Below are 115,343 nucleotides of genomic sequence, written 5' to 3' on the forward strand. Positions count from 1 at the left end.
GCAGGACCAGTCACTTCAACAGTTGGCCGGGAAGGCGCGGGATGCCCTGCGATTGAACAAAATTGGCTTCATCTTACAGGCCTACAACCTGATTCCGTATCTGTCGGTCCAGGACCAATTTACCCTGGTCGACCGGGTCAAGCCCCGCGGCAATCTGACGGCGGAACAACTCGCCAATCTGTTGGATCAGCTGGGCATTGCCAACCTGACGAAGCAGTATCCGGGCGAACTGTCCGGCGGTCAAACGCAACGGGTCGCCATTGCGCGGGCGCTGTACCAGAACCCCGACATCATTTTAGCGGACGAACCCACGGCGGCGCTCGACAGTGACCGGGTCAAGGTGGTCGGGCAACTGCTCCACGACCTGGCCAAGCAGCACAACAAGGCCATCGTGGTCGTGACCCATGATTTGCGGCTCCAGGAGTTTGCGGATAAGACCTACGCGATTATGGACGGACGGATGACCCTCGCTTAAAAATAATTTTATAAGAGGGTAGACGGATTTTGTGCGAAGATACGCAAGATTGGTCTACACCATCGGAAAGGACTGCCTGCCTGGCGGTCCTTTTTCTATCGCCGTAGATGCGGATTCGGTCTAGAGCAGATGCGGACTTTGTGAACATCAAAAGAGCGATTTAACACCGGAGTAAGCGTTTACAACACAACCAACCAGCGGTATCATGTATTTGCTGATTATTTATGAAGGGTGAGGAAAGTTAATATGAATCGACATTTGAGTACGTTTTTTATTTTCACATTCGGTGCATTAGGTGGCCTCTTATTCGGGTTTGATACAGGTATTATTTCTGGGGCCTCACCATTGATCGAAAATAACTTTAATTTAGGCATTGGCCAGACGGGGTTCATCACGTCGTCCGTGCTGATTGGGTCTTCCGTCGGGGCACTGGGCGTGGGTCCGTTGGCCGACAAATATGGGCGGAAGCGGCTGCTAATTTTAGCCGCCATCCTGTTCCTGTTAGGGTCATCGTTATCCATGGTGGCCGTGGGTTTCTGGTCCATGGTTATCGCCCGGATCATCTTGGGCTTTGCCGTGGGTTCCGCGTCCGCTTTGACGCCAGCTTACCTGGCCGAATTGGCACCCGCTGAACGTCGGGGGTCTCTGGGGACGCTGTTCCAATTGATGATTACCTTAGGAATCCTGTTGGCCTACGTGTCTAACCTGGGATTCTTGAACCACAACCTGTTGGGCATCCGTGACTGGCGGTGGATGTTGGGGTCAGCCTTGATTCCAGCGGCCTTACTGTTGATTGGGGGCCTGTTATTACCCGAATCACCACGGTTCTTGGCCGAAAAGGGTGACAGCGAACAAGCCTTAAGCGTGTTAAAGATGTTACGGAAGAATACGACCGATGATCCCGAAAAGGAATTGGCCGAAATTGAAACCGTTGCCCATCAACCTAAGGGTGGCGTCAAGGAGCTGTTCACGATTGCCCGGCCAGCCGTGGTCGTGGCGGTCGGTATCATGCTGCTACAACAATTAGTTGGGATCAACTCCGTGATTTACTTCCTGCCCCAAGTCTTCATTAAGGGATTTGGTTTTGCGGAAGGTAGTGCCATCTGGATTTCCGTGGGGATTGGGATCGTGAACTTTGTGGTCACGGTGCTGGCCACGTTTATCATGGACAAGTTCAACCGGAAGACCTTCCTGATGTTTGGGTCAATCGTGATGGCCGTTTCCTTAGGGATTTTGGCCGTGATGAACTTCACCATGGACATCCACACGACGGCCGTGCCAACCATGATTCTGATTGCCATTTACATCTTCGGGTTCGCCATTTCTTGGGGTCCTATTGCCTGGGTCACGATTGGGGAAATCTTCCCATTGAGTGTGCGGGGAATTGGGTCTTCCATCGGGTCCGCGGCCAACTGGATTGGGAACTTCCTGGTTTCCCAATTCTTCCTGGTCATGTTGGCCTACTTCCACAACAACGTCGGTGGTCCCTTTGCCGTCTTTGCCGTGTTCGCCGTTCTGTCCATGTTCTTCGTCCACTACTTGGTTCCCGAAACGCGGGGCAAGTCACTGGAAGAAATCGAAATGGAACTGCGGCATCATGATAAGAAAGCAGAAATGTCAGATAAATAGCGTGTGAACAACGGAAGGCTGGGGCTGTGGCCCAAGCCTTTTCGTTTGGGATGAGATATTGAAGGTATAGGTTATCACATGGTGAAAAATAGCAGTCAAAAAGCCGCCTAATTCAGGCGGCTTTTCGTTCTCCTAGGCGGCATCGGGGCCACCCAACAGGAGGGTCATAAATTGTTGAATCGTGGTGCGGTCGGCATCGGCAATCAGTTGGCAGAGCAGCCAGAGCTGTTGGGGGTAACGCACATCTGCGACGGGGGCCAGCGGAAATTTTGGGGTCAGTTCTAGGTCCTTGAAGGCGAGGCGGGCCTGCGCCAGTCGCAGGTGAAAGTCGTCGTTTGAGACCCCGGCAATTTGGGCGCATCCTCGGGTGATGTTGTCGGTTTGATTGGTGAAGAAGTAGCGGCCGTGCTGTTGGCTAGTGAACTGGCGAACGCGTTGGTTGAGCAGCGCTGGCGGTAGAATTGGCGTGCCGTAGTAGAGTAGGCTTGCGACGAGGAAGTCGGTGTCAAACGTCCACGGTCGGTAAACCCGGTGGCGCACGCCGTAGTTAGCGGCGGCCCGCCCATCGATGTAGGTCGTTTGTGGATCGGCATTGTGATGCGTGAGAACAGTTAGGGTTTCTGGGGTTAGGAGGTGTAAGGTCATTGGGCACCGCCTTATTTGCTAAGAATCGATGCAATAATCGGTTGTACCTCGGCCAGGGACTTGCCCTTGAGCATCCCACAGACGATGCCCGTTTGCTTGGCGTAGTGGTCGTAGCCACGGTCGGTCATGGGGATGGTGGTGGTTTGATCTAGATCAGCGAAGGCGAAGTCACAGTTGCTCATCCGAGCCGCAAAGGCAGTGGGCGTGACGCCGCATACATCCGCACACACCCGGATAAAGGCATCGAGGTCCGCCGTGATATTAATGGCTTCATATTGCACGCCGGAGAGGTCCGTGGCTACCCGCTTCAGGTCCGCAAAGTTAAACGCTTGGGGTCCGACCATGACTAAGGCTGCGGCCAGAAACTCGTGGTCGTAGGACCAGCGCCGGTGTTCATAATTGTAGATGGCCCGTTTGACTAATCGAATAGGAGACACGGTACTGTTGGGGTGCTTGGCTTGAAATTTAGCTAATAGGTCTAAAATGATTTCGTTAAAGTTGTTCATTATTATTACCTCAATTTGTTTAAAATTTTAAATTTTCAACAGCGCCGTTGAATTGATTCCTTGTTAACAAAATTAAGGTTATCACGGAAGATAGAGACTTGCAAGCTTGTAAGTACCGTTATACCGGCGTTTTGGAGGCATCCAAGTGCAATTTAATCCAAGGCAATAGGTGCTTAAAATCGATCAATGTCATTTTTGGGAGGAGTTAACCTCAATTTAAAAAAAAGATAAAATTTTTTAAATTCGCCCTGAAAAGCAAAAAATCCACCCAAATTCGGTGGATGACGACAATTATTCTGTAGGTAGTTGCCCCAATTGCACCTGACATTCAGTGCGGATGGCAGCAATCAATTCGGTTGGCGCCGTTTGAAGCGTGGCTGCGTGACCCAGGTAAAGAAACCAGCGGGCAAAGTCCTGGAGTTGTTCTGACGAGGCTGGGTCCAGGTAGCATTCCAATACGGCCGTCTGGTGGAACTGGGCACGGTACTGAAGCGGCGCTGTGGGGTGGGGATGCTGTTTAAACTGTTGAATGGCGTCGGTCGTTAATTTCAAGCGAACGTTGGGTTGCGGCCGGGCCGCTTTGATGGCGTCGGCGATGGCGTCCGGGTCCAGCGCCTGTTCCTGAGCGACCGGGGTAACAGCCACGATGTCCGTGATTTTTAGTTCATAGAAGCGGCTAGCGTTCAGGTCCCAGGCGTCGACGTACCAGATGGCCTGACGATTGTAGACGTGGCGAACCCAAACGGTGTGGGTGGTCGTCGCCAGTTTGAGCTGGAGCTGGCGGCTGGTCAGGCAGTCATTTAGTAGTGTACGCAGCATGGGTGGCGCAAAGTCGGTCAGCTCGGTCAGTTTGGTGTTGGCCGGATTGGTGTGACTGAAGACTAGCAGTTCTTGTAGCGTCAGAAGGTCATCCTGTTGGGTCTTTGAGGCGATGGCCACGAGTTTCTCCGTCAAGGTATTACGGTTTTGTAGGTAGGGAAGCTGGGTATTTAGCGTCGCCAGAAAACTGACAAATAGGGCCTTCAGTTCTTCGTTGTTGAACTGGACGGCGGGCAACAGGGTATTCTGGAGAACGGCGTAACCGCCATCGCGGCCCACGCTCGACGTCAGGGGCATCCCCAGCTCCTGAATATTTTCAAGATCACGAATGACCGTGCTCCGCGATACCTGAAAGTGGCTCATCAATTCTCGAATCGTAAAAAATTGGCGATTGTTGATGTACCGCATCATGGTATTGACCCGTTCCGTTTTTGTCATGATTTTCTCCAAATAGTGTCAGTTTCTGAAACCATTAGTGATTATACTGAGTCTATCATTTAAAGGAGGCCACCACAATATGGCAAATTACACGATTGAAACGAAACCCGCATTCACCGTTTTAGGCATCGATACGGTCCTGACCGGCAACTTCCCCGAAATGGGTCAGCAGAAGGCGAACTTCTGGCAAAAGATCAACGCGGACCACGCGCTGGCAAAACTGGACGGCATCAACGACTACCCCTTCGCCGTTAACGAAGCCATCAACGGTGAATTCCATTACTACGCCGGTCGGCAAGTCACGACGGCTGCGACGGCCGCAGCGGGGCAACGGTTGATTGAATTTCCCGCTGGCAAATACCTGGTCATTACCGGCACGGCGGCGGACCAAATGGGGCTGTACAACGCGCTCGAAGGTCCCGCATTTGGCGAAATCTTACCCCAATTAACTGACTACGCCTACGTGGGTGGTCCCAACACGTCTTACGTAACGGGGAGCGATGACGCCGGGGTTCACGGCGAAATGCTGGTGCCCTTAGTCGAAAAATAGATTCGTGAATCGTCAGTGTAGGTGGCTGACGATTTTTTGTATAATGGAAATAACAACGAGGAGGGGTTTCCATGAAACACGAATGGCGCAAAGCTGAGAAGGACTGGTACTTATCCAAGCAACCGGCGCTGTTAACGCTGCCAGCACTGAATTTTATCACGATTGAAGGCCAGGGTTATCCCAATCAGCCGGACTTCGGTGAGCACGTCGCCGCCCTGTATCCGGTGGCCTATCAGCTACGAATGGCGCTGAAACGCGGTGAACTGGGTGAACCCTACGAGTATACGGTTTACCCGCTGGAGGGCGTCTGGACGACGACTGATGGCTCGCGGGGGGCCGACCTGAACAAGGCGGCCTTGAAATACAAAATCATGTTGCGTCAGCCAGACCGGTTGACGGCCACGGATTTTGCTCAGGCCTTGGCTGCCGTTCAAGCGAAGAAGACCAATCCCTACTTTGACCACTTAAACTGGGAAACTTACGCGGAGGGACAGGTGCTCCAGACCATCCATCACGGGCCATTTGATGACGAGCCGGCCACGTTTGCCCAGCTCCAGACGGTCTTGACCGAGCAGAACTTGCAGGTCATCCCCACCATGGGCGACTACTGGCACCGCGAAATTTACCTGACGGATGCCCGCCGGACCGCTCCGGAAAGGGCGAAAACCCTGCTACGGTATCGGGTTCAACCGAAGTAAATCAAAAAGTCGCCTGGCAACTTGTCGGACGACTTTTTTGATGCGATTAGATTACGGGAGCCACTGTAGGACGCTGTCCAGAGTGGTCACCGTGTGGGTTGGTCGAGCGGCGGCTGTGGGTTTTGCGTTTTCCCGGTTGACCCAAATCGACCGCCAGCCAAGCTGATCAGCGGGGATGATGTCACTGGCATAGCCTTGCGCGATGTGCCAGTGATTCTCGGGGGTGAAGCCGTAATGCTTGCCCACGGCATCGAAGAAGGTGTGATCTGGTTTGTAGGCGTGCACGTCCTCGGCAGTCCAAATGTCGAAGGGCACCTGGAGGCTGTCGGCATTGGCAGGGATGATATCCCAGCTGGAGTTGGACATCATAATCAGGTGGTAGCCGCGCTCACGTAGCGTTTTGAGCGTGGCAATGACTTCGGGAAACGGTGTCAGGGCACGGTGCGCCATTAAGACTTCGGGATAGTAGCGCTCGAAACCATGTTTGAGGCCAAATTGTTCGTCTAGGTGGAGTAAATTGTTGCGGGTCAGCAAATCATAGTCCAGGTAGGGATGCATGTTGTTGCGGTCGCCCTGATAGGTGATGAACCGTTGCCGGGCTAATTTGGCATCAACGCCCAGCTGAAGCGCGGCCCGGACGATTTCAGCGTAGGTGCCTTCCTCCCGTAGCAGGGTGCCGTAACAGTCAAAGGTTAGAAATTTTGTCATCGGAATAACTTCCTTAGTCAAACTAAAAAACCACCCGCAAAGGTGGCTTTTCGTAGCTGTAATGCACAATCAATCTGTTTTTAGTGGTGACCAAGAGGGGGTAACCAGGTGGCCACTGAAATTTTCTGATCGGTTAGACGGTTAATCCTAACCAATCGCAGCTGTCAGTCCGTAACGTGGTTCACAAGCTGGATAGCGGGGGGCTGTCTGGTTGTGAACGTTGTTGGCGGTTACTGGGGTGGTGTGTCGCAGAGGGACTGGCCTCTTTGTTGGACCCTGGAACCGGTGGACTGACCGATGCATTTTAGATTCCGGAGACGTGCGGCCTCTGAAACGTGCTCCGTGGGGCAGACAGTTCCGCTTAACACCGTAACGAAAATCCCCCAAGTGCGGGGGCATTCCCGTTACGCCGTTAATGCTCGCTGTCTAAGCGCCCCACTCCGCACTCTATTTTGCGTCGTAAGCTGCTTGGAAAATCTTGATGATATCTTCTTTAGTCCCTACACGAGGGTTAGAGAAGGCGTTCCCATCCTTCAAGGCGTTTTCAGCCATCAGTTCAAAGTCTTCTGGCTTTGCACCGATTTCCTTGATGGACTTAGGAATACCAACGTCTTCTGACATCTGCTTCATGGCCTTGATGGATAATTCAGCAGCGTCACGCGTTGATAAGCCTTCAGTGTTTTCACCCATGATTTCAGCTAATTCAGCGAAACGTTCTGGGCAAGCAATGATGTTGTATTCTTCAACGTAAGGCAGGAGCAAAGCACAGCAAACACCATGTGGGGCGTCGTATTGACCACCTAATTGGTGAGCCATGGCGTGAACGTAACCTAAGTTAGCGTTGTTGAAGGCCATCCCGGCTAACATTTCAGCTTCGACCATCTTGGTCCGAGCTTCGAGGTTGTGGCCGTTAGCAACGGCTTCACGTAAGGAAGTTTCAATCAACTTGATAGCTTCGATACATTGTGAGTCGGTGATTGGGTTGTGGTCAACGGAAACGTAGGGTTCGATGGATTGAACGAAAGCGTCCATCCCAGTAGCGGCGGTTAAGCCCTTAGGAACGTCCAACATCAAAGTCGGGTCGTTGTAGGAAACCAACGGAATGTTCCGCCATGAAACAACAACGAACTTCAAGTGGGTTTCTTCGTTCGTGATAACGGCGTGACGAGTCAATTCAGAACCCGTCCCAGCAGTCGTGTTAACGGCAATCAGTGGTGGCAAAGCCTTGTCGAGCGTTTCGATCCCAGCTAACTTGGTGATGTCATCACCGTTAGTCAAGATAATGCCGGCACCTTTACCAGTATCATGAGCAGAACCCCCACCAACAGTGATGATGGAGTCAGCGCCTGAATCCAAGTAAAGTTTCTTAACTTCTTTGATGTTGCGAATCTTAGGGTTCGGTTCAACGTTGTTGTACACAACGTAGTCAACACCAGCAGCCTTTAAGGAATTCAAGGTCTGTTCAACCGCACCGTTTTCCATTCCTTCAAGGAACTTATCCGTTACGATGACGGGCTTCTTCATCCCTAACATCTTTGCACGGTCACCAATCTTGCTAATTACGCCAGGGCCAAAGAAATTGACACTGGGCATAAGAAAGTCATAACTACGTTCAGCCATTATACAAATGCCTTCTTTCGGAAGTTTTGAAAATCATTGGTACCAATTTCACAAAGCAATTATAACTAAAAAAATTACAGTTTGCAACTGCTTTCGGGTAAAAGTTTGTTAGTTGTCCGAGAAAACCAGGGCGTATCACCGATTTGGCGGTGTTCGTTCTGACCAAAGAAAATTTATTTAGCGCTTACAAAAGTGTGAATGTATTAATGAAAAGTTAAACAAATTGTTCTCATTTCGCTGTGAATCTCGGGGGAGACAACTGCTTGCGTCAGGTTTCACCGGGTCGTGAACCCCCTAACGCATTTTCCCTGGGAGCGGGTTAAAAGGCATCTCAGGGATGAGAAAATTATACCGCGGCTGATCGTTCCCGACGGCAGGTTCAAGGTGCCCTGCTGTGGGGTCGGTTCCAGACTAAAGGGCAGTCTTCCACCTCGACTTTGAGCCGGAGTGCGGTCTCAAAGGTCGACCCGTGCTCTAAGCTGAGAATAAAGCGCTCAGCTTAGAGCACCGACACAGCTGTTCACCTTGACCTGCCTCTGGTCACTAACATGGTGGTGTGATTTTTCATCTTTGCGGCTGACATTGGTTCAATCCGCAGTTACGGGGGGGTGATTGTTGGTGTGTTCCGTTATTTTAGTCCAGTCTAAATTGAGTTGAAGGGATAGTTGCTGTCCATCGTATGCATAGGACATTATTAGCATATTTAAGACAGTGATCTGCGACAATGATTGTCGTTTATCTTAATTATTAATCAGACAATTACTATTTAGTGTTAGCCATTGTAGTTGTTGATGGGTTGGCCTAAAATTGACAGTAAGATCTACATAAATCAATTGCGGAGGCAGAAAAATGGCACATAAAAAGCACTGGCTAACGGTCGCTGTTGCATTGTTGGCAGCGGGGAGTTTGGCGGGATGTACGTCTAATATGAGTAGTCGGCAGGCCAAGAATGCGTTTAAGCAAGCCCAATCTAGCAGTAAACAGGCGTCGGGGAAGACGGCCAAAGATGAGTCGATCATCGCGGCTGCCCAATCCTTGAATGCCGATGGCAAATACAAGCAGTCGAACAAAAAGCTGAGCAGTATTAATCTGACGGATCTAAACAAGAAGGGCTTTGGCGCCCTGAAGACGGAATTTTTCAGTCTGCAAAAGAGCAACGATAAATTCCTGTTGAAGAAGACCCAGTCCAAGGGCAATAGCGCGGCTACGAGTCAGACTAGTGGGGGCAACACGGCCACGACGACCACTACCAACAATAGTTTTGACGGTTACAGCAAGTACGTTGGCGACTATTATTTCTATAATGACGACGATGGCGACCGGCAACAGGAAACGCTAACGATCCACGATAACGGGTCGGTCGTGCAGAACAACAACGACGGTTCCGCCTTCCACGGGACTGCCACCATCAAGGATTCCGGCGCACACGGTGTCTTGTCCTATGACGTGACGACCGGTACCAACGACACCAAGACCATCGATGCCAACGTGGAGATCGACGTGGTTTGGAGCAACGGCGAGCACGAAACGTACTACGGCTACACGTCCTACGACGATGATATCGTGTTGACGGACGGCAACTCGTACGATGGTGATTTAGTGAACGAAGTCTGGATGCAGTAAATTTAACGCAGAAAACACACGGCAGCCCGCACATGACGGCCGCCGTGTTTTTTTGGTCAGGAGGATTTTGATGAAGAAATGGGGATTGTGGTTGCTGGTCGGTGTCGTGAGTCTGGGATTGGTCGGCTGTCAGTCGCGTGGTCAAGCGAATCAGGCGGCGAAAAAGATGACATCTAGTCGCTCGGCGTCGGCCAGTTCTAGCGTAATCAAGCGAAAAACACCTAAAGCAAAAACAGCTAACGCCAAGGCCAAGAAGCCGGTTCCAGCCGCGCCATTCAAACAAATTGCGCAGAGCACGATGGGCCACTTGAAGGGGCAAAACGCCGTGTTCATTCAAACAACAACGGGGCAGACGCTGAGTTGGCACAATCGGTCACAAAAGGCCGCGAGTGATATTAAGTTGTTTATTTTGGCGACGGTCTATCGGCAGGTTGCGGCTGGTAAGTTTGATTTGGCGGCGACCTATACGCTCCGAGAGGCGGATAAGGTAGGCGGCACCGGAAACCTTCAGGCGCAAGCCGCCGGAACGCGGGTCACCAATCGCGACTTGCTAAAGGACATGATGACCGTGAGCGATAACACCGCCACCAACATCATCATCCGCGAGGTCGGGGGCTTGGCGGCCGTCAATCAGGAAATCAAACGCCTGGGGGCCACCCAAACGGTGCTCCGGCGAAAGATGATGGATCAAAAGGCCCTCGCGGCGGGGCGAGACAACGAAACCTCTGCCCGTGATTTGGGGAACCTGTTAATGAAAATCTGGCGACACCAGCTGATTTCGCGCGCCGCCGATACGGCGATCTTAAAGTTGATGGCGGCCAATACCAATCACGCCAAGCTGCCAAAATTAGTGCCCGCTAGCCGTCAAATCTACAACAAGACCGGTGAATTTGATACCTACGGCGTAGAAAATGACGCGGCCATCTTTGCTCAGGGTAAGCAGGCCGTGGTGGTCGTGGCCCTGTCCCAAAATGGCGAGCTCTCCCAGCAGGTTCCGGCGATGAATCAACTGGGAAAGCAGATTGATGCCGCCGTGTTTAGTTAGGGATCGTGACTTAGTTAACGCTGAAATTCACTGATCACGCAGCGGTTAAACGACTTATAATGGAGCTAACTAAGCGGATAAGAGGGATTGATTGTGTATGAAAGAATTAGACGAGCATCGGCAACAGGAACAGGCCGAATGGCGGGCCCGGCAACAGGCCGAGCTGGCCAAGTTACGTGGCGCTCAACGGCATCTGTATTTGAATGTGGGGGCCTACTTGAGCATCTCCGTGATTGAGTTTTACTTAGCCATTGTCGGGCACTCCCAAACGTTGCGGGCCGATGCGTTTAACAATTTGTCCGGGATTATTTCAACCATTTTGTTATTGATCGGCATCTACATCGCCCGTGACATTCACGACGATGATTTGATGGGCCAACCGTTACCGGAGGACTACAGCCACAACGGCCAACGCCTCCAGTTGACGCGGTTTCACTACGAAACGGTCTTCACCATGCTGACTGGGATCGTGATGATTGCCATCGCTGCCAGTGTTATTTACAGCGGCATCAAGAGTCTCATGAACCCCGCCGACCAGGAGGTGCCCCAACCGATTACGATTCTGGGGGCCGGCATCGCCACGGTCGTCATGCTGGGGGTGTGGTGGCTGAACCGGCGGGCTGGTCGAAAATTAAAAAATGCCGCATTGACGGCTGCCGCGCTGGATAGTTTGAGCGACGCCATGACCAGTATCGCGACTATGATTGCGATTGGTGGTGCGCTGGCGTTCAAGCTGACCTGGCTAGATGGGGTGGCCAGCATGCTGGTCGGTATTTACATTCTGACGGCGGGCATCAAGATTTTCCGCGAGAGCAGTTTGAACCTGGCCGACTACTTTGACCCGGAAGTTGAAGAACAATTTCGGCAAATGGCTGCGGGCTTTGCGGGGGTCAAACGGGTGGAAGACCTCAAGGCCCACTACAACGGCAACGTGGTCACGGTTGATTTGGTGATTGCGGTCGATGCCCACATGGAAGTGCAGGATAGCTACCGGTTGGGCGAGGAGATTGAGGCAGCGATGCGCCACGAATTCGGCGTCGTCGACACCAACGTGATGGCCGTTCCAGCGGGTTAAAATGATGTTGGCCTCGCCTCCGGGCTGGTGAAAGCTGAGCCTGGTCGCGGTGGTTTTCGTTCCCGGCGGCAGATTCAAAGTGCCCGGCTATGGGGCCGGTTCCAGACTGAGGGGCGGTCTTCCACCTCAACTTTGAGCCTGAGGTGCGGTCTCAAAGGTTGTCCCGTAGGCTAGGCTGGGGAAATGCGTCCCAGCCAAGACCACCGACACAGCTGGGCATCTTGGCTCGCCTCTGGTCACTTCTACGACTGGCTCAGTTTTCCCAGCCCTGCGACTGACATGGGTTAACCCCGTTGGGAGCCATCACGGGGTTTCTTAGGCCTTTCAGGTAATATGAGTTTTTAAAACTAGAAAACAGATTATTTGAACAAAAAAGGAGTCGCTAACATGGCGGCTCCTTTTATTATTAATAATTGCTATTCTTGATTATTAATTAATAATTCGGTGGCTCTTTGCCGTAAGTTTCCATTCCGGTTGGCGTTATGGCCGGGCCGAACCCACACGACGTTCCGTGGGTTTCATGGCACAATATACATGACAAATCAAAGAGGCCAAGCCCCGTCGAAAAACGGTTGCTTGGTCTCTCTGCAGTGCTATTACGTTCGCGATAGAATCAATTCTAGCAATTACAACTTATTCTCGTCCATTTCCAGTAAACTTTTACGATGGATAATGGCTTCGATTAAGCGTTTACGCTTTTGATCCATGCTCTCTTTTTTTGCAACATTTCTGAGCTTTCTAGAGTAGCTGAAATTTAGTGCTTGAAAAATTTTATACAAATCTTGCAAATCTTTGGATTCTAGCATGTAATTAAGATTAGGTGTTTTTAAAAGCTGCTGAACTGATTTTTGATATAAGCAAATCGAAATCAGTCTTAAAAGGACTACGCTACTAACCAATGAGGCTAGCCAAACCCAAGCCAGCAATAAGATTGCAACTGCAAACTCTAAGGGTGTTTCATTCATTGATAAGTTAATATACCATTCTGCACCGATGATTGCTGTAGGCACGACTGCCATGCAACTAGCTAGAATTCGAAATTTAAGATCATACAATTACAAACACTTACCTCTCTATTTTAAAATGTAGCTATAAATTTACAGAAGACACCTAATCCACTGAAAGTACCTTCAGCAAGCGTTCCAATTCCAGGAACAAGCACGATTCCCAACACAAGTAGAACGACAACACCAGCAGCAACCCAGTTAAAATTCGTGACTGGTTCAACTTCAGTGTTATAGTTCGAAATAGCTTCAGTTGGTGTTGTGACTACAATTTTGTGGAACTTAATAGTAATGGCAATCTCAAAGTCTTCAGCTACTTGAACCTTATTGACTTCAGTGTGCTCACGTTCAATATGCAACGTGAATCCAGAACCACCGGCAGTATCAATCCAGATAGATCCATTCTTAACCTTTACAGCAATCTTACCTAATATTTGGTCTAATCCATCAAATGAGAAGACCTTATTTTCTGTCAAAAGTTTTTTAATTCCATCCAAATTATTGCTTACCTTACCATCCTTAACTGTATACACTACAATCTTATCACTTGAAGGTACAGAAATCGAGGTACCAACTTCTAATCTCCAGGTGACATCAACAGCAGGTGATTCAAAGGTATACGTAGCAGCAGTTGTTGAAACTTGAAATTTCGGAATTGCTTTCAAAAACGCTAAATTATCATGGTAGTATTCTAAATCAGCATTAGCGGCTTCAATCGTATTTTCCTGCAAGTCATTGGTAAATGAAATTTGAGGAAATACTGCTTCAACATCATTTAGGGTTAGATATAACCAGGAACTTGAGACGACACTTTCCCAGGTATGGAATTCCCAGGGTAATGAGGCATATGTTTCTGTGGCATAGATGATACCGCCAGTAGAATTTGCTAGGTTTTGGAGGCCTTCCAGCCCAGATAGATACTTGTCGGCTTCTGCGGTGTTTCCAAGCTTTTTGCAAAGCGCAATATAACCTAGCGTTCCTTCAGTCCAGACAATTTCAGGGGAACCAGAGTAGCCACCGTCACGATCACTGTATGGTTTAAAGCCGGCGATTGGTGATGTTGAAGAATACGTTTCGTTAAAGTGATCCTGTTCAGAACGTTCAGTAACGAGAGCATCGTTAACTGAGAAGATGGATTGTGCTGTTTTGAGAAGCTTCGTACTGTCAATGCTGAATACTTTGTCGTTGATTACGGTCATACCAGCCCAAGTAACACAATCAAGTGCCCAAGACTTATCAACCCCATCTGATGATACACCTTGATAGAAACGCTGGTTGTCAGAGTCAAACAGTGTATTAATTAAGTTTCTGTGGATTTTATCCAATGCACGTTGATACTTTTGGTTGCCGGTAACTTTCAGTAGCCCATAGAGGCCTTGCATACTAGACAATTGATGCTCAGTAGAACACCATTCAATTTTAGTGTCAGTGAAGGCATAATTGTCGCCATATGCACCGTTACCGCCCTTCAAGAGACCGTAACGTTTGTCAGTCGGGTCAGTAACCATTTGCGTTAACAACCAATCGCCAGCTTTTTCCGCCATTGCTAGTTGAGCTTTATCGTTGGTCTTCAGCATGTAATGCGTCATCCCCCAAACTACCCAACCAACAGCACCAGTTCGAACGTAATTTTCAAATAAAGCGCCAATGTAATTATCATAACTGAAATCAAATGAACCATCTGAATTTTGTTCAACTGATAGTCGTTTTAAAATTTCTTGACACAAATCATAATCGCCACTTGCTGTAAACGTTAATAGTGATAAGCCAATGTCATATAACCAACTGCGAGAGTTTAACATATATCCGTATTTTCTTAGTGCTTTAGTTCCGTCTTTATCATACGAAGGATCATTAGCCGGAATTAAGAATGAACTTGGTAAACGTCCATTATGGATATTTGTTTCGGCCCCAGTTAAACCTACAACGTCATATTCAAAGGCACCTGCCCGCCATACACGTTGTAATAATTTTGCGATTTTTAAGCCAGGATAGACTTTGTTCGTGTAAAAAATATATTGACCATTACCAACATCAAAAATTGGCACTTCGGCGTTCAGATATTCGGCATCGGTCAATGAAAAGAATCGAGCTGTATAATTGACGAAGCGTGAGTAAGGGTACTCTACAAAACTCGTCGTCTTATCAGCGTTAAGTTGAACCAGTCGGATTTCTTTAAGCCCGCTACCAATTGCTTTAGAGGTAGACCAACGACCATTACTTGAAAGATCACAGGTATCTTGAAGATAGAAATCATCTGTGACAAGGTATACTTCAACCTTATAATTATCTGGGGTGGCTAAATTAAACCAAGTTCCAGAAATAATACCAGAATAATTTGGTGAATAGTATTGGTCTACGTTAACATGCTGTGGAAAGACTTTTTCATCTTCACCGGGTAGCCCGGGGGCGCAACCCTGTAAAGTATTACCATCGGAACTTAGAGTAATGTCATACTTGAATTTAGCAGTATCCATTTGTGACTTGATGAAAGAAATTAACTTACTACTTGTATTCAAAATAATTCCTCCTAGATTTAAATGTTTTCGTATGGTACGTCTTAACTATACGAACATAAGTTCTCTTTGTTAATTTATAATGAACGCTTGTTCTCTTTTGGCTAATACCAAAGTTGGTAAGGGACTGTTGCTCATAGGAAAGGCATAAGATAAATTTGATTAATTGTCTAAAAGGTACACAACCAGTCAGCACTTATAGAGTTGATGTTTTGTTCGACTAACTATACTAGCAGACAACGCAATAGTTTAATATTTGAGCCACAGTATTTAGCAGTCTAAAAGAGCTTAATTAACATCAATTCGAAAGACTGGCGGCCTTGGTTAGTAGCACAATTTGCAAACTGCATCCCATGATCTTGTGGAAAATCTGAAGGCACACTATAACGGCAACGTGGTCGCGTCCGTTTCCGGCGGCGAGCTCAAGACGCCCTGCTGTGGGGCCAGCTCCAGCCAAAGAGTGGGCTTCCACCTCAACTTTGAGCCTGGGGGGGTGGCAAAGGGCTAGGCTGTGCATCTTGGCTCGCCTCTGGTCACTTCCACAACTGGCACAGTTTTCCCAGTCCTGCGGCTAACGTGGGTTTTACCCAGGAACCATCACGGCGTTTTTTCTTGATTTTCTTAATGCTAAAAAATAAATATCTATAACAAAAAGGAGATGCTATATTAGCGACTCCTTTTTGCTATTAATAATTAGATAGCTTTGATTATTAATTAATGATTAATTTGGTGCTCTCTCCAGCAAAGTAGGGTTCCGTGATTGTGAGGGCTTTGGCATCGAGGTCGAGCTTGGCGGTCAAACCGTAGGGAAGAGCGGTCCGCGGGTAGGCGTGGCCGAAGTTGATATTGGTCATAACGGGGACGTCGAGGTCCTGGGTCACCGTTAGCAGAGCCTGACAGTAGTCGCCATAGTAGACCTCATCTTGTGGTTTACCCGTGATGATGGCCTTCACGTTGCCTAGAATGCCAGCCTGTTTTAAGTTTTGGAGCATGGTTTGGTAGGCCGCCGGTGTCGGCTTTTCCTCACTAGTTTCGAGGAAGAGAATCTTATCGCGCCAGTCGGCGGGACTGGGGATGAGACCGTATTTTCTAGCGATGACGGGCTCCTCCGGGTAACGAGTGTCGGTCAATAGGCTGTTCAAGCTATCGAGACAGCCGCCCAGGAGTCGACCGGTGACGCTACCATGGCCCCGCAACACCTGATAGCCCCGGGTCTCGGAGTGACTGACCCGTGGGGTGTCCAGGGCCGCTGCTGAAAAGTCGGTCCGTTCTTCGTACCAAATGGGACTGCTGGTGATTGGCGTCGTGGCGGTATTTTCTAAGTAATGGGTCAGCGTGCGTTTAGTATACGGCAATAGGTCTGTGTCGAACTCGGCCAAATCGTTGAGCACGTTGGGCCCGTAGTAGGTGGTGAGGCCCAGGTGATACAGCATCAGGTGGTCCACGGTCGTGTCGGAAAAGCCGGTAAATAGCTTGGGATGGGTCTTAACGGTGGTCACAAATTCGGGGTCATCCAGGAGATAGGGGGCCAGACGAAAGGTGTCAATGCCACCGATGGCGCAGAAGATGCCGGTAATCGTGTCGTCGGTGAAAGCTGTTTTGAGGTCAGCAGCGCGCGCTTCGGGATGGGCGTCGAGGTAGTCGAGTCCCTTCAAGGCGTTGGACATGGTAACGGGAACTAGGCCAAGTTCGCGGAGGCGTTGTTGGCCGCGGTGATATTCGTGAGCGGCAAAGGCCTCGCCCATGACGCCGCTGGATAGGCTGACGAGCGCGACCTGGTCGCCGATATGTAAACGTGGTGGTTTGATCATTGAAATCCCTCCCAAAATTAAATTAATCTCATTTTACGCTTTTGATGATGGATTGGGGAATTAATTCCATGGTTACTAAAAGGTGCCTACTCCCCAAAAGGTCACTTAGGCGCTATAATGAATAAAACTATTGAGGAGGTCATCACGTGAAGAAGTCGTATAACAATGGAGTCGAGGCAACGCTGGGCATTATTAGTGGGAAATGGAAGCCACAGCTACTGTGCCATCTGGGCAATCGGCCCCAAAGAACGTGTGACCTCCGCCGCGAGTTGCCAGCCATTTCGCAAAAGGTGCTGACGCAACAACTGCGGGAGCTCGAACAAGACGGCATCATCGTCCGCCACATTTCTGGGGAACGGGCACCGTTTAAAGTGACCTACGCGTTGACCGACCTGGGGCGTTCTCTGGGACAGATTCTGGTCCAGATGTCCGTGTGGGGCGAACGCCGGGCCAGTGAAGTGCCCGACATGGAAATCGCCAACGACCACGGGGGCTTCAGTCATATTTTAGAAAATTAAGGAGGAGGTACTTTTAAGTGCCTTCTTTTTTTCTACCCGGTAAGCGGTTATGCTGGGTTTCGTTAAGGAGGTGGCGCGATGGCGCAGTCGATTCGCGGGCTACAGACGACCCAAGCGGTGGTCACACAACCCGTGCAGTGGCAAATACTGCTGCTGTTGGCAGCGGGTCCCCAATCCGTGGGGATGCTCTGGCAACAACTGTGTGGCAAGCAACGGTGGACCTGTTGGGGTGGCTTATGGCGGTTGCAGCGCCGCCAACTCGTGATGTTTCACGTGAAACAACGGCGCTGGGCGCTGACGCCAGCCGGCGAGACCCTCCGACCGATTTTAACGGCAATTCAAAAATGTACCGCAACTCAGAAAGGTGGAAAATCAGATGACTTATAATTTTCAACAGGGCTTTAGCTTTAAGAACGGGGTTACGTTAAAGAACCGGGTAATCATGTCCCCAACCACGACCATGTCGAGTTTCTACGACGGCCACGTGACCAACGATGAAATCGACTTTTACGGCGCTCGGGCCGGTGGTGTGGGGATGATTATTGGCGAAGTAGCCAACGTGATTGCTGGCGGCAAAGGCTTTGAAGGTGAACTGTCAATTGCCGATGATACCGACATCGAGGGATTGAGTCGCTTGGCTAACGCCATGAAGCGCAATGGCACCAAGGCCGTCCTACAGATTTTCCACGCTGGCCGGAAGTCTAACGACAGCATTCTCCGCGGCACCCAACCAGTCAGTGCTAGTGCCGTCAAGGCCGCCTTTCCAGCCGATTCGCAGACGCCGCGAGAAATGACGGCGGCGGAAATTGATGAGTTGATCGTTGCTTTTGGCGAAGCCACGCGGCGGGCCATCGCCGCTGGTTTTGACGGGGTCGAACTGCACGGGGCCAACACCTACCTGTTGCAACAGTTCTTCTCCCCTAACTCAAATCGTCGGACCGACAAGTGGGGTGGCGACCGCGATGACCGAATGGCCTTTGCCAAGGCCGTGATTGCCAGTGCCCACGAGGCGATTGACCAGTATGCCGACCGCCCCTTCCTGTTGGGGTACCGAATCTCCCCTGAGGAAATCGAAACGCCAGGGATTCGTTTAGCTGATAGCTTAGCCTTTCTGGACATGTTGGGTGATTCCGCCGTGGATTACGTGCACATGTCCATGGGTTCGGCGCAACGGACGTCTTTAAACGACAAGAGTGACCACGAACCCCTGATCAAGAAGTTTGTTGCCCAATTAGCTGGCCGCAAGCCGCTGATTGGTGTCGGTTCCGTGGAAACGCCAGCTGACGCCGATGCCGTTCTCGCCATGGGGGCTGATTTGGTGGCCATGGGCCGCGAAATGATCCGCGAACCCCAATGGATGGAAAAAGTATTGGACGGGGATGAAGCCAGCATCCGTTACCAACTCTCACCATCTGAAATGACCGAACTGAAGATTCCGGTGGCCATGCAGTACTACCTGAAGGGCGCCTTCTACTCCGTGATGCATTTCACCACGGATCCCGCCGTTGCGGCCGATTACCAAAACGAAGCGGCGCCAATGGAAGGCTTTGAAAAGAAGATGTAGTCGCACCAATTATTAATTTCGCGAATAGAAAATACTTGTTTTCGCAAGCAAAAACGAGTCTGGGACAAACCCAAGACTCGTTTTTGTGTCCCCATTTATATGGTCAAAACGTGCGACAAAAGGCACCCGGTTCCGCTTAAAACTGCTAACCAAACAATCCAAGACCAGGATTATTCGGTTAGCAGCCTTAATGCTCGCCGGCTAAACGCCCTTTGTCCCACTCTCGTCATTTTAGTTTGTGACGCGGACCTGGCCCGACCCGCTGGTGATGGTCAGGGGATGTTGGCCCGCTTGGGTGTAGTGGTGACTGTTGTGGGCGACCTTTTTGCCATTCAGGTGGAATTGACCGGTCTTGAAGGCGACTTGGAGGCCGTCACTGGACAGCTGGTTGAGGGTCGTACTGCCGTTATCCTTGACCAGAGTGCCACCGGTCGTAACGATTAGACGGTGGGCGAGGGTCGTGCCATTGTGATGGTGGATCTTGAGGTGCTGGGTGGTCAGACCGTTTAACTTGAGCGTGCCATTGAACTGATTGATCGTTAAATTCCGCAATGCGTGGGGATCAGTTAGCGTAAGTGTTAAGACGGGTGTGTGGCCAATTTCAAAAGGGTGGCTGGACAAGTTAGACTCTTTAACGTCTAGACGATTGTTAGTCGTTGAGATGACGTACTGGTTGGTGGCGACGTTATTGAGGGTCAGCCGATTCTGTTGTCCGGGTTTAATAATTAGCTTGGCGGTCCGGAGCTTGAGCGTCAGGTTCTGGGGGACCGTGTCTAGGTCAACGGATTTAGTCGTGAGCGGTGTGGTGGTCAATGAGTTGACGGTGAAACGGCGGTTAGTACTGGTGGTCCAGAAGACTAAACCGCCTAGGACTAGGGCAAGGACAACGATGATGAGCAGTAGACTAAGTAGAATTTTTTTCATGAGAGGCTCCTTTTTGAATGAATATAATTTTTATTCATTCATTCTGATTTAAAAAAATAACCGGGACGGCTATTTTAAGATGACGCGGAGAATACCGGTGATCAGGTCGCTGACCAGCTGGAAATAGTCGGCCGTTTGGACCTCACTCTGGTGAAAATCGACCACGGTGAGGGCGTTGAACAGGCTGAGAATGCGTTCCTGAGTCATACCGGGCGCGAGCAATTTTCGCTGTTGCCAATCGGTGATCAGCACCATGAGGGTCGCGTAGACCACGCTATCGGCGACAATGTCCTGGTTGGTCTTAGCGATAATCGCGTTGAGCTTGGGATTACTAAACCACTCCTGGAGAATCCGATTGTTAGTGGATTGGGTGAAAATTTGTTGGAGAACGGTTTGAACGACCGTTACGGGAGCCCCCGTCAGGTCAATTTGGTTAATGATAGCTAGCTTGACCCGCTCATTTTCTTCGTTGTAGACGGCGATAAAGATGGCCGTCTTAGATTGATAGAAATTGTAAAAGGTCCCGACCGCGACATCCGCTTTGGCCGCGATATCCGCGATACTAGTGGCTTTGAAGCCCTGTGCTAGGAACAAGTCCCGAGCGGCAGTGAATAGACGTTGCTGTTTGTCGTTCATAATTTAAGCGACCTCCTTACCTTACTGAATGAATATTAATTTAATTCATTCATTTTGTCAAGTAAAAAAGGACCTGTCCGGAAACAGGCCCTTAGGATTAATCATCTAAATTGGGTTGGGCTAACGTCTCAGTTGCTAGGCGTTCCTGTAACTGTTGGTCGTAAGCGCGGGCGCTTGGCAACAGCCACATGGCAAGACCGCAGATCAGGGAGCCGAGGCCGCCGATGATGAACAGCTTTTCGACGCCAATGCTATCGGCTAGCGGACCCGCAAATATCAAACCAACCGGCCCAGCAACACTGGTCAGTGAGTTGAGCACGCCCAGTACGCGGCCGAGTTGGTCGGCGGGGAAACTCTGTTGAATCATCGCCATCAACAGGGTGCTGTAGAACGGCGTCATGGTACCGGCTAAGGCATTTAGCACCACAAACCAGACGAAGCCGGTTTGATTTCCCGGCAGGAAGCCGCTGCCGCCAAAGGTCACGCCCATGGCGACAGTCGCCCAGAAGATGGGTTTCATCCGGTCACGCCAGTTACCAAAGAGACCAATGATGGCGCCACCGGCAAGCATGCCGACGGAGTAAATGACTTCGATCAGGCCAGCCTGCCCCACGGTGCCGTGGAAGTAGCCCATGGTCATCAGGGGGTAGAGGCTGGCGGCGGGCATGAACATCAACGTGAAGGTTGCACCAATCATGGTGATGGCCCAGAGACCCCGCGTGTTGCGGAGCTTCATCAACCCAAATTTGGCATCGGCCAGGACGTGGACCTTCTCATCAATCACGGGATGCTCTGGGATCTGGACGAACGTCAACAGGCTGATGCCAATGATGGCGCCCAGCACGTCGATCAGAATTAAAAAATTCATGGGCACGATGGCAAAGAGAAACGCGCCCAATGCCGGGGAAATAATCATGTTGGCCGATTGGACCATTCCCAGTTGTCCGTTGATGCGCGTGAGCTCGTCGGTCGGCACCATGGTGGGCAGAATCGACTGAATCGTTGGCATCTGGAAGGTCTGGGCAATCGACCGAACCAGCAGGGAAATGAAAATCAGCCACAGCGGGAAGGTCGATTGGAGCGTTCCGGCAATGGACAGAATGATGGCGAAGACGGCGGCCACGATGTCCGGGACAATCAGTAGGGCCTTTTTGTTCAGTCGGTCAACGAATGGCCCCACGAAGGGACTGAGGAGCACCATCGGGAGCATTCCCAACAGCGTCGCCAGGCTGAGAACCGTTGCCGAGCCCGTTTGCTTGGTCAAATACCAGATGATGGCGTACTGGACCACCATACTGGTGATTCCCGACAGGAACTGACTGGTTAAGAAGAGATAGATGTTGCGCCGCCAGTGCGGCAAGTGTGTGGTTTCCAAGGAGCGGACCCCCTTCATAAAATAAGTTATAAATGCTTCACAGGTGGTTAAGCGTAGCATATTGGTTAAGGGGGTGCAAGAAAGTTGACTCAACAAAAAACCACCTCGCACACAACGGTGAGAGATGGCTGATTTGGTTGCTGAAACTGTGGTTAATGCTAGTGGGAGCCGGTCAAGTTTAAGCCGTTTGGTTGGTGGCCGTGCCGCGCATACTTGCGGGCACAAAACTATCGGGCTGGTGAGTCTTTATAATTTCTGCGTAATGATCAACCTTGAAGTTGATGGTCGACAGATGGTTCTTAAGGCCAGCGATTTCGTGGAGCGTCCGTTCCTGTTGCGCTTGCATCATTTCGTAGCGTTCAGGCACGGTGCTTTCCCCTTGTTGGACGAGATCGAGGTAGTGCTGAATCCGTTCGACGGGCATCCCCGTCCCCCGTAGGCACAGGATGATATGTAACCCTTCCAAGTCGACGTCGTTAAACACGCGGTTGTTGTTAGCGTCCCGTTTGACGTTGGGCAACATGCCGTGATCGTGGTAATAGCGAATGCTATAGGTTGAAATGCCCAGCTTCTGAGCAACTTCGTGGATGGTATAAGACATCTGGGTCCCTCCTCAAAAGGTTCGCGTTCGACTAACTCTAAGCAATGTGGTTAATCATACACGTTTACTTGCATTTGCGCAAGCGTTTGCCCTTTTTTTAAAATTGAGGCACAAATGGGTTGCCTTCAAGTGGGTCGAAGGGGGTACACTGCGGATAGGTGAAGAGGGGTGAGGGTGTGAGACAATTTAATGTGCAAGCCGCGGGTGAAGACTTTGTGCCACGCCTGCCGTGGTCGACCGACCCCAGCGCTAGCGTGGCTGCTTTATTGGGCCCGGAGCCGCGCGACCTGTTACTTCAGGATACGGCGACCGACGAGCTCACCATTGTTCCGCAGGTGGCGTTGGAAGAGTTGATTGAACAACTGGGGCACTCCGTCTACGGCCGCCTCGGCGATCAACTGGTCGCGGCACTACCAGGTTCAACGCCAACGTGGCAACCGACCGTCGCCAACTATCTATTGCTGGACCTGGCGCAGGTGAGTCATGCTACGGTGTTGGCGACGATGGGGGCATTGGTCGGGCTGGTCGTGGTCCAACAGGCAGGGGTTCCGGCAACGGCAGCCAGGTTGGCGGGAATCGCCGGTCAGGCGCAGTGCTGGCTGCAAGAGATTGGCGTGACGGCGCACCAACTACTTCTACCGGCGGGGGTCACGATTTTACGAAAACTGTTGACCCAACTGCGCACACAGAACCGCCAGTACGATGCCTACGCGCCGGTTGGTTGTGACACGCATGCGGGGCAACTCGTTCAGGAGGCAGTGGCATTGGCTCATGGCCAGCTGGAGACGTTGCAGTTACCGGATTCATGGCGGCTGTTACGAGTCGCGGTGGAGGAACGACAATTGAAAAATTCTTAACGCGATAATGGTTGTGCGACTCAACGAATAGTGGGTCGCATTTTTTTATGGCCTGAAACATATCCGAAAATAATAACACTATTTATATCAAATGTTCGTATAACCAGAAAAATCAATGGACAATTTCAGCTGATTAACGTATTCTGTAGAAAGAAAACGAATGATGGAGAACGAATAAATGAAACTGTGAAGGGTGGACAACTGATGCATTGGTTAGCGGATCTGTTGGCAGCAATTGGCGTCGTGTTAAATGGAATTCCCCAGGGAATCATGGCGATGTCGCTAGGATTTGCGATATTTCCGACGATGTTTTCGTTTCTATTTGCCTCAGCGGTCAACGGGGCATTTGGCGCCGTGGCCCCCTTATCCTTTCAGGCGGAATCTTTAGCGCTGACGGGCAAGTTAGGCAGGGACTTACGGGAGCGAACGTCGATCATCTTAGGGGGTTCCCTGGTCATGCTCCTGATTGGGGTGACCGGGACCCTTACTAAGATTGTCGCGCTGCTAGGCAACGGCATCATGGCGGGGATGATGGCCGGTGTGGGGATCATGTTGGCAAAGATTGCGTTGGGTATGGCGAAGCAGGAGCGGCTGACGGGGTGGACCTCGGTCGGGCTGGCCGCCGTGACCTATTTAGTGACTAAGGACTTAGTTTGGACCATTGTCTTATCCGTGGTCGGGTCGAGTTTAGCAGCCGTTTTCGTGACCCATTATCGCGCCGAACTCCCGGAACACGTGACGGCGCGCCGATTTGTCTTTACGAAACCAACGATTAATCCCCGTGTGATCCGTGGGGCGTTGAGCCTGGCCTGTCTGAACATTGGGGCCAATATTTCCTATGGACTGATTACGGGAGAGATGACCGGGCTTAAGCCCAATCCGGTCAATCTGAACCTGCTGACGATCACTCAGTCGTTGGCCGATATGGGGACCAGCCTGCTGGGTGGCGCCCCGGTCGAAACGATTATTTCCGCAACGGCTAGTGCGCCAGAACCGGTAATTGCCGGGATTCTGATGATGCTGATCATGGCGGCGATTCTAGCGATGGGTTGGTTGCCTAGGCTGGGAAAATACGTGCCGAGCGCCTCGATTGCCGGTTTTCTGTTTATTCTGGGAGCCGTCGTGATCTTTCCGGCAGATGCGGCGACGGCCTTGCAGGGGAAGGACGCGACCGTGGCGGCGATTACCTTGGTGGTGACGGCCGTGGCCGATCCGTTTGCTGGCCTCTTAACCGGGGGCCTGTTGAAAGCTTTGCTGCTAGTTGGACTGGGGGTCTAAACGATGTTAAAAACGTACGAATTAAAAGTGGGACCGATTACGCGGCAATTGCCGGTGGTGCCCATCAGTCAAGATTTGGCGATTGCGTCATTTGTGCTATTGGGGGATGCAGAGTTAACCGATTATGCTGCGGAACAATTGGCCCAGTTAGTGCCTAAGAAGTTCGATTATTTTGTCACATTAGAGAGTAAGGGCATTCCGTTGGCCCAAGAGCTTAGTCGGTTGACCGATCACCCGCAATTCGTGGTTCTGCGAAAGGCCACCAAGGATTACATGCGCGCGCCTCTCAAGGTCCCTGTAACGGCCATCACGACCAGTGCACCGCAGGAGTTGGTGCTGGATGGTACCGATGCCGACCGGCTGGTTGCGAAGAAGGTCGTCATTGTTGATGATGTCATTAGCAGCGGGGGCTCATTGAACGCCGCCCAGGAACTGTTGAAGCGGGCGGGCGCCACCATTGTGGGCCAGATGGCCATCTTGGCTGAGGGCGCCGCGGCGGACCGGCCGGACATTCAATACCTGGCCAAGCTTCCCTTGTTTCCCATCGATTAAACGGGTTAAACTTATGTTGTCAGCGCCTCCGGGAAGGTGAAAATGAGGCCGGTCCGCTGTGGGCGAACGTCCGGAGCCAAAGAGCGGTCTCCAGACTTACTTTGAGCCTCTGAAAAGCGAGTCTCAAAGATATCAATTGCCTAAGCGGCTTACGCCACTAAGGCAATTCCCACGGCTGGGCTCATTTTCACCTTCCCTGCGGCTGATATGGGTTTAACCCATTTATCAGATGTCATCCAAACTATCCGTGAATAAACTTAATCAGCATTAAATCTCAATACACATAAAACCACCTAGGTTCAACGACGCTCGCAGTCGTCATTGGAACTAGGTGGTTTTTAATTTCCCTTGATGTCAGTCAGAGGTGTTATTTGAATAAGTAAACTTTAGATTCGTAAGGCCGTAACGTGGTACCTTGGTCGTCGGTGTAGTTACCGATGAGCTTTTCACTGGCGTTGGCTTGGTCGTAATCGCGGATGACGGTCTGGTCGGTGAAATTGCTGATGACCAGCAGCGTTTGCCCTTGATAGTGACGCTTGTAGGCAAAGACTTGGTCGTCGTCGGCATCTAATTCTTCATAGGTGCCGTGAACGATCAGGTCACTGTTGTGGCGTAAGGCAATCAACTGCCGGTAGTAGTTGAAGACGGATTGGTCATCGTCGACTTCGGCGGCCGCGTTGATCTTAGTGTAGTTCGGGTTTAAAGCGAACCATGGTTGACCCTTGGAGAAACCGGCGTTCTTGGAATCATCCCACTGCATGGGTGTCCGGGCATTGTCCCGGGACATGTGTGACAGGTATTTCAGCATCGTTGGCTGGTCGATGATCTTTTCTTCCTCGACGTTTTGCCGGTAGGCGTTCAAGCTTTCCAGGTCTTCATACTGGTCGAGGGAGGTGTAGTGCACGTTGGTTTCACCTAACTCTTCGCCCTCGTAAACGTAGGGGGTTCCTTGGAGCATGTGAAGCGTGGTGCCCAGCATCTTCGCGGAGAGTTCCCGGTAGGCCGGCGTATCATTACCGAAACGTGAAACGGCACGGGGTTGGTCGTGATTGTTCCAGTAAAGGCTGTTCCAGCCCTTGCCATCCAAGGCCTTTTGCCAACGGGAGAGGGCGCTCTTTAATTCGGTCAATTTGACCGGAGCATCGTTCCACTTACCCAGCCGAGGGTCAGCGTTTGGGGATAGGCTGACGTGCTGGAACTGGAAGACCATGTTCAATTCGTTAGCTTCAAGTCCCGTATAGGTAATGGCGTCTTCTGGCGTGGAACCAGGCATTTCACCCACCGTCATGACGTCGTAGTGGGATAAGACCTCGTCGTTCATCTCCCGCAGGTAATCGTTGAGCTTAGGGCCATCGGAGACCAGGGGCTCCACGTTACCGTAAGGCGCACCCGGTGCTTGGGGCGCATCCGGCAATCCGGCTGGCTTGGAAATTAAGTTGATAACGTCCATCCGGAAGCCATCGACCCCCTTGTCCAGCCAGAACTTCATGAGGCTCCAGATTTCTTGGCGAACCTTTGGATTTTCCCAGTTCAAATCGGGTTGACCAGGCGCAAAGAGGTGCAGGTAGTACTGACCACGCTTGGGTTCAAACGTCCAAGCAGATCCACTGAAGTAGGAGCCCCAGTTGTTTGGTTCGTGGCCATCAACCGGGTCACGCCAAATGTAGTAATCAGAGTAAGGATTGTCCTTTGACTGCCGACTTTGTTGGAACCAGTCGTGTTGATCGGACGTGTGGTTGACCACTAAGTCCATTAAAATCTTCAGGTCTTGGTGGTGCGCACTGGCTAATAATTTATCGAAGTCGGTCATGGTGCCGTAAGCATCCTGGATGTTGCGGTAATCGCTGATGTCGTAACCGTTATCCTTGTCGGGGGACTTGTAAATGGGGTTCAACCAGATGACGTCGGCCCCTAATTTTTTAATGTAAGGTAGGCGTTGGGTCAGACCGGGGAGATCCCCAATCCCATCGTTGTTACTGTCTTGGTAACTGCGCGGGTAAACTTGATAGACGACGGCGTTTTTCCACCATTGCTTAGACATAGATAAAACCTCCTATAGAAATTGCTAACACTAGTTTACAGAATTTTCAGATAATTTAGGGTGAATAACACTCACAGCGACGGCCCCTAAGAGAAAGGCGATGCCGGCGATGACTAACATGCCGGGCATGGATTGGCCGATGGCTGGGAAAATGGCGAAGCTGGCCAGAGAAGCGATAATTTGTGGCAAGCAGATCCCACAGTTGAAGAGTCCCAGGTAGGCCCCTTCATTTTTCCCGTTGAGTGATTCAGTGAAGAGTGACATGGCTTGCGTTTGCATGGTCAGGTAGCAGATACCAATCAGGCAGAATGGCAAGATTAACAGCCATTGTGAGTGGATGAAGTAAATCCAGATCATGCCCAGGCCACCCATGATCAGGCTAACCCGGAACCAGAATTTCCGTTGGTTCGGTTTCGTGTGGGACAGAACAGCGAAGCCCCAGACCACGGCGGCTAGTGACTGGATGCAGGAAAGAATCCCGAACCAGTTCCCAGCGGCTTGGTAACCGGCGGAAGCGGCGTTGGCCGTGTGCCAAACGTTGTCGGCAATGGCACCAGTTCCGTAAGTCCATAAGTATTGAATGGCAAACCAGTCAAACAGCTGGACGAAGGAAATTTCCCAGAAGGCCCGTGGTGCGGTCTTCACTAAGTGCCACAGGCTGGCCGTTTTTTGCTTGGTCTCAGCCTTGACATGGTGGAACCGGTTGTAAGTTTCGGGGTCGTATTCTTTAACGGAAACAATTGTGTAGATCGAGGTTAATAGGAGAATTGCAGCGCCAATGTAGAAGGCCATCCGCACGGACAGGGGCACGGTGCCCTTAGAAGCCACGTTGGACACCCCAAACCAAGTTAACAGGAATGGGAAAATCGTTGCCAGCACCCCACCCAGGTTGGAGTAGGACTGTTGCCAAGACCAGGCCAAATCCTTTTGGTCTTCGTTGACCATATCCCCAATGATCATCTTGAACGGTTGCATGCAGACGTTAGAGGACAAGTCCATGAAGAGAATGGCGATGGCACCAAACAACAAGGCGGCAAGTGAGGCGTAACCAAAGCCAAACGACCCGGCATTCGGTAATAGAATCATGACCAATGCGGCGATGGGTGCCCCAATCATGAGGTAGGGCATCCGCCGGCCAAACCGGTTCCAAGTGATATCGGAGTATTTCCCAATCAAAGGTTGGACGACCATGCCGGCCAACGGGGGCAACAGGAAGAAGAAGCCCAGCTTGGTTGGGTCAGCCCCAATCGTTTGAAAGATCCGGCCCATTTGTGAGGACTGTAAGGAAAAGGCCATGTTGACCCCGAAGAAACCAAACGTCATCGCGAAGATGGTCTTCAAGGGTAGTTTCGGTAGTGAGTTTTCACTGGCGGTCGTGGTTGCGGTCGTCGCGGCTTGCTCACTTTCTAAGGCTGTATTTTGAGCCATAGTGATTCCTCCTTAAAAAATGAAAGTTGAATAATTGCTATCATCGGTTGAATTAATTAAGTAACCGCTTACAAGATGAATTCTAGCACTTTGCACAAACGTTTACAATGGCTTTAAATAAGAAAAGCAAACGTTTGTGTAAAAATACGGAATTTGCGGCAAATGACTTTGTTATTTCAGACTATTAACGGTAGAATAGGACGTAGACGTGAAAATGACAAGGCCAGGTATAGAGAAACGACTGGCCGGTGAAACGTGGTTAACCGACAATGAAAAAATAGAAGAAAGTAGGTGGTCGTGATGGCCGCAACGATTAAGGATATTGCGAAACTAGCGGGGGTCTCCACGGCCACCGTGTCGCGAGTTTTGGCCAACAAGTCGGCCTTCTTTAGTGAAGCGACGGCCACCAAGGTGCACGCGGCGGCAACTGAGCTGGGCTACCAGAAGAATACGGCGGCGGCCGAGTTGGTGACGCGCCACAGCAACGTGATTGCGGTCGTGGTCAATTCGACCAAAACCAATTTTGCCAGTCAAATCATTGAAGGCATTCAGGCAGAAGCCCACCAACATGATTTGAACGTGATTATTTTATACGCGGGGGATGCCGATCCCGTCCAGCAGCGGCGGGCATTGATGACGGTAATCGAGCGACCGGTGATGGGCATTCTCCTCTTATCCGTCGACTTGGCGCCGGAAAATTTGACGCTACTTCAAGGCTCACAGGTACCGTATTGTTTCCTATCCATCTCGTTTGACGGGGAGCGCTTGCCGTACATCACCTCGGATGACTGGCAGGTCGGCTACCAAGCGACTCAAGCGTTGATCAAACAAGGGCATCGGCGAATTGGCTTGGCTGGCGTCGATAGTGACTTTCATACTGGCCGGCAACGGGTGCTCGGGTATACGCAAGCCTTGAAGGATGCCGGCATTACACCCGAGGACGAGTGGGTCCAGCTGGGAAATTACAGCTATGATGCCGGGCAAACAGCGATGCGGGCGTACGGTGCGCAGACTGAGCTGACCGCCATTGTGGGTGCCAGTGACATGGCGGCCATTGGCGTGATGAATCAGGCGCGTGATTTGGGCCTATTAGTGCCCGCGGATCTCTCCATCGTGGCGATTGATGGCACGGAACTCTGTAGCCTGGTCCAACCACAACTGACGAGCGTGTCACAAAACTTCTATGAAATGGGGATTGCCGGCGTTCAACAGTTGCGGTCAACTGAGACGCTGCCGCAGAAGATTACGCCAATCAAGTTAGTCAATCGCCAGAGTGTCCGAATGTTGAAGGCAGAATAAATATGTTGAATTGCGGCGCCGGAAAGGTAAATTTCTGGCGTTTTTTTTCATCCATCTTAGCAAAGCCTGTTACAAGAGTTAAAAATCGTGAGTCCAGATAGATTGGCTCAATATCAGTGTGTATCGTTAATATTTATGTCAGAACAAAAACATCTTGTATTATTAACCCGGTTGGACTATCTTTAAGATAGTTAGTTGGAATAACTATTTTGAGGAGAAAGTAGGGGATTCAGATGAGTCGAAAACTTATTCAAGGCATCATCGCTGGGTTGGCCGTTGTGGCGTTTGGGGCAGTGGCTAGTCAGAGTACCACGGCACACGCTGCGACGTTGCCAGATAACCTGCAGGGAAATTGGTATGGGTACCTGGGTAATGCGCGTCATCATCACACGAAGTACTACTACGTGGAGCAGATTGCGTTAACGGATTCTGGCATCGATAGCGACATTAGTTCGACTAAGAATGCTGATTTATCAGATTTGACGTCATTTATAACCTCCGAGGCCAAGGTGACATTCAGTGTCAAAACGAAGCACAACCAAACCTTCTATCAGGCACGGGCTTTAGGCGACCAGAGTAATTTAGGCAAATTTCGGCTGACATCGGTCAAGGTTAAGGGTGTAAAGACACCAGCGTTGGCTTGGGACCAGGATGGCGACACGAACTATGCCTTTAGTAAGATCACGAAGGCCCGTTCCTGGGATATGATGGACTAGCGGAGAGGATGTTTTCTGATGAACAAATGGGTTAAAGGGTTAATTGTCAGTTTAGCCAGCGTCAGCTTCTTTGGCGTGGCCAGCACCATCCCCGTTCACGCTGCCAGCAAGGCGGTCGCCTTACCAAAGAGCTACCGCGGTAGCTGGTACCTTTATGGTGGCGCAGAAACTGTCGGCAAAAAGAAGGCCCCCGTCTTTACGTATGCGCGTGTGAAGTTGGCGCCTAAGAAAGTGACGTATAGCATCTGTACCTCGACTGCACCGACTCTGAAGAAACCAGTCTGGCAAGTGAGCTTTGTCGCACCCCTGATCTACACGAAAAAGGTTGCCAAGAAGACCCACAAGGTTAGTTATCGGATGGTTCTGCGCATGACGTCCGGCACGCCAGCAATCACGTTAAGCAAGGCTAAGGTTAAGGTCAAGATTCTGGGCAAAAAGGTGCCGGCTTTGCGGGTCAAAGTATCTGGAACAAAATTTTATGCCTTCCGCCAGCCGCTACCTAGTCATTCCGTTGGTGACTTGTTGGAGTAGACTGGTCACGTTTAACGATGGAAAAATGATCACGGGGATGGTGACATTTGCCAGCCATCCAATAGATTTTTACAGATTACAATAAACGCAAAAACAGGTTCCAACCGGGGCGCACTTCAAACGCCGGTTGGAACCTGTTTCAACTATATAAAGGAGACATAGATAAGTCTGACAGGTGGTGCTGGCTGATGAGGCCTGCCACCCGGGCCACGAGGGGGGTCGTGGTTCAGCTGGACTAGGAGTTAATCAATTGTTACTTCGCAATGTAGGTCGTCTTGAAGTCGTAAGGCACACCGGCTGGATTGTAGTTGATGTTCTTCACGTTCTTGCGCAACAGTTGGGACTTCGCAGCTTGGTACAGGGGGATTGTCCCTTGGTCGTTCATCAAGACCTTTTCGGCTTCGACCAGTTTGCTCCAACGCTTGGATGCTTGGTTCCCATCCTTGTTTTCGGATTCGTCGAGCAGTTGGTCGTATTGCTTGTTGGACCAGCTGGACGTGTTGTAACTGGAGTTGGATTCGTAAACGTCGAGGAAGTTGATGGGGTCGGCGAAGACGGATTGCCAGCCGCTCAGGGTCAGGTCGTAGTTCTGGTTGTGTTGACGCGTAATCAGTTGAACGTAAGGAATCGTGTTGATGGAGACCTTCACGTTTGGTAACTTCTGCAGCGAACTCTGGAGGAATTCGGCCGTTTGCTTGCTGGCGTCGGTGTCGGAAACTAACAGGGAAACGTCGAGTGACTTCTTGCCGGTCTGTTTGAAGCCCTTAGCCAGTAGCGCCTTAGCTTCCTTCAGATTGTAGGAAACGGCGGATTTCACTTCGGCTTCTTTGTCGAAACCTTCGCCAGTCTTAGGGTTGTTGCCCATGCCGGCAGGGACGAAGCCCTTAGAAGCGGTCGAGCCGTCTTGGAGCACGTCGTTGACCAGTTGCTTCCGGTCGATGGCCAGGGAGAAGGCCTTGCGGATGTTCACGTTCTTAAAGGCGGGAACCGTCTTTTGATTCAGGCTCAGGCGTTGCGTCCCGGTTGGGAGGCGGTTAACAAAGTTTTCGTTGTTCTTGTTGTTCTTCACTTGTTGGCCGTCGAGTAAAGTCTCGTCGGTCTTTTTGGCGTTAAATAAATTGTAGCTGGTCGTGGTGCTCTTGGTCACGACTTCGTTGATCTTGTCGAGGTGCACGGCTTGCTTGTCCCAGTACGTCTGGTTTTTGGCCAACGTCCAGGTAGTGCTGGTCCCGTTCCACTTGGTCAGACGGAATGGCCCGTTGTAAACGGTCGTGTCGGACGTGGTGCCGTACTTTTTGCCGTATTTTTGGACGGCCTTTTGGTTGACCGGGTAGAAGAGGGGCCAGGCGAGGAGCTTCTTGAAGTAAGAAACGGGCTTGGTGAGGTGCACCGTCAGCTTGTATTTGCCATCGGCCTTGATCCCCAGGGAACTGAGCGGCTTCTTGCCACTGTTGACGGCCTCGGCGTTCTTCACCTGGAAGAAGTAAAAGGCGTCTTGCGAAGCGGTCTTGGGAGCGAGCGTCCGTTGCCAGGAATAAACGAAGTCCTTCGCCGTGACTTCGTCGCCGTTGGACCACTTGGCCCCCTTGCGGAGGTTAAACGTGTAGGTCTTGCCGCCGTTGGTCAGCTCGGTCTTGGTGGCCAGTGCGTTGGCTGGCGTACCCTTGCTATTTAGACGGTAGAGGCCTTCCTGCGTGTTCTGTAGAACCGTGAAACTCAGGGTATCCGTGGCCTTGGCTAAATCGTTGGTCGCCAGTTCGGAGGCTTCCGTCCAGTTCAATTCCTGCTTGTCCGCATACTTGTTGCTGCCGTTACTGTTGCTGGAGCTGGACTGGCTGCCGCACCCTGCTAATGTTAAGAGGCTCAAAGCCGCCACCGTTAAGATCGTTCCCTTTTTCTTCATTCCAAACATCTCCTCAAAATAAAAATCGTCCTTATGTAATTGCTACATAAGGACGATTTTACTCGCGGTACCACCTTGTTTTATGGGGGACTCACATCCACCATCTCCGTAACTTCTGTTGCCAAAAGTCGGAAGCGGTAACGGGCTTCAACTCGGACAATCAGCTTTCACCAATTGTCAGCTACCAGGCTCATCTTCGCTGCTCCGTTGTAAGCCACCTTTTCAGCTACCGGTGGTCTCTGAACTTAGCGGGAACGGCTACTCTTCCTGGTGATGCGTTCGTGTATTTCTAATATGGCTCTAATAATAACGAGCTAGGGAAAGTTTGTCAACAGGGAAAATTCAATTAATTTAAAGGCGTGGTTACGGGGATTGTGGGGGTATATAGAAGAAACAGGGTATGGTGGTTGGTAAATATAATTATTTTTATCATGGATTTCACATTTTGATTTTTGGGTATTTATGCGGGGTAAAACGTGGTACTTGAATAGACTTTTTGAGAACGTCATCTGATAAATTTTGAGCTTTTTTGAGCCATTATCCCATGATAGTTTTGGCGGGTTTAAGCGTAAAAATGGTGATGTTTGATTTTTAATGGTTCTTGAATAAATGGCTTTAACGTAGGGAAACTGATTGATTTCGCTTCACTCGCGGTTGACTTATTGGGACCATTTCTCATGGAGATGAAATAGTATTTTACGCAAAAAACGACACGCAGCCAACCGGCCAGCGTGTCGTTTCATTTCGAATAAGTATGCAATTAACCAGCGTAGGGCACGGGTTTACTGTAATAGTAGCCCTGGGTCGTCCCAGCGTTGTATTTCTTAGCCAACGCCACGTCGCTGGGATCCTCGATGCCTTCTAGCGTGAAGCCAAGCTGGTACATGTCAGCAATCTTACGCCAGGAGCTGAGACTCGGCAGTAATTCTTTTTGCCGATGTTGGAGCCGGAAATTTTGCATGGCGAACTTGATATTGTCCATGAAGGGCAGGATATCTTGTACAGCCGGGCACCACGGATTGTCCGTGCCGACGTCATCCAAGCTCAACTTGATGTCAAACGCCCGGTACAGCGCCACGTAACGGTGGAGTTCCTCCAACAGAGGGGCTTCCGTTAATTCGACGACTAATTTTAAATTTTTAATGGATTTCTTCAAGTGGATCAAGTGGCCAATTGTCCGACGGTCCGTGAATTGTTCACGGTTTAGATTTAGCGAAATCTCGGGATTATCTTTGTGATCCTTTAAAATGTTCGTGATTTCTTGATAGGACAGTGACACCTGTTGGTCCATTGGAAGCGCTGTGAAATCGGTTGGTGTCACCCAGTAATCGTGACAGTAAGAGCGTAATAGTAGTTCATAACCAGCTAACTTCTGCGTTGCCGCGTTCACTTGCGGCTGGACGAAAAATCGATACATTTTAAAAGAAAATCCCCTTTCTACTAAACCAGTCTGATAAACAATGGTCACCATTATACATCATTGCGCAATTAATTTACAGCCATAATGGTGCACGACTTTAGCAATTTGGCACCCCAAATTCAGTGGGTCGTCCGCTAAGTGAGCGCTGACAGCCCGTAAAATGGTGACACTTGGCTAATCTGCTAAATTCAGCTCGTAGGCGTGGCGGAGGTTATCGCCGGGTTCGTCCACACGAATCTCGCCGCGGTATTGGTAGCCTAGGCTCCCAGCAATCGCCTGCATCCGCTTGTTCATGGCATGCGTGTCGATGCGGAAGTTACGGACGCCCTCTTGGTAGGCCTGGCTGATCAGGTTGGAGAAGAAGTAGTGGCTCAGGTGTTGCCCGGCAAAGCCAGCGCTCAGGGCAATCCGGTGAATCGTGGCGTAGGGAGCCGTCGTGTTGTGCCAGCCCTCGCCATCGATTTCGTGGTAGTTCGGGTCGTCACCGACCACCTGCGCGGCGGTTCCGGCCACCTGACCATCAACCATCAACAACCAGCTCTGTTGGGCCATAATGTCGCGTCTGATGGCCGCTTCGTCCGGGTAGCCATCTTGCCACTGTGGACTGCCATCGGCCTTCAGTAGAGCCTTAGCGTTAGCAATAATGGGCATGATAGCTGGCACGTCGGCCGCCGTTGCCCGTTTCAAATAAATTAAACTCATTGTTCGTCCTCCATTTGGTTTGGTTATAAATCTTAGAATACCACTTTAAAAGTTGGAATTAAAAACGCCGGGAAAATTTCCTGGCGTTTTGGTTTAATAATAGAATTTTTCTAGTAAGTGACTGAGGTATTTGAAGAAATCAATTCCTGAGTGGTAAGCATACTTGCCAATAAAAACGAGGCCAATGACGGTGACGGTCGTCGCAATGATCAGCAGGTAAATCTTATCTAGTCGCGGAGCCACAATGTCGATTGTTGTCGTGAAATATTGCAGCGACAACATAAGTACCGTGATAACGACGAGGGCAACCATAAAAAGTATAATTCGCTCAAATTTCTTATCGGTAACCGTGTAGCTATCACTGGATTTTATGGTGGTGGTGAAGTTGACAAATACAGCAATAATCAGTAAAGCAATATTGGCAATCACGAGACTGCTTGCGCTGGTGGCGAAGTGGTTTGTAAACTCCAAGAAGTTTCGGGGAGCCTGGGTGTCGCCAAGTTGTCTAACGACGTAGGCCACAATCAGGAAGAGCGCGTAGATGAAGAGGGCAATTAAGAATAAGCCGAAAGCAAGTTTACGGTGAATCTCGCCGGCCGGTATCATGGCGCGGACCTTCGTCGAGTATTGGGCAATTGACATGAAGATAAAATGATTGGCGATTAAGTAGGCAATCATCGTGGTCAGTACCAGGTTGATCAGTAGGAATCCAATGCCGAAAAAATGATTGGCATTGATTGGGGCTAGCGTTGGTTGACGAAGGGCGTCTCGCCACCAAGAGAAAAAGTTTCCAGTAAAGTTCTCTTGGGGAGTGTCCTGAGTAGGAACCGGGTCGGGAGTTACTGGTTCTTGGGGCGCTTCGTTACGTGCAGAAGCAACGCTACCAAGTTGATAGCCGCACTTGGGACAGAATTGGGCAGAGCCGGAGAGCGGGTTGCCACAATTGGGACAAAACTTAGGGTTATCCATTAGGGGACCTCCTTTGACTAATTTTTATAGAACTGGCATGGCGTGTTGCTTGACGAGGAAGTAAATGATTCCGGCGCAAATAACAATTAATAAAACTTCAGAGGCTAGAATCACGTAAAGCTTCTCCCAACGGGGCTTCTCCGTCTCACGAATCGTGCTGTAAACGTAGCTGAGATTAAACATTAATGTCAAAGGCGTTAGCAGTTGTGGCACCCAATAGTTGGCTGAATGGGTAGCGTTAACTTTGATAAAAATGGTCGTCATGAAAGCTACGATACTGATAATTAAGGCAAAACTGGAAATGCCAGCAAAATGATTTGTGAATTCCCAAAAGTTTAATTCTGCGTGAGTGTCGTTTAAGCGCCGGATGCCGTAGCTTAATCCCAAGTGAATGAGGATGAAGAGAAAAATAATCATTCCCAGACCAAACGCTGCTAGAAAACTCTTACTGCCAATTTTATTGACGTAGTCGTCATAGAAATCAAAGTCGCTGGACACGAAGGCTCTGGACTCGCTGTCGATGAGATAGATTACTGTGATGTTTATTAGCAACTCAATTACTAATAGCCAGGGACCAAACCATGGATTAGCGCCGACAATGGGTTCGGCTGGATGTTTTAAAGATTCTATGAACCAAGTAAATGGATTAGCCGTTGGGTCGGTGGTTCTCTGTGGAGTTGCTTGGACGGGTTCAACTGGCGTTGGTGCTGGTTCCGGTTGGGGCTGACTAACCGAGTCACTGACGTTAGCCATTGCGAAGCCGCAGCGGGGGCAGAACTTAGCGTCCGCACTGAGTTGGTTCCCGCAGTGGGGACAGAATTTAGTACCGTTTTCCATTGGGAGCCTCCTTATTCGTCTTCGTGACGGTCAGACGTTTTCACAGCGTGACCGTACTTCACGATTTCGTAGCTTTGCGATGAATCGTCACTAGCAGGTTGAACCGTGGCGGTGTACTGGAAGTCCTGCACGTGGTCGTAGTCGTAATCGCTCAGGCCAAACGTGTATTCAACCGTGAAGACCACTTCACTAGTGCCATTGGGGCCAGGCTTAACGTCCGTCACGTCGGTATCCATATTAATGGCGTCGAGGTCGTCGTTGTCGTTGTACCCCTTGGCCATCTTTCTAAGATCAGCGTAGTAGTTATTGCTGGTCCCGTTGACAAAGAAGTCGGACATATCGTCACCATCGTCATCGGTACTATCGTCATGGTCCGAGAGATTTTGCGCGGCTTCGAATAGGCTTGAAATGAAGTCGTCGGCGTCACTCTGGTCTATCATATCCTTATAATCCAAGTCGACGTAACTGCCGTCATCATCCTTTTTCAACTTGGTGGTTGGCGTTGTGGCCTTACCAGCACTGGACGTGTAGGCGGCGTAAACGCTCATATCGGACGTCCACGGTTCGTTCTTGATTTGGTAAGTCCCTGTGCTATCGGCGGTCCCAATCTTCTTGCCGTTTAAGTACACGTTAGAACCCGCAACGGTGTCTAGTTCCACTGAAATAGTGGTCAGTTCCAAATCATATGTCTTGTTACTGGTGATGTGATAATCGCTACTGTTGGTCAGGTTGTGGCCACCAATTTTTCCTTTGGATTGCAGGTGATATTCACCGGGCACCATGGCGGACAGTTTCTTGGTGAAGCTGTCAGACGTGGCGGTCGCAATCTTGTGGTTATCCAGCGTGATCACGTTGCCGGTATGGTTGGTCGTGACGGTCGGGTAGACCGGGCTCACGCTAATCTGGTACTTCGGGAAGAACAATAGGTGATGGCCGTTTTGTTCGTAAACGAAATCGCCGTCCGCACTGCGACCGCTGTTATCGAGATCGGCCTTCAGCTTGCTCAAATCCCGGGAATGGTCGCTGTAGTAGCGGTTGATGGGCAATAGTTTAGACTTGCTCAACGTCAAATCAGAACTTGCGCTGGTGAAGTCGTCCGTCAGGTGCTTGCCACTCTTGATATCGTTGATGGTCCGGTCCAGCGTTGCCGCGCGGGAGTAGTGATTGCTGCCCCACACGAAGAAGCCGATGACGGCTACCGCGGCGACACCAATGCCCCACCAGAGGCGCTTCTTTTTCTTGGACCACGGTTGCCGTGGCTTGCGGGCTGGCCGAGTGGGGGCTGTCCGTTGTTGTGTTGGCGTGGTTGCTTGCGGTTGTTGAGGCGCTTGAAATTGGTTCGTGTCGCCGGTAGCGACCTGTAAGTTGGCGCCACAGTTGGGACAGAATGTGTCCGTGGCTGAGACCGGTTGGCCACAGTTGGGGCAGAAGTTAGCGGCCCCGCCGCCAGGTTGATCATTGGCGGGGGCTGCGTAATGGGTTAAATGCATAAGGATTCCTCCAGTTATTAGTGCTGAGTATCGACAATTAAAGCTTCACCATACAGGCAGAGCTGACTCGGTTGCATCGGTTCCGGTTGGATGGAGACCCGGGCCACGCCGTCATACCCCTTGGCGAGCAAAAGGGCGTAAACGTGTTTCATCAGGTCTTCCCAGGCGGCCTTAGCGCCCGCGCGTGGGGCCACGGCGCTTTCGGCAAACATTAAGCCGGCGGAACGGTAACCGGCGGGGATGTCGCGGTCCTCGGTGATTCGGAAATTCTTGGTCTGAGCGACCTCATCTGGCGTTAGTTCCAGGTCGAACAGCGGAAACGTTTGGTCGGCAGCGTGGGGAATCAGGGCGTATTCGTCCGCGGCTGACAGGGTCGTACCACATTTTAAACAGAAATTAGCGTCGGCGGCGTTCTGGTTGCCGCAGTTGGAACAGATACGGTAGTAGGTTTGTTTCATGGGGAACAGTCCTTTCGTTAGTCGTCGTCAGTGTCAACGGTCTCAAATTTACCGGTCGACGAATTGTATTCAGCTAAAATATCGTGGATATCATCATAACGGTACGTGCTGTCGTGATCACCGGAATCGGCATCGTACAGCTTGACCTCGGTGACGTGTGGTTGCGGCTTAGACTCCGTGTAGGTGTAATCGTCTTCGTCATCGATGTAGTCGGCAGCATACAATTCATCCACAGCCGTTGTCGCCTCGGTGGAAAGGTCATCGTAGCTGTCGTTAGAATCTGTGTCATCCGTGTCATCATTGTCGTCGCTGGTAGTGTCGTCCTCAACTTTTCCGCCAGTCGCATCAGAAACGGTGGTTTCATCTTCATTGTTGTTCGTCACGTCATGGCCTTTCTTGGCCGCCTGGGCAATCAGGTCAACGTGCTTGCTGACGGCGTTGCTGGCGACCAAATCGGCGGTTACACTGGCCTTGGATTGGCTTCCGGACAGCTTGAACGTGTAGCGACCGGGGAACAGGGGACCCGCCTTGTAGGTGTAATGGTTATTCTTCGAGGTGACCAGGGCCTGGTTGTTGGCCATCAAGGTGGCGTTGGCAACGTTGGTCGTCAGCACGGGATGCATGGTGGTGACCCGCAGCTTATAAATCGGGAAAACCAGGAAGCTGTGGCCAGTGGTTTCTAGCGTAAATGTGTGGTCGCGCGTCTCGCCGTTCTTTTGCAGGTCAGCCTTCATGTTGGCCACGTAGTTCGGGTGTTTCCGAGCGTAGGTGAACAGCGGCTGGACCGTGTCACCGTCGATTTTTAAATTGGGATTGTCGCTAACCAATTTTTTGGCGAAATCGTCACTCTGGTTGTCGGTGATGTAATCGGTGATGGTGGCAATCTGCTTTTCCTTGCCGGCCTGCTTATTGTAAAAGGAGCCAGCCAGGACGATTACGACGATGACCGCGACGGCGAGAACGGCCCACACACCGCGGCTGAGCCATTTGGACTTCTTCTTACCGGGCTTAGAGGCCTTGTTGCGCCGGCGTGACCGGTGGGCTTTGGTTGGGGTCGTTGCGGCTGCGGTCCGCAGATCAAAGCCACAGTGTTCACAGAAAATACTATCGGGCGCCACCTGTTGGTGACAGTTGGGACAAGTTTTCATAGGGTTCACTCCTCAGTTTTTTGGGATGTTAGGGACGAAAAAAGGCTGTCGCCCGCGTACAGTGAAAGCTTGCGCGTTGGCTCAGCCGTTGAGATCAATAGACGTTTGTTACCGCTTGGTGTGGGTAGTCAGCCTTGACGGGAATACAGATTGGTCGTGCTGTTCGTTCCCGGCGGCGAATTCAAGGTTCCCTGCTATGGGGGACGGCTCCAGCCTGGGAAGCGGGCTTCCGCCTCGACTTGAAGCCTGGAAATTCACCAGTCTCCAAGGTCGCCCCATGCTCTAAACTGAGAAAAGCACTCAGTTTAGACCATCGACACAGCCGGGAACCTTGATTCGCCTCTGGTCACTGCCAACTGGTCGGTATTCTCGCGAGTTCTAGCAACACACTAATGGAATCCGTACTGGCATTGGCGAAACTGACTAGCACATGTGTGGGTTCTATTTTGTCGTTTATTGACTAACGACACTGGTTTTTGCAGCAACGAACACTAAGCGGATGAGATTATGTATGACCTGAACAGGCAGTTGCTTAAATATTGACTACCCAACACCGGACTAATTTGTTAAGTTTTTGCTACGTTTATTATTATACGCCAATCCTTGTTTAGTGAAAGGATAGTTTTAACAAATTAGTTGACACAAAGGGATTCGACAGTATATGGTTAGAGGATTGTAAAAATGACTGATGGTCAATTTTGAAAGGAGGGCGCTAAATGAGCAACACCTTATCCCCAACTGCCAAGCAGGCCAAGGCTCAGCGGATTGCGCAGGTGGCCTGGCAACTGTTTGAGCGGGAGGCATTCACCGACATCTCGATGGCCCAGATTGCCCGTCAGGCCAGCGTGGCCAAGGGGACGCTGTTCAACTACTATCCGACTAAAGAAAGTCTTTTCATGACACTCCTGCTGACCGGGTACCAGCGCTACTTCACGACCCTTAACGCCGACCTGGCGAAGGGCCCTGCCTTGACGCCCCCGGAGTTAAAGGCTCGTTTGCTGGCGGAGACGCGGACGTTGATCACCGACCACGCGACCCTAGTCCGGCTGAATGCCTTGCGGGGGCCAGTCCTGGAAGGCCATGCCGACCGCGAACAGACGCGGCAAGGGCGCCAAGACCTGTACGCCGCCAACCTAGCGTTAGGCCAGACAGTGGCGGCCAAGGTGTCCGGCCTCAGTGTGGCGACCGCGAGTCATCTCTTTGTGAGTCAGAGCGCCATTATTAGTGGTTTAATGAACCTGGCCGGACTGGAACGCTTCAACCACACCAGTTTGGCGACCGATTTTCCCATTTTTCAGATTGATTTAGAAACCGAGGCTTGCCAAACGTTTGGCTATTACCTCGACGGCATCCTTGAGGAGGAACTGCATGCAAATTCAAAACGTTCGTAATTTTGCGATTATCGCCCATATCGACCACGGAAAATCCACGCTGGCCGACCGCATCATGGAACAGACCCAAACCGTTTCCGACCGCGAAAGCCAAGCCCAGCTATTGGATGATTTGGCCGTGGAACAAGCCCACGGTGTCACCGTAAAATCCCGGACGGTCCGTAATTATTACACGGCCGATGATGGCCAGGAATACGAATATAACTTTATCGATACTCCGGGTCACGTCGACTTCACCTATGAGGTGTCCAAGAGCCTTGCCGCTAGTGATGGCGCGCTTTTACTGGTCGATGCCACCCAGGGGGTGCAGGCTCAAACGGTTGCCAACTTGCGTTTGGCCCAGGACAACCACCTAACCGTGATTCCGGTTATCAATAAGATTGACGCTGCTGCGGCGGACGTTGAGCGGACCGCCGAGCAGATTCGGTCGTTGTCCCCAGATTTTGTCGACGTCACCATGCTTAAGATTTCTGCCAAGACCGGCCTGAATGTCCACGATGTATTGGAAGCCATTCACACCACGATTCCGGCGCCCACGGGATCGGTGAAACAACCACTCAAGGCGCTGGTTTTCGACTCCCAATACGATGCCTTCAAGGGCATCATCGCCTACGTCTGGTTGATGGATGGGCAGCTGAAGCCGAACGATAAGCTGAAATTAATGGCCACCGACCAACCGGTGACGGCCAACGAAATTGGCATTTTCACGCCACAACGGGTCGCTGCCAAGCAGTTGGTGGCCGGCGATGTGGGCTACGTAGTGACTGGGTTGAAGGACCCACAAGCCTTATGGGTCGGGGATACGCTGACCAGTGTGGCCAACCCCACGGCCACGGCGCTCCCGGGGTATCAACCCTCGCAGTCGATGGTCTTCGCCGGGTTCTATCCCCAGGGTGATCACTACCACGATTTACAATTGGCCGTGGAAAAGCTGGCACTCAATGATGCGTCGTTCCACTACCGGCCAGAAAGTTCCGACGCCCTAGGAGCCGGCTTCCGGTGTGGCTTCCTGGGTATCTTTCATTTACAAATCATCCGCGAACGCCTGCATGACGAGTACGGTCTGGACGTGCTGACTACGGCGCCCAACGTGACCTATCGTGTGCACGTGAAAAACGTGGACGAACCAGTGATTGTCGACAATCCCATCAAGTTCCCCGACTACAGTCAAATCGATTATGTCGAGGAACCCTTAGCCACGGCGACCATCACCACGACCAGCGAGAGCCTGAGTGACGTGATGAAGCTGGCGACTCAGCACAAGGGGGAGCTCCAAGATATGCGTAACCAAGGGGATTTAGTCGTCCTCGAATACCAATTACCATTCGCTGAAATTGCTTACGACTTTTTCAACGCGCTGAAGTCCGTTTCTCACGGGTACGCCACACTGACGACCGAACTGGCGGGCTACGATATCGCCGACGTGGTCAAGGTGGAGGTCCATGTGAACTACGCCCGGGTCGACGCGCTATCCTTTGTGGTTCACCGCGAGGACGCACCACAGATGGCCCAAGAGCTGGTTCACAAATTAAAGTTCGTGATTCCGCGTAAACTGAACCCGATGCCAGTTCAATCCGTGGTTGAGGGCAAGGCCCTGGCCCGCGTTGACGTGCCACCGTTGCGGAAGAACGCCGCGGTCAATGGCGAGAAGCGTAGCACGTCTAAGAAGCAGGCGTTGTTGCGGCGACAGAGCGTGAACAAGCGGCAGTCGGCACACAGCGATATCGAGCTACCCCAGGAAGTCTTCAACGCCGTCCTCGACTTAGAAAAGTAGGGTTCCGATTGCCGTTCCCGGCGGCGGATTCAAGGTGCCCTGCTGTGGGGCCGGTTCCAGCCTAAGGGGCGGGCTTCCACCTCAACTTTGAGCCGAAGAACGGTCTCAAAGGTTGTCCCATGCTCTAAGCAGAGAAAAATCGCTCTGCTAAGACCATCGACACAGCTGGTCATCTTGATCCGCCTCTGGTCACTGACACGGGCAACTTTTCTAAGTTGTAGGCAGTGGTGTCTAACCGGTTTGTTCAGCGGTACCTTGGATTTTAAGTTACACAGCGTGGCCCATTTTCACCGGTCCTGCGGCTGACACTGGTTTAACTTATTCTGTTTGCTACTTCTGTGGCCGGTGTGAAGTCTTTTCTGGCACTGAATTTGCTTAACTTTTCTATTATTCTGTAATCAAATAAGCGAATATTCATCCAAAACCAGTCATTTAGTCGATGGCTGGTTTTTGCTTAGTAAAAACGTTACATAAAACGTTATACGTGGCACAATAACGATTACTTTCTTTATTTACAACACGTTTACGGTTTCTTAATGTAATCTGTAATATATAAAGTTGCCTATATGATTGATTAACGGTAACAAGTGACTTATACTAAAATTATCTTATAGGTAAAGGGGATTTTCGAATGACTGACAAGCAAGAACCAATTCGTAATGAAGACCACACTGGCTGGATCGACCAGGGCCCCCGGAACTATCAACGCGATTTACAAAACCCGGACTTATTGGTGCCACCAACCACTGACCACGGGACGGTTGCGAACCTCCGTTTTAGTTTTTCCGACGTGCATATGCGGTTGGAATCTGGCGGCTGGACGCGTGAGGTCACCAACCGTGAACTGCCCGCTTCTCACGATTTAGCGGGTGTCGACATGTGCTTGAAGCCTGGTTCTTACCGGGAAATGCACTGGCACAAGGAGGCCGAATGGGCGATGATGCTACGCGGGAACGCTCGGGTCACGGCCTTGAACGAAAAGGGTGAAAGCTTCATTGACGACATCGAAGCTGGTGACCTGTGGGACTTCGAAGCGGGGATTCCCCACTCCATTCAAGCGCTGGACCAAGGCTGTGAGTTTCTGTTAGTCTTCAGTGAACCCGACTTTTCTGAAAACAACACCTTCCTCCTGACCGATTGGCTGGCGCACACGCCTAAAGACGTGATTGCGGCTAACTTTAAGGTCGACGAAGACACGTTGAAGCCACTCCCAAGTCATGAAAAATACATCTTTAATGGCAACGTTCCCGGCCCCATCGACACGGTGAAAAAACCCGGGACACCAATGTAGACGCCACTGACGCTGCACATGAAGGATGTTCCCGCCAAGGAATTTGAAGCCGGCAAGGTCTGGATTATTGATCAATCTGTGTTCCCAGCCGCCAAGACGATTTCTGCGGCCATTGTTGAAGTGCAACCCGGTGGGATGCGGGAAATGCACTGGCACCCAAAGTCTGAGGAATGGGATTACTACATTCAAGGTCAAGCCAAGGTGGGTGTCTTCAATTCCAACACGTTAGCCCGGACGTTTAACTTTAATGCCGGTGACGTGGGCGTTATTCCTAAGGAAGCCGGTCACTACATTCAAAACATTGGGACGGAACCGCTGATCTTTATCGAATTGTTCAAGAACCCGGTTTACTCCGACGTTTCCCTGAACAAGTGGTTAGCAACGTCCCCATCGCAAATGGTTTCCGATCACCTGAACCTGCCCGTTTCAACGGTTGAAGGTTTCCCAAGTGAAGAGGCTGCAGTCGTTTGGTACAAGGATGCCGCCGGTCGTGAAGTGCAACACCCAAAGAGCGCACCAGATACCAGTAGTGCTGCCGACGTTTTCAGCGAATAGAAGTGATTTCATGACGCAAACATTTGAGACCATCGTCATCGGTGGGGGTGTCGGCGGTGCCGGTGCCGGTGCAGCTATGCGGGCCGTTGCCCACGGTCAATCCGTTGCGGTTATTGAGCAGCGTGATTGGGGTGGCACCACCGTGACGCGGGGCAGTACCCCGAAGAAAGTCTTACTAGCGGGCGTTGAAGCCCACCGTGCGTTTGCCCAACAGAATGGCCCGGTGCCACCAGTGGACTGGTCACGACTAGCCGCTCATCGGGATACCGTCGTGGGGCAGACGCAGGAACGGTTTAAACAACGTTTCCAAACCAATGGCGTCACCACCTTTGAGGGCCATGCCGAATTTGTGAATGGCCAGCAGGTACGCGTCAATGGCGAACGGCTAACAGCGAAAAATTTTGTGATTGCGACCGGGGCTCGTCCCCGTGAAGTCGCGATTCCTGGCGGCCAGTTGATTCAACACTCCGGCAGTTTTTTCCGAAGTCATCAACTCCCACAACGGATCACTATCCTCGGTGCCGGCGTGATTGCCTTTGCGATTGCCGGTATCGCGAGTGAGGCGGGCGCCGCCGTGACGCTGGTTCAACACAACCACGTGGCGCTTCGCGGTTTTGATGGCCAACTCGTCCAAACACTGTTAGCTAGCCTGGCCAAACACAACGTGCACATGATTTTTGACGATGAAATTTCCCGGTTGGCCCAGACGTCGACGGGACTTGAGGTGACGACGCAGCAGGGTGCTCACTGGTCCACCGACGTGGTTTACGCGGCTTTAGGCCGACTGGCTAACGTCGAGGACTTGAATTTGAAAGCTGCTGGGGTGGCCGTAACCCCCCACGGCATTCGCGTCAATGAGTACCTGCAGACTAGCAATCCCCAGATTTATGCGGTCGGGGATTGTGCCGTCACCGGAACGCCTAATTTGGCAAACTATGCCATCTATCAAGGCAAATATGTGGGCGATGCGCTGAGTGCGCCCCAAGCTTTTCCGATTGTCTATCCGCTTCAGGCCAGCGCCGTCTTCAGTCTCCCCCGGTTAGCGCAGGTGGGCGCCAGTGTTGCGGCTGCGCGTCAAGATCCCGCGCACTATACCCTGAAGACCGTTGACCTGAGTCAGTGGTTAACGTATCAACGAAACTATGATACCGATGCAAAATTACTGTTGGTGATTAATCGTCAAAGTGGTGAAGTAATTGGTGCCGAAGCCATTAGCTACCAGGCCGACACGGTGATTAACCAGTTGGCCCTCTTGATCCAGCAACATGTGACACCAGAAGCGCTACATGACACGTTCTTCGCTTACCCGTCCTCTGCCGCCGATTTGTACGGCATCTGGACCTAACGCGGGTCTCCGGACTGGTGAAAACCGTGCCGGACGTGGGGCTGTCCGTTCCCGGCGGCGGGCTCAAAGCGCCCTGCTGTGGGGCCGGTTCCAGCCAAAGGGCGGGCTTCCACCTCAACTTTGAGCCAAAGACCGGTCTCAAAGGTTGTCCCATGGGCTAAGTAGCGAAAACCACGCTACTAAGGCCATCGACACAGCTGGTCACTTTGGCCCGCCTCTGGTCACTAACATCCACCAGCGTGTCCTGTTTCAGCAGTCCGGAGGCAGACGCTGGTCTTGTCCAGTGCCACAAGTAAATAGCGGTCGGTTTTAAGTGAATATGAGAATGATAGTCAAAATGCCCGAGACGGTGTTGTCTCGGGCATTTTGGTGTTGTTAGAGGTTATAATGGTCACCAAACAAATTGGGGTGAATCTACTTATCCTTGCCCAGCGTTGGCGTATTCTAAGCCCACTTAAATTGGCTTTAGAATTTGTGAAGCACGAGGGGATGGACACATGAAAACGCAATTTAACCGGCATTTTTATCGAACGTTAGTGTTTTGGTTAGGCCTCATTTGCCTGGGCGTTGAGCTCTATCTGTGGCCAATCGATGATTCATTTTCGCGCGCGGTTGGGCTAGGGACCGGTGGCTTCTTAGTGGTTCTAAGTTTCTGGCGTGAGGTTGAGGAGGACTAGGTTTAAATAGTTTGAGGCTATTGTGAAAAAGTGCCTGTTACGAGATTGATTGGTGCGGTGGTCGTCTTTAAGAGTCTTTAAGACAGTAAAATGGGCGATCCAATGTCAGTGACCAGAGGCGGATCAAAGCGACCAGCTGTGTCGATGGCCTTAGCTGAGGTTTCTCACTCAGCTTAGACCATGGGACGACCTTTGAGACCGAACTTTGGCTCAAAGTCGAGGTGGAAGCCCGTTTCACAGGCTGGAACCGACCCCACAGCAGGGCGCTTTGAATCCGCCGCCGGGAACGAATGCCACAGCGTTCCGGCCTATTTTCACCGTCCGGTAAGGCGAATCAGTGCGCCAATCCGTCAAAGTAAGTTTTGGTGGCGGCGAGCATGTCGGCCGTCTGTTGATTCAACAGCGGCGGCAACTGGTCCAACGGGAAATATTTCAAATCCAGCGTCTCGTCCGTCGCCGTTTCCAGAGTATGCCCACCCACGGGTTTCACCAGGTACAGCCGGGAAATAACCTGAGTCACGTCGCCGTTGGGATATTTGGTAAAGCCTTGATCGAAGAGTCCTAGTGGCTTGACGATTTCAACGTCGAGGCCGGCGTCTTCCTTGTACTCGCGAATCATGGCGTCGTCGTAAGTTTCACCGTATTCCAGGTAACCGCCAGGCAGGCTCCAGTTGTGGGTGTCGGTCCGCAGGTTAAGCAGCACTTCATGCTGGTCGTTGGCCACGATGCCCGCCGCTGCGTTTAAAATTAAGGGCTTGTGTCCCACTAGATCCCGCACTTCTTTGATATAGTTTGCCATTAGTTGTTGACCTACTTTCTCTAAGTTTTGCTCTCAGTATACCGCAAAAGTTGGGGATGCAGCAGGCACTTTGAACGTAATAACTACCCTTGAAGGGTATAATACGTTTGAGGTGATTGCGATGAGTCGAACCGCACAGAACATTAAATTCATCCGCCAACATTATGGTATCAGTCAACGGCGGTTGGCGTCGTTGCTCAGCGTCTCCGTCAGAACTGTCCAGCACTGGGAACAGGCAGATTATGCGCCCAGTGGTCCCGCAGTTAAATTAATTCAACTTTTGGCGAACAATGACGCAGTTTTTACGGAGTTAATTAGTATAGAGGAGGATGAGGCAATTATGTACTTGGAACACGATGATCAAGCTTTCACCATTATGGGCGTCCCGTTTCGAAATGAAGCGGAATATCGGGCAACACTGGATGCAACTATCAGTAATATGTACGAGGGTTTTGAACCAACGGTCGCGGATATTGAGCTAGCCAGAGAGGCTGATGACTTAGGCCGACCACTGACCGGGGCAGAGATTTTGGCAAAAATTAATGCGCGAAACTCGGTGCCAAATAAGTGAAAATTTGGGCGGACTATCTTCAAGAAAATGGCACGCTGAAGAATAAATTGGGCATCACTGAAGACGAAAAATTGCATGCAGTTGAATACAACACTAGTGCCATTCAACAAAAGTTTATCCGGCAAAATAATTATGTTTTGCCGGACGGGTACCACCTAACCGGTAAGGATGTCACCGAGCTAAAGCGCATCAATGCGGCACTGCTAGGTGACATCTACGACTGGGCGGGTCACTACCGCGAAGTAGATTTCAACAAAACATCTGATGGGGTCGTCACCCACTTTCACCCCGTCATGTTGTTTGGCAATGCCGAGTGGGATATTCAGCGGCAGCTTACGGATTTCGCGACGTTACCGGCGGACCAGCAGGTGGTGGCCACGGCCCTGGGCAATCTGGTGACCGAAATCAACCTGTTTCACCCGTTTCGCGAGGGAAATGGTCGGACGTTGCGGGTCTTCACGGAAGTGTTGGCTTGGCAAAAGGGCTTTCGTCTTGACTTTACCCAGGAACAGCAGTCCGCCTATATGACTGCCAGCATTCAGGATGAACCGGCGTTGATGGCGGCGGTTTTTCTAAAAATTTTGAAGTAGAAAATGAGTCTGGGACAGAACCCCAGACTCATTTTTGCGTACCCATTTATCTAGTCGAAACGTGTGACAAAAGGCACCCGGTTCCGCTTAAAACTGCTAACCAAACAATCCAAGACCAGGATTATTCGGTTAGCAGCCTTAATGCTCGCCGGCTAACCGCCTTTTGTCCCACTCTGCGTTTACTTATTTACCCGTTGGTAGTTGGCATCAAAGTACTTGCCGGCACGGATGTCGTCAGGCAGGCCTTGGTAAGGGGCTTCACTGATGACGTCTTCATTATTTTGACCAGCGTCGCCGATGTAAGTGATCGTCGCAAATTCTGGGACGACCATCTTAGGGTAGGTGGCGTACTTTTCGCGGGCGGCTTCCATTACGTCAATGTGTTCGTTTTGGTAAGTGACCGTGATTTCAGGATGTTCTTGAACCCACTTAGGGAAGAAGATGGTCCCGTTGACCTTGTTTTCGTTAGGCAGGAAGTCCAGCGCCACGTCGGTCCCAGTTGGTTCCGTCCAGGCAACCTTGTAGATGCCCTCCGTCAGCATGACGATGTTGGCCTCTTGGTCGGTGACCCAACGGCCGGCGACCATACCGCCGTGGATTCGGTAGTCGACGGTATGATCGTTCTTCGCGTACCATTCGTATTCCCAGCCGTTGTCATAGGTGTAGATGAAATGGGTTCCCTGGAAGTCATCCAGGGTTTTGAAAGTTTTAGTCATTTTAAAAATCTCCTTCTATTCTGCAGGAAAACATGTAATTAATTACATGTTTTTATTTACTTGATTATCATAGTCACTTCCGCGGGACTTGTCAACGATTTTCCTTGATGTTTTTCCGGGGAACTGGTTCAATTGAGACAGCGCAACGCGTTTGTGACGAGAAAAATTCTCGTAAAATGGAAGGAGGCTGATGATTATCGGTCAGCGAAATCGGCTACAATACATCATCTTAGGCCTACTGAATCAGCGTCCCCAGACCGGCTACGACCTGGCGAAGGCGTTTGAAAATGAAATCGGGGAGTTCTGGCAGGCCCAACACAGCCAGATCTACCCCATGCTCAAGCGAATGGAAACAAGCGGCGACATCACCCATGAGGATACGGTGACGGGCGAGAAGCTGGCGAAGAAGCAGTACTCGTTGACGCCGGCCGGCCATGCGAAATTGGTGGCCTGGGTGAGCGAACCCTCGCCAGAGTTGTCGGCGACCAAGGACGAATTTATTTTAAAACTCTACTTTATTAAAACGGCGGCCGACCCGCGGCTTCAGCCTATGCTGCAGGAACAGGCGGTTCTCCACCGCGCTCAGTTGGCCCACCTCAAGCAACGCCGCGAGACGGTCTTCCCGGACCAGGCGGCAATTGATCAGGCCTATGGGCATTATCTGATTCTGGACCACGCGATTGGTCGGGAGCAGTACTACGTGGACTGGCTGGAGAAGTTTTTGCGTTAAGACTTTGGTACGCGAAGCTTCCAAAAACTAAAAAAATAGGTAAAAATGGAAGCATACTTCCAAAAATGACAAAAACCAGCAAAAATGGAAGTATACTTCCTTTTCTGCTGGTTTCTTGGTAAGATGGCTCTAACTGAGACGTTGACAAAGGAGTTGACCATTGTGATTGCGCGACCTGTGTATTTGAATCGACTAATTGCTCTCAAGGATACGGATGCCATCAAAATCATCACGGGTGTTCGTCGCTCAGGTAAGTCCGTTTTACTACAATTGTATCGAAATTACTTAGAGTCCCAGGGAATTGCCAGTGAAAATATTATCTATTTTAATTTTGAAGAGCTAGACTTACTGACTATTCGGGATGAACAGCAGTTAGTGGCATTATTAAAACCGTTATTAAATAAGCAAGCGCACCAATATTTGATGTTGGATGAGATTCAAATGGTTAATGGGTGGCAACGGGTAATCAATGGTATTCGGGTCAGCTATGATTGTGATATCGTGGTGACGGGATCCAACGCTAAAATGTTGTCTGGTGAGTTAGCAACCTTATTAAGCGGACGTTACGTTGAAATACCAATCTATCCCTTTTCATTTAAGGAATTTTTAGCCGCCAAAGACATTGCGCCTGACTCTCGAATGGTTGATCAAGCATTTAATGAGTTTGAACGTTATGGTGGTTTCCCAGCAGTTGTGTTAGCTGCGCCGGAAATCAAGGAATCCATTTTGGATGGTATTTTTGATACAATCGTGTTGAATGACGTTTCAATGCGGGCCAATGTTCGGGATACAGAGACGTTGCGTGCGTTAGTCAGCTTCTTGGCTGATAACGTTGGCCAACTGGCACGGCCAACCAAAATTGCTAATACCTTGAAGAGTGAAGGCATCACCACTAGTAATCATACAGTGGAGCGGTATTTAAGTCTGTTGGAAGATGCTTTCCTTTTTTATCGGTCTAGACAGTATGATCTTCGTGGCCGAGGCTACTTGCGAACTGCTGGTAAATATTTCGTCGTTGATGCTGGTTTGCGGCGGAATGCTGTGGGCCGCCGACCTGGAAATTATGGTGGTCAGTTAGAAAACATTGTTTACCTAGAGCTATTACGGCGTGGCTACACGATTGATGTTGGTAAGCTCGACGCGGCTGAAATTGATTTCGTTGCGCGTAAGGTTGATCAGGTGCTTTATGTACAAGTGACCTATGAGATCCCACAGAATACGCATGAAACTGATAACTTACTAAATATTCGGGACAATTATCAAAAACTCCTAATCACGCAACGTTATAGTGATGTTCAAGAAATTGCCGGAATTCCAGTTGTTAATATTGTTGATTGGTTGTTAGCAGATGAATAAGGTTATGGCACAGTGGTAGCTCGCTGTGCCTTTATTTTGGTCTGAAGTTTGCTCAGGACCAATGACCTTTTCAGACCTAATCCTGCAAGCAGACTAGCAAGTCGCGAGAAATTTTATCGGCCACGGGGGATGGCTATACTTAGTAGTGGATTGTTTACAAACGGACAGTTCAAATCAATTGAAAGGCCAAAGTTAGCCTTTCACGGGAGGATACATATGAAGTTCAGAACAGTTTTGGTAGCGGTATTAGCCGTGGCAACGTTAGGTGTGACGGCTGAAGTCACGACCCCGGCACAAGCCGCAACCAAGGTTTTACAGACCAAGAAAATGAAGAAGGCGGCCTACAAGATTAGCAACGGCTATTTCTATCGGAACACGAAGCTGACCAAGCGGACGCATAAAGCCAGCAAGTACGCCAAAGTTAACTTTTACACGTACAAGTCAGCGAAGATTCGCAAGAGCAATGGTAAAAAGGTGACTTACTACTACGTTAAAAATAAGTCTGGCAAGGTTAAGGGCTGGGTCTGGCACGGTAATCTGCGTAAGCAACCAACCTATACACGGCAGAAGAAAGATATCGTGGCCATGAAACGCATCATTCAAGGGATGTCCCCGGATGTACAGAATCGGGCTTTGGGCCTGTTTGCACATATGAACTATAAGGTAGCCTACCATGATGGAGCGAGTGATCGAGACCTATATGACGTGATTTCACAGGAACTAGGAGCAGACTATGATAATCCAACCGACATTCAGGGGATTATTAAAACCTATAAGCTTTTTAAGGGCCGCTATGGGAGTGATAAGGCGCGGATTCTGAATGATTACAATGATTTAGATGATGTGCTTAAAGGCCGTAGTGATGCGCAATTATATGATGTAGCTGAAACTTTGATTGATGATGTTTCAACCGCCGTTTACCACATGGATAATTAAGGATGCAAGTGACAGAATGTGTCTAATTCTAAATAGGTTCAAATACAGCATGACCATAGTTGGCGTGCTGTATTTTTGTGGGGTTAGACGAGCGTACGTGTAGGCTGATTCTGAAGGAGTCGGTCGAAATCAGTTAGCATCCGCAATTAAAATTTGAGACGTTGGCGTGTTGACACGATAGGGCTAATCAATCGGTGAGTGGTTAACGCCTTAAGGGTTCCGGTTACTACGGTTAGGTGTGATTGTCGCCTCAATTAGTTATGAATTTACAAATAAAGTATAATTAATAATTAAATAACAGTCAGAATAATTAATACGCAAAATTTACATAAACCTTGCGAAAAATTTACTTGGTCTTGGTAAAGTTAACTTATTCAGAAAGGGGATTACACTTACATGAAAATTCGTGCCGTTTTAGCTTCAATCAGTTGTGCATTGGTCTTACTCGGGGCTACCGCCGCGCCTGCTCAAGCAGCGACAACCAAGAAGGATGCAGACCTGCAACCAGCTATTTCCAAGAAGGTCAACGCACCTATCAAGTTGGCCGGTGCCGAGAACATGCGCGACATGGGTGGTTACAAGACCAAGACTGGTCAACACGTTAAAAAGGACCGTTTACTGCGGAGTGATTCACTGGAAAAACTGACGAAGGCGGATACGAAGAAGTTAGTGAAAAAGTATCACGTCAAGGAAATCTTTGATCTGCGGACCAAGGCTCAAATTGCTGAAAAGCCAGACGTGAAGATTGCCGGTGTTAAATACTTAGGTTCCTCCATCTTAGGAACCAAGTCCAACTACGATAACGATGATGAAGGTATGTACCGCGACATGGCCAACAAGCCATCTGCCAAGAAGAGCTACCACAAATTTTTGGTCGCTGCTGCCAACAACAAGAAGGGTGCCCTGTTATTCCACTGCTCACACGGGATGGACCGGACGGGAACGTCTGCCGCAATCCTCTACACGATTTTAGGGGTAAGCAAGAAGGACATCCAACGCGACTACTTATTATCTAACACCCAACTGAACGTAACGTGGGCTAAGCCAGCGTTACTGAACCTGTTCTACAGCCAAGTTAAGGAACACTACGGCTCAATGAACAACTACATCAAGAAGGGCTTAAAGATTACCCCAGCCCAAATCAAGCAAATCAAAGCCAACTACCTGACGAAGGCCTAAGCCCGGCGTCACAAAATTAAACCGAAATGACTGATCCAACAGCCGTGTCCGCTATTAATTAGGGAGACGGCTGTTTTGGTATTCACAATAGCGGCGGATAAGAGAATAGGCTAAACTATTTTCTGAGATAGAAGTAAAATAAACGGGAACGTCATTCTCAGCCGAGAGGGCGTCGAAAATAAACTCAGCTGTATTGGTGATTACTATGGCATATGAGATTAATAGTTGGCAGAACAAGAAGAGCAACCAGTGCTCCAGAACTAGGGGGCCACTCCGTCATGGGTAAAAACCAATCTTAGCCGCAGGAAGCCAGGGATGGAGGCGGCTGTGTCGATGGTGTTGAGCAGGGTTCTTTCCTGCTCTACAGCATGGGCCGACTTTGGAGACGGGTGGGTTTCGCGGCTTCAAAGCGAGGTGGAAGCCCGCCCTTTGGCTGGAACCGGGCCCCACAGCAGACGGAATCCCTGGAAGCCGGAGGCGGTCAGTTTGACACTAATTTTCAGTCAGAAAACCAAGCGCCCTAGTTCTGGAGCAATTGGTTAAAACTGATAACTAATAAAGCCCCCCAACTACTGATTTTGTCACATATCGCGTATGATAGGGTCGACGGTAGCAGTTAGTAAGTCAATTCTGGCTAACTAAGCTGAGTGAACGGCTGAGGAGGTTAGAAAAGGTAAGTTGCCAGTCAGAATTTAGGATTACAGCTGAGGCCCTTAACCGTTATGCTATATATGTAAGCGGTTACGGATTGTTGGAAACGTGCAAGAAATTTTGGGGGAGGTAAGTATCATGAGTAAAGCTCAGTTATGGAAGCAACGGTTCTTCTACGGGTCGACCGACCTGGCTGGGAACCTGATTTGGCAAATTGTTGGTTTGTATTTACTGTTCTACTACACCACGGTTATGGGCATCTCACCAGCCTTTGTGGGAACCCTGTTCTTCGTGGTTCGGATCATTGATGCCTTTGATGGTGTGGTCTATGGATTTTTGATTGACCACACGCATTCGAAATACGGGAAGGCGCGGCCATACTTCCTATGGTTTGGGATTCCACTGGGGATTCTGACAATGCTGCTGTTCTTCAACCCATCATTTGGCGGCAACAAGGTCTTCCAGCTCGCTTGGATCTCCATTGTCTACACATTATTTAGCTTAGTTTATTCTGGGGCGAACACACCGATTACTGCTATTCTGCCTAGCCTGACTAAGGACCCTGACGAACGGACCAACCTGGCGAGTGCCCGGATGGTTATGACGAACATTGGGACCGCTGTGATTGGGGCCATTTCCTTACCGATGGTTGCCAAATTAGGGGGCAAGAACGCTGAAAAAGGTTGGATGATTTGGGGAATCTTTATCGGGATTGCCATCATCGTGCTGTTCTTAGGCGCCTTTGCCAACCTGCGTGAAAAGGATGATATCGTCGATGACTCAGCCGATGCGCCAGAAATCAAAGGCCACCTCTCCGTGGGCGAATCTTTGAAAGGGGCAATCAAGAACAAGCCGTGGGTCGTCTTGAGCTTGAGTTTCATTCTGTTACAAACGTTCTGGGTTATCCGGATGCAGACGGCCGTTTACTACCTGACCTACGTTTACCGCCGGGCCGACCTGGTGGGGGCCTTCAATGGTCTGGTCATCGTCGCCGTCATCGGGAACATTTCCATTCCGTTCCTGAGTAAATTTATGAAACACCGGAACGTGATGATTCTGGCCATGGCTACCTTTGCCATCGGTGAAATCATCATGAGCTTCAAGAGCATTCCACTCCTGTTTGCCGGTAACGTGATTGCTTTAGTTGCCATGGGGGCGGCGTTCTCCATTGCCTTCGTTATGATTGCGGACACCGTGGAATACGCGCGTTCCGAAATGCACATTGACGAACCCGGCATCCTGTCCTCCGTGCCAATGGTGGGGGCTAAGCTGGGCATGGGCTTCGGTGGTTTAGTTTCTGGTTGGCTCTTAACCTGGGGTGGTTTCCAAGCCACGGCCAAGATTCAAGGCGCCAAGGCGTTGACCGCCATCAGCACCAGCTTCGTCTGGTTACCAATTATTTTAGCCTTACTGATTCTGGTCATCCTGTTCTTCGGCTACAAGCTGGACGAAGATGAGATTGCGTCCGCCAAGGCCATGAAGGATGACGCTGGCAAATTAAATGAAGACGCTTAACTTAACGTTCGGGCCGCCGGCAAATCCGGTAGCCGTGACGTTGTACCAACCGGCCGCCATCGCTGACTTTGACCAGCCACCGCGGCGGCCGTTGGCCATTCTCTTGCCGGGTGGCGGCTACCGGTTCTACAGCGACCGGGAAAATGAAATTGTCGCGTTCCAGTACCTGGCACAGGGATATGCGGTAGCGGTCGTGGCCTATCGGTTACTAGACCAGCCGCCGGTTTACCCGGCCGTGCTGGAACAGGTGGCCCACGTCGTTGCGGGGTTTCACCAGCGGGCTGCCGACTACGCGGTGGATGCCGACCATCTCTTACTGGTCGGCTTCTCCGCGGGTGGTCACGTGGCGGCACTCTACGCCGACTTGTGGCCGCAGTTAGCGCCGCGTTGCCAATTGCCGCGTCAGGATTGTTCCGTGTGGGCGGTGACCCTGGCTTACCCGGTGATTGGCCTGCGATTAGGCTGGCCGGTCGATGCGGCGGCCCGGCAAGCCATTGCGGGAAAATGGGCGCTGACGGAGGCCGACCACCTGGTGACGGCGCAGAACCCGCCGACGTTCATTTGGACGACGGCGACGGATGAACTCGTGCCACCAATCAACGCGCAGTGCTACGTGAAGGCGTTGCGGCGCGAAGGGGTGCCCGTGCGGTTTCACCTGTATCCGCGGGGGCCGCACGCGTTGAGCTTGGCCCGACCGGTCACGGCCTTTGCGGCTGGCACGCGTCACGATGCCACGTTTGGCCAACGCTACGTGCAAGCAGAGGTGGCGGGCTGGTTTACTGAACAGATTCGCTGGCTGCAGCGCTTGTGGTGATGGTCACTTTGAAAAAATGTCAAAAGTCGCTGATAACCCGTTTACACCGTGCCATTTTGGTGTTAAAACATAGCCGAACGTGAAATGCGTTGCCGCCATTTTTCTGGAAGCGCCGGCGATGGATGGGGATCCATCTGCTAGTTGGGCTGAGGTTACGGGTTTTCAGCATGAAAGATTCGTCGGAACGACTATTTCACGAGAGGGGTAATCAAAATGTTGAATGATACGACAACCAAGCAGTCTTTGGGGTACAACGATGAGTTGCGACGGCTGCAGAAAATGCGGGTCAGCAGTGTTGAGGATGGCGTGACCAGCTGGATCAAGGAACGCGACCCGATTCACACCTTCGAGCCATTGGTTTGGGAGACCGTGGCCGAAATTGAAGAGAACCCACAATTGCCGACAGACTTGTTTAGCCTGCGGCAAGGGACAGAAACCTCCGGCCAACGGGATTTAACCAACGTGGAAATGAAGGTCGAGATGCAGCAAATCGTATCCATGAATCGGCGGGTCCGGGTCATTCGGATCGCCCGGATGGACCATCTGACCGCGGATAAGGCGCTGATCTATTTCCACGGCGGCGCCTACTATGGGGGCACGCCGGAAGATGTTTTGCTGGCGCTGAAGTTCGTGGCGGAACAGGCGAACTGCGTGGTCTACAACGTGGATTACGCGCTGGCACCGGAACAGGCCTATCCGGCGGGCATCTTGGACGGGTTAGCCGTGGTGGCGGCCATGACCAAGAGCTATCAGCAGATTTCGCTGGGCGGCGACTCGGCCGGGGGCTCGATTGCCTTAGCCGTCAGCCAGCTCTGCAAGTCAATGGGCATCTGCACGATTGCCAGTCACATGCTGTTCTACCCAACGTTGATTCAGGGCTCCGATTTAAACGGCCCACTGTGGGATGACCGCAGCATTCCGGTCGTTGACGAGCAACGCGACGCCTTACACCGGAGCTATCAGTTGTTTGAACAGCTGGATACGATTATGAGCGGGTACTACGTGGCGGATCAGCCAGTTGATCTGACGGCGCCACTCCTGTCGCCATTACTAGCCGACCCAGAGATTTTCCACCGGGTCACCGTGTTGGTCGGGGAATACGATCCGTTCCGTCTGCACGACGTGGCCGACCACCAGCCGGAGTACTTGGAAACCATTTTTTCGCTGGCTAACGGGCACTTCGGTGTGCGGGCCAATGATCCAATTACGGGCAATCCCATCACGGGAACGCTGATCAATGGCTTTTATGAAACTGCCCCCATCACCTATGGGGAGGCGGGTATCGGTTACGCGACAAAGCACCAAACGATTTTAAATCTGCCAGACTTTCGGCACATCCACGTGGCAACTGCCACCGGCCATGACTTCACCAACAGTGAGCGAACGGCGGCCGATTTGGATTTGACGACCGGAGCCCTGGTGGAGCATTACACCCTGCAAACGTTACAGGGCGAGACAATTACGATGATTATGAAATCTACGATTGGGCAGACGCAGACGGAATTTTGGGCGGCCAGCTATAGCTTCATGGCGGCCAACTATGCGGGTGGTTTGGTCATCAGTAAGTCCATTGCGGTGCCGGCTGAGGCCGAGGCCATTGCGTCCGCCGATCCCCGGAAGACGCGGATGGCGGGGCTCCCCATTTGTGAGACGGAATTCATGGGCCGTAACCTACAGCGGTACCATGTGAAGACGCGGCAGACCAAGCAGGCGGTCACGATTTATTTGGGGATGTTGACGCCCGGCGATGGCCTGTTGCGGCAAACGGTCGATTTGAGCGACCGCGTGGCCCACGACTTGACCTATGAGGTGTACGTGGGGGCCATTGGCCAACAGAATACGATTGATCCCGCGGCGCCGTTCATGGCGAACTCGCTGTCAGTGTTACTAGCGGACAGCCGGGATTTCTGGCAGGACGTTTGGAACCGCAGTGAAGTGACGGTCAGCGGCAACGACGAACTGGATTTGGCGATCCATTACAACCTGTTCCAGCTGAATCAAGCGGCTGGGCGGGATGGTCGGACGAACATTGCGGCCAAAGGCCTGAGCGGGTCCGGCTACGAGGGCCACTACTTCTGGGATACCGAGATGTATATGCTGCCCTACTTCATTTACACCAACCAGCAGATGGCGCGGCAGCTCCTGTTGTACCGTTACCAAACGCTTCCCAAGGCGCGGCAACGGGCACGGGCCTTGGGCGTGGCTCAGGGGGCACTCTTTGCCTGGCGGACCATCAACGGTGAGGAGGCCTCGGCCTACTTCCCAGCCGGAACGGCGCAGTACCACATTGATGCGGACGTGGCCTACGCGGTCGGCAAGTATTACGAAATCACCCGGGACATCGACTTCATCGAGCAGTGTGGCTTTGAAATGGTGCTGGAAACGGCGCACTTCTGGGAAGCGTTCGGCTCCTGGCATCAAGTGGGGACCGATAGCCGCTTTGAATTCCACACGGTGACGGGGCCGGATGAGTATACGGCGTTAGTCAACAACAATTACTACACCAACCGATTGGCCAAGCATAACTTTGAACTGGTGGCCTATTTAGCTAAGGAAATTTTAAAGGATGATCCGCAGGGGTTAGATAAGTTTGGTATCGGTCGAGCGGACTTAGACGTCTTCGAAAATTTGGCTGAACACGTTTATCTGCCATACAGTGCGGACCTGCACATTAACGAGCAAGACGACAGCTTCTTGAGCAAGCCGCGCTGGCCGGTCGACCGGTCGACACCGGAAAACTTCCCGCTGTTGTTGCACTACCATCCGTTAACGATTTACCGCTACCAGGTGGCGAAGCAGGCCGATACTTTGCTGGCGGATTACCTGTTCCCGGAGGACTTGACGGATGACCAATTGAAGCGCGAATATCACTACTATGAAGGGGTCACGACGCACGATTCCTCGCTGTCACGCTCAATTTTTAGCATTTTGGCGGCGCGGATGGGCGATCCAGAAAAGGCCTACCACTACTTCATGGATACGGCGCAAATGGATCTGGTCAACCTGCAAAAGAACACGGCGGATGGCTTGCACCTGGCAAATCTGGGGGGCAGCTGGCTGGCGTTAGTTGCCGGTTTCTCGGGCTTCTACGTCCAAGATGAGGTCGTCCACTTTACCAATCATTTACCAAAGGAGATTCACCGGCTGACTTACCGGATGAAGATTGCGGCTAGTGTCTTAGAGATTGATCTGACGGCAACCGCAACCAATGTCACGGTCATTAGTGGCCCAATCCCAACCTATGGGGTTAGCGTGAATGGGCATTTGATTTCTTTGGAGAAGGTCGGGTAGAGTGCGGAGCGAGCCGATTAGGTCCTGAGCATTAGGGAGTCAAAGAGCTTCTGTCCGACAGCGTCGGTCAGGAGTTCTTTGACTTTCTAAGCGCAGGGACCTGGCTCGCGTAGCACGTTTCGGAGGCCGCCAGGACCAGGATTGTTCCACGAAGAACCAGACAAGCGACCTAAGGCAGATTGAAATGAATGGCCAGTCCAGACACAAACTATTTTTCAAGTCAGACAAAAGTAAACAGCAAATCAAAAAAGTGGTTCACAACAAAATTAATTGTTGCGGACCACTTTTGCATACTAGTTATTTAAGCGATAGTAATAGCGAATCTTGTGTTCTTTGGGATGTTTAGGGTTAAAGGTACAGTAGTAGTTACGTAGAGCCGCTTTACCATTGTGTTTAACCTTTTTAATCATGTAGCTGTCATTACTTTGATTTAAGCCGACAATCCAATAACCCTTGGGACTTTTGTGGCTTGAGACACTTAGACCGATAAGACCGCGGACCTTTTTGTTGCCGTAAGCCGTGTAGGAACTGGCTTTATCAATGTGACCATTCTTCTTATATTTAGTCACGGTCAGCGTGTGTTTAGTCATCTTTAACCGCAATTTAAAATGCTTAGACTTAGCCACCCAAGTACCGCGAACGGACTTAGGCGTGGTGACGTGTTTGGCAGCCGAGGCGGTTGTCGTTGGCAGGGTTGCGCCAATGGTGAGGGCGGCCAATAGCACAGTGAGTAGCGTACTAATTTTTTTCATCGATAAAGTCCTCTATTTCTTGTGGGTGTAGTAAACGGTGTGGGCGGAAGTTTTCACGTCATCATCAATGACGGAAATCTGCCGGGCAATCGCAGCGTGGTGCTTGTGAGTGGTCCGTTTCAGATACAGATTGGCCCCACCGGAGTTTTGGCCGAGATACCAGAAGCCGTGCTTACTGCTAGGTGCGGAAAATGTTAAGTAGCTAGTTGATTTCGAGAGCCACTTATGACCGTTGACCGCTACGACCGTTTTGTATTTCCCATGGCGGTAGGTGGACAATCGAAAGCTGTGGCGATTGATCTTCAGTCGCTGATGATTTTTCTTATTCCAAAGATACCAGGTTCCCCGCAGTGCGCTGGGAATTGTTGGCGCTTGGCGAGCTGCACTGGCCGTCGTGGGTGCCAGAACGGTTAGCGTTAGCGTTGCTAGTAGTAGCAGTAAAGCTAGCTTGAATTTTTTCATATGTAGTTCCTCCTCGCAATAATCAAAGTATACCACTGGCAACGAGGGGAAGTGATTATCGTTAGAATATTCAAATTGTGTATAACGTCTAACGAACCAATTAGTCGTTTGATATAAAATAATAAATAAAAAATATTCGTTGTCTTAATCATTGGTTTATGCTAAAATGAGACATGTAAGCGCTTGCCAAAATGGCTAATTAGCATTAGCTAAGCCGGCTGTTTCGGGGATGGCGTTTAACAATCTTTACATATACGGAGGAGATTTATGATGAAGTTCGGTAAGCAAGTTCTCGGCGTCTTAGCAGTTACGGTAGGGGCCGTTGCTATGGTTGGTGGCACCACAACCGCCCAAGCTAAGAAGAAGACGACCACGAAGCCCGTTACCATCTACTTGACCCGTCATGGGGAAACAACTGGGAACGTCATGGGCCGGGTTCAAGGTTGGAGCGACTTTCCACTGACCAAGAACGGGACCAAGGTGGCTAACGACCTCGGCCGTGGCTTGAAGGGCAAGACTTTCAAGGCTGCCTACGCTGGGAACCTGACGCGGCAACAAGTTACCGCTAAGCACGTTCTGAATTACTCCGGCAACAAGAAGGTCAAAGTCAACGTTTCTAAGTACCTGCGTGAAGGTGGCTACGGTAGCTTTGAAGGCGACAGTATCGCGACTGACAACGCCTTGATTGCCGGCGTTTACGGCTTCAAGAACGGTGACGAAATGATGGCTAAGCAAGGTAAGAACTACTGGACGAAACTCCAAGACGCTTACTTCAAACTGGACAAAAAGAACAGTCAGAAGACTAAATTGGTTAAGTCTGACCGTGCCGAAAGTTCCAAGCAAGTTGAAAAGCGGATGGCCAAGGAAATGTTAACGATCGCCAAGAACACCAAGAAGCGTGGCGGTGGAAACGTGCTGGTCGTTAGTTCTGGGATGTCCATCAACGAATACCTCTCAACCATGACCAAGAAGTACAAGGGAACGCCATTGAAGAACGTTTCCGTTACCAAGTTAGTTTACAAGAACGGTAAGCTCAGCGTGTCTGGGAATATCGGTTCCATGTACTACGCTAACAAGGGCGCTAAGCTCGCTAAATAGTTTTTTGAAGGCAGGTGCGGAGAAATCCGACCTGTTTTTTGTTTGCCAAGTGTTGGAAATAACGGGGAGTTGCGGGGAGGTGTTGGCCGCCGAAACGGGTATAATCAAGGTATTCTAACCACGGAGGTGAGCCAGCATGTCAGTCTTTTACCATTTAGTCACACGTCAAGCTGTCCATGAACGCCAAGTCTTTGATTTTTCGCAGGGCCAGACCAATTGGCAGGCTAAATTTTTCCTGGACCATGGCGAACAGCTGCCTTTGGACCAACTCTTGAAGACGCCGCGGCTGGCGCTAACATCGGCTCAGACCACCCAGTTACGGCGGGACCGTGATCGGCAGGCTCACGCGCTACGGGAAAGCCTGTTGGAACTGGTCCGCTTGCGTGATCACCCGGCGTATCCGTCACGACTCCGCTGTTTATTTGTCGCTAGTAGCTACAAGCAGGCGTTGACCTGGCGCGACCTCTTTGAAAAGGAGGGGCGCCAGGTGCTGCAGCTGGTGCAGGTCACGACCGACGGACCAACCTTCGCGGGGGATGCGACGCTGTTGCCAGCCACGGATGGTACGGCCATCACCACGAAACTAGCGGCTGCGGCAAGGTATTGGAGCACGCCAGCCACGGGAGAACGGTTGGGTGAGGTTTTACTGGGGGGCCGAATCGTGGTGACCCGGATTGTTCGGACATTTTGAGTGTTATTAGAAAGTCAGCAGAAGTTAAAGCTGACTTTTATTTTATTTTATAACCAATTCATTGCGGATTTATTGTAAACATTATTGAGGGTAATGCTTTGCAAACGCCTTTTCAGTTCTTTAGAATGGGAGGAGTTAAGAGCCAACAGCTTCGCCAAAAACTAGCAGACAGGGGAATTGAAGAAATGAAAAAAAGATGGCAACAAGTTAGACGATTGATTTTAGTGGGCCTCGTCGCCCTTTTTGTCGGGAACGTCGGGATGGCTACCACCGTACAGGCAGCAACCTGGCATAAGGGGACGCCGAAAGCGCTCCGGGGACTGTACCAATCAACGGCGCCCAGACAAAATTCAGCCTCCGGGTTTCCACCAGTCATTGAGCTGGATGGCAAGACATTTTCACTGGGGGAGTCGAATAATCCTATCCAGCTGGTAAAAAAGGTGAAGTACCATAAAGCCCATGGCGTTTACTATTTCAAAGGCCATATGGAACATCAAGGATGGGTCAAAGCCCGAAATGTCCGGTTTGCCCTGAAGAAAACGGGGAAGCAAATTCACTTTGTCTCGGGAAAACACTTCTTCTACCAGTATTCCGGTGAGAAGTTCAAGCAGACCACGCACGTGACGGGGTACCGTAATTAATTGGGAGAAGAGCGGTATACTGGGAGTAATTAAACTTCTGGAGGAAAATACCCATGACACTGACCATCACCCCTGCACAACCGCAAGACCTATCGCAAATTATGCCCATTGAAAACGCCGGCTTTTCACCGGCCGAGGCAGCGACCGAAGCCAGCATGGCCGAACGCATTCGGCTGATTGCTGACACTTTTTTGGTTGCCAGAGAGGGCCCAGAAGTCCTCGGCTACGTGGTTGGTCCGGCCTTTGATCAGCGCTATTTGACCGATGAACTCTTTGACAAATCAACGCCTAACAATACCACTGATGCTTACCAGACGGTCCTGAGTCTAGCCGTTAGTCCAGCGCATCAAAAAGAGGGCCTCGGCAGTCAGTTGCTGACGGCCTTAGCCCAAGTGGCCCGTCACCAGAACCGGCAAGCGATTACGCTGACCTGTTTGGCGCGGTTGGTTCCTTTCTATGAACGCAACGGCTACGTGAATGAGGGCGTGTCGGCCTCAGCCCACGCCGGAGAGACCTGGTATAACCTGGTGTTGCCGTTAGCTGATTAATTTCAAGCCCATGGTGGCGGCCAAAATAACCGTCACCCAAAGAAGCTTGCGCCAGTCCTTGGATTCGTGGAAGAATAGCATCCCGGTGATCACGCCACCGGCCGCCCCGATACCGGTCCACACGGCATAGGCGGTGCCCATCGGCAGGGTCTTTAGGGCCAATTCGAGGCCACCAAAACTGAGGGTGAACGCTAGAATCATGAGCGCCCACAGCCCCCATCTTTTGGCATGTAAGGCCCAGTTCATGAAGGTGACACCTAGCATTTCACTGAGTCCCGCGCAGATTAAATAGAGCCAAGCCATAATTATTTCGCTCCTTTCGTCGTGACTTGTAAGCCACCGATACCGATTAACAAAAGAATAATCAGGCCAACTTTGGCCAGGCTAACGGGTTCACCAAACGCCAAGATGCCGACGCTGGTGGTCCCCAGCGTGCCCAGACCGACAAAGACCGCGTAGGCGGTACCAGCAGGGATGTGCCGGCTGGCCCGAATCAAGAAATAAAAACTCAGATAGACGGCAATGCCGGTAACTAGCCATTCCCAGGGGGTCGTGGCGTGTTTGAACCCGACGACCCAACTGACCTCAAAAATTGCGCCTAAAACGACGGTTAACCAATGTTTCCACATAAATAAGTCCTCCTTCTACAGAAAAAGCCTGAGAAACCTTGTCAGTTTTGACAAGATCTCCCAGGCTTTTTCCCTTCCGTGTCTGCGGTAGTCACCACAGGTTCTCTCTCGGACCAGACCCAACGGATTGGCGGAACCCTAGAGAACAAAAGTATTCAGTTTTGCTTGGCGTGGTTAAACAGATTGTTGTCCGCGCCTCCGGGTCGGCAAAAAAATGCGGCACAACGCGGTGACGTTCGTTCCCGGCGGCGGGCTCAAGGTGCCCTGCTATGGGGTCGGTTCCAGCCTGTGAAGCGGGCTTCCACCTCGACTTTGAGCCAAAGAGCGGTCTCAAAGGTCGTCCCGTGATCTAAGCAGAGAAAATCACTCAGCTAAGATCACCGACACAGCTGGGCACCTTGGCCCGCCTCTGGTCACTGAGACTGACCGTGTTAACGCATTTTCACCAACCCTGCGGCTGACACGGGTTTAACTCGCGAGCAACATTGCATCTTTGGTTTATATCACCAGCAGATTGTTGCGGACACCAAGCTGATTCGATAGCGCCAGTTTAGCACGGATGGCTGACGGGGGTCAACTACTTAGAGACTGTGACGTGTTAAAAGAAAAATTGAACGTTTCTTACGAAATATAAAACTATTTCTAACGAAACTATTGCAATGAAGCGTTTCCATTTGTATACTATAGGTGTTGTGAAGATAATCACACATAGTTGGTCACGATTCCGTTTTTTTATTTGGGATAGTGACTTGGCATTAGAATGAATACAGTTAGGAGCGATTTTTGATGACACAAATGTTTGGGAGTCCCGCTTCGTACGTTCAGGGCAAGGATGTTTTGTTCGACAGTGTTCAGTACTTAGAAAAATTAGGCCGCAAGCCAATCTTGATGGCCGATACCGCAGTTTACAAAATTGTGGGTGACCAGTTCAAAGACTACTTAAGTGATAATAAATTTGACGTTCACAAGGTTATTTTCCATGGTGAAGCTTCACCGGAAGAAATCGACCGGATTACCGGAATCGCATCTGAATTCGGCGCCGATGTTATCATTGGTTTAGGTGGCGGGAAGACCTTGGATTCAGCCAAGGCCATCGCTGACAACCTCAAAGTGCCAGTGGCTATCTTACCTTCACTGGCCTCAACCGATGCACCTTGCTCACGGTTGTCCGTTATTTACAACGAAGATGGTTCCTTCAAGGCTTACCGGTTCTATGACAAGAACCCCGACCTGGTCTTGATCGATACGCGTTTGGTTGCCGGCGCACCTGCCCGCCTGTTAGCTTCTGGGATCGCTGATGCGTTAGCGACTAACGTTGAAGCCCAGGCGGTTGCCAAGGGTGACAACGACACCATGTTGGGTGCTAAGCAGACCTTGGTCGGTAACGCGATTGCCCAAAAATGTGAAGACACGCTGTTCAAGTACGGCCGTTTGGCATTAGCTGCTGTGAAGCAACATGCCGTCACCAGCGCTCTGAACAAGATTGTAGAAGCCAACACCTTGATGAGTGGGGTCGGTTTTGAAAGCGGTGGGTTGTCCGCTGCGCACGCCATTCATGACGGATTGACCGCCTTAGATGGCCCCATCCACGACCTGACCCACGGGGAAAAGGTTGCGTACGGCACCTTGACCCAGCTCTTCTTGGAAGGCCGGAGTGAAGAAGAATTCGACCGTTACCTGGACTTTGATCTGTCCTTGGGTCTCCCAACGACCTTAGCAGACCTCAAAATTCCAGACGCCACCGATGCAGATTTACTTAAGGTCGGCGAACAAGCAACGGCTCCAGCAGACACCATGAGCCGCATGCCGTTTGAAGTAACGCCAGACGACGTCGCCCAAGCGATGCGTGGGGTGGATGCTTATAGTCGGGCTTACCAGGAAAGAAAGAGTGCGGAGTAAGCCGTTTAGGTTCTGAGCATTAGGGAGGAAAGGGCTTCTGTTTGGCAAAGCCAAGCAGGAGTCCTTTCCTGTCTAAGCGCAGGGGCCTGGCTTACGGAGCACGTTTCGGCGGTCGCCAGGACCGGGATATGTCCGCGAAGAACCAGGCCAACGGGTTTAACCAAAGTCGATTCAAGGTAAACCCCGGTCTTGGGTTATTTGCTTAGGGTTGTTAAGCAGAACTAGCTACGTGGCAGTCTCTATAGAAGAAAAGCAAATCAGTCTAACCGAAGCGTCCCCCAGTCCCTGACCCTAAAAGTCAGGGACTTTTAGGCATGAAATAAAATGTAAGCGCCTCCAGAAAACGAGCAATTCACCGATATTTTGTGCATAAGTGACAAATTTCACGAAAAATGAAATCGATTGTATTTCCGTCAGACCGTGATTTCTTCGGATTTTCTGAAAATTTTAGTTGTGAAAAAGCCTTAAAATTGGTCGATGTGGTTGCTATACTGAAAACGATTTAAAAATGACTGTATCAGTCATCATAACTTAGTTAATACGGTGCCGCGGGTCACGGCCCCCGGCGATAATATGGAGGTAGCAAATATGCAACTCGGAAGTATTGAAGCAGGGGGAACCAAGTTTGTTTGTGCAATCGGTAACGAGGATTACCAAACGAAAGACAAGGTGCGGATCCCAACCACCACCCCGGAAGAAACCTTAAGCAAAACCATCGCTTACTTTAAGCAGTTTCCTGATTTGAAGGCCATTGCCATTTCATCATTTGGCCCGATTGAACTGCGTCACAATTCACCTAAGTATGGTTACATCACCAACACGCCCAAGCCTGGCTGGGCCAACACCGATTTTATCGGCCGGCTCAAGCGGGACTTGGATGTGCCCATGTACTGGACGACCGACGTCAACGGCTCCGCTTACGGCGAATACGTGATGTCCACGCTCTTCAATGAGAACGTGAACTCGTTGGTTTACTTCACGATTGGGACTGGTGTGGGTGCCGGCGCCATTATCAATGGGAACTTTGTGGGGAGCTTAGGCCACCCAGAAATGGGTCACGTTCGGCTGAAGCGCCACCCCGACGATTTGAATTTCACCGGTATCTGCCCATTCCATGGCGATTGCTTGGAAGGCTTGGTCAGCGGGCCAACGTTCGACGCGCGGCTGGGGAAACCCGGTAAGGACGTGCCGTTGACTGACCACGTTTGGGACATCATGGCTTACTACGTTGCGCAAGCAGCTTTGCAGGTCACGTTGATGATGCGTCCTGACAAGATTGTCTTTGGTGGCGGGGTTGTCAGTGAAGCCTTCCTGGATAAGGTTCGCAACGAATTTGCTAAGTTATTGAATGACTACGTTGAAGTCGGCAAGCTCACGGATTACATCGTGATGCCCGTCGTCAAAGACAATGGTTCAGCCACGCTCGGCGATTTTGCGTTAGCACTCAACGAGTACAACAAGTAATACACATAAGAGAGGGAGAAATTATTTATGAAAGCCTTAGTTTTAACTGGAACCAAAAAGATGGAGATCCAAGATTTACCAAAGCCAGAAGTTAAGCCCAACGAAGTCTTAGTTAACACTGCCTACGCAGGTATCTGTGGGACCGACCGCGCACTGTACGCTGGCCTTCCAGGTTCAGCCGACGCCGTTCCCCCAATCGTGTTAGGTCACGAAAACTCCGGGATCGTTGCCGCTATCGGTAGTGACGTCACCAACGTTAAGGTTGGCGACCGCGTCACTGTTGACCCTAACATCTACTGTGGCCAATGTGAATACTGCCGGACTGACCGTCCAGAACTCTGTGACAACTTGTCCGCCGTTGGGGTTACCCGCGATGGTGGTTTGGAAGAATCCTTCACGGCACCTTCATCCGTCGTTTACCCAATTCCTGACAACGTGTCCTTAAAGGCCGCTGCCACGACTGAACCCATTTCATGTGCCGTTCACGGGATGACTTTATTAGACGTTAAGCCATACCAAAAGGCATTGGTTATCGGCGATGGTTTCATGGGGCAATTATTCGTGCAATTATTACAAGCTTACGGCGTTCACCAAGTCGACTTTGCTGGGATCGTTGACGAAAAGTTAGCCTTCAACAAGGAAAAATTTGGCGTGACCAACACCTTCAACACGACGCGTGACAGCATTCCCGCTGACTACGACGTGGTTATCGAAGCCGTTGGGTTACCACAAACGCAGGAACAAGCTGTTGAAGCAACTAAAAAGGGTGCGCAAGTCCTGATGTTTGGTGTGGGTAAGCCTAACCAAACCTTCTCGATGAACACTTACGAAGTTTACCAAAAGCAACTGAAGATCCAAGGGGCCTTCATCAACCCATACGCCTTCGAAGACGGGATCGCACTGTTATCCAGCGGCCAATTGGACGTTGAATCATTGATCAGCCACGAAGTTAGCTTGGAACAAGTTGAAGACGTCTTGAACGGTAAGGTTGCTGGTGTCAGCAAGGCTGTCGTTAAAGTTAGTGACTAGTAAAGGTAAGGGATTATTGTGAAAGTAGAAGAAGCAAGCGATTTGAATACGGGTGCCGACGTGACGGTAAGTAGCCAGCGGACGATTTCCATGTCCAAGGCCATCGCCTTCTTTGCACTGTCGCTGGTCATCAACTCGGCTGGTAACGTGTTAACGTTGGTCACGAGCGCCAAGATTCACCCGTCCTTCTTGGGGGCGGCCTATTGGTCCGCAGCCGAAGCCAACTTGGGAACGGCTTTTCACTGGAATCTATTCTGGGCATTTCTCATCATGGGCTTCTTAACGGCTGTGTTGAATGCCATCCTAATTCATCATTGGGATTGGAAACGGATTGCCGGGAACATGATCTTCATGGTGCCATTCTCAGCGTTGATTCAAGTGTTTGAGGACTTCTTTGACGGCAAATATCCAGCGCTGTTCGCGGGGCTTCCTGATGCCCGGAGCACGGGGATGATTGTGTTGTACATCGCCCTGAACTTCTTAGGGGTGGCGTTTATTGCCGTTGCGATTTCCATTTACCAACGGGTCAATTTAGTGTTACATCCCGCCGATGATTTGATGCAGATTTTGCGGTTCCGCTACTTCAAGGGGAATGCTGCAAAGGCGATGTGGGCTTCCTACATTCCGCCTACCTTGATGGCCATCGTGGCATTGATCATCACGCGGCAGTTTACCAACTTTGGTCTGGGAACCATCTTTGCCTTCTTGGCACAGGGTGGGATTACCGGGGTCGCTGATAAGGTGATCTTCCCTAAGCTGAAACACCAGGCCGTTGACGTCGGACAAAAGATTGAATAGGAGCTAATTAAAAATGGCAGTTCAAGATTTTATTACTGGAATTCAACACGTGGGGATTCCCACGGCAGATTTAGACAAGACGATGGCTTTCTACGAATCATTAGGCTTCGAACGGGCCGGGTTATTTCCAAATGGGGAAAACCGGTGTGCTTTCATGCGGTTCGGCAACCTGACGATTGAAACGTGGGAAGGCGACCCAACCAACCCAGAAGCTGGCGCCATCAACCATATTTCCCTGAACACCACCGACGTCGACAAGGCTTTTGCCGCCGCCAAGGAACAGGGCTTAGACATGGTCAACGACGAAGTCCAATCCATCCCATCCTTCTGGGACAAGGGGATTCGGTTCTTTAACATTTTGGGACCTAACCACGAGACGATTGAATTTTGTGAGATCTTGAAGTAGAGTGCGGAATAAGGCGATTAGGTCCTGAGCATTAGGGAGCTAAAGGGCTTCTGTTCGGCAGCGCCGGGCAGGAGGCCTTTAGCTTTCTAAGCGCAGGGACCTGCCTTATGTAGCACGTTTCAGAGGCCGCCAGTTTCCGGATAGGCAAGTGTAGAGCCAGTCAAGCGCACTAACGCAACATAGCTTAAAAAGGCTAATCCAAGCCCTAAACAAACTGGACTTCTTAGCTGGGTTAAGCGCAGGCGTCTGGCTCTCGTAGCACGTTTCAGAGGCCGCCAGTTTCCGGATAGACAAGTGCAGAGCCAGTCCAATGTACCGACGCCCCACCAAGTCACTTTCAAAATCAATCAGTCTAAGAAATAAATTAATGCAGAATTAGTTGGTAGTGGAATCGGTTTAGCCGTCATGGCAAGGAGAAACAACTGGGAGACCGCCTTTGGCTCCCGGCAAGCCCCCTGTCTTGGTAAGACTGATTCGCCTGCCAGGTCTCAGATGGAACGGACCAGAGCAAGTCCCTAGCACCAGATCATCTCCTGGCAGAGTGCATCAAACAGTTAGCAATGCTCGCTGAAACTATTCGTGGACCAACTCAGAGCACCTCATCAAACTTGCGAAAATTCCCGGCCCGGCGCGTCAGCAAAGGGCCGCTAAGGTTCACGAATAATCAGCAAAAGCGGATGACCCCAGTCAGGGTGATCCGCTTTTTTCATGGAAACTATTTTTGACACCCGGAATTCGGTATACTAGAGAAAAATCAACTAGGAGCTGACCAACATGACCAATCCTAAAATCCCAGCAACCCTCGGACCGCAGAGCTTCATGGCTGTGACTCGTGTGGAGGATAATTTACTCGCCCAGGTGAAGCTACAACAGGAGACCATTACCGACCAAAATTTTGAACGGGTGATGTTCGATCAGGCCACGTTGACGGGGATGACGCTAATGGCGGATACCATTAGTCGCCTAGAGCTGACCGATGTGGTCCTGAAAAATTGTACGCTGGTAAATTGTGATTTAGCGGGTGCTAGCTTCTTTCGGACTGCGTTTCAGAACTGCAAGCTGGTGGGCACGACCCTTGACCGGAGCATGCTAAAAGAGGTCACCTTTACCGACTGTGACCTCTCTCTGACAAATTTTAATGAAGCAAAATTAACGGATGTCGTCTGCCAACACAGCAAGCTGACTGAGCTGAACTGTCTGGATAGCACCCTGAAAAAGGTCCAGCTGGTGGATTGTGACCTCAACGAAGCGGATTTCTCGGACACCAGTCTGAACAAGGTGGACCTGAGCACCTGTCAGTTCGACACGCTGCGGGCAACCGAATTTGACCTGCATGGCTGTCGGCTCAATGAGACCCAGGCCGCCTACTTTGCCAGCCAGTTTCTGGGGATTCACCTAGCGTGAAATGGTGGTTGCGGACAGTCGAATCTCTTTGGGTAAGAGGTCGGGGTCCTCAATCTTGGCGAGGAGCCGGTCGATAGCCGTCTGTCCCAGTTCGGCGATGGGTTGCTTGGCCGTGACGATGGGCTGTGGCAGAAAGTCGAACCAGTCCTGGTCATCGAACCCCCCCAATTGGAGGTGGGGCAGATTCAGGTCCGGAAGCTTACGGAGCACCTCTTCCATGATGGTGTTGTCGCCAACGAATAAGCCGTCACATTTTTGATTAATTAATAATTGGCGGGTCATCTGTTGCACATTACTATTATCTTCGCGGGCGGTAGCCTCAATGGCGGCATCGGGTTCTTGACCGGCCGCGGTGAGGGCCCTTTGATAACCGGTCAACCGTTCGCTAGCCGTGAAGGAGACCGCGCTATTAATAATACCCACGCGTTGGGCGCCTTGTTGAATCAGCCGGGTCACGATGGCTTGGGTGCCCTGAACGTTGTCGACCAACACCCGGTCGTATGGGGTATCCTGGACGTTAGGCGGCATTCGGTCGACGAAGACGGCGGGGGTACTGCCAAGAATGGCGGCGTAGTCGGTGGGACCACCGGCACTGGTAATGATAATTCCATCGACCTGCTTCTCCAGGAGGAGGTTCAGGGCACTGGCTTCTTTGGCGAGGCTTTCGTCGGTGTTGACCAGCACCACGTCATAGCCGGACCGGGAAGCCGCGTCTTCGATTGCGCGGCTTAGGTGGGTGAAGAAGGGGTTTAAGATATCGGGGATGATAACACCTAATGTGTGCGTTTGCTGGACCCGAATGCTGCGGGCCAGACCGTTAGGATGATAGCCTAAATTGCTAGCGATGTTCTGAACCTTTTGGCGCGTATCGCGCTTGACGCGGGGATTGTGGCTCAGTGCCCGAGAAACGGTGGCTTCGGAAACGCCGGCCGCTTTGGCCACATCCTTAATGGTGACTTTTCCTGTCAAATACGTTCACCTCTTGTAATTAATAATTGATTATTAATATTAAGAATAGAAATAGTGGCTTGGTGGTGGCTAGTTGGTAGCCTGTAGCGACAACTTATTGTAAAACAATGCACAAATAGAACTAGCAGTAGGTGCTAATCTATTTTAGAAGAAGTCGTCTTTTTTGCGACCAACTGGGCCGACCAAACATAGTGTCTACGGTAATGTTAGCGGTTTACTGGTAAGGACGCAACTATTCATCCGACAAAAAATTCAAAAAAGGGGTTGCGCTACCCCCCTACTTAATGATAAAATTTATTTCTGTTGGGTCAGTGATGACTTAATTCTTGGGCTATAGCCAAGTGGTAAGGCAACAGGTTTTGATCCTGTCATGCGCTGGTTCGAACCCAGCTAGCCCAATTAGAAGTATGTGGATTCTCGTCGATTGCGTAGGCAATGGCGAGAATTTTTTTGTCATCTGTAGAAAGCGCTACCATTTTCGTTTAGAATGAGGGTAATGATGAGGATGGGAGTTTTACATATGACGAAGATTATTTTAGACTGCGACCCCGGTCACGACGATGCGCTGGCCATGATGTTGGCGATTGCCAACCCTGAGATCGACCTGTTGGCCGTGACCACGTCCGCCGGCAACCAGACGCCGGAGAAGACGTTAAACAACGCGATGCGGCTGTTAACGCTGATGCACCACCAAGAGATCCCGGTGGCTGGTGGCAATCGGACACCGCTGTTAAAGCCGCTGGAAACGGCCGGTAACGTTCACGGCAAGAGTGGGCTGGACGGGGCTGAGCTGCCAGATCCCGATTTTGCGGTGCAGGACATGACCGCGATTGAACTGATGGCCAAGACCTTGCGGGCAAGTACCACGCCCGTCACGATGGTGGTGACCGGGCCGATGACCAATATGGCGCTGTTCCTGCGCGTCTACCCAGAGTTGAAGGCTAAAATCGACCGCATCGTCTTCATGGGCGGCGCCATGGGTCTGGGCAACTGGACGCCATCGGTCGAATTCAACATTTACGTGGACCCCGAGGCGGCCAAAATCGTTTTGAATGCTGGGATTCCACTGACGATGGCGCCACTGAATGTGACTCATCAGGCCCAGATCCTCAAACCGGAAATCGAAGCCGTTGGCAAGATTGCTAATCCCGTGGCCCAGGCCTTTTACGGGCTCCTGAACTTCTTTGAGCTGTACCACGAGAATCCTAAATGGGGGTTCAAGGGCGCGCCACTCCATGATCCCTGCACGATTGCTTGGTTGCTGCACCCCGACATGTTTGAGAGCGAATTGATGAACGTGGATGTGGAAACGCAGGGCGAACTGGTTCGTGGCGAAACGGTTTGCGATTACTATGAATTGACGGGTAAGCCGAAGAATACCGACGTCCTGTTACATGTTGACCGCGACGCCTTTATCCGGTTGATCATGACGTCTTTAGAAACATTTAACTAGCTGGAAAATCCCTTGTCCCACTTGACCTGAACGCTTAGGGTCAGTGGGACTTTTGAGCGTCCTTGGAAAATCTTAAACAATTTCACCTATACTGAAAAGACGAAATTTTTCGGAGAGGTGACAACTTTGAGACAGACTGGTTTTCCAGCTCATGAGGAGCTGTTATTGGGGAGCAGCTTAACGGCTGTTGTCGGCGCGTTAGACGCCTATACCTACCTGGAACACGGGGCGGTCTTTGCGGGCTTTCAAACGGGGAATTTATTGCTGCTGGGGCTGAACTTTGGCCACCTCCAACTAGCTGAGATGGGCCGTTATTTAACGGCGTTACTGGCCTTTGGTATCGGGATTGGTCTGATTCAAGGCCTGCAACACCTGCTGGCCAAGCGACAGTGGGACAGCCAACAGGTGGCCTTATGGGTGGAATTTGGTGTGCTGATCGTAGTTCTAGCAACGACCAACGTGGTGCCTAACTGGGTGGCGACGGCCTTGCTGTCATTGGCCGCAGCCGTGGAACTCGAGGGGTTCCGGGAGATTTTGCCTAGCAGAAACCCACGGGATATGGCGACAACGGTACTAGCGGCGAGTCATTTTCGGGACCGTGATGCGCGACAGCACGCTAAGAATAGCTTGGCGGTGATGGGGAGCTTTGCCTTGGGCGCCGTTTTGGTAGCGGCTTTTAGCAAGCTACTGGCGGGGTACACGGTCTTAGTGCCAATCTTATTATTAGCTGGCCTAATCTTTTGGCAGTATCAGCAAAGTCATCGGCGTAAGTGGAAGCACTAAGGTAAATTTGAAATTATTAGACTAAAAAAACTGTGAGTGGTCCAAGTCGTCTGACTGGCTAATCACAGTTTTTGTTATTCTAAGAGATAGACCGGCTGGCTAAAGTAGTTGATACTGTAGCCGCACTAGGTCAGAGGATCCCTTACTGGTGAAGGATTCGTCCAGGTTCATTTGCCACAGCTGGTCGTCAATTTTTAGCTGATTTTTTTGAATGTAGTTAGCTAAGATGGTCAACGCCAGACAGATGTGCTTGGTATCATTCGTGGTGTCGATGCCGACGTATTGTCCCGCGGGCTTCTTAAGGAGTGGCAGGTCCTGGGTGTTGGTGCGGGCGGCCACGGCCTTGAGAATACAGAATGAGGCGGTCGGGTAACCGTTGGCATCGCTGCCGGGGAGCTGCGTCAAAAAGCCTGAGTCCTGGCGATTAACCAGCTTGAGCTTGCCCAGTTGCTGATAAAAATCGGCGTAGATTTCGGCGATTTCCTTTTCCGTGCAGGCAACGGACTGGCGGGACCGGCAGAATAACGTGGCGGTCTCCGTGGTCGTGAATGGCCGATTTTGCGGGAGCGTGTCCGCGGGTACCGGTTGACCGAAGCGCGTCGTCAGGGTATCCCTGAGTAGCGTCAGGTTATCGATTTGCTGATTGATCTGGCCCAGCACGGACTTCAGGTTCGTGTTTAGCGACGCCGATGAATGGCTGGCGTTCAGGGACTTGATTTCTGAAATGGAGAGGCCGAGTTGGCGTAATCCTAAAATGAACGTGACCGTGTACAGTTGGTCGTAATCATAGAACCGGTAGCCATTTTCCGCGACCTTTTTCGGGTGAAACAGGTCCTTTTGGTCGTAGAAAATGAGCGTCCGCCGCGTTGTGCCAGCTAGTTCTGCAAATTTTTGAATGGTTAACATGAATTCACCCCAATTAATTTCTTGACTGTAACGTTACGTCACACTCTATACTAAGCGTATTGATTAAGCAAATCAAAAATGAATGGAGATTTTTATTATGCGTGCAATTGTTATTGATAAACCCGGCGACGTTACCGCCATGAATTTAGTTGAACGGCCAATTCCAGAAGTTACGGCGGACCACTCCGTCATGCGGATCCATGCGTTTGGCGTGCACCGCTACGAAGCACTGACCCGAGCTGGTGGCTCACCGTCGGTTAAATTCCCACGGGTCATCGGGGTAGAGGCCGTCGGTGAGATTGCCGTTCCGGCTAAAAACAGCGGGTTTAAGGTCGGTCAGAAGGTTGTGACCATGATGGGTGGCCTGGGCCGCGAAGTTGATGGTAGCTATCAAGAATACGCCCTCGTCGACGATGCTCACCTGTTCCCAGTTGATTTTGACGGGGATTGGGTCACCTTGGCCGAGTATCCGGAAAACTTCTACACGGCCTTCGGGGCTTTAAAGACGTTATCCCTTCACGCCGGTCAGACGTTATTAGTGCGCGGAGGCACGACCGCCGTTGGTTTGGCAGCTGTTCAACTTGCGAAGACCCTGGGGCTGACGGTCACGGCTACTAGCAGACGGCCAGAAATGTTGGCCGCTTTGAAGGAGAATGGCGCAGACTTTGCCGTTCTTGACACCAATAACCAGCTGGATTCTGACCAACAATTTGATGGGATCATCGACATGGTCGGGACGGTCACGTTGGCGAACTCTATCAGCCATCTGAACCAGGGTGGCGTGGTCACGGTTATCGGCCTGTTGTCTGGTGAATGGATTGTGGAAAACTTCAACCCCTTCATGCTGGCTGGCAAGTTCTTGACGGTCTTCGACTCCACTGAAGTTGACCCTGCGATGGTAACGGAAATGTTCAAACTGATCAATGATAATCACTTGTCGATTCCAATTGCTAAGGTCTTTAAGCTGGCGGATATCCGCACAGCCCACGAATACGTGATGGCCAGCCGCGAGTTAGGCCAAGTCATCGTGGACAACGACTAGGGTTAAATAGCCGTTGTCCACGCCTCCGGGCTGGTGAAAACTGGGCCGGAACGCGGTGACGTTCGTTCTCGGCGGCGGGTTCAAAACGCCCTGCTATGGGGCCGGTTCCAGCCTGAAGGGCGGTCTTCCACCTCAACTTTGCGTCTGGGAATCGGTCGCAAAGGTTGTCCCGTGGACTAGGCTGAGAAAGAACCTCAGCCAAGGCCACCGACACAGCTGGGCATTTTGACCCGCCTCTGGTCACTGATATCCACCAGCGTGGCCCATTTTCACTAATCTTGTGGCTGACATGGATTTAACCCGTTGATTTGCGTTTTACTAGGTCATTGGTCGTCCGGCCTTAGACGAGTGAAAGCTGGGTCGGAACATGGTGACGTTCGTTCCCGGCAGCGGGTTCAAAACGCCCTGCTATGGGGCCGGTTCCAGCCTGAGGGGCGGTCTTCCACCTCAACTTTGAGCCAAAGGGCGGTCTCAAAGGTTGTCCCGTGGGCTAGGCTGAGAAAGAACCTCAGCCTAGCCCACCGACACAGCTGGGCATTTTGACCCGCCTCTGGTCACTGATGTTCACCAGCGTGGCCCGTTTTCACCAATCCTGTGGCTGACACGGATTTAAGCCGTGGTCGTTCAAAGTGGTTGTTTAGTTTTGGCGTGAATAAAAATTTAAAACGAAAAAACACCCGCAAGAGCAGTCATATCGGCCGTTCTTGCAGGTGTTTTGTGTAACGCTCAGAAACAAAGTAAAAGTGAATCACAAGTTCGACCTCAGCTAATATTGCCAGCACGTAGCCGGAGGCAGTGGGGGGGGTACGCTGTGATAGTAGTGGATGACTTTAGGAAAATAAAAAGGCATCCACGAAAACAGTCTAAAACTGTCTCATGGATACCTTTGAAGTGAAAAGTTCGTTCGAGGATACGGCTAGTGTGAGCCGGAAAGGCAGACAAAATGGGCTCAGCCGTGGGATTTTCTGAGTGTTCTACTCAGAAAATGGTGACTTTGAGACTCGTACTGTGAGGCTCAAAGCAAGTTCAGAGACCGCCCTTTGGCTCTGGACGTCCTCCCCACCGCGTTCCGGCCCAATTTTGACTGCCTTGGAGGCGCCTGCTAGCGGGTAGCGTCGAACTGGTAGCTGGCGCTGTAGAATGGGACGCGGTAGGCCCGGTAAGCATAAGCCTTAGCCGCTGCACTCTTCATCGTCACGTTGAAGACCTGCTTGCCATCCTTGGTCACTTCGATCACGTTACTTGCGGCCCCGTTGTTCTTGAACCCGAAGTCAATCAGCGTGTTGCCGTTGGCTTGGCGTTCGGCGTAACCAATCACGTAGGTGAAATTGGCCTTGCCCAGGGATTTACCCCATGACCAGGTTGACTTGATGGTCATGTTCTTGGCATCCACGTGGTATTGAACGGCCTGCGAGTATTTCCCGGAAGTCTGCTTATTCCCGTTGGTAACAGCAATGTTGTTGTCGTACAGCAGGAAGTCTTCGCTGTCGGCAGTGTTCTTGCCGCCGTTGTTCAACAGGTAGATCCCGTGTTGACCACCGGTGATGATGGTGCCCTTCTTTGGTGTCAACAGGTACTTGCGGTAAACCTTGGGCCACGTGGACTTCTTCTTACCGGAGTAAATCCACTTGATGTGGCTGGTCTTGTAATCCATCTTCATGATGAGATCTTGGTTCCGGCTGGAAATCACGATGGACTTGTCATTCTTGTCGTAGTCCACGGCGTTTTGGTGCAGCCAGTCGACCTTACCATCGGCACCCTTGGCAAATTTGGTATACATCGCCTTAGGCATCAATTTCTTCATATCGATGACCTTAACGATCTTCCCAGTCTTGTGGGAAACCTCGATCATGGTGTCTTCCTTGTACTTGGACCCGTCGGAAACGGTGGCCAGGAAGTTGTGATTTGGCAGTTCAACCAGGTCATGGTGAATGACCGTGGTTTCAGTGTTGGCCTTGGCCGCAGCCTTGCTGACACTGGCACTGTCGGAACTACTGGTGTTGTTGGCGAAACTGTATTCCTTGTAAACCCGGCCCAAGTAGTCGGTTTCAATTAAATCGTTGTAAACGTCTGAGTCGACGTCCTTCTTGGACAGCATCATGATGTGACCGCCCGTCCACTGTTCAATCGTGTGTTGGGAGTAGTCGGTGCTGTACCACCGGACGGCAGCGTCTGCGTCAATCGCAAAGGGTTGCTTGGTGGTCCGGTTCATGATGGTCAACTTGTTCTTGCCAATTTCCATCTTGGACTTGTCGACGTTTTTCGTGGTCAACGTGGCGTCCTTGATATATTTTGGCAGGGCACTCGTTTGCATCTTTAAGGTTTTAGTCTTGGTTTTGCCATCCTTGTTGGTGGCAGTAATTTTAACAGTGTTATTGTAATCGGCGTACAGCCCAACCACGGGAACCTGGTGGGTCTTGGTGTAGCCGCCGTTAACGGTGTTGGTGATGGACGTCTTGTCCGTCTTACCTACGACCGTGTAGCTGACTTTTTCTGCGTCGCTGGTGGTAAACGTCACCAGGGCGGACAGTGGGGACGTCTCGTACGGGTTAACCTTCACGTAGGGACTGTCCAGGGTGTACTTGCTGTTTTGCGCTGCTGCTTTGTAGGTTGCGGTCAAACTCTTCTGATTGTCTTGGCGTGTCGTAATGATCTTCGTGTCCAAATTTTTCTTGATTTGGGCGGTCGTCAACACGGCCTTGTTGCTCTTGATCTTGTAACTCGCCGCTGATGAGGTCGAGTTCTTGGTAGTGGAACAACCGGCTAGACCGACTGTCAGAATTGCCAGGGAAGCAACAGCAAGCGTCACCATCCGGGGGTGTTTGAATTGCAAATGAGCCATCTCCTTCTAAAATTGTCGAAAAAAGGGGGGACTGGTCACTAAGACCAATCTCCCCCAAATTATCTATGTAACACTTACAATATACGCTACATATAATCTAGGCATGTTAATAAATTCTGAAAATTGTGTGAACATCCTGTGAATTTTATCAATCCTATCATAACTGTCCACTAATAAAGCATGACGTTTTTTTTGAATAAGATGAGGTGAGAGCTTTTTCTGAGTGAGGCATGGTCCCCTAAAAAGTTCTTGGAACACGACACTACCCGGTTGATTGAACTGATGGCGTATACTAGGAGCATCTAGTTAAGGGGTGTCAATGATGACTAAAATTATTATCGCCGCGGATTCCTTTAAAGGAAGCGCGACGTCGTTGGAAGTGGCTGACTATTTAGCTGAAGGGATTCACACCGTCGATGCACAGGCGGAAGTGGTTAAGGTGCCCGTTGCCGATGGTGGCGAGGGTACGGTTGCCAGTATTCTAACGGCGGTTGGTGGCCAACGCATGACCACTGATGTGACGGAGCCGTCTGGTCAACCGTTGCAGGCACACTGGGGATTGTTGGCGAATCACGTGGCCGTTATAGAAGTCGCTGAGGGTGCTGGAATTACACAGGTGGTCGGTCAGCTTGACCCGTTGAGAACGACTAGTTACGGTGTTGGTCAGGTCATCGAGGCGGCCTTGGACGCTGGGGCACGAACCATCTACGTGGGCCTCGGTGGCAGTGCCACGACCGATGGTGGCGTGGGGCTAGCTCAGGCCTTAGGCGCGCATTTTTACGATGCCCAAGGTGCCGAAGTCACGCATCAGGGCGCCGGTGTCGGGCGGATTGTCCGGTTGGATTGCCAACAGATGGATCCGCGGCTGGCCGAGGCCAAGATTATTGGCCTGACGGACGTGACGAATCCGCTGATAGGACCTGAAGGCGCCGCCGCTGTCTTTGGTCCCCAGAAGGGTGCGACGCCGACTGTCGTTCAGCAATTAGATGCCGGGCTGAAGAACCTGAATACGCTAGTTTTGCGGCAGACGGGAACTGATTTCAGTCAACAACCGGGTGCCGGTGCGGCTGGTGGGATTGGGTTTGGCTTGTTAGCCTTCTTAGGCGGCCAACTCCAACCAGGAATTCAGGAAATCTTGCGGTTGACCCAACTGTCGGCCAGACTCGCAACGGCAGACTTGGTCATCAGTGGTGAGGGGCAGATCGATGGTCAGTCTTTGATGGGCAAGGCGCCAATCGGCATTACCAAGTTGGCCAAGGCTCAGGGTAAGCCGGTCGTCCTGATTGCCGGGAGCCTGGGGGCAGATTTAGCGGCCGTGTACGCAGCGGGCGCGGACCTGGTCCTCTCATCGACGGTGTCACCCATGTCGGTTACCGAAGCAATTTCCCAGACGCCTAAGTTATTAAAGCAGGCCGGAATGACGGCTATGCGGGCGTTCTTGCTAGGACATAACCCGGGGAATAAGGACGTTGAAGCTAAGGCTTAAAAATATAACCCGGGACATATCGGAGAGAATTGATATGTCCCGGGTTATTTCTGTATAATTGAGAAAAAAGACTTGCACGTTACGCGACGTCATCCACTATAACTAGACTTAGGAGGTGAGATCCATGTCAACCACATACACGACGGGCGAATTGGCTCGACTAGCAGGCGTTTCGGTACGGACGCTGCAATACTATGACCAGAAGAATGTGCTCAAACCCACAGTGGTTTCTGACGGTGGCCGGCGCATCTACACGGCCAATGATTACGAACAGCTGAAGTTGGTTTTGCTCCTAAAGAGTCTTGGCCTGAAGCTGGCCGCCATCCAGGAGATTCGAACCAGTGATAATGCGCAGGAAGTCTTGTCCTTACTGCTGGCGGAGCAGGCCAAACGGCTGACACATGACCGCGACGAGGCGACAATCCAGCTCAAGACGGTTATGACCGTGCAGAAGAGCCTAACCGATACAGCCAACGTGTCCCTCAAATCCATTCAGGACATGGATCAGCTAATGAATAACCATCAGTCTTTGAAACAGATACGCCTCAAGTTAGTTGCGGGGGGTCTCGCGATGGACGCCATTGAGGTGGCTGGACTGGTTTACTCTTGGCAATCGGGGAATTGGTGGGTCTTCGGCGGCACGATGGTCCTGGCCGTTGTCGTGGCAACGGTACTGATGCGATGGTATATGCGGTCGGTGGCCTACGTTTGCTCGCATTGCCAAACGACCTTTCAGCCGCGGTTTTGGGCCGCTTTTTGGGCGGGCCACAATCCGCGAGCCCGGAAGCTAGTTTGCCCCCACTGTGGGCGTAAATCGTATTGTGTGGAGGTATTTGCTAATCCGACCGAAGTGAAATAGACTAGGGATAGTTAGTTATTTCACAAATGGAAGGGTGGGCGTTTTTCATGGATAAGAAGCGAACGATTCGGTTGGTTTTGCCACAGTGGCCGGGGGCTAGTTCGGCCGATAATCGGCTGAGTGCGCAGTTGCTGTCGTTGATTTTGCCGCCAGACGCTGGTGCAGAGACAATTCAGGTGCCGCTGGCTGAGGGAATCGTGGCCGGCGGAGAGAATCAACCGGTCGTCTTGCAACAGATTGCGGAGACACAAGCAATCTTAGCTGCCAAACACCCTGACCACGTGATTACGGCCGGTGGTGGGAGTGTCATTTCCGCGGCACCGGTGGATTACTTGAGCGGCAAGTATGGCGAGCATCTCGGCCTGCTATGGTTAGGTGTGCACCCAGACATTGCCGACCCGAGCACGTCATCGCACTTATCTGAAATGGTGGCGGGTAACTTGCTGGGTCAGGGCGATCCAGCGTTGACCGTCCAACAACCACTCCTGCCCCGTCAGTTGATGTATGCGGGATTGAATGAGCCGTTGCGTCCCATGGATCAGGCCGTCACGTCGCTAGGCATTCGGCACGCCACCGCGGAGGATATTGCCAGTGACAGCCAGTCCGTGCTGGATTGGTTGGCGGCGGAACACCTGACCCGGGTTGCCGTTCACTTCGACCTGGATGTCCTGACACCAGCGGACTTCCGGTCGATTTTACCGGCCCAATCTTACACGGAACCAGCTGATGCGGGTACGGGGGAATTAGCGTTGCGGCAGGTCGTGCGGTTGCTGCAAGATGTCAGTGCGCAAGCCGAGTTAGTTGGGTTCAGCATCGCCGCACCATTGCCTCAAGATGCGCTTAATCTGCGCCAGGCTCTGAGTGATATTTCAATCTTTAACTAAAATAAGTGATCATAACAGCGTGTTACCAATCGATACTAAAAGCGACGACTACTTGCAAACTGTAGTCGTCGCTTTTGTGTGGCTGTTTTTGACAATCTACATGACATGCTTGCTTGGGATGATGAGCCTAATCAATGGCTAAATTAAGCTTACTAAAGAGCTTATCAGCGTTGACGTCATTTTTAGGAGCTCGGGAACGAATTAGCGGTCGATGTTGCCGGATGAGATTCCGTAAGTCATTTGGCTGGGTCAGAAGACGGAGCTTAATTTCCTGGTCAAAAGATTGTAGAAGAAGACTGTTTTCAATGTTGGAGAGAGTCGCAAAACTCATAGCCAGAATCAAGGCGGCTTCACGTAAGGTTAGGCCTAATTGTTCGCGGGCAGCTTTTATCTCTGCTGGAAAAAGAAAACCGTATGTTTCGCGATAGAGCCGATAGTCTGAAGTGAAATTAGTATCAACCGTATCTAGGGGCTCCAGGTAGGTCTCCGAATCGTGAATATCGCTCCCGGCAGGAACCCAATAGCGGTGTGTATTTTCTAGCGGGTCGCCCCCAATTAACTCCGTTTCCGTGAGTTCAATGACCGTATAGGCTAGGCTATTTCCCATAGCATCGGCGGCGGTTACGTGATCAATGATTTTCATATCTATTACCTACTTTCTGTTTAGTGGTATGTCCAAGTGAAATTTATGGGCTTTTCTCGAGAGTGAAATGATTCAATCTGACTGAATTCTGGGCCAATATCAAATTTAATGTACATGTCACTGTCGTCAATCATCGTAATAAACTCGTAGACAGTGAGATGCGCTTTCCAATGATGAGGAGAGGGTCCACGATAATAATGATTGTTGGATAGCTGACTAATGGCCATTTGGATCATAGCATCTATGGTCAACCGATGGGCCTTTAAATAATCTTTGGATTTTTTATGAAGGAATATTCTGAGTTGTCCTGATTGGTAATCATCTTCTAATCGTTGAATGATGCGGTCAATGTTTGGCTGATTATTCACGTGAGTTCCTCGATTCCAGAAGTAGGTTCTAAAGGTTAACTCCGTAAAAAACAGCCAAATGTTTTTTTGAAATGGAAAAAGTTTAAAACAACATAAATGTTATTACACAATAACAGAATTTTACCATGGACCCACCCCAATAGCAACGAAACGCCACAACAAAAGCGACTAACCCCCAATCGGATTAGTCGCTTAATTGTCATGCATTAAATTGAATTTTTAGTGGAAAACCCGAGCAATTCCGGCAACGTATGAGCGTTGACCGTTCTTGATAGGTTGAATCATGATCCGTGGTGGCCAGCTTTCGATGACTTTGCCCTTACCTAAGTAAATGGCCACGTGCCAGATGACGTGGGTACCAGGTTCGTAGTAGAAGACCAGGTCGAGCTTTTTTGAATAGCTTGTCTGTGTTGAAGGAAGTCACTAGACCAAGGACTGTTAGTCTGTAAACTTATCTCAAAGACGACGAAACGCGACTAACCTCAGAATCAGGTTAGCCACGTTTGATTGAACTGTGTAATCTTACTAAGATTCACTATCATTTTTATCCAGATTCAAAATAGAATTATACCGAATAGAGTTAATAGATTGTCATAGCGTGTTTGCCATATTCCTTCTTGAAGTGTGAAATTGATTCCCAACTAATAGCACCGTGATCATACTTCATATTTTTGCCACCGGTACCGGCCTTAGCGGTTGAACTGTAGTATAAGGGATCATTGACTTTGAATTTACCATTCTTGTAGCCGACGATAACCTTGCAATGATTACGGTTCTTGTCATTGTTCTTTTGATAGGATGAGTAACCATAAAACAGGACAGGATATCCACCTTGAACGTACATCTTGATATCATTGGCGCTAGCCTTGGAGATATTTGCAGTCCGCTTAGTCCAATGATGAGAGTACTTGGTTAGTGCAGCAGCGGTGATGACGTGGCCGAAGCCGACACCTGTGTAAACATTACCTTTTTGACCGCCTTTAGTTGGTACCATTGGCAGATGATTTTGGGCATAACGTAAATTAACTTTTACACCACGGTAACGGAGCAACATGCTCATTGCAGCTGAGGCACAGCCCCAAGGAGCAAACACGGGTTTGTATTGACTGACGTAAGGAACCTTCATAACTTTACTTGCTGTATTGGTAGCCACAGCCTTTGCGTTAACATAACCTAAGTAGGTTTTCTTCGAATTATAAAGACGGTAGTAGGTTCTACCATTACTCAACTTATACTTACCATTTGCTTTATAACCCTTGTGGAAAAGCTTATTTGAAGATGAGACTGCGTGCCAGTTGTCTTGATAAACTTTGTAGTCCTTTTTTACAAAGTGGACTTTGTGGCTGAAAGATTTCCAGGATTTGCTGTCCTTAGCCGGTACCGCTTTCATTGCGGCGTTAGCGGTGAGTGGTTCTGGTGTCACTGATGGGATGCTGATACTGCTACCAACTGTGATGATAGCGAGTAAGGCTGCCCCATTGCGGAGTAGTCGCTTGCTCAGACTAGTTTTAACCATGATGGTTCCTCCTATATATGTATGTTTGTCACAGAGGCAATTATACATCAAAAATATTTGCGCGACAATATTAAATGTATATTGGACTAACTAAGTATGTGAAATTTTGATTGTTATTTAAGTTGTTGCCAAATCTGTACGTGGCGTGTACTAATGCTGAGTTCAATGAATAATTCCACGTAGAATGAATTTGATTGTTTAAAGACAAACCCGTGAAAAGTGGAATATAGCTTGATACCATATGCTGTTAACTGGAGTCTAAATTGGAAAATTATAAGAAAAGCATCAGACAAAGTATCTTACTGTATGGTCGTCTAAATTATGTTTTGTACGGTAAACTAATAGCTATATAGGGACATAGTTTTTCCTTATGGCTAGCAGTTGAGCGAATGTTAGAAATATTAAAAGTAACGAAAGAGGGCTGCGACATTCATTATTTCAGAAAGTCGTAGCCCGTTTCATAACGCTAACGTGATTAATTTAAATAATTTCCGCACCCAAGCACGTTTTAAAGTGATTCAACGCCCAAGCGTGACCAGCAGGATAGAAGCTAGCCACCGCATCGGCGGGGATGATGAGGTGGTAGCCGAGGTTGTAGGCATCCACTGCAGTATGCAGGACGCAAATGTCGGTACAAACGCCCGTGAGAATCAGGGTGTCCACGTGGCGTTCGCGCAAACGCAGGTCGAGATCCGTCCCCGCAAATGAACTGTAGCGGGTCTTATCGAATTGCCAGACGTTTTCCGCGGCTTGATTTTGCTCAAACCATTCTTTCACGTCGCCAAATAGCTCGCGTCCCCAACTGTCGCGAACATTGTGGGGTGGGAAGAGCTTGGTCTCGGGGTGGTAGGGGTCGTTCGGCGTATGGACGTCGGTCGGTAGGAGTACCCAACCGCCAGCCTGGTGCGTTTCATCGGCTAGTTTGGTGATGGCTGGTGCTAGGAGCTGCCCCGGTTGGCCGCAAGTCAGGGCCCCGGTGTCCGCCACAAAATCGTTGGTGTAATCGATGATCAACAAAGCTTGATTTGTCATGAAAAATCCCCCGTTTTCAGTCGTTTTCACCAGTATGTCGAAGCCCACGAGCGAAGTCAAAGGATTACGCTATTTATTTTGTTATATCAACCAACGAGCGATGAAATGACTGGGGAAGACTACGGTGTGGCTAGCGGTAATTTCGTAAGTGATAACGCATTACCCTCTGCCTTGTTGTGAGTTTAAGATGATTAACAGAACGAAGAGTTCCGGATAAGACTATATTGAGTTAATTGTACATAGATGGAGGAAGCGTCATGAAAAATATGAAACGCATTTTAATGGCCAGTTTGGCCGTTTTAGGACTAGGCATTGGCTTAGTGGGGATGACTCAGGTCGTTGGCACCACGACGGCGTCTGCTAGTGTGAAGAAGTTGAGCTTGAAGCAGGCGGTTAAATTAACGAATCACTACAACTTATTTAAAGTTGTTAAAATGGATAAGCTGAGATTAAACAGCAAGGGAAAAATTGCCAAGGATAAGCATTTTGCGGCTGGTGCGGAGCGCTATAAGAAAGGCTGGAAGCTCGATTATGCTGGCCTAGGCGGTGGTTACCGGGCCCATTTGACGTTAGTGCCTAAGGGAAGCAAAAAGATTGCTGTAACCAGAACATACAGCGAATCGTATGAACCCGGGACAACGACCAAGCACCGGACCATTGCGCGTAAACTGCCCAAAAAGGTTTGGCACAAAGGCTTCCCCAAGTTCTTACGGCACAAGTCATTCTATGCCAACATGTACTCCAAGAAGGGCGTTAGCGGCTACTACTTCTTCGCTTTCCGTAAGACAGCCTTAACAGAAGGACTCGGTCAGGCCGGCGACACGGGTTTGAGTGGCGTACATTACAAGAAGCGGGGGACAAATTACTATCTTAAAGGTAAGATTGAAGCTCCTGGTCTCATGAAAGTAGAGAAGCACACGTACAAAATTCATAAGACCGCCAGCAAGTCGTTTACCGCTACTAGTCTAAGCACATTTCGCGGTAAGAAGGTTCGGACTTATCACTATGCTAAGCACGCGCCTAAAATTAATTGGTAACAGCCAAACGGCTCAAGTCCTCTCGATGGATTTGAGCCGTTTTTGCTTTTTAAAATGTAGCAAACGGCTGAGCTAATTCACCTCAATCTACCCGACAACGTGCTACGCTTAGCTCACGATAGGGAAGGAGACCGCATATGCCAACTACCGAAAATATTGAAGTTCAGGTTGATTCAGTCCTTAAACAAGAGGCTGAAAAAAAGCTCCATCAGCTGGATTTAACTCCCGAAGAATTCACCCGTTTTATTCTTAGCCGATTCGTTGCGGGAGAACTAGATGATAGCCTAGAAATCGCTAATGAAGAAGTCTTGGCTTCACTACAAGAAGTTATCGATAATGCTACTGGTAAGCGAAAATTGCCCGCTTACCACGACTTTGATTCTTTGAATGACGCCTTACTCAAATAAGGTCTGGCTCATCAAACTCTGTCCAGAATTCAAACGACCTCAGCCCAATGCCGAGGTCGTTTTTACATCCAATCATTTCCTACCAAAGTCTTGACAACCCCTAACGACTATCGTATATTATTAGTGAATTGATATTATATGTCATATAGCATTGCAAGGGAGGCAGTCACATGGCGATTCAAGTACCCACGGAGTTGTTGGACGGCAGTGTGCTGGGCCTACTCACACGCGAGGATCATTACGGTTACACGTTGACGCAGGAGGTCCGGGCGTTGATTCCCATTTCAGAATCGACCCTGTACCCAGTCCTCCGGCGGCTGAAGAAAAATGGTTGGCTGGAAACCTACGACGAACCCTTTCAGGGGCGCAATCGCCGCTACTATCGGCTAACGACGAGTGGTCGGCAGCGGCTGGCCGAGATTCAGGCCGAGTGGCAGGATTTCGATCAAGCAATCACAAAGTTATTAGGGGGCAACCAAGATGAATGAATACATTCAGACCGTGCAAAAGCTACTCGGCCAGTTAACAACGGCGGAGCAGCAGGAGGTCGTGGAATATTATCGTGAATACTTATTGGATGCCGGCATTGAGACCTACCAGCAGGCCGTGGATGAATTGGGTTCACCCCGGTCGTTGGCACGCAAGGTTCTCGCCGATTATTCCATTAAAATGGCGGAACAGACCGGCGACCACGCACAGTCACGGTCGACCGTTCAGGCGACGAAGAACAACGTGAAGACGGTCTGGCTGATTATTTTGGCCTTACTATCGACGCCCGTGACCATTCCCATCTTAATTGTGATCGGCGGGCTTTTTCTGGCGTTTGCCGCAGTCGTCTTTAGCCTGTTTGTGGCCGCACTAGCCGTCTACCTCAGCATTATTGCGGTGGGCGTCATGGGGTTGGTCATGGGCCTGAGCACCCTCTTTCAAGCGCCTTGGACCGGAATCTTTTATCTCGGTATCGGATTCTTCGCGTTAGGGGCAAGCTGGATTGGCTGGTTAATTTTGAAATGGATCGGGAGTAAGGTGGCTTGGGCTCTGTCGTGGACGGCACAGAAGATTTATCACCGCTTCATTCCACGGAGTCGGGCAGAACGGGGGCGGAAACTATGAAACGAACGACAAAAATTGCGCTAGTGTTAGTGGTCTTGGGGGCCATTTTAATCGGGATTGGCTGGTGGAATCATGGCGACAAAGCTGTCGTGTGGTCCCACGATTCGCGGAGCTTTCGGGTCGTTCAGCGCAGCAAGCTGTCTTACCAGCCCGGCGCTTACGATAAAATTGTGGTGGATGCCCAGGCACCGGTGACCATCAAGGCCGGCAATACCGACCGGGTGACCGCCAGCTACCTGGACAACACCCAGGGACGGCCAACGGCAACGGTTTCCAAGGGCACCCTGATGGTTCGGGGCGGTCGCACTACGAAACAGATGAGTCAGACGGTCGTTGGTTTCAGCGACGATGACTATACCAATGGCGGCGTGCTGATCACGGTTCCGCGGAACAAGCATCTGACTAGTATCGACATCAAACGGGAAAACAGTGGGGTTTCGCTGAGGGACTTAACCGTCAAACAGGTCAACGTGAAAAGTTCAGATGACATCAGTCTGATGAATCTGACCGTTCAAAAGGGCGTGACGGCGGCGTCCAGCGATGGGGATGTTTGGGCGAGCCAAGTCAAAGCCAATCGCCTACAAGTTAAGGCGGCTGACGGGGACATTGGCATCAGTAATAGTCGCTTAGCTGCAACGAATAATCAGCTGACAGCCACGGATGGGGACGTCCGGGTCTCGGAAACGAAGCTGGGTGGCGGCCATTTAGCCACGGCGGATGGCGATGTGCATTTGCAAAACAATCGGCTGACCAAGACGTTAACGGCGTCGACGGATGATGGTGACATCAATGCCCACATCGCCAAGACGGCCGGGGCCAAGGTCGTGGTCAAAGACGCTGATATGGGGGATATCAAGGTCAAGGGTCACGCACGGCGCAGTGGTTATTGGTTACATCCGAATGCCACGAGTCAGTATAAACTGACCACGGCAGACGGTGATGTGACTGTCGGGACTGATTAAAAATGTGTCTGGGATAGAACCCCAGACGCATTTTTGCGTATCCGTTTATCTGGCCGAAACGTGAGACAAAAGGCAGTCGGTTCCGCTTAAAACTGCTAGCCAAACAATCCAAGACCGGGATTATTCGGTTAGCAGCCTTAATGCTCGCCGGCTAATCACCTTTTGTCTCACTCTCTTTTTTGCTAGCTTTCGCTGCTAAACGTGGTAAAATGTATGGACTGCACTAAACCGGACTAAACATCAAATTTACTTACATTAAGGAGACTTTATCGTGTCTGATTCATCTTACTGGCAAACTATTGCGGACCACGCCAAGGCCGAAAACCGGCCGTTCTTTAGCTTGGCACCCATGGAAGCTGTGACCAACGCCATCTTCCGGCGGGTCGTGGCTAAGGCCGCTGCGCCCGACGTATTCTTCACGGAATTCACCAACGCTATTAGTGTGACCCATCCCAAGGCTAAATTTACCGTTCAGGGTCGGCTCTACGTGGCGCCAGAAGAGGCCCACATGCCGGTCGCCCAACTCTGGGGCAATGAACCGGAGGCCTTTGAACGGGCCGCCGCTGACGTCAAGGGTCGCGGTTATGAGGCTATTGATTTGAACATGGGTTGCCCGGACGCGACCGTGATCAAGAACCACGGTGGGAGTGACTTGATCCGCAACTTTGAGACCGCGGGCGCCGTGATTGCGGCAACCAAGACGGCGGGCTTGCCCGTTAGTGTGAAGACGCGGCTGGGCTACAGTCGCCTGGATGAATGGCGCGATTGGTTGACCTTCCTGCTCCAACAGGACATTCCGTTGTTGACGATTCACCTGCGGACCAAGAAGGAAATGAGTCGTGTACCAGCGCATTTCGAGCTGATCGACGACATTGTGAAGCTGCGCGATGAAGTTGCCCCCGACACCCTGCTGCAACTCAACGGGGACATTGAAACCTACCAACAAGGCTGCCAGATTGCCCAGGAACATCCCGGCGTCGACGGTATCATGATTGGGCGGGGTATCTTCGCCAGTCCTTTTGCTTTTGAAAAGGAACCCAAGGAACACGACATCAAGGAGCTGTTGGGCCTGTTGAACTACCAACTCGACCTGTATGACGACTTCGAAAAGCGCTTCGATACGTCGCGGTTCCCCTCACTCAAGCGGTTCTTCAAGATTTACGTCCGCAACCAGCGCAACGCTGCTAGCCTACGGAACGCGATGATGGAGACCCACTCCACGGATGAGGTTCGTCAGTTATTGGCGGATTCGGAATTTACCGATTAAACAGTTAAAAAAGAAGACACCGCTCATCATCAGCCAATTACGAGGTTGATGATGGGCGGTGTCTTTTTAGATTAAATCCAATTGGGTTAAGCCGGCTTGAATGGTGGCAGCCTGCAGGGGGCCCTGTGCGATGACTCGGCCAGCGTCGACAATCACGATTTCATCGGCGAAGGCGAACAATTGCGCGTCATACTGGTGGGTGATGGTGACCCAGGCGGCGGTGTTGGGTCGCGTCAGTAAGCCGACCATGTCGTGGGCCGTACGGGGATCCAGCCCGGTCAGCGGTTCATCGAAGAAGGTGAGGCCGTGGGGATGCAGGAGCAAGCGGGCCATGGCCAACCGCTTCTTTTCACCACCGGACAGCGTGTTGCCTTGCGCACTAACGACCTGTTGTTGGCCGGTTGTCGTGGCATAAGCGTCCAGGCCCACCGCCGTCAGTACCCGGTTCACTTGGCTGTCAGTAATTTTCGGATCGTAGAGCGTGAGATTCTGATGAATCGTGTCGTTGAAAATGTAGCTGGTCTGTTCCAGCAGGCCGATTTGTGCGGAGACGGTTGCCGGCGCCAGCGTGGTCAAGTCCTGACCGTTGAGCCGCAATGTCCCGGTAAAGGTCGTCTGCGGACTGAGTGGCAGATTGAGCAAGGTTGATTTGCCACTGCCACTCTTGCCCACAATCAACACGTGTTGATCCGCTGCGAAGGTTAGCGAGACATTTTGCAAGATGGGCTGGTCGGCCAAGTGTAGGGAGACATCCTGGTAGGCTAAGGTCCGAAAGGCTGCTGGTGCTTTTAACGGCGCTGCTATCGATTGTTCAGTCAATGCTGGAGCCAACGTCTTCGCCGCCTCGCGACCACCGACGATATCGGCCAGCAAACCTGAAGCGGATTGAATCGGTTCCGCAATGAAAATCATCAATTGGGAAAAGGCGACTAACTGGCCCAGGGTCACGGCCTTGTGCATGACGAAATAGATGCCGACAATCCAGGTGCCCAGATACAGCACGTTATCCAACAACTGGCTGAGCCCACCGACCTGTTTACGCTTGAGTTGGTCGCGATTTTGCGCCGCCAGTAGCTGCTGGTTCTTGGTTTGAAACCGGCGCAGCAATCGGCGTTCCAGGTGGAAGAGCTGCGCGGTCCGGAGCCCGTTGAGCAGGTCCTGGAGTTGGTGCGTGTATCGTTCACCGGCAGCTAAGATATGTTGCTTATTGGTTGCCAGGAGGCGCTTTTGGAGAAAGGGTAAGGCCAATGCGGGGAGACACAGCAACACGATGATGAGGCTCAAAACCGGTTGAATCAGGACGGATAATGTCAGGGCAATCACAAGCTGACAAATTTGCTTGTAGGCGTTCACGCTACCCTGCAGGTAATCGCCGTGGAGCACGTCAACGGTGGTCGTGAACGTATTGTTGTAGTGAGTCGTCAGCTGTTGGCGATCGTGACTGACCCCGGTATTTTGCTGCAAAAATTGTTGCATGAGGCGATGGCGGACGCCGAAAATGATACGGTTCAAGACGACCTGTTCCGTGTAGGATTCAACGAAGGAGGTCAGTGAATCCGCCAGAATGTAGCTAACGACAATGGCAATCAGGACACCATAGGCCAAGTTGGCGTGACCCGTCACGGAATCCGTAATCAGTTGAAGCAAGTAGGAGACCGCAATTTCAATGGCGGAGGCGCAGGGGATGAGTAACAACAGGACCAGGGTAAGTTTGCCAGCTAGTCGAAAATACTTAGATAAGAGCATTAGAGAACCTCCACAATGAATCAGTTCTAAATTAGTTTTTTCTAATTATACACTAATCGTAATCTAATATGTCGACTAATTGGTCAATCGAGTGAAATTAATAAGCGGTAAGGCAAATTCCTACCGGCACCGCCCCTAGAAGTGGTACTTTAGAGGTAAATACTCGGGAGGGTGACGACGGCATGGCACAGATGACGCTCACAGAAAAAATTGCAGGCAACGTTGCGCGTTCGGTAAATCCTTTAGGACTCCAACAAATGATGGCCCAACAGATTGCGACAGTTACGAAACAGGGGACGTACGCGGGGGCCAAACACGCGTTGATTTTAGGTGGCTCCTCCAGCTATGGGCTAGCCAGTCGGCTCACGGCGGCCTTTGGCATGGGCGCGGCGACATTGTCCGTCGGCTACGAACGCCCACCACGGCCTGACTTTTTGGGAACGGCCGGTTGGTGGAATCAGATTTTCTTCAAGCAGATAGCGGAAAAAGCAGGCTTGTTGGCAGAAAATTTGAACGCCGACGTCTTCTTGCCGGAAACCAAGCGCGCAGTCATTCAGGCCATCAAGGCCGATTTCGGTGGCAAAATTGATCTCCTGGTCTATTCGATTGCTGCGCCCAAACGAAAAAATCCGGTGAATCCCGATGAGGCTTGGCGATCCGTCATCAAGCCGTTGGGCGCGCCACTCACGGATTACACGTTGGACCTGGAACACGAAAAACTTGTCGAGACCACGTTGGCCCCCGCAACGGCGGATGAAGTCGCCGCGACCAACCATGTGATGGGTGGCGAGGACTGGGAACTCTGGGTTCACGCGCTACAGGCGGCCGGAGTTCTCGCCGACAATTTCAAAACGATTCTCTATTCCTACGAGGGTCCCCGGGTCACAGCGCCCATCTATCACGATGGCACGTTGGGCCAGGCCAAGCGGGCAGCTGAAGCCAGCGGGCGGCGTTTACAGGCCGAGTTGGCACCGCTGGGCGGAGAAGCACTGGTCAGCGTCAACCGTTCCGTGACGACCAAGGCGTCCGTGGTGATTCCGGGCTTTTCACGCTACTGCATGGCGCTCTACCGGGTCGAACAGGACCGTGGCGGCCATGAACAACCCAGCGACCACATTGACCGGCTATTCCGGGACATGGTCTACGGGAACCGCCGTGAAGTGGATGGCCGCGGGCGGTTGCGTCCGGATGCACGGGAATTGTCACCGGCGGTCCAGGACGTGGTCGAGGCGGTTTTGCCGCAAATCACGCCGGCCAATTTCACCTCGGATTTTCCTGGCTACCAACAATTTCGTCAGGAATTCCGTCAGCTAAACGGGTTCGGGGTCCCCGGGGTGCCGAACGTGCTGGACTCGGATGAATTTACAAATTTATCGTTTTAATAAGAAATTGATGAGAACGACACGGCTAGTGGTGTCGTTTTTCTGTGTGGCACGAGAGCGGTTTAATCTGTGAAATACCGGGATTAGTCGGGGGCCTAGCGTCAAATTAGCGTCATCAGGCCCAGAAAAAAGTTCACGCGAACGATTGCTTTTTGCTAGGGAAATGGGGCAAAAAGGTCTATAATACTTAGCAGTTTCTAGTGGCGTTAAAGGGCTTTAGGACGCGGCTAGTTGAAATCGCTTGAGGAGAAAATTTAACTTATGACACCATCAATTCAGATTATATTTGCCAGTCAATCTGGTCGTAACCGGGCCATCGCTGGCCACGTGCAAGCGCAACTGGCGTCCCGGGCACAGACCGTGATTACTGAGATTTCACAGGCCAATGCCTTTGATTTAGCAGCGAACGATGCCATTATTGTGATTAGTTATACCTTCCACGACGGCGACTTGCCGGACGAGGCCCAGGATTTCTTTGAGGATTTAAAAGAAGTTGATTTGGCGCGGACCAAGTTTGCCGTTCTGGGTTCCAGCTCAAAGAAACACATCCACTTTGGCCGGGCCGTCGACTACCTCACCATCCAGCTGAATTCCAGCAACGGTGAACAGGTCGCTGACTCAGTCAAGATTGACCAGGATCCGGACGACTCAGACTGGGCGCGGGTCGACGCCTTGACGGCTCAGGTATTAGCTAGCCTGCAGGTTTAAGCGAAACAGATTGTGTAAACTGTTGCGCCTGCGGCCTCCAGGTACTCCGCCTGCTGTGGGGTCGGTTCCCGCCTGAGAAGCGGGCTCCCACCTCGACTTTAAGCCCTGCGGGGATCATGCAGGTCTCAAAGGTCGTCCCCGTACCTGGCTGCCTCCGGCTCCTGATTGTGGGCTTGCCGGTAGACTGGCTAAGTCTGAGGGCCGGTTGTCTGGGTGATGCAACTTGGCATCAGCTAGGTAACTGGCACAGTGGTCACGGTCAGGTTAAATGCCGCGACCATTGTGGGAGGTACCACCCATGTCAGCCGTGAGGACAGCGGAAACTCGAGAAGTATTGTGTTTGAATGCAGGTAACACCAGTGTCAGTTCCGAGACAGTGAAAATGAGAGGTCAATGTTAGCGACCAGAGGCGGGCCAAGGTGTCCAGCTGTGTCGGTGGTCTTAGTTGAGTGGATTTCTCAACTTAGAGCACGGGACGACCTTGGAAACTCACGGTTTTGGTGAGGTTTCAAGGCGAGGTGAAGGACCGTTTCTCAGGCCGGAACCGGGCCCCACAGCAGGATACCTTGAGCCAGCCGGCGGGAACGAATTTGACCACGGCCTCGTTTTCGCTGTCCGGTAAGGCGAAATCAAAGACTAGAATAACCAGCACCAACCAATGTAAGATAAAATTTAAGATGAGGTGAGACCACCATGTATTTACGGAAAGCAAAGATTGAAGAATTAGACCTAGTTTGTGACATTATCGAAGACGGCAAGAAGCAACTCGCTGACGCCGGCATCGACCAATGGCAAAACGAATACCCTAACCGCAACGTGATCAAGGGGGATATTGAAGACGGCCGGGCAGTAATTTACAACAGTGATGACCACGAAACGTTGGGCGTTGCCGCTGTGATTGAAGCGCCAGACCACGCCTACGACACCCTGCAGGGCGAATGGCAAAAGGATACCGATAAGTACGTGACGGTCCACCGGGTAGCCATCTTCTCCCATCACCAGGGAAAAGGGTACGCCTCACAATTGTTCCGCGACTTGTTCGACTATATCGCGAAGAATCATCCAGATGCTGAGAGTATTCGGATTGATACCCACCGGGACAATGCCAAGATGCAACATTTAATTGAAAAATTTGGGTTCGTCAAGGCCGGGCAAATCGTTGGCGTTTACCATCCAGACGACGTCTGCTTCGTTTATGAGAAGGTTTTGTAAAAAGTTTCGTGAAGACCGTTACCGGCACACCGCCGCTAACGGCCTTTTTTGTATACAGGTCAGATTGAAACAACACTAATTTTGCGGCATACTTGAAAATAGAATTAACAAACATACGCATTTTTTGCATAAAAAAAGATTGCGAAAAGGACCCAAATCAGGTAACCTTTTCTCATGAAGTTTTAATCATACATGTTTGTATTCGTTAACTAGTGCCAGACCTATCTCTAAGCTGGCAGGTAGTGACGAGATTATTGTTCATTAAATGAAACGCTTGTGTAGGGTTAAACCAGTGTCAGTCCCGAGACAGTGAAAATGAGGGGTCAATGTTAGTGACCAGAGGCGGGCCAAGGTGCCCAGCTGTGTCGGTGGTCTTGGTTGAGTGGTTTTCTCAACCTAGAGCACGGGTCGACCTTGGAAACTCACGATTTTGGTGAGGTTTCAAGGCGAGGTGAAGGACCGTTTCTCAGGCCGGAACCGTACCCCATAGCAGGGTACCTTGAGCCCGCCGGCGGGAACGGATTTGACCACAGCCTCATTTTCACCCTCCCGGAGGCGCTGACAAAAACGAGTTTAACCCGGACCAAGCGTGATCATATGTACAGAAAGAAGGAATTAGATTGCAGAGAAAACTAAGTGCCCGTCAAATGCAGATGATTGCGTTGGGCGGTACAATCGGCGTTGGATTATTTATGGGGTCTGGTTCCACAATCAAGTGGACGGGACCTTCCGTCCTTATCGCGTATATTATTTCAGGTGTTTTCTTATACTTAATTATGCGGGCGTTGGGCGAAATGCTTTACGTTCACCCCACAACCGGTTCATTCGCAACGTTTGCGTCCGAATACATGCACCCCGTCTTTGGGTTCCTGACCGCCTGGAGTAACATCTTCCAGTTCATCGTGGTCGGCATGAGTGAAATGATTGCCCTGGGTGGGTATTTCCGCTTCTGGTGGCCCAACCTACCGGACTGGATTCCCGGCCTGGTCGCCATCACGTTCCTCTGTATCGCTAACCTGATTTCCGTGAAAATGTTCGGGGAACTGGAATTCTGGTTTGCCCTGATCAAAGTGGTCACGATTATTTTAATGATCATTGCCGGCTTGGGTGTCATCCTGTTTGGCTTTGGCAATGGCGGTCACGCGGTTGGTATCAGTAACTTGTGGAGTCACGGTGGTTTCTTCACCGGTGGCGCCAAGGGCTTCATTTACGCGTTGGCTATCGTGTTGGCCTCGTATCAAGGTATCGAGTTGATTGGGGTCACGGCCGGTGAAGCCGAGAATCCGCAACACACCCTGGTCGCCGCGATTCGCTCGACGGTTGCCCGGATTTTGATCTTCTACGTGGGCGCAATCTTTGTGATTGTGGCCATCTATCCGTGGAACCAATTGAACCAAATTGGCTCACCATTCGTTCAAACGTTTGCTAAGATTGGGATTACGGCAGCGGCTTCCATCATCAACTTCGTGGTTGTGACGGCCGCGTTGTCCGGGTCTAATTCCGGAATCTACAGTGCCAGCCGGATGGCCTTTACCTTGGCGGACAAGGGTCAGCTGCCCCGAAAGGTCACGCTGCTTAACCGTCATGGGGTGCCATTTTACTCCGTCATCGCGATTTCTTTGGGGATTGCGATTGGGGTGGTCTTAAACGTGGTCCTGCCCATGTTCTTCAAGGATGCGAGCCAAATCTTCGTGATGGTTTACAGTTCCAGTGTCCTGCCCGGCATGGTGCCGTGGTTCGTGATTTTGATCAGTGAAATCGAGTTCCGCAAGCAAAATCCTAAAGAGATGGCCAACCATCCGTTTAAGATGCCGTTTGCGCCATGGTCCAACTACGTCACGCTGGTCTTCTTGGCAGTCACACTGATTTTTATGTTCCTGAATCCAGAAACGCGGGTATCCATTTTGGTTGGGGTGGTCTTCCTGGCCGTCATGACCCTGATCTACTTCCGCAAGTACCAGCCACGCGAAAAGGCTGCGGCTAAGAAGTAAATTGTGCGTTGAACACCTCCGTCAGCCAGGCACGCCGCCTGCTATGGGGAACGGCTACGGCCTGAGAATCGGTCCTTCGCCTCGCTTTTAAGCCGCAAAGATCACGCGTCTCAAAAGTCGTCCCGTGACGTAAGCCGGTAAAAAACACCGACTAACGCCACCGACACAGCTGGCTCTGTGCCTGGCTGACTCCGGCGATGACAATCTGTGTGTCGTTAGCCGTTAGCAGCGGCAGTTTCACTGTAGGTCTAATAAAATTAAATGTGTATTGGGGCCCAGTTCAGTAGTTATGGACTGGGCCTTTCTATGTGCTTAGATAGCTGATTAACCTTTTAATTCACCGTAAAGTTGCGGTATGATACAGTAACTGAGGTAAAAAATATCAGCACGATTCCACACTATCGGCAACGAGTTATGGCAACCGACCCACAATAAGAAAGTTGACCAACTATGCGGCCAGCAGCGACGAATATGACCAGCTCCTGCTTTTGGGTTTCCAAACCAGAGTAGACATAACGCGCAATCAGAGCCGGAGGAAGCCAGGACGGAGCCAGCTGTGTCGAGGGTGTTAGTCGGCGTTTCTGAGCCGGCTTACAGCCTGGGGCAACCTTTTAGACTTGCATGATCCTCGCAAGGCTAAAAGTTGAGGTGGGAGCCCGAACTTTGGCGGAAACCGACCCCACAGCAGGCGTAGTCCTGGAAGCCGCAGGCGGCTATCACAACCCGCACTTGACCTTAATCACTAAAGCAGAATGAGAACCCCAAAGAAGGAGCAAAAAAATATGAGTCGACCAGGGAATTACGGCAAATCGAGTCGTCTAAAACAATTACGTCAGCTAAAGCGCCGCAAACAGCGTCAGGCCGGTAACGTCATTGATTGGCAACAGGTGGAGGACTTTCTCCTCGGCCGTTACCATTTGACCCAGGGCAGCAAGCGCTCACCCTTAGTGGACGCCACCGTTCAGCGCTTTTTCAGTGAATGGTTGACCACCGTACTGGCGCAAGGCGAGTCCCAGGTGCAATGGGACATTGCCGCCACCACGGCGACCACGTTGAAGCGGATTGGCAATCAGGTGCCCTGGCAGTTCTACGGCGTCCTGCTGGGACAGGTGATGAACTGGCAAAAATTCCTGTTACGGGAAGGACCCGCCGTGCCACTGGCCACGCGCCGGCAAATCGTGAAGCCCCTGACAGCGACGGCGTATGCGGCCTTGGTGGCCGACCAACTAGCCGTGAACTTACTAACCGTCATGGCAACGCCCATCACGCCCGAACAACGGGAGCGGCTGACGCAGAGTTTCTTCCACGATGGCCAGGTACAATGGCCCGCAGTCGACGCCCTGTTTAGTCCCTTGGGGTATCAGATTCAGGGAACGCCAGATGACCCCACGCGTGACTGGTTAAACGGGTTGTTGGCCTTAACCGTGGCCGACTTCCATCATTAAATGACTAGGTACGAAAGGCCGGCTTAAAGCTGGTCTTTTTATTTGGAACCGGTTATCATCATTAGTGAATCAAGCAATTGGCTACTAAAGGAATTATTTAGTAAGACCGTCGGCGGACCAAGTGGCCGACACGGAACAAGTTAGGGAATCAGCTTACGGGTGGCTCAGCCATTACCGGGGCTATTCGTTTACTCTAAAACTGGTAATCATGAGACTATGCTTGATGGGTAATGGGTTTAAATTCGGTTCGTCAGCAGGTCCCCCTTAACGATGGCAACAGTCGGTGAGGGGCACGGCAACAGGCCTAACTGATTAACGGGATAACCCACGGCAATCCAAACGAATGCGGATTGCAGATAGAAAATAACCCGCAAATGTCAGTGACCAGAGGCGGGCCAAACCGCTCAGTTGTGTCGCTGGTCTTAGCTGAGGTTTCTTCACTCAGCTAAGACCAGGGGATGACCTTTGAGACCGTTCCTCAGGCTCAAAGTCAAGGTGGAAGCCCGTACCACAGGCTGGAACCGGCCCCACAACAGGGCGGTTTGAGCCCGCCGCCGGGAACGAACCATTTGCTAATCGTTATTTTCAAAGCAGCCCGGAGATCGTAGGACTAACTTTTAGAGGAGTGAGTATGATGACTCGCAGATTAAAGGTTTCGCTGCTGAGTAGCCTAGCCATTCTAGGCCTCGGGATTGGCTTTGCCGGTGCGCTTCCAGCTGCAGCGGCAACTACCGATACCAGCAGTAGCAGCGACAGTAGTAGCAGTTCATCTGCCACTACCACGGAAAACACGACAACGTCTGCAGACTTTACCATGGATCCAAACGCAGCTGTTTCACTGGATAGTGCCCCAAACATTAGCTTTGGGAGCAACCCAGCACCTAACGGCAAGGTCAACGGGAATTACTTCTCAACGACCGTCGACAATCCACTTGAGGTTTCTAACCCTGGGGTAGCCACTGGGTGGAGCGTTCAGTTAAAGAACACGCCATTCACGGATACCGCGGGCGATACCTTGAGCGGTGCCGTTCTGAGCTTAGGTGACGCGAGCGTAGATGCAGCCAACGAGGGCAACCCTTCGGCCACACCAATTGCGACGATTTCGCCGCTCGAGGGTGGCAGCATCAATCAGTTAGTCTTCGCCGCTGAAGCCAAGGGTGGCTTAGGTGTGTGGGACGCGACCTATGCCCCAGCCAAAGTTAACTTGACGGTTCCCGCTGGGCAACTTCCAGGGGACTACACCTCAACGCTGACGTGGCAGCTGAGTGAGACGCCACAATGATGATGGCTGACCGGTAGTTAATTTGGTAACTGAGGGGGAGTCAGTGATGAATCGGGGACTAAAAATTTTGTTTGCCATTGGACTGGCCATGTTGACGTTAGCCGGTCACGTACCGACGGCTGCCGCGGATTCCGTAGGCTATACCGTTAAAGCGTCGTTACCCAGTAATCAGTTGAACAAGCAGGCCGGCTACTTTGACCTGTTGACACAACCCCGGGCGCAACAACACCTGACGATTTATATTACGAACACCAGTAACCGCCAGCAATCATTCAATGTCAGTGTGACCCAAGCCATCACCAACGATAACGGGGTGATCGACTACAGTCAGCTCAAGCCACAGTTGGATCAATCGCTGAAGGTCGGCATCAAAGACATCTTCAGTCGGGCGTCCAACCAGAAGGTCACGGTCCCAGCTAATGCCCGGAAACAAGTGACGCTCACCTATACGATGCCCGCCAAACGGCTCCGGGGAATGATTCTCGGTGGCGTGTATGTGGAACAGGTTCCCGGCAAAACGAAAAAGCCAACGGCCCACTTTACCATTCAAAATGCCTTTGCCTATGCAATCGGCATCGAGTTGCAAGAGAGTCGCCAGCCAGTAGCGCCGAACCTGTTACTACATCAGATTCAAGCGACACAGATCAACCGTCGCAATTTTGTGACGGCCAATCTGCAAAACCCTGAGCCAGGCATTATGCAAAAACTGAAGATCAATGCGCGAGTTACCAAGGTCGGCGCGACCCAGACCCTCATCCGGCAACAGCAGAGTGGGCTGGGGATGGCGCCCAACAGTAACTTTAACTTTGGGATTCCGTGGGGGACCCAGAACTTACCGGCGGGGCAGTACACCCTGCATTTAACGGCCCAAGCTGGCAAACGAGATTGGCAGTTTACCCGTAATTTCACCATTGCGAACCGCACCGTCAAGCGGATGAACAAGACCGTCTTGACGCCAACACGCCAGCCTAACTACTGGTTGTACGCTTTATTAGGCCTGTTGATTGCTTTACTGTTAGCAATCATTGGGTACCTGTGGTATCGCAATCGGCACCAAAAATCAGCGAAATAGGAGGGATGGCAGTTGTTGAAATGGTGGCTGAGCGCTAGCTTGATTCTACTAGTCGGTTGCCTTGGCAGCGTGGTTGCCCGGGCTGATGCGGATTACACGCAAGCGTTGCAAAAGGCGCCTCAGGGCATTCGCCTAAGCCGGACAGATCCGTTTGTCACGACAAAAACGACTAATAAGAGCTCGGCAACCGTTGTTGATGGCACCAATCCCCAGTCTCCCGGCACCGAAGCGGCTAGGCTGACTACGGGTCCCAATCAGTTTGGGGCGTTGTGGTCAACGACCGTGGGGGCGCTGGACCTAACGCAGAACCAAACGCTACGGATGTGGCTGTACCTGGGCGATCAGGACGCCCAAGCCGGTGATGGGTTAGCGTTTGTCTTGCAAAATGATCCGGCCGCATTGGCCGCCATGCCCGGTGGTAAAGTTAGTGGTCAGATTCCCGGCGAAACGCTGGGTGTCTGGGCCAAAGATACCGACGCCACCGAGGCTTCAGCGGTCAACCTGGCAAAGTCCGCCATTCAGAACAGCTGGGCGCTGGAGTTCGACACGCACTTCAACGACCAGCCGGACAATCGACCGGCGGGCAAGGCAAATGCCTTTGATACCAATTATCCGGCGGTACACATCGCATCCAATTATCCCGCCCAACCCACGACTTACGTGCAACACTTTTTACCGGCAACGAATTTCTTTGGAGCACTTCTCGGACAGAAAGATTATTTTTACAGCATGACGCACAATGGCCTGATTGCCAATGTTAATGAGCCCGATTTCTTGTCGAACGGTCACTGGCACCACCTCACTTTGAAGTGGGATGCTAAGGCCGAAATCATGACTTACACCTTTGACGACCGGGATCCGCTGACCAATGAACGGCAACCAGGCGTCAGCCAATCGGCGCGGATCATGCCGTCTAAAATTGATCCGAATAAGACCGGAAAAGTCCGCTGGGGATTAACGTCTGCGAGTAGTCGGTATTTTGAAAATAACCTCGTTGTTTTGGAAAATATTCCCAGCCTGATCGATGCGACGAGCCAGGCCACGTTAACGAACTTGACGCGGCGGCGAGTGATTCAAGCGGGGGATCAGGTTCTGAGTAACGACCGGTTATTGTTGGAATACCAGCTGACCTACCACGGTGGCAACCAACCATGGTCAGATGTTCGCACTAGTTTAAAAATCCCCGAGAACGTTGACGTGACGGATGGTCAAATGATTTACGCCGATGGAACGGCCCAGTCGCTAGATGTAGCGGCTATTCAGGAGGGCCGGTTACCGGTTCAACTGGCGAAACAGCTGAACGCGGCAACCCCGACGGTAACCATCAGATTGACTGGGCACGCAGCCAACGCCACCAAAACGCACAAGGTTCCGGCAACGACCAGTACGTTTACCTCTCCGGATCTGGTCAGTGCTGCGGATACACCGGACTTTATTATCAATCCGAGAACCGACCTTGAGTTACGCGTGACGAGCGACAATTCCGTAAATTTAAAGGTCGGCCAGGATACCACGGTCAGGGGACACGTGGCAATTCTGACGACAGAGGCCCAGCAGCCTGGGGTGGTCGTCACCCCGGTGCTCAACGGGCAAACGCTCAAAGAACAAGTCGTCGGCCAAGATGGCACGTTTCAGGTACCGTTGACTGCTACGCAACTCCAAGGCGGAACCAACCGGCTGAAGTTGGTGGCACGTACGGAACAAGGCGATGCTTCACGCCCAGTCACCCTTGAGTTAACGGTGGCGGGTAACTTAACATTTGCGAGTATCTCCCCGAGTGAGAGCTTTCAAGCTGCCCGATTAACTGGCCGGGCGCAACGGGTCAAACGCGCCGGAGAATGGCGCTTGGCGATTCGCGATACCCGGGGGACGAGTGAACGCTGGACGCTATCAGCGCAGGCCTCAGCGTTTACCGCCCCAGATGGTCGGGTCATGGCCGGTTATCCCGTGTACGTGACGCCCTACCAAACAATTCGGATCGGGCCAACGCCGACGCCCGTTCTGTCACACGTGACGGACGACAGCGTCAACGATGGACTGGTCGATGTGGCCGGCAGCTGGACGCCGCAAACGGGTGTCTTCTTAGACATCCAGAGCAGCTCCAGCCAAGGTCGCTACCAGGGAACGCTCACGTGGTCACTGGCCAATGCACCAGGCTAGAGGAACCGGCTGCCACGTTAAAACCAAACAGTCAACACGGAATGTCGCGGGTACGCTTTGACACCGTAAAGGCAGCCACAGACGACTACCGGTTAACTACTCAGCAAGCAGCTAACTGCCAACGTGACCGGGTGCCCGTCTGGAAGTGGCAAGTCCAATAGCTTATGTTCCCGAAAGCAGTCGTCCGTAAAAGGGCGGCTGTTTTTGGTATTAGGGATTAAAAAACAAGTCGGAGACGGTCATCGGTGAGATGAGCGGTCTTCGGCTTGTTTGGGTTAAATGGTTAATTTTAAGGAATCATTGTGACGAATAGTTGGTTAACATCTAGCTGGATTATCATGCCAATTGGTTAATTTGGTGGAACCATGGTTTATGGCAGGAAACCCGCCTAGACAGAGGTTGAACAAGTACGAGCAAAAGGGACTGCTGGTGTCCATCCATTTAGTGTCGCATAGACCGAATGAATGGAGATGGTAGAGAACCCGACCAGAAATCGGTTAAGCAATTACGAGCTGAAGGGGCTACCGGTGTCCAGCCATTCAGTGTCGCATAGACCGAATGAATGGTGATGGCAGAGAACCCGACCAGAAATAGGTTAAACAAGTGTGAGCCGCAGGGCTGGGGAAATGGGCTAGTCGTGGGAGTGACCAGAGGTGAGCCAAGCCGACCAGCTGTGTCGGTGGTCTTGGCTGAAGTTCTTTTTCAGCCTAGTCCACGGGACAATCTTTGCGACCGGTTCTTAGGCGCAAAGTTGAGGTGGAAGCCCGCTCTTTGGCTGGAACCGGCCCCACAGCAGGGCAGCTTGAGCTCACCGCCGGGAACGGACGCGACGAGGCCCATTTTCACCGGCCCGGAGGCGTATGACAACGGCCAGTTTAACCTATTTCAGCAAGGAAGTGATTAGGCGCTCGTAGATGGTGATAAACCGGTGGTACATGTCCAAATCCACGTACTCGTTAACCTGGTGCGCGGTAATGTTACCAGGCCCAAAGACAATCACGTCGATGTCCGGGTTGAATGCCAGGAAAGAAGAGGCGTCGGTGCCGCCGGGAACGCCGATCAGTGGCAGCTTCTGTTGCAGCACGTCTTCGGCAATTTCTTTGGCCGTTGAGACGAGTTCAGTGTCTTCCATGGTGTGCATTGGCCGTAAATCACTGAGAATGTCCAAGCTGAGGTCGGCGCCTTGCGCGTTGATGTCAGCGATGATTTGCTTGATAGCGGCAGTGATGTCGGCGTTTGGCAGTTCGGGGATGGTCCGGATCTTCACGGATAAGTCGGCACTGGCCGGCACCGTGTTGATCTGCTCGCCACCCTTGATGACCGTCACGACGGGTGTGATGGCGCCCAGAACAGGGTTGCGGTAATCCTTGATGCTGTCAAAGTAAGCTTCTTCCTTTTGGTAGAAGGTCATCAGCGGTGTGATGGCGTTCTTGCCGATTTCAGGCATGGAGCTGTGGGCAGCGACCCCTTTAGAATGAACGGTGTAGGTCAGTGAGCCCTTGTGCGCCAGTTCAATGAAGTGTTGTTCGTTGGTCTGGTTAGCGGCTAACAGGGCCTTAGCGCCGGCCTCATCGCTTTGAAGCATGTATTGAATCTGCTTTTGAAGTAAGAGTTGCTTGTGGACCCCGCTAGGTTCGCCGACAATCAACGTGTCGAGGTCATTGGCGTAGCCGGCTTCACCGAGTTGTTGGGCGCCGTACTGGCCGTATTCTTCACCGACCGTGGCCATGAAACGCAGCGTGCCGTGTAGTGGGACGTTTTGTTCTTTCAAATTGATCATGGCAAAGACGCCGGCCATCAAGCCGGACTTCATGTCGGAAGTGCCTCGGCCAATCATGTTGTTGTCTTTGATGGTCGCGGAAAGGGCGTCGACTTGCCATTTAGCGGCGTCACCGAGGGCAACGACGTCTTCGTGACCATCAAAACCAACAACGGGGCCGTTGCCGTCACCGATTTCGGCGACCAGGCTGACCCGGTCAGGTTCGTAGGCAATCAATTTACTGTCGATCCCGTGCTTCTTCAGCAGGTCGGCTAGGTAGTCGGCAACCAATTTTTCGTGGCCGTTGACCGTGTTTAATTTAATAACGTCGCTTAGTGCTTGGACGACTTCATCCATAATACATTCCACCTTAGTTTTGTTTTTTGAGTTAAATTCGGCATTGTCGGCCGCTTCCGGGCTGGTAAAATGGTGTGCGCATGTCGTTCCCGGCGGCGGGTTCAAGGTGCCCTGCTATGGGGTCGGTTTCAGCCTAAGGTGCGGGCTTCCACCTCAACTTTGAGCCAAGGAGCGGTCTCAAAGCTTGTCCCGTGCTCTAACCTGAGAAGGACACTCAGCTAAGAGCACCGACACAGCTGGGCACCTTGGCCCGCCTCTGGTCACTAACGTTAGCGGTCAATTTTACCAATTCTGCGACTGACGTGAATCTAACTCGTCGTTATTCGATTTATTTACTGAAAATGGTTCTGTTTACCAGTTGAAAAGGGTTGATCCTGATTAATTTAGGGGCAACTCGAAAGCAATAGTTGGCAACTAATCGGGAGATAGTTTCTTGGTGGCAGTGGTCATATTTTCAGGTGCAATCCAATTGACCACCCCAAGCACCAGATACTATGACTGATTAAGGAAAAGAACTATTGTACTCAACTTGATTACAGCACTTTTTGAAGGAAGGGTCAAGAATGTCCGCACTTAAATATCATCAATCACGTCAATGACCTCGTACGTGGCGAATTTTCCGAGCTCGAGGAGAAAATCGGTGAGGACGTGGCGGGTCGGGAAGGCACCTTCCAGGAGGTAGTCAAACTTGCCCGTTGTGCGGTAGTGATGGCGAAAAGTGTTGTGGTGCCGTTTAACGAACGCTAAATAAGCCGCTTGTTGCGGGGCTTGTACGGCCACCTGAATGAAGACCTGCCGCGGTAATCCAAGTTTATCCAAATCGACTTCAATCGTATATTTAGAAATGATCTTTGCGTCCTCCAACCGCTGAATCCGCGCAGCAACGGCGGGAGCGGTAAGGTGGACGATTTGCGCCAGATGGCTGACCTTGACGCGACTGTCCTGGTTGAGTGCTTTAATAATGGCAATATCAATTTCGTCTGGCATGGTGAACACCTTGTTTTCTAAGTTTTTCGGGCTAAAAGTCTTTCGTTTCAATATTAACAGTCGCTGCTTTGACGTGTAAAGTAGACGTTATCGCTTTTGAAAATTTGTAAGCCGTTTGCTTCGGTAATCCCCGAAACATTAGTATAATTGGATTTACATGTTTTGGTCGTTGTCCTCGCCTTACCGGGCGGGATAAATAGGCCGGAACGCGGTGGGGAGGACGTCTAGAGCCACAGAGCGGTCTCTAGACTTGCTTTGAGCGGAAGAACGCGTCTCAAAGTCACCATTTACTGCGCTACGCTTCGTAAATCCCACGGCTGAGCCTATTTATCCCGCCCTCACGGCTGATGTTAGTGATGGGGATGTAAGTCCCATCAGACTGATTAGTGGGCCGTGGATGGCTGTTAATTGGGCTGTAACTGCGGGTGTCGCTGTGGTTTGTTAGGTGAGATTGTAAGAATGAACCAGTTTTAATCAGGTTAAATAGCAGTGATATTAGGTGACTGAGTTAATGGATACGAGCTTAAACAGGAATGAATGAGACGATTGCTGGTGAGCGTGAGTGATCAACGTTAGTGACCAGAGGCGGGCCAAAGTGTCCAGCTGTGTCGGTGGTCTTGGGTATTTGCCCAGCCTAGTCCACGGGACGACCTTTGTGACCGCTTTTTAGGCACAAAGTCGAGGTGGAAGCCCGTTCTTTAGGCTGGAACCGGTCCCACAGCAGGGCGCTTTGCCCCCGCCGCCGGGAACGACAAATTGATCAGTCACTCTCATCAACATGAGATGAGTAGAAGAGGTTGGAGGGGTACTATTGATTGAATTTAAGAACGTTACCAAGCGTTACGCCAAGAACCAAGCCCTAGACGACTTGAACTTGACGATACCGACGGGCGATTTTTTTGTGCTCGTTGGGCCCAGCGGGAGTGGGAAGACCACGACGCTGAAGATGTTGAACCGGTTGATCGAACCGACCGGCGGCGACATCTACTTTGATGATAAACGGATTATTGATTATGACATCAAACAATTACGTCAGCAAATGGGCTACGTGCTGCAAAATATTGCACTCTTCCCCAATTTAAACATTCAAGAAAACATTGCAATTCAGGCGGAGTCGTTGGGCTGGCCGCGAAAGGAACGAATCGAGCGGGCGCGGGCGTTACTGAAACAGGTCGACCTGGACCCCGACAAGTATGCCACGCGGATGCCTAGCGAGCTGTCCGGTGGGGAACAACAGCGGGTCGGCATCATCCGGGCGCTGGCCATCAAGCCCAAGGTCGTCTTGATGGACGAGCCGTTCAGTGCGCTGGACCCCATTTCTCGTAAACAGTTGCAGGACCTGGTGTTACAGCTACATCAGGAACTGAACATGACCTTTGTCTTCGTCACCCATGACATGCACGAAGCGCTCAGATTGGGCCAACACATTGCGGTGATGCGGCTAGGCCACATTCAACAGGTTGGGACGGGCGAAGCTATCATGCAGCATCCGGCCAATGATTTTGTGCGTGGCTTTTTTGAAAATGAACACACGCCGCGGCCGGCCACGGTTCAGGATTTAGTGGTCAAGGGTTATGGTCAAGCGACCACTGCGGCGGCAACGTTGGCTGTGACGGCGCCGGTCAGTGAGTTGGCCGCAGCCCTGCAGACGGCGGCCACGGTGGTTGTGGCGACGGATCAGGGTGCCCGCCAGCTGACGACTGCCGATGTCATTGACTATTTAGCAACGAAGGAGGCGGACTAGTTGGCCCAAATTATTCATATTTTACAAACGCAAGGTGGCGACATTCTCCACGCGATTGGCCAACACATTGGTCTGTCACTGATTTCGCTGCTGATTGCGGCCTTGATTGCGATTCCGCTGGCCATCGTTTTGATGCACCACGAGCGGTGGGCCAAGGTGATGCTTCAGATTACCAGTGTGCTCCAGACGATTCCTAGCCTGGCACTGCTGGGAATTCTGATTCCTATCGTGGGAATTGGGACGGTGCCGTCCATCATTGCCTTAGTGATTTACGCAGTGATGCCGATTTTTCAAAACACCTATTCCGGTCTGACCACTATCGACCCCAACTTGGAAGAGGCGGCGACGGCGTTTGGTTTGTCGCGGCGGATGAAACTCTTTCGGATTGAGCTCCCCTTAGCGTTGCCGATGATTATTTCCGGGATTCGCATTGCCACGGTCATGATCATTGGGACCGCCACGCTGGCTGCCTTGATTGGTGCCGGTGGGTTGGGGACCTACATCCTGTTGGGAATCGAAACCAACAACAACGCGCTCCTGATTATTGGGGCCGTGCTGTCGGCGGCGTTGGCACTGATTTTTGGCGCCGGCATCGACTGGTTGGGCAAGCTGTCGTTTAAAAAGGCTGGGATCGTCCTGCTGACGCTGGTCGTTCTGATTGGCGGCTTTGCCGGTTACCGGAAGCTGGTCAATCCGCAAACAGAAATTACGATTGCTGGAAAAATGGGCAGTGAACCAGAAATTTTAATCAATATGTATAAGGATTTAATTGAACATGACCATCCCAACATGCAGGTGTCGACCAAGGCCAACTTTGGGGGAACCTCGTTCCTGTTTAAGGCGCTGAAATCGGGGTCCATCGACATTTATCCTGAGTTTACTGGGACCGTGTTGGAGTCGCTGATCAAGGGCGACAAGCTGGCGAGTCATGATCCAGCGAAGACCTATCAGGTGGCGAAGAACGGCTTGAAGGCGCAGTACCAGATGGCCTATCTCAAGCCGATGAGCTATCAAAATGGGTATGACTTGGCCGTGACGAAGCAGTTTGCCAAGAAATACAACCTGAAGACGGTATCTGATTTAGTCGCCGTTGAGGGGAAGATTCACGCGGGCTTTGACCCCGATTTCTATCAACTCAAGGATGGTTATCCGGGGTTACGCAAGGCTTACGGGTTGAACTTGGCCAGTGCGAAGACCATGGAGCCCTCGATTCGCTACAAGGCCATCGCCAACGGCAAGGTCAACCTGATCGACGGCTATACCACCGACCCCGAGATTCGCGAATATCACCTGGTCGTGTTAAAGGATAATAAGCACTTCTTCCCACCGTATCAAGGCGCGCCGCTGATGACGGAAAAGTTATTGACGGCCCATCCCGAGCTGCGGACCACGCTGAATAAACTGGCGGGGAAAGTCTCCACGGCGGACATGCAGCAGATGAACTACAAGGTGACGGTCAAGCACGAAAAGGCCGCTACGGTGGCGCGAGATTACTTGCGGAGCCACGGGTTGTTGGACTAACGTGCGTGCATTTTCAGCTAAATTAAAACGCGTCGACACTGTCTAACAGGGTGTCGGCGCGTTTTGGTTAGAATCAGTCGAATGGGTCGACTCTGACGTAAATGACAGTTTCATTGCTTTGCAAGTTCCAGGTACGCGGATCTTGCACGGTTGGGTAAATCCCATTGCTACCTTCCAGCATGGTCGCGATAGCATCGTTAGCAGCTAGTGGGAGTTTGACCAGTGAATCAGTTTGGGTCACCATACCCGGAATATTGGGTGAGTAGCCCACATAGTATTGACCATCCTCATCATTATTTTCTTGTGCGATGAGGGGATAGATTAATTGGCTTGGCATTTGGGAATGACCATCCTTTCGAGGTAAGCATAGCATAGCAGTAATAACCAGCAGTGTCTTCAAAAAGGATTGCTGGCGAACGACAGGGTAGTGCCAATCTCAGATTCTCCCTTGACAGAAATGCGCCCTAGCCGTAAGATTATCATTAATTTCTAATGAGTCTGTCATAAATAAAGCTAGGAGAAGAGTAGTGGCGTTGTCGTTGCGCAGTGAGCCCGAGCCAGTGCAAACGGGTCTGCGACAAACCACGAAGATGAGCTCCCAATAGCTATCAAGCGGTTCACGCTGCTTGGTCGGTAGGAACCGTTAACTTTCCGGGTATCAATCGGTACCGGTGAGGCAAAGTCTGTGAGGGCTTTGTGAATTAGGGTGGTAAAACGACGCGGTCGTCCCTTGAACTAAGCAATTGGTTCGGGGGATGAGCGCGTTTTTTGTTACCGTGATGGACGTTAGAAAATTGGTGAGGACTAACTTGCTGGACTGGCAATGGGCGCAAAGTCACGGGGCCAGTCGAACGAGTTAGTCGATGGTTAAATTTAGGAGGAAAAAGGTTATGACAACAACGACTAAAACGAACTTTCCGTACCGCTACGATGTTGTAGGCAGCCTGTTACGGCCGGCTAAGTTGAAACAGGCACGCGCTGAATTTGCCCAAGGGGCCATCGATGCCGCGCAATTGCAGACGATTCGGCACGCGGAGACCAAGCGAGTCGTGCAAAAGCAGATTGACCTGGGGTTAAAGGCCGTGACCGATGGCGAATTTAACCGGAGTTGGTGGCACCTGGACTTTCTCTGGGGACTGACAGGGGTCGGCCACTACGATTACAAGCAAAGTTATAAATTCCACGGCAGTAAGACCCGGACCGACAACGCCGATTTGGTCGGCAAGATTGCCTTTAATCCGGATCACCCCTTCTTTGAGAGCTTCCAGTACCTGCAAAGCCTGGTGCCAGATGATGTGCTGGTTAAGCAGACCATCCCGTCACCAACTATGTTGTTCCGCGACAACCGTAGTGACAACTGGCATGAATTCTATGCAACCTGGGATGCTTACCTGGATGACCTGGCCAAGGCGTATCACGAAACGATTTTGCATTTCTACGAACTCGGTTGCCGGTACATTCAACTCGATGACACGACTTGGGCGTTCTTGATCAGCAAGCTCAACGCGACGGCCGACGACGTGACGGCCCACCAGACCTACGTGAACTTGGCCCAGGATGCCGTTCACGTCATCAACACCTTATTGGAAGGTTTACCAGCCGATTTGACGGTGACGACCCACATTTGCCGGGGGAATTTCAAATCAACGTACCTCTTCTCCGGCAGCTACGATGACGTGGCCGATTACCTGGCCCAGTTGCACTACGACGGCTTGTTCTTGGAGTACGACAGCGAACGGGCAGGGAGTTTTACGCCGTTAGCGAAAATCTGGAACCACGACGCCAACAAGCGCCTGGTCCTCGGTCTGATTACGTCCAAGTTCCCCGAATTAGAGGATCAGGCGGCGGTCAAGGCCCGTATCGCAGACGCTGCCAAACAGGTGCCTCTAGACAACCTGGCCATCTCCACACAATGTGGATTTGCCTCCACGGAAGAGGGCAATGCGTTAACGGAAGACCAACAATGGGCCAAGTTAAACTTGGTTAAGGAAATCGCCGAAGACGTCTGGCCAGAAGCCTAAATTCGATAGGTTAATTGATTAAGTGAGCGAAGAAATTAATGATTTCTCGCTCCTTTTTTATGCAGAAAATTATGTAAACGTGAGCATGATTTTGGAAAATAGTGGGTGTTCATTCAACGTAGAAGACAGCGAAATATTAGTAAAACTGGGTAAGTTCGGCCCTGATACGGTTGCCATAATGCTCAATCGGAGCCGGAGGAAGCCAGGACGGAGCCAGCTGTGTCGAGGGTGTTGGCCGGTGTTCTTGGCCGGCTTACAGCCTGGGGCAATCTTTTAGACTTGCGGGCTTCAAGGCTAAAAGTTGAGGTGGGAGCCTGAACTTTGGCGGAAACCGACCCCACAGCAGGCGTAGTCCTGGAAGCCGCAGGCGGCAAATCACAACTAATATAACTATCATAATGGCAACTCCCGGGGGACTTTACACAGGATTTACAGGGGCAACATCTTACCGTTACATAGGCCGCGTACACTAAGTCCAGACTCAAAAAGGGGAGTGGCAAAATGTCAATTGAGTTAAAAGCATTAGGGAAAGAGTATACGGCCGGTAATTGGGTGCTAGAAGATGTGAGTGCCCACATTGAAAGCGGCGAGTTTTTTGCCATCGTCGGGCCTTCTGGCTGTGGCAAAAGTACGTTGCTGCGGATGATTGCTGGCTTGATTCCAATTTCTGCTGGTGAATTACAAATTGACGACCAGGTCGCAACCAACCTGCCGCCTAAGGATCGCAAGCTCACCATGGTTTTTCAAAGCTATGCGCTGTTTCCATTCTTATCGGTTACTGACAACGTGGCCTTTGGATTAAAGGCCCGAAAGTTTCCGGCCGATGAGATCAAGAAGCGCGTCGACAAGGCCATTGACTTGGTCAACTTAAATGAGTTTAAGGACCGTAAGCCCCGTGACCTATCCGGTGGGCAACGGCAACGGGTCGCTTTGGCCCGGGCCATTGCTAGCGACGTCAAGATTTGTTTGATGGATGAACCCCTGTCCAATTTGGACGCGCAACTGCGAATCAAGATGCGCACGGAACTACGCAACCTCCAGCGGGAGTTGGGGTTGACCGTCATCTACGTCACCCACGATCAGGTGGAGGCAATGACCATGGCCGACCACATCATGGTGTTGCACAACCATGAGATTCAACAGATTGGCACGCCCCTCGACATTTACAATCAGCCCGCTAACACCTTCGTGGCCAGCTTCTTTGGGACGCCACGGATGAATTTATTGCCCGCCCGCGTCGAAGCCGACAGGGAACTTTTGTTAGCGAATACGTTGAAATTAAGTGTCCCTGAGCCCTTACCCGTGGCGGATTACGTGGTCGGTATCCGGCCCAACGCCTTGCGCCTCTTACCCCAAGGTGCCGGCGAACCCAACGCGCAAGTGAAGACCGTCGAGTATCTGGGGTCCGAAATCATTTTGGAGGCCGAACTCGCGGATGGAACGCCACTAGAATTGGTTGCCGCGGCTAAGGACCAGTACAACGTCGGTGACTGGCTAAACGTGGCAATTGCTGGTCAGGCCTACGTTTTCGACCATGATGGTCAGGCCCAATTCATGGTGGAAGGGGGAACGCGTCATGCAACAGGAAATCACGCCAGCGTCCAAGCCTAGCCTAAAACCGAAAACGCTGAATCAAGCAAACGCGAAGGGGTTTAACCTCCACGTCAACGATAAATGGTATGCGTTAGCCTTTCTAGGACCATCCGTCTTGATTCTGGGCGTCTTCGTCTTTTACCCAATGTTGCGGACGCTTTACCTTAGCCTCTTCCTGACCAATAACGTTGGGCGACCGACCGTATTTATCGGCCTGAAAAATTACGTGAATTTATTGACCTCGAGCGCCTACCAGGCCAGCCTACAAGCCACCGCCGTTTATGTGATTGGTGTCGTAGCCTTCACCCTGATTCTCGGGTTACTACTGGCGCAAATGGCTGTCCGCAAACTGGCCGGCATTCAGTGGTTCCGGACGATTTTCT

The 115,343-nt window shown here is 51.2% G+C and carries 103 protein-coding genes, 1 tRNA gene, 2 pseudogenes and 1 riboswitch (2 of these 107 running past the window's edge); of the genes and pseudogenes, 66 read left to right on the plus strand and 40 right to left on the minus strand.

Going from position 1 to position 115,343, the window contains the following annotated elements:
- On the plus strand, positions 1–475 hold the 3' portion of the coding sequence (locus EKM84_RS04435) for an ABC transporter ATP-binding protein (protein ID WP_125764087.1). The gene continues 197 nt to the left of window position 1, outside the view; the window shows 475 of its 672 coding nt (coding positions 198–672); its start codon lies off the left edge, out of view; its stop codon occupies positions 473–475.
- 246 nt (positions 476–721) lie between these two features.
- Entirely contained in the window at positions 722–2,104 is a 1,383-nt protein-coding gene (locus EKM84_RS04440; protein WP_125764089.1) for a sugar porter family MFS transporter, read from the plus strand.
- Positions 2,105–2,236: 132 nt separating this feature from the next.
- On the opposite strand, the gene EKM84_RS04445 is transcribed toward EKM84_RS04440, so the two are convergent.
- The 3 genes from EKM84_RS04445 to EKM84_RS04455 all read right to left on the minus strand — a co-directional run bounded on the left by EKM84_RS04445 (position 2,237) and on the right by EKM84_RS04455 (position 4,512).
- Positions 2,237–2,749, minus strand: a complete 513-nt coding sequence (locus EKM84_RS04445; protein ID WP_125764091.1) for a hypothetical protein — start codon at positions 2,747–2,749, stop codon at positions 2,237–2,239.
- A gap of 11 nt (positions 2,750–2,760) precedes the next feature.
- Complete coding sequence (locus EKM84_RS04450) at positions 2,761–3,255, minus strand: hypothetical protein (RefSeq protein ID WP_125764093.1); 495 nt, start codon at positions 3,253–3,255, stop codon at positions 2,761–2,763.
- Between the two features lie 291 nt (positions 3,256–3,546).
- The gene (locus tag EKM84_RS04455) at positions 3,547–4,512 is read right to left on the minus strand and encodes a helix-turn-helix transcriptional regulator (RefSeq protein ID WP_125764095.1); all 966 of its coding nucleotides are present in this window, start codon (positions 4,510–4,512) and stop codon (positions 3,547–3,549) included.
- Positions 4,513–4,591: 79 nt separating this feature from the next.
- Here EKM84_RS04455 and EKM84_RS04460 point away from each other — a divergent pair, with 79 nt between their 5' ends.
- Positions 4,592–5,062 carry a GyrI-like domain-containing protein gene (locus EKM84_RS04460; RefSeq protein WP_125764097.1) on the plus strand — a complete coding sequence of 157 codons (471 nt, stop codon included), beginning with the start codon at positions 4,592–4,594 and terminating at the stop codon, positions 5,060–5,062.
- Positions 5,063–5,133: 71 nt separating this feature from the next.
- Entirely contained in the window at positions 5,134–5,760 is a 627-nt protein-coding gene (locus EKM84_RS04465) for a GyrI-like domain-containing protein (RefSeq protein ID WP_125764098.1), read from the plus strand.
- Positions 5,761–5,811: 51 nt separating this feature from the next.
- Here the strand turns inward: EKM84_RS04465 and EKM84_RS04470 are convergent, their stop codons facing one another.
- A complete protein-coding gene (locus EKM84_RS04470) occupies positions 5,812–6,468 on the minus strand; it encodes an HAD family hydrolase (protein WP_125764100.1) in 657 nt (218 codons plus the stop codon).
- 447 nt (positions 6,469–6,915) lie between these two features.
- Complete coding sequence (locus EKM84_RS04475; protein ID WP_125764103.1) at positions 6,916–8,088, minus strand: iron-containing alcohol dehydrogenase; 1,173 nt, start codon at positions 8,086–8,088, stop codon at positions 6,916–6,918.
- Between the two features lie 849 nt (positions 8,089–8,937).
- Here EKM84_RS04475 and EKM84_RS04480 point away from each other — a divergent pair.
- The 3 genes from EKM84_RS04480 (at position 8,938) to EKM84_RS04490 (ending at position 11,831) form a co-directional block, all read left to right on the plus strand.
- Complete coding sequence (locus EKM84_RS04480) at positions 8,938–9,711, plus strand: hypothetical protein (RefSeq protein ID WP_125764105.1); 774 nt, start codon at positions 8,938–8,940, stop codon at positions 9,709–9,711.
- 70 nt (positions 9,712–9,781) lie between these two features.
- Positions 9,782–10,756 (plus strand): serine hydrolase, encoded by a 975-nt coding sequence (locus EKM84_RS04485; RefSeq protein ID WP_125764107.1) that lies wholly within the window; start codon positions 9,782–9,784, stop codon positions 10,754–10,756.
- Positions 10,757–10,853: 97 nt separating this feature from the next.
- Positions 10,854–11,831, plus strand: coding sequence for a cation diffusion facilitator family transporter (locus EKM84_RS04490; protein WP_125764109.1), 978 nt, complete (start codon positions 10,854–10,856; stop codon positions 11,829–11,831).
- 626 nt (positions 11,832–12,457) lie between these two features.
- Here the strand turns inward: EKM84_RS04490 and EKM84_RS04495 are convergent.
- The 3 genes from EKM84_RS04495 to EKM84_RS04505 form a co-directional block, all read right to left on the minus strand.
- Entirely contained in the window at positions 12,458–12,886 is a 429-nt protein-coding gene (locus EKM84_RS04495; protein WP_164511310.1) for a hypothetical protein, read from the minus strand.
- 23 nt (positions 12,887–12,909) lie between these two features.
- Positions 12,910–15,354: a hypothetical protein gene (locus tag EKM84_RS04500; RefSeq protein ID WP_125764113.1), complete on the minus strand. Its 2,445-nt coding sequence runs from the start codon at positions 15,352–15,354 to the stop codon at positions 12,910–12,912.
- Between the two features lie 707 nt (positions 15,355–16,061).
- Entirely contained in the window at positions 16,062–17,162 is a 1,101-nt protein-coding gene (locus tag EKM84_RS04505; RefSeq protein WP_125764115.1) for a S66 family peptidase, read from the minus strand.
- Positions 17,163–17,308: 146 nt separating this feature from the next.
- Between EKM84_RS04505 and EKM84_RS04510 the strand changes: the two genes are divergently transcribed.
- From EKM84_RS04510 to EKM84_RS04520, 3 genes are all read left to right on the plus strand, one after another.
- A complete protein-coding gene (locus EKM84_RS04510; protein ID WP_125764117.1) occupies positions 17,309–17,680 on the plus strand; it encodes a winged helix-turn-helix transcriptional regulator in 372 nt (123 codons plus the stop codon).
- Between the two features lie 78 nt (positions 17,681–17,758).
- Positions 17,759–18,067 (plus strand): hypothetical protein, encoded by a 309-nt coding sequence (locus tag EKM84_RS04515; protein WP_125764119.1) that lies wholly within the window; start codon positions 17,759–17,761, stop codon positions 18,065–18,067.
- Positions 18,057–19,244 (plus strand): NADH-dependent flavin oxidoreductase, encoded by a 1,188-nt coding sequence (locus EKM84_RS04520; protein ID WP_125764121.1) that lies wholly within the window; start codon positions 18,057–18,059, stop codon positions 19,242–19,244. The genes EKM84_RS04515 and EKM84_RS04520 overlap by 11 nt, the downstream gene beginning before the upstream one ends.
- A 231-nt stretch (positions 19,245–19,475) precedes the next feature.
- Here the strand turns inward: EKM84_RS04520 and EKM84_RS04525 are convergent, their stop codons facing one another.
- From EKM84_RS04525 to EKM84_RS04540, 4 genes are all read right to left on the minus strand, one after another.
- On the minus strand, positions 19,476–20,168 hold the full coding sequence (locus tag EKM84_RS04525) for a DUF4097 family beta strand repeat-containing protein (RefSeq protein WP_125764123.1): 693 nt from the start codon (positions 20,166–20,168) through the stop codon (positions 19,476–19,478).
- A gap of 69 nt (positions 20,169–20,237) precedes the next feature.
- Positions 20,238–20,804, minus strand: coding sequence for a TetR/AcrR family transcriptional regulator (locus EKM84_RS04530; protein WP_125764125.1), 567 nt, complete (start codon positions 20,802–20,804; stop codon positions 20,238–20,240).
- 97 nt (positions 20,805–20,901) lie between these two features.
- Positions 20,902–22,197: an MFS transporter gene (locus EKM84_RS04535; RefSeq protein ID WP_125764417.1), complete on the minus strand. Its 1,296-nt coding sequence runs from the start codon at positions 22,195–22,197 to the stop codon at positions 20,902–20,904.
- A gap of 160 nt (positions 22,198–22,357) precedes the next feature.
- Positions 22,358–22,780 (minus strand): MerR family transcriptional regulator, encoded by a 423-nt coding sequence (locus tag EKM84_RS04540; protein ID WP_125764127.1) that lies wholly within the window; start codon positions 22,778–22,780, stop codon positions 22,358–22,360.
- A gap of 176 nt (positions 22,781–22,956) precedes the next feature.
- On the opposite strand from EKM84_RS04540, the gene EKM84_RS04545 reads away from it, so the two are divergent.
- From EKM84_RS04545 to EKM84_RS04555, 3 genes are all read left to right on the plus strand, one after another.
- Positions 22,957–23,637 (plus strand): hypothetical protein, encoded by a 681-nt coding sequence (locus EKM84_RS04545; RefSeq protein ID WP_125764129.1) that lies wholly within the window; start codon positions 22,957–22,959, stop codon positions 23,635–23,637.
- A 204-nt stretch (positions 23,638–23,841) separates the two neighbouring features.
- Positions 23,842–24,915, plus strand: a complete 1,074-nt coding sequence (locus EKM84_RS04550) for an NCS2 family permease (protein ID WP_125764131.1) — start codon at positions 23,842–23,844, stop codon at positions 24,913–24,915.
- 3 nt (positions 24,916–24,918) lie between these two features.
- Entirely contained in the window at positions 24,919–25,467 is a 549-nt protein-coding gene (locus EKM84_RS04555) for a phosphoribosyltransferase family protein (RefSeq protein WP_125764133.1), read from the plus strand.
- A 367-nt stretch (positions 25,468–25,834) separates the two neighbouring features.
- Here EKM84_RS04555 and EKM84_RS04560 read toward each other — a convergent pair whose 3' ends face one another.
- Both EKM84_RS04560 and EKM84_RS04565 read right to left on the minus strand, forming a co-directional pair.
- Positions 25,835–27,508 carry a glycoside hydrolase family 13 protein gene (locus EKM84_RS04560; RefSeq protein ID WP_125764135.1) on the minus strand — a complete coding sequence of 558 codons (1,674 nt, stop codon included), beginning with the start codon at positions 27,506–27,508 and terminating at the stop codon, positions 25,835–25,837.
- Positions 27,509–27,538: 30 nt separating this feature from the next.
- Entirely contained in the window at positions 27,539–28,936 is a 1,398-nt protein-coding gene (locus EKM84_RS04565) for an SLC45 family MFS transporter (RefSeq protein ID WP_191988065.1), read from the minus strand.
- Positions 28,937–29,236: 300 nt separating this feature from the next.
- Between EKM84_RS04565 and EKM84_RS04570 the strand changes: the two genes are divergently transcribed.
- From EKM84_RS04570 to EKM84_RS04580, 3 genes are all read left to right on the plus strand, one after another.
- On the plus strand, positions 29,237–30,235 hold the full coding sequence (locus EKM84_RS04570; protein WP_125764137.1) for a LacI family DNA-binding transcriptional regulator: 999 nt from the start codon (positions 29,237–29,239) through the stop codon (positions 30,233–30,235).
- Positions 30,236–30,468: 233 nt separating this feature from the next.
- Positions 30,469–30,951, plus strand: a complete 483-nt coding sequence (locus tag EKM84_RS04575) for a hypothetical protein (RefSeq protein ID WP_125764139.1) — start codon at positions 30,469–30,471, stop codon at positions 30,949–30,951.
- Positions 30,952–30,969: 18 nt separating this feature from the next.
- Positions 30,970–31,482 (plus strand): hypothetical protein, encoded by a 513-nt coding sequence (locus EKM84_RS04580; RefSeq protein ID WP_125764141.1) that lies wholly within the window; start codon positions 30,970–30,972, stop codon positions 31,480–31,482.
- Positions 31,483–31,735: 253 nt separating this feature from the next.
- On the opposite strand, the gene EKM84_RS04585 is transcribed toward EKM84_RS04580, so the two are convergent.
- From EKM84_RS04585 to EKM84_RS04620, 8 genes are all read right to left on the minus strand, one after another.
- Positions 31,736–33,385: a peptide ABC transporter substrate-binding protein gene (locus EKM84_RS04585; protein WP_125764143.1), complete on the minus strand. Its 1,650-nt coding sequence runs from the start codon at positions 33,383–33,385 to the stop codon at positions 31,736–31,738.
- A gap of 760 nt (positions 33,386–34,145) precedes the next feature.
- On the minus strand, positions 34,146–34,802 hold the full coding sequence (locus EKM84_RS04590; RefSeq protein ID WP_125764145.1) for an EAL domain-containing protein: 657 nt from the start codon (positions 34,800–34,802) through the stop codon (positions 34,146–34,148).
- Between the two features lie 177 nt (positions 34,803–34,979).
- Entirely contained in the window at positions 34,980–35,507 is a 528-nt protein-coding gene (locus EKM84_RS04595; protein ID WP_125764147.1) for a GNAT family N-acetyltransferase, read from the minus strand.
- 93 nt (positions 35,508–35,600) lie between these two features.
- Entirely contained in the window at positions 35,601–36,476 is an 876-nt protein-coding gene (locus tag EKM84_RS04600; protein ID WP_125764149.1) for a zinc ribbon domain-containing protein, read from the minus strand.
- 24 nt (positions 36,477–36,500) lie between these two features.
- The gene (locus EKM84_RS04605) at positions 36,501–37,313 is read right to left on the minus strand and encodes a zinc ribbon domain-containing protein (protein ID WP_125764151.1); all 813 of its coding nucleotides are present in this window, start codon (positions 37,311–37,313) and stop codon (positions 36,501–36,503) included.
- 11 nt (positions 37,314–37,324) lie between these two features.
- On the minus strand, positions 37,325–38,803 hold the full coding sequence (locus tag EKM84_RS04610) for a zinc ribbon domain-containing protein (RefSeq protein WP_125764153.1): 1,479 nt from the start codon (positions 38,801–38,803) through the stop codon (positions 37,325–37,327).
- A gap of 17 nt (positions 38,804–38,820) precedes the next feature.
- Positions 38,821–39,261 (minus strand): zinc ribbon domain-containing protein, encoded by a 441-nt coding sequence (locus EKM84_RS04615; RefSeq protein ID WP_125764155.1) that lies wholly within the window; start codon positions 39,259–39,261, stop codon positions 38,821–38,823.
- A gap of 17 nt (positions 39,262–39,278) precedes the next feature.
- Entirely contained in the window at positions 39,279–40,409 is a 1,131-nt protein-coding gene (locus tag EKM84_RS04620; protein ID WP_125764157.1) for a TcaA second domain-containing protein, read from the minus strand.
- A gap of 716 nt (positions 40,410–41,125) precedes the next feature.
- Between EKM84_RS04620 and EKM84_RS04625 the strand changes: the two genes are divergently transcribed.
- The 5 genes and pseudogenes from EKM84_RS04625 (at position 41,126) to EKM84_RS04645 (ending at position 47,442) form a co-directional block, all read left to right on the plus strand.
- Entirely contained in the window at positions 41,126–41,800 is a 675-nt protein-coding gene (locus EKM84_RS04625; protein WP_125764159.1) for a TetR/AcrR family transcriptional regulator, read from the plus strand.
- Positions 41,778–43,574 carry a translation elongation factor 4 gene (gene lepA / locus EKM84_RS04630; protein ID WP_125764162.1) on the plus strand — a complete coding sequence of 599 codons (1,797 nt, stop codon included), beginning with the start codon at positions 41,778–41,780 and terminating at the stop codon, positions 43,572–43,574. The genes EKM84_RS04625 and lepA overlap by 23 nt, the downstream gene beginning before the upstream one ends.
- Positions 43,575–44,205: 631 nt before the next feature.
- Positions 44,206–45,420: pseudogene (locus EKM84_RS04635) on the plus strand (cupin domain-containing protein).
- A gap of 10 nt (positions 45,421–45,430) precedes the next feature.
- Positions 45,431–46,765, plus strand: coding sequence for a dihydrolipoyl dehydrogenase family protein (locus EKM84_RS04640; RefSeq protein WP_164511311.1), 1,335 nt, complete (start codon positions 45,431–45,433; stop codon positions 46,763–46,765).
- Between the two features lie 497 nt (positions 46,766–47,262).
- Complete coding sequence (locus EKM84_RS04645; protein WP_125764166.1) at positions 47,263–47,442, plus strand: hypothetical protein; 180 nt, start codon at positions 47,263–47,265, stop codon at positions 47,440–47,442.
- 334 nt (positions 47,443–47,776) lie between these two features.
- On the opposite strand, the gene EKM84_RS04650 is transcribed toward EKM84_RS04645, so the two are convergent.
- Positions 47,777–48,241, minus strand: coding sequence for an NUDIX hydrolase (locus tag EKM84_RS04650; RefSeq protein ID WP_125764168.1), 465 nt, complete (start codon positions 48,239–48,241; stop codon positions 47,777–47,779).
- A 121-nt stretch (positions 48,242–48,362) separates the two neighbouring features.
- Between EKM84_RS04650 and EKM84_RS04655 the strand changes: the two genes are divergently transcribed.
- Together EKM84_RS04655 and EKM84_RS04660 are read left to right on the plus strand one after the other, a co-directional pair.
- Positions 48,363–48,812: a helix-turn-helix domain-containing protein gene (locus tag EKM84_RS04655; RefSeq protein WP_125764170.1), complete on the plus strand. Its 450-nt coding sequence runs from the start codon at positions 48,363–48,365 to the stop codon at positions 48,810–48,812.
- The gene (locus tag EKM84_RS04660) at positions 48,809–49,402 is read left to right on the plus strand and encodes a Fic/DOC family protein (RefSeq protein WP_125764172.1); all 594 of its coding nucleotides are present in this window, start codon (positions 48,809–48,811) and stop codon (positions 49,400–49,402) included. Before EKM84_RS04655 ends, EKM84_RS04660 begins: the two co-directional genes overlap by 4 nt.
- A 179-nt stretch (positions 49,403–49,581) precedes the next feature.
- Here EKM84_RS04660 and EKM84_RS04665 read toward each other — a convergent pair whose 3' ends face one another.
- Positions 49,582–50,118 (minus strand): phenolic acid decarboxylase, encoded by a 537-nt coding sequence (locus EKM84_RS04665; RefSeq protein ID WP_125764174.1) that lies wholly within the window; start codon positions 50,116–50,118, stop codon positions 49,582–49,584.
- 196 nt (positions 50,119–50,314) lie between these two features.
- Between EKM84_RS04665 and EKM84_RS04670 the strand changes: the two genes are divergently transcribed.
- From EKM84_RS04670 to EKM84_RS04700, 7 genes are all read left to right on the plus strand, one after another.
- On the plus strand, positions 50,315–50,848 hold the full coding sequence (locus EKM84_RS04670) for a PadR family transcriptional regulator (RefSeq protein WP_164511323.1): 534 nt from the start codon (positions 50,315–50,317) through the stop codon (positions 50,846–50,848).
- A 162-nt stretch (positions 50,849–51,010) separates the two neighbouring features.
- The gene (locus EKM84_RS04675; RefSeq protein WP_125764421.1) at positions 51,011–52,204 is read left to right on the plus strand and encodes an ATP-binding protein; all 1,194 of its coding nucleotides are present in this window, start codon (positions 51,011–51,013) and stop codon (positions 52,202–52,204) included.
- A 216-nt stretch (positions 52,205–52,420) separates the two neighbouring features.
- A complete protein-coding gene (locus EKM84_RS04680) occupies positions 52,421–53,140 on the plus strand; it encodes a hypothetical protein (protein ID WP_125764178.1) in 720 nt (239 codons plus the stop codon).
- A 396-nt stretch (positions 53,141–53,536) separates the two neighbouring features.
- Complete coding sequence (locus EKM84_RS04685) at positions 53,537–54,319, plus strand: tyrosine-protein phosphatase (RefSeq protein ID WP_125764180.1); 783 nt, start codon at positions 53,537–53,539, stop codon at positions 54,317–54,319.
- A gap of 789 nt (positions 54,320–55,108) precedes the next feature.
- Positions 55,109–56,485 (plus strand): MFS transporter, encoded by a 1,377-nt coding sequence (locus EKM84_RS04690; RefSeq protein WP_125764182.1) that lies wholly within the window; start codon positions 55,109–55,111, stop codon positions 56,483–56,485.
- Positions 56,472–57,299, plus strand: a complete 828-nt coding sequence (locus EKM84_RS04695) for an alpha/beta hydrolase (RefSeq protein ID WP_125764184.1) — start codon at positions 56,472–56,474, stop codon at positions 57,297–57,299. Before EKM84_RS04690 ends, EKM84_RS04695 begins: the two co-directional genes overlap by 14 nt.
- A 213-nt stretch (positions 57,300–57,512) precedes the next feature.
- Positions 57,513–60,590: an alpha/beta hydrolase fold domain-containing protein gene (locus tag EKM84_RS04700; RefSeq protein WP_125764186.1), complete on the plus strand. Its 3,078-nt coding sequence runs from the start codon at positions 57,513–57,515 to the stop codon at positions 60,588–60,590.
- Between the two features lie 293 nt (positions 60,591–60,883).
- Here the strand turns inward: EKM84_RS04700 and EKM84_RS04705 are convergent, their stop codons facing one another.
- The gene (locus EKM84_RS04705) at positions 60,884–61,342 is read right to left on the minus strand and encodes a hypothetical protein (RefSeq protein WP_125764188.1); all 459 of its coding nucleotides are present in this window, start codon (positions 61,340–61,342) and stop codon (positions 60,884–60,886) included.
- 12 nt (positions 61,343–61,354) lie between these two features.
- The gene (locus tag EKM84_RS04710; RefSeq protein WP_125764190.1) at positions 61,355–61,804 is read right to left on the minus strand and encodes a hypothetical protein; all 450 of its coding nucleotides are present in this window, start codon (positions 61,802–61,804) and stop codon (positions 61,355–61,357) included.
- 267 nt (positions 61,805–62,071) lie between these two features.
- Between EKM84_RS04710 and EKM84_RS04715 the strand changes: the two genes are divergently transcribed.
- From EKM84_RS04715 to EKM84_RS04730, 4 genes are all read left to right on the plus strand, one after another.
- The gene (locus tag EKM84_RS04715) at positions 62,072–62,902 is read left to right on the plus strand and encodes a histidine phosphatase family protein (RefSeq protein WP_225418140.1); all 831 of its coding nucleotides are present in this window, start codon (positions 62,072–62,074) and stop codon (positions 62,900–62,902) included.
- Positions 62,903–63,038: 136 nt separating this feature from the next.
- Positions 63,039–63,593, plus strand: a complete 555-nt coding sequence (locus tag EKM84_RS04720; protein WP_125764193.1) for a DUF2441 domain-containing protein — start codon at positions 63,039–63,041, stop codon at positions 63,591–63,593.
- Between the two features lie 185 nt (positions 63,594–63,778).
- Positions 63,779–64,234, plus strand: coding sequence for a hypothetical protein (locus EKM84_RS04725; RefSeq protein WP_125764195.1), 456 nt, complete (start codon positions 63,779–63,781; stop codon positions 64,232–64,234).
- 53 nt (positions 64,235–64,287) lie between these two features.
- Positions 64,288–64,782, plus strand: a complete 495-nt coding sequence (locus EKM84_RS04730) for a GNAT family N-acetyltransferase (protein ID WP_125764197.1) — start codon at positions 64,288–64,290, stop codon at positions 64,780–64,782.
- On the opposite strand, the gene EKM84_RS04735 is transcribed toward EKM84_RS04730, so the two are convergent.
- Positions 64,771–65,085, minus strand: a complete 315-nt coding sequence (locus tag EKM84_RS04735; protein WP_125764199.1) for a DMT family transporter — start codon at positions 65,083–65,085, stop codon at positions 64,771–64,773. The two genes, EKM84_RS04730 and EKM84_RS04735, sit on opposite strands and share 12 nt — an antisense overlap.
- A gap of 2 nt (positions 65,086–65,087) precedes the next feature.
- Positions 65,088–65,411, minus strand: coding sequence for a DMT family transporter (locus EKM84_RS04740; RefSeq protein WP_125764201.1), 324 nt, complete (start codon positions 65,409–65,411; stop codon positions 65,088–65,090).
- A gap of 55 nt (positions 65,412–65,466) precedes the next feature.
- Positions 65,467–65,564: riboswitch (guanidine-I (ykkC/yxkD leader) on the minus strand.
- A 633-nt stretch (positions 65,565–66,197) separates the two neighbouring features.
- Here EKM84_RS04740 and EKM84_RS04745 point away from each other — a divergent pair.
- The 6 genes from EKM84_RS04745 (at position 66,198) to EKM84_RS04770 (ending at position 72,411) form a co-directional block, all read left to right on the plus strand.
- Positions 66,198–67,310: a glycerol dehydrogenase gene (locus tag EKM84_RS04745; RefSeq protein WP_125764203.1), complete on the plus strand. Its 1,113-nt coding sequence runs from the start codon at positions 66,198–66,200 to the stop codon at positions 67,308–67,310.
- 588 nt (positions 67,311–67,898) lie between these two features.
- Complete coding sequence (gene scrK, locus EKM84_RS04750; protein ID WP_125764206.1) at positions 67,899–68,774, plus strand: fructokinase ScrK; 876 nt, start codon at positions 67,899–67,901, stop codon at positions 68,772–68,774.
- Positions 68,775–68,801: 27 nt separating this feature from the next.
- Positions 68,802–69,803, plus strand: a complete 1,002-nt coding sequence (locus EKM84_RS04755; protein WP_125764208.1) for a zinc-dependent alcohol dehydrogenase family protein — start codon at positions 68,802–68,804, stop codon at positions 69,801–69,803.
- A gap of 90 nt (positions 69,804–69,893) precedes the next feature.
- Positions 69,894–70,601 (plus strand): fructose permease, encoded by a 708-nt coding sequence (locus tag EKM84_RS04760; protein WP_225418150.1) that lies wholly within the window; start codon positions 69,894–69,896, stop codon positions 70,599–70,601.
- 13 nt (positions 70,602–70,614) lie between these two features.
- Positions 70,615–71,007: a VOC family protein gene (locus tag EKM84_RS04765; RefSeq protein ID WP_125764212.1), complete on the plus strand. Its 393-nt coding sequence runs from the start codon at positions 70,615–70,617 to the stop codon at positions 71,005–71,007.
- Positions 71,008–71,781: 774 nt separating this feature from the next.
- Complete coding sequence (locus tag EKM84_RS04770; RefSeq protein WP_125764214.1) at positions 71,782–72,411, plus strand: pentapeptide repeat-containing protein; 630 nt, start codon at positions 71,782–71,784, stop codon at positions 72,409–72,411.
- On the opposite strand, the gene EKM84_RS04775 is transcribed toward EKM84_RS04770, so the two are convergent.
- A complete protein-coding gene (locus EKM84_RS04775) occupies positions 72,403–73,380 on the minus strand; it encodes a LacI family DNA-binding transcriptional regulator (protein WP_125764216.1) in 978 nt (325 codons plus the stop codon). The genes EKM84_RS04770 and EKM84_RS04775 overlap by 9 nt on opposite strands.
- Before the next feature lie 327 nt (positions 73,381–73,707).
- Between EKM84_RS04775 and EKM84_RS04780 the strand changes: the two genes are divergently transcribed.
- From EKM84_RS04780 to EKM84_RS04790, 3 genes are all read left to right on the plus strand, one after another.
- Positions 73,708–73,779 (plus strand) — tRNA-Gln (locus tag EKM84_RS04780).
- Between the two features lie 121 nt (positions 73,780–73,900).
- Positions 73,901–74,833 carry a pyrimidine-specific ribonucleoside hydrolase RihA gene (gene rihA / locus EKM84_RS04785; protein WP_125764218.1) on the plus strand — a complete coding sequence of 311 codons (933 nt, stop codon included), beginning with the start codon at positions 73,901–73,903 and terminating at the stop codon, positions 74,831–74,833.
- A 117-nt stretch (positions 74,834–74,950) separates the two neighbouring features.
- Positions 74,951–75,616 carry a DUF1275 family protein gene (locus EKM84_RS04790; protein WP_225418141.1) on the plus strand — a complete coding sequence of 222 codons (666 nt, stop codon included), beginning with the start codon at positions 74,951–74,953 and terminating at the stop codon, positions 75,614–75,616.
- A 99-nt stretch (positions 75,617–75,715) separates the two neighbouring features.
- On the opposite strand, the gene EKM84_RS04795 is transcribed toward EKM84_RS04790, so the two are convergent.
- On the minus strand, positions 75,716–76,522 hold the full coding sequence (locus EKM84_RS04795; protein WP_125764223.1) for a MerR family transcriptional regulator: 807 nt from the start codon (positions 76,520–76,522) through the stop codon (positions 75,716–75,718).
- Between the two features lie 97 nt (positions 76,523–76,619).
- Between EKM84_RS04795 and EKM84_RS04800 the strand changes: the two genes are divergently transcribed.
- Complete coding sequence (locus tag EKM84_RS04800) at positions 76,620–77,564, plus strand: zinc-binding dehydrogenase (protein ID WP_125764225.1); 945 nt, start codon at positions 76,620–76,622, stop codon at positions 77,562–77,564.
- A 1,102-nt stretch (positions 77,565–78,666) separates the two neighbouring features.
- Here the strand turns inward: EKM84_RS04800 and EKM84_RS04805 are convergent.
- On the minus strand, positions 78,667–80,406 hold the full coding sequence (locus tag EKM84_RS04805) for an aryl-sulfate sulfotransferase (protein ID WP_164511312.1): 1,740 nt from the start codon (positions 80,404–80,406) through the stop codon (positions 78,667–78,669).
- A 322-nt stretch (positions 80,407–80,728) separates the two neighbouring features.
- Here EKM84_RS04805 and EKM84_RS04810 point away from each other — a divergent pair, with 322 nt between their 5' ends.
- The 3 genes from EKM84_RS04810 to EKM84_RS04820 all read left to right on the plus strand — a co-directional run bounded on the left by EKM84_RS04810 (position 80,729) and on the right by EKM84_RS04820 (position 83,635).
- Complete coding sequence (locus tag EKM84_RS04810; protein ID WP_125764227.1) at positions 80,729–81,892, plus strand: glycerate kinase; 1,164 nt, start codon at positions 80,729–80,731, stop codon at positions 81,890–81,892.
- A 124-nt stretch (positions 81,893–82,016) separates the two neighbouring features.
- Positions 82,017–82,751, plus strand: coding sequence for a MerR family transcriptional regulator (locus EKM84_RS04815; protein WP_125764229.1), 735 nt, complete (start codon positions 82,017–82,019; stop codon positions 82,749–82,751).
- Positions 82,752–82,798: 47 nt separating this feature from the next.
- Positions 82,799–83,635, plus strand: a complete 837-nt coding sequence (locus tag EKM84_RS04820) for an arginase family protein (RefSeq protein WP_125764231.1) — start codon at positions 82,799–82,801, stop codon at positions 83,633–83,635.
- A gap of 127 nt (positions 83,636–83,762) precedes the next feature.
- Here EKM84_RS04820 and EKM84_RS04825 read toward each other — a convergent pair whose 3' ends face one another.
- The 5 genes and pseudogenes from EKM84_RS04825 to EKM84_RS04845 all read right to left on the minus strand — a co-directional run bounded on the left by EKM84_RS04825 (position 83,763) and on the right by EKM84_RS04845 (position 87,194).
- Positions 83,763–84,278, minus strand: coding sequence for a helix-turn-helix domain-containing protein (locus EKM84_RS04825; RefSeq protein ID WP_125764233.1), 516 nt, complete (start codon positions 84,276–84,278; stop codon positions 83,763–83,765).
- A gap of 20 nt (positions 84,279–84,298) precedes the next feature.
- Entirely contained in the window at positions 84,299–84,646 is a 348-nt protein-coding gene (locus EKM84_RS04830) for a hypothetical protein (protein ID WP_125764235.1), read from the minus strand.
- Between the two features lie 219 nt (positions 84,647–84,865).
- Positions 84,866–85,033 (minus strand): annotated as a pseudogene (locus EKM84_RS04835) (peptidoglycan endopeptidase); the annotation flags it as partial.
- A 193-nt stretch (positions 85,034–85,226) separates the two neighbouring features.
- On the minus strand, positions 85,227–86,162 hold the full coding sequence (locus EKM84_RS04840) for a C39 family peptidase (protein WP_225418142.1): 936 nt from the start codon (positions 86,160–86,162) through the stop codon (positions 85,227–85,229).
- Positions 86,163–86,642: 480 nt separating this feature from the next.
- Positions 86,643–87,194 (minus strand): cysteine hydrolase family protein, encoded by a 552-nt coding sequence (locus EKM84_RS04845; protein WP_125764237.1) that lies wholly within the window; start codon positions 87,192–87,194, stop codon positions 86,643–86,645.
- Positions 87,195–87,451: 257 nt separating this feature from the next.
- On the opposite strand from EKM84_RS04845, the gene EKM84_RS04850 reads away from it, so the two are divergent.
- The 6 genes from EKM84_RS04850 (at position 87,452) to EKM84_RS04875 (ending at position 91,980) form a co-directional block, all read left to right on the plus strand.
- On the plus strand, positions 87,452–88,231 hold the full coding sequence (locus EKM84_RS04850; RefSeq protein WP_125764239.1) for a hypothetical protein: 780 nt from the start codon (positions 87,452–87,454) through the stop codon (positions 88,229–88,231).
- Between the two features lie 137 nt (positions 88,232–88,368).
- A complete protein-coding gene (locus EKM84_RS04855; RefSeq protein WP_125764241.1) occupies positions 88,369–88,638 on the plus strand; it encodes a hypothetical protein in 270 nt (89 codons plus the stop codon).
- A 170-nt stretch (positions 88,639–88,808) separates the two neighbouring features.
- Positions 88,809–89,126: a PadR family transcriptional regulator gene (locus tag EKM84_RS04860; RefSeq protein ID WP_125764242.1), complete on the plus strand. Its 318-nt coding sequence runs from the start codon at positions 88,809–88,811 to the stop codon at positions 89,124–89,126.
- Entirely contained in the window at positions 89,119–89,751 is a 633-nt protein-coding gene (locus tag EKM84_RS04865) for a DUF1700 domain-containing protein (RefSeq protein WP_125764244.1), read from the plus strand. The genes EKM84_RS04860 and EKM84_RS04865 overlap by 8 nt, the downstream gene beginning before the upstream one ends.
- Positions 89,748–90,713: a DUF4097 family beta strand repeat-containing protein gene (locus EKM84_RS04870; protein ID WP_125764246.1), complete on the plus strand. Its 966-nt coding sequence runs from the start codon at positions 89,748–89,750 to the stop codon at positions 90,711–90,713. Before EKM84_RS04865 ends, EKM84_RS04870 begins: the two co-directional genes overlap by 4 nt.
- 271 nt (positions 90,714–90,984) lie before the next feature.
- A complete protein-coding gene (locus EKM84_RS04875; protein ID WP_125764248.1) occupies positions 90,985–91,980 on the plus strand; it encodes a tRNA dihydrouridine synthase in 996 nt (331 codons plus the stop codon).
- A gap of 66 nt (positions 91,981–92,046) precedes the next feature.
- Here EKM84_RS04875 and EKM84_RS04880 read toward each other — a convergent pair whose 3' ends face one another.
- The gene (locus tag EKM84_RS04880) at positions 92,047–93,726 is read right to left on the minus strand and encodes an ATP-binding cassette domain-containing protein (protein WP_125764250.1); all 1,680 of its coding nucleotides are present in this window, start codon (positions 93,724–93,726) and stop codon (positions 92,047–92,049) included.
- Positions 93,727–93,908: 182 nt separating this feature from the next.
- Between EKM84_RS04880 and EKM84_RS04885 the strand changes: the two genes are divergently transcribed.
- The 8 genes from EKM84_RS04885 (at position 93,909) to EKM84_RS04920 (ending at position 104,978) form a co-directional block, all read left to right on the plus strand.
- Positions 93,909–95,108, plus strand: a complete 1,200-nt coding sequence (locus EKM84_RS04885) for a trans-2-enoyl-CoA reductase family protein (RefSeq protein WP_225418143.1) — start codon at positions 93,909–93,911, stop codon at positions 95,106–95,108.
- 261 nt (positions 95,109–95,369) lie between these two features.
- Positions 95,370–95,816 carry a flavodoxin domain-containing protein gene (locus EKM84_RS04890; RefSeq protein WP_125764252.1) on the plus strand — a complete coding sequence of 149 codons (447 nt, stop codon included), beginning with the start codon at positions 95,370–95,372 and terminating at the stop codon, positions 95,814–95,816.
- A gap of 693 nt (positions 95,817–96,509) precedes the next feature.
- Positions 96,510–97,028, plus strand: coding sequence for a GNAT family N-acetyltransferase (locus EKM84_RS04895; RefSeq protein WP_125764254.1), 519 nt, complete (start codon positions 96,510–96,512; stop codon positions 97,026–97,028).
- Between the two features lie 620 nt (positions 97,029–97,648).
- On the plus strand, positions 97,649–99,019 hold the full coding sequence (locus EKM84_RS04900; RefSeq protein ID WP_125764256.1) for an amino acid permease: 1,371 nt from the start codon (positions 97,649–97,651) through the stop codon (positions 99,017–99,019).
- A 782-nt stretch (positions 99,020–99,801) separates the two neighbouring features.
- On the plus strand, positions 99,802–100,464 hold the full coding sequence (locus EKM84_RS04905) for a hypothetical protein (protein ID WP_125764258.1): 663 nt from the start codon (positions 99,802–99,804) through the stop codon (positions 100,462–100,464).
- Between the two features lie 634 nt (positions 100,465–101,098).
- Positions 101,099–101,746: a WxL domain-containing protein gene (locus EKM84_RS04910; protein WP_125764260.1), complete on the plus strand. Its 648-nt coding sequence runs from the start codon at positions 101,099–101,101 to the stop codon at positions 101,744–101,746.
- A gap of 46 nt (positions 101,747–101,792) precedes the next feature.
- Positions 101,793–102,818, plus strand: coding sequence for a DUF916 and DUF3324 domain-containing protein (locus tag EKM84_RS04915; RefSeq protein WP_225418144.1), 1,026 nt, complete (start codon positions 101,793–101,795; stop codon positions 102,816–102,818).
- A 12-nt stretch (positions 102,819–102,830) separates the two neighbouring features.
- The gene (locus EKM84_RS04920; RefSeq protein ID WP_125764262.1) at positions 102,831–104,978 is read left to right on the plus strand and encodes a WxL domain-containing protein; all 2,148 of its coding nucleotides are present in this window, start codon (positions 102,831–102,833) and stop codon (positions 104,976–104,978) included.
- Between the two features lie 880 nt (positions 104,979–105,858).
- Here the strand turns inward: EKM84_RS04920 and EKM84_RS04925 are convergent.
- Both EKM84_RS04925 and EKM84_RS04930 read right to left on the minus strand, forming a co-directional pair.
- Positions 105,859–107,094, minus strand: a complete 1,236-nt coding sequence (locus tag EKM84_RS04925; RefSeq protein ID WP_125764264.1) for an ArgE/DapE family deacylase — start codon at positions 107,092–107,094, stop codon at positions 105,859–105,861.
- Between the two features lie 573 nt (positions 107,095–107,667).
- Positions 107,668–108,081 carry an Lrp/AsnC family transcriptional regulator gene (locus tag EKM84_RS04930; RefSeq protein WP_125764430.1) on the minus strand — a complete coding sequence of 138 codons (414 nt, stop codon included), beginning with the start codon at positions 108,079–108,081 and terminating at the stop codon, positions 107,668–107,670.
- An 811-nt stretch (positions 108,082–108,892) separates the two neighbouring features.
- Between EKM84_RS04930 and EKM84_RS04935 the strand changes: the two genes are divergently transcribed.
- On the plus strand, positions 108,893–109,825 hold the full coding sequence (locus tag EKM84_RS04935; RefSeq protein WP_125764266.1) for an ABC transporter ATP-binding protein: 933 nt from the start codon (positions 108,893–108,895) through the stop codon (positions 109,823–109,825).
- Complete coding sequence (locus EKM84_RS04940) at positions 109,826–111,346, plus strand: ABC transporter permease/substrate-binding protein (RefSeq protein ID WP_125764268.1); 1,521 nt, start codon at positions 109,826–109,828, stop codon at positions 111,344–111,346.
- Between the two features lie 73 nt (positions 111,347–111,419).
- Here the strand turns inward: EKM84_RS04940 and EKM84_RS04945 are convergent, their stop codons facing one another.
- Complete coding sequence (locus EKM84_RS04945; RefSeq protein ID WP_125764270.1) at positions 111,420–111,683, minus strand: type II toxin-antitoxin system HicB family antitoxin; 264 nt, start codon at positions 111,681–111,683, stop codon at positions 111,420–111,422.
- 553 nt (positions 111,684–112,236) lie between these two features.
- Here EKM84_RS04945 and EKM84_RS04950 point away from each other — a divergent pair.
- The 3 genes from EKM84_RS04950 to EKM84_RS04960 all read left to right on the plus strand — a co-directional run.
- Positions 112,237–113,367 (plus strand): vitamin B12 independent methionine synthase, encoded by a 1,131-nt coding sequence (locus EKM84_RS04950; protein WP_125764272.1) that lies wholly within the window; start codon positions 112,237–112,239, stop codon positions 113,365–113,367.
- Between the two features lie 501 nt (positions 113,368–113,868).
- Positions 113,869–114,978, plus strand: coding sequence for an ABC transporter ATP-binding protein (locus EKM84_RS04955; protein ID WP_125764274.1), 1,110 nt, complete (start codon positions 113,869–113,871; stop codon positions 114,976–114,978).
- Positions 114,944–115,343: the beginning of a carbohydrate ABC transporter permease gene (locus EKM84_RS04960; RefSeq protein WP_125764276.1), read on the plus strand. It continues 551 nt past the right edge of the window; 400 of the gene's 951 nt are visible here — the first part of the coding sequence; its start codon is at positions 114,944–114,946; its stop codon lies off the right edge, out of view. The genes EKM84_RS04955 and EKM84_RS04960 overlap by 35 nt, the downstream gene beginning before the upstream one ends.

Source organism: Levilactobacillus mulengensis (assembly GCF_003946045.1).
Lineage (GTDB): Bacteria > Bacillota > Bacilli > Lactobacillales > Lactobacillaceae > Levilactobacillus > Levilactobacillus mulengensis.

Excerpts from the sequence above, each read along its gene's own strand:
- EKM84_RS04440 (WP_125764089.1), top strand. The coding sequence starts at position 722 with ATGAATCGACATTTGAGTACGTTTTTTATTTTCACATTCGGTGCATTA.
- EKM84_RS04445 (WP_125764091.1), bottom strand. The coding sequence starts at position 2,749 with ATGACCTTACACCTCCTAACCCCAGAAACCCTAACTGTTCTCACGCAT.
- EKM84_RS04450 (WP_125764093.1), bottom strand. The coding sequence starts at position 3,255 with ATGAACAACTTTAACGAAATCATTTTAGACCTATTAGCTAAATTTCAA.
- EKM84_RS04455 (WP_125764095.1), bottom strand. The coding sequence starts at position 4,512 with ATGACAAAAACGGAACGGGTCAATACCATGATGCGGTACATCAACAAT.
- EKM84_RS04460 (WP_125764097.1), top strand. The coding sequence starts at position 4,592 with ATGGCAAATTACACGATTGAAACGAAACCCGCATTCACCGTTTTAGGC.
- EKM84_RS04465 (WP_125764098.1), top strand. The coding sequence starts at position 5,134 with ATGAAACACGAATGGCGCAAAGCTGAGAAGGACTGGTACTTATCCAAG.
- EKM84_RS04470 (WP_125764100.1), bottom strand. The coding sequence starts at position 6,468 with ATGACAAAATTTCTAACCTTTGACTGTTACGGCACCCTGCTACGGGAG.
- EKM84_RS04475 (WP_125764103.1), bottom strand. The coding sequence starts at position 8,088 with ATGGCTGAACGTAGTTATGACTTTCTTATGCCCAGTGTCAATTTCTTT.
- EKM84_RS04480 (WP_125764105.1), top strand. The coding sequence starts at position 8,938 with ATGGCACATAAAAAGCACTGGCTAACGGTCGCTGTTGCATTGTTGGCA.
- EKM84_RS04485 (WP_125764107.1), top strand. The coding sequence starts at position 9,782 with ATGAAGAAATGGGGATTGTGGTTGCTGGTCGGTGTCGTGAGTCTGGGA.
- EKM84_RS04490 (WP_125764109.1), top strand. The coding sequence starts at position 10,854 with ATGAAAGAATTAGACGAGCATCGGCAACAGGAACAGGCCGAATGGCGG.
- EKM84_RS04505 (WP_125764115.1), bottom strand. The coding sequence starts at position 17,162 with ATGATCAAACCACCACGTTTACATATCGGCGACCAGGTCGCGCTCGTC.
- EKM84_RS04515 (WP_125764119.1), top strand. The coding sequence starts at position 17,759 with ATGGCGCAGTCGATTCGCGGGCTACAGACGACCCAAGCGGTGGTCACA.
- EKM84_RS04520 (WP_125764121.1), top strand. The coding sequence starts at position 18,057 with ATGACTTATAATTTTCAACAGGGCTTTAGCTTTAAGAACGGGGTTACG.
- EKM84_RS04525 (WP_125764123.1), bottom strand. The coding sequence starts at position 20,168 with ATGAAAAAAATTCTACTTAGTCTACTGCTCATCATCGTTGTCCTTGCC.
- EKM84_RS04530 (WP_125764125.1), bottom strand. The coding sequence starts at position 20,804 with ATGAACGACAAACAGCAACGTCTATTCACTGCCGCTCGGGACTTGTTC.
- EKM84_RS04535 (WP_125764417.1), bottom strand. The coding sequence starts at position 22,197 with ATGAAGGGGGTCCGCTCCTTGGAAACCACACACTTGCCGCACTGGCGG.
- EKM84_RS04540 (WP_125764127.1), bottom strand. The coding sequence starts at position 22,780 with ATGTCTTATACCATCCACGAAGTTGCTCAGAAGCTGGGCATTTCAACC.
- EKM84_RS04550 (WP_125764131.1), top strand. The coding sequence starts at position 23,842 with ATGCATTGGTTAGCGGATCTGTTGGCAGCAATTGGCGTCGTGTTAAAT.
- EKM84_RS04555 (WP_125764133.1), top strand. The coding sequence starts at position 24,919 with ATGTTAAAAACGTACGAATTAAAAGTGGGACCGATTACGCGGCAATTG.
- EKM84_RS04560 (WP_125764135.1), bottom strand. The coding sequence starts at position 27,508 with ATGTCTAAGCAATGGTGGAAAAACGCCGTCGTCTATCAAGTTTACCCG.
- EKM84_RS04565 (WP_191988065.1), bottom strand. The coding sequence starts at position 28,936 with ATGGCTCAAAATACAGCCTTAGAAAGTGAGCAAGCCGCGACGACCGCA.
- EKM84_RS04570 (WP_125764137.1), top strand. The coding sequence starts at position 29,237 with ATGGCCGCAACGATTAAGGATATTGCGAAACTAGCGGGGGTCTCCACG.
- EKM84_RS04575 (WP_125764139.1), top strand. The coding sequence starts at position 30,469 with ATGAGTCGAAAACTTATTCAAGGCATCATCGCTGGGTTGGCCGTTGTG.
- EKM84_RS04580 (WP_125764141.1), top strand. The coding sequence starts at position 30,970 with ATGAACAAATGGGTTAAAGGGTTAATTGTCAGTTTAGCCAGCGTCAGC.
- EKM84_RS04585 (WP_125764143.1), bottom strand. The coding sequence starts at position 33,385 with ATGAAGAAAAAGGGAACGATCTTAACGGTGGCGGCTTTGAGCCTCTTA.
- EKM84_RS04590 (WP_125764145.1), bottom strand. The coding sequence starts at position 34,802 with ATGTATCGATTTTTCGTCCAGCCGCAAGTGAACGCGGCAACGCAGAAG.
- EKM84_RS04595 (WP_125764147.1), bottom strand. The coding sequence starts at position 35,507 with ATGAGTTTAATTTATTTGAAACGGGCAACGGCGGCCGACGTGCCAGCT.
- EKM84_RS04600 (WP_125764149.1), bottom strand. The coding sequence starts at position 36,476 with ATGGATAACCCTAAGTTTTGTCCCAATTGTGGCAACCCGCTCTCCGGC.
- EKM84_RS04605 (WP_125764151.1), bottom strand. The coding sequence starts at position 37,313 with ATGGAAAACGGTACTAAATTCTGTCCCCACTGCGGGAACCAACTCAGT.
- EKM84_RS04610 (WP_125764153.1), bottom strand. The coding sequence starts at position 38,803 with ATGCATTTAACCCATTACGCAGCCCCCGCCAATGATCAACCTGGCGGC.
- EKM84_RS04615 (WP_125764155.1), bottom strand. The coding sequence starts at position 39,261 with ATGAAACAAACCTACTACCGTATCTGTTCCAACTGCGGCAACCAGAAC.
- EKM84_RS04620 (WP_125764157.1), bottom strand. The coding sequence starts at position 40,409 with ATGAAAACTTGTCCCAACTGTCACCAACAGGTGGCGCCCGATAGTATT.
- EKM84_RS04625 (WP_125764159.1), top strand. The coding sequence starts at position 41,126 with ATGAGCAACACCTTATCCCCAACTGCCAAGCAGGCCAAGGCTCAGCGG.
- lepA (WP_125764162.1), top strand. The coding sequence starts at position 41,778 with ATGCAAATTCAAAACGTTCGTAATTTTGCGATTATCGCCCATATCGAC.
- EKM84_RS04640 (WP_164511311.1), top strand. The coding sequence starts at position 45,431 with ATGACGCAAACATTTGAGACCATCGTCATCGGTGGGGGTGTCGGCGGT.
- EKM84_RS04645 (WP_125764166.1), top strand. The coding sequence starts at position 47,263 with ATGAAAACGCAATTTAACCGGCATTTTTATCGAACGTTAGTGTTTTGG.
- EKM84_RS04650 (WP_125764168.1), bottom strand. The coding sequence starts at position 48,241 with ATGGCAAACTATATCAAAGAAGTGCGGGATCTAGTGGGACACAAGCCC.
- EKM84_RS04655 (WP_125764170.1), top strand. The coding sequence starts at position 48,363 with ATGAGTCGAACCGCACAGAACATTAAATTCATCCGCCAACATTATGGT.
- EKM84_RS04665 (WP_125764174.1), bottom strand. The coding sequence starts at position 50,118 with ATGACTAAAACTTTCAAAACCCTGGATGACTTCCAGGGAACCCATTTC.
- EKM84_RS04680 (WP_125764178.1), top strand. The coding sequence starts at position 52,421 with ATGAAGTTCAGAACAGTTTTGGTAGCGGTATTAGCCGTGGCAACGTTA.
- EKM84_RS04685 (WP_125764180.1), top strand. The coding sequence starts at position 53,537 with ATGAAAATTCGTGCCGTTTTAGCTTCAATCAGTTGTGCATTGGTCTTA.
- EKM84_RS04690 (WP_125764182.1), top strand. The coding sequence starts at position 55,109 with ATGAGTAAAGCTCAGTTATGGAAGCAACGGTTCTTCTACGGGTCGACC.
- EKM84_RS04695 (WP_125764184.1), top strand. The coding sequence starts at position 56,472 with ATGAAGACGCTTAACTTAACGTTCGGGCCGCCGGCAAATCCGGTAGCC.
- EKM84_RS04700 (WP_125764186.1), top strand. The coding sequence starts at position 57,513 with ATGTTGAATGATACGACAACCAAGCAGTCTTTGGGGTACAACGATGAG.
- EKM84_RS04705 (WP_125764188.1), bottom strand. The coding sequence starts at position 61,342 with ATGAAAAAAATTAGTACGCTACTCACTGTGCTATTGGCCGCCCTCACC.
- EKM84_RS04710 (WP_125764190.1), bottom strand. The coding sequence starts at position 61,804 with ATGAAAAAATTCAAGCTAGCTTTACTGCTACTACTAGCAACGCTAACG.
- EKM84_RS04715 (WP_225418140.1), top strand. The coding sequence starts at position 62,072 with ATGATGAAGTTCGGTAAGCAAGTTCTCGGCGTCTTAGCAGTTACGGTA.
- EKM84_RS04720 (WP_125764193.1), top strand. The coding sequence starts at position 63,039 with ATGTCAGTCTTTTACCATTTAGTCACACGTCAAGCTGTCCATGAACGC.
- EKM84_RS04725 (WP_125764195.1), top strand. The coding sequence starts at position 63,779 with ATGAAAAAAAGATGGCAACAAGTTAGACGATTGATTTTAGTGGGCCTC.
- EKM84_RS04730 (WP_125764197.1), top strand. The coding sequence starts at position 64,288 with ATGACACTGACCATCACCCCTGCACAACCGCAAGACCTATCGCAAATT.
- EKM84_RS04735 (WP_125764199.1), bottom strand. The coding sequence starts at position 65,085 with ATGGCTTGGCTCTATTTAATCTGCGCGGGACTCAGTGAAATGCTAGGT.
- EKM84_RS04740 (WP_125764201.1), bottom strand. The coding sequence starts at position 65,411 with ATGTGGAAACATTGGTTAACCGTCGTTTTAGGCGCAATTTTTGAGGTC.
- EKM84_RS04745 (WP_125764203.1), top strand. The coding sequence starts at position 66,198 with ATGACACAAATGTTTGGGAGTCCCGCTTCGTACGTTCAGGGCAAGGAT.
- scrK (WP_125764206.1), top strand. The coding sequence starts at position 67,899 with ATGCAACTCGGAAGTATTGAAGCAGGGGGAACCAAGTTTGTTTGTGCA.
- EKM84_RS04755 (WP_125764208.1), top strand. The coding sequence starts at position 68,802 with ATGAAAGCCTTAGTTTTAACTGGAACCAAAAAGATGGAGATCCAAGAT.
- EKM84_RS04760 (WP_225418150.1), top strand. The coding sequence starts at position 69,894 with ATGTCCAAGGCCATCGCCTTCTTTGCACTGTCGCTGGTCATCAACTCG.
- EKM84_RS04765 (WP_125764212.1), top strand. The coding sequence starts at position 70,615 with ATGGCAGTTCAAGATTTTATTACTGGAATTCAACACGTGGGGATTCCC.
- EKM84_RS04770 (WP_125764214.1), top strand. The coding sequence starts at position 71,782 with ATGACCAATCCTAAAATCCCAGCAACCCTCGGACCGCAGAGCTTCATG.
- rihA (WP_125764218.1), top strand. The coding sequence starts at position 73,901 with ATGACGAAGATTATTTTAGACTGCGACCCCGGTCACGACGATGCGCTG.
- EKM84_RS04795 (WP_125764223.1), bottom strand. The coding sequence starts at position 76,522 with ATGTTAACCATTCAAAAATTTGCAGAACTAGCTGGCACAACGCGGCGG.
- EKM84_RS04800 (WP_125764225.1), top strand. The coding sequence starts at position 76,620 with ATGCGTGCAATTGTTATTGATAAACCCGGCGACGTTACCGCCATGAAT.
- EKM84_RS04805 (WP_164511312.1), bottom strand. The coding sequence starts at position 80,406 with ATGGCTCATTTGCAATTCAAACACCCCCGGATGGTGACGCTTGCTGTT.
- EKM84_RS04810 (WP_125764227.1), top strand. The coding sequence starts at position 80,729 with ATGACTAAAATTATTATCGCCGCGGATTCCTTTAAAGGAAGCGCGACG.
- EKM84_RS04815 (WP_125764229.1), top strand. The coding sequence starts at position 82,017 with ATGTCAACCACATACACGACGGGCGAATTGGCTCGACTAGCAGGCGTT.
- EKM84_RS04820 (WP_125764231.1), top strand. The coding sequence starts at position 82,799 with ATGGATAAGAAGCGAACGATTCGGTTGGTTTTGCCACAGTGGCCGGGG.
- EKM84_RS04825 (WP_125764233.1), bottom strand. The coding sequence starts at position 84,278 with ATGAAAATCATTGATCACGTAACCGCCGCCGATGCTATGGGAAATAGC.
- EKM84_RS04840 (WP_225418142.1), bottom strand. The coding sequence starts at position 86,162 with ATGGTTAAAACTAGTCTGAGCAAGCGACTACTCCGCAATGGGGCAGCC.
- EKM84_RS04845 (WP_125764237.1), bottom strand. The coding sequence starts at position 87,194 with ATGACAAATCAAGCTTTGTTGATCATCGATTACACCAACGATTTTGTG.
- EKM84_RS04850 (WP_125764239.1), top strand. The coding sequence starts at position 87,452 with ATGAAAAATATGAAACGCATTTTAATGGCCAGTTTGGCCGTTTTAGGA.
- EKM84_RS04855 (WP_125764241.1), top strand. The coding sequence starts at position 88,369 with ATGCCAACTACCGAAAATATTGAAGTTCAGGTTGATTCAGTCCTTAAA.
- EKM84_RS04860 (WP_125764242.1), top strand. The coding sequence starts at position 88,809 with ATGGCGATTCAAGTACCCACGGAGTTGTTGGACGGCAGTGTGCTGGGC.
- EKM84_RS04865 (WP_125764244.1), top strand. The coding sequence starts at position 89,119 with ATGAATGAATACATTCAGACCGTGCAAAAGCTACTCGGCCAGTTAACA.
- EKM84_RS04870 (WP_125764246.1), top strand. The coding sequence starts at position 89,748 with ATGAAACGAACGACAAAAATTGCGCTAGTGTTAGTGGTCTTGGGGGCC.
- EKM84_RS04880 (WP_125764250.1), bottom strand. The coding sequence starts at position 93,726 with ATGCTCTTATCTAAGTATTTTCGACTAGCTGGCAAACTTACCCTGGTC.
- EKM84_RS04885 (WP_225418143.1), top strand. The coding sequence starts at position 93,909 with ATGGCACAGATGACGCTCACAGAAAAAATTGCAGGCAACGTTGCGCGT.
- EKM84_RS04890 (WP_125764252.1), top strand. The coding sequence starts at position 95,370 with ATGACACCATCAATTCAGATTATATTTGCCAGTCAATCTGGTCGTAAC.
- EKM84_RS04895 (WP_125764254.1), top strand. The coding sequence starts at position 96,510 with ATGTATTTACGGAAAGCAAAGATTGAAGAATTAGACCTAGTTTGTGAC.
- EKM84_RS04905 (WP_125764258.1), top strand. The coding sequence starts at position 99,802 with ATGAGTCGACCAGGGAATTACGGCAAATCGAGTCGTCTAAAACAATTA.
- EKM84_RS04910 (WP_125764260.1), top strand. The coding sequence starts at position 101,099 with ATGACTCGCAGATTAAAGGTTTCGCTGCTGAGTAGCCTAGCCATTCTA.
- EKM84_RS04915 (WP_225418144.1), top strand. The coding sequence starts at position 101,793 with ATGAATCGGGGACTAAAAATTTTGTTTGCCATTGGACTGGCCATGTTG.
- EKM84_RS04925 (WP_125764264.1), bottom strand. The coding sequence starts at position 107,094 with ATGGATGAAGTCGTCCAAGCACTAAGCGACGTTATTAAATTAAACACG.
- EKM84_RS04930 (WP_125764430.1), bottom strand. The coding sequence starts at position 108,081 with ATGCCAGACGAAATTGATATTGCCATTATTAAAGCACTCAACCAGGAC.
- EKM84_RS04945 (WP_125764270.1), bottom strand. The coding sequence starts at position 111,683 with ATGCCAAGCCAATTAATCTATCCCCTCATCGCACAAGAAAATAATGAT.
- EKM84_RS04950 (WP_125764272.1), top strand. The coding sequence starts at position 112,237 with ATGACAACAACGACTAAAACGAACTTTCCGTACCGCTACGATGTTGTA.
- EKM84_RS04955 (WP_125764274.1), top strand. The coding sequence starts at position 113,869 with ATGTCAATTGAGTTAAAAGCATTAGGGAAAGAGTATACGGCCGGTAAT.